The following is a 115343-nucleotide window of genomic DNA, read 5'->3' as shown; positions in this document are numbered from 1 at the left end:
GTTTCTCGGGTGCCGATTCTACCATAGCGCGGCGGGCGCGACGCGCTCGGTGCCGTAAATGCACGCGGGCGACACCGACCGGCCGGCCGCGTTCCGGGACGGGTGGCTGCAAGGCATGCGGGAGCAACGCATCGAGCGGCCCGAAAGGCGGCGGGGCCGTCGCTGGGAGCAAGTCGCAGGCACCGGAGCCAGCCGCGTCGCGCCCCGCCTACGCCACGGGCTTCCAGTCCCTGCCGATGATCACGAGCACATCGGTCTCGTACTCGTAATAGCCCGCGCCCACGATAGCCCGGCCTGTGCCCAGAGCGCGCACCACTTCCTCGGCCTGCTCCTTGTGCTCCTCGCCGTCATACACCACGAGCGTCTCGGGGAACTCGGAGCTGTCGGCGTTGCCCGTGCCGGCCACGTTGAACCCGTCGGCCGCCAGGATCTCTCCCACCTGGGCCGCCCCGCCCGTTATGCCCGCGCCGTTGCGAACTTCCAGCTTGAAGCTGCCGCGGTCGACCTGCGCATACGCGCCCTCGTCCACAACGGGCGGCTGACCTGCGTCAACCAGCTCCATCATGCCCGCCCACGCGTCGCTCGAAGCCACGTAGCGGGTCGCGCCGTCGCGTGTGGCCTCGTAACCGGGCACGAGCGCCCCCTGCACGCTCGCGGCATCGATGCCGCCCAGCGCGCCAGCCAGCTTGAGGGCGTCCACAGCCGCAACGTCGGTATGGAACGAGCCGCCCACAGCGTCCAGCTGCGTGGCGAACGCCAAAGCGCCGCCGTCCTCGAGCATGCGCGCGGCCAAGGACGCCAGGAACTCACGCTGGTTCCGCGCCTGATCGTCGATCCCGTTCGAGAAGTTCCGCGCACGCAGGAACGTGACGGCCGCATTGCCGTCGAGCGTCTGCACGCCGGGGGCCAGGTAGACGTCGCCTGCCGCAGGGTCGTCCACCTCCTGCGCCACGTCGACCTCTATGCCCCCCAAATGATCCACCAGGGAGGCGATGCCCGCCGCATCGGTCTTCGCGTAGTGCGCGATGTCCACTCCCGCGAAACCGGCCACCGCCGACACGAGCGCCGCATCGCCCTGCGCCGCGGCCTCTCGCAGGGGATGCACCTTGCCGTCCTTGAGCGTGACCTGCAAGTTCGCCGGAATCGAGACGAGCGTGACCGCACGGGAGGAAGCGTCCACGCGCGCGAGCACGAGCGCGTCGGGGCCCTCCTGCTCCTGCGTGGCCGTGGCGGCGCCCAGGTCGGCCGCGAGCAGGGCGTACCAGGCGCCCTCTTTCGGCGCCGTGAGGGCGGCCTTCGCGTCGGAGTCGCCCAGCCCCATCTTCCCGTCCACCGAGCCGAAGAACGTGGCCAGCCCCACGCCGCCGGCGACTGCGGCCACCACCGCGACGGCGATGACGGCGGCCACGATGCGGCGGACGCGCGCCTTGCGCTGCAGCTCTTGGGCGATGTCGCGGCGCCCCACGCGGCGGCTGTAGTCCGACGAGGTCTCGCGCGTGGCCGTGGAGGGCAGCAACGTGTCCACCACGCCGCGCGCGGCGCGCTTCTTCTTGCGCGTGCTGGAGAAGCCCACGGCATCGGCGTTCATGCGGACCGATGCCGGGCGGATGCGCCGCGGCACGTGCGTGCCGAGCATCGCCGACCTCATGCGGTGCGACGTGAGCTTCGATTGGGCTGCGGTGAAGCCCTTCTTGCGCCTAGCCATGCAACGGCCCCGCTAGCACGCCGGCAGCGCGTCGTCTATCGTCACGCGCTCGATGTCGGCGCCGAGCAGGCCCAGCTTGCCCACGTAGTCCTCGTAGCCGCGGTCGATATGGCGGATGTCGTGCACGCGCGTCTCCCCCTCGGCCGAGACGCCCGCCAGCACGAGCGCCGCGCCGGCACGCAGGTCGGTGGAGGACACGTCGGCACCCTGCAGCCCATCCACGCCGCGCACGAGGGCATGATGGTCCTCGATGACGATGTCGGCGCCCATGCGCATGAGCTCGCTGGCGAACATGAAGCGGTTCTCGAACACGTTCTCCGTGATGACGGATGTCCCCACGGCGCGGGCCGCCAGCAGCATGAACTGCGCCTGCAGGTCGGTCGGGAAGCCGGGGTGCGGCAGCGTCTGCAAATCGATGGGCGCGAGCGGCCCCTCGCGCCGCACGGTGATCCAGTCGGCGCCGGCCTGCACGTCGCAGCCCATGGCCTCCAGCTTCATGAGCGCCATGCGCAGGTACGACGGGTCGATGCCGCGCACCGTCACCGGGCCGCCCATGAGCGCGCCGCCGGTGAGGAACGTGCCGGCCTCTATGCGGTCGCCCACCGTGGTGTGCTCGCAGGGATGCAGGCTCTCGACGGGCACGCCCTCCACCTCGATGAGCGACGAGCCGCCGCCGGACACGCGCGCCCCCATGGCGTTCAGCATGTTCGCCAAGTCGACGATCTCCGGTTCGCGCGCCGCGTTCTCCACGGTGGTGGTGCCCTCGGCTGCCACGGCGGCCATGAGCAGGTTCTCCGTGGCGCCCACGCTGGGGAAGTCCAGCACGACGTGCGCGCCGGTCAGGCCGTGCGGCGTGGTGGCCTCCAGGAAGCCGTGGTCCACCACGAATTCCACGCCCAGCGCCTCCAGCCCCACGAGGTGCATGTCGATCTTGCGGGCGCCGATCTGGCAGCCGCCCGGCATGGCGACGCGCGCCTGGCCGAACCGCCCGATGAGCGGGCCCAGCACGGCGATGCTCGCGCGCATCTTCGACACCAGCTCGTAGGGGGTCTCCCACTTGTCCACGGGGCCGGTGTCCACCACGAGCGTGTGGCCCTCGCGCTCAACGCGCGCGTTCAGGCATCGCAGCACCTCGGACATGATGGCGATGTCCGAGATGAGCGGCACGTTGTGGATGGCGGTGGTTCCACCCCCCAGCAAGGCGGCGGCCATGAGCTTGAGCGCCGAGTTCTTTGCGCCCGACACGGGAACCTCGCCGGTCAGCACGCCCGTGCCCTGCACGATGATGATTTCTTCAGCCATGGATTGTCCTTCGCACCCGGCTCGAAGGCGGCCGGGCATCGCTCGTCTATCGTCCACGCGCCGTTGCCCCGGCGCCGTTTGCAGCACCCTGCCATTATAGAAAGCGAAGGCCCGCACGAAGCGGGCCTTCACAGCGAAAGCAGAAGAGCAGATGGGCCGCGGTCGATGCGGGGCCTTACGCCTCTTCGCCCAGCACGAAGCGCTTGAAGTCGACGATGCCGATCGTGCCGCCGAGGTTCTTTGCGACCTCGTCGGTGTACTCGGACACGCTCTGATCCGGGTTCTTCACGAAGGCCTGCTCGGTGAGGGTGCTCTCCTTGAAGAACTTCTCCAGGCGGCCGGTGGCCATCTTCTCCTGGATAGCCTCGGGCTTGCCGGACTCGGCGGCCTGGGCCATGTAGATGGCCTTCTCGTGCTCGACGATGGCCGGGTCGACGGCATCGCGGTTCGCGGCGACCGGGGACGCGGCGGCCACCTGCATGGCGATGTCGCGGCCGTAGGCCTTGAAGCCGTCGGACGCGGGGTCGATGCCCTCCACGTCGAACTGCACGAGCACGCCGATCTTGCCGCCGCCGTGGATGTAGGACGACACGGCGCCGCCCTCAACGAGCGCGAAGCGGGACAGCTGGATGTTCTCGCCCAGCGTGTGGATGGCGTCGGTCACCACGGCCTCCACCGTCTCGCCCTCGGCGTCGGCGGCCTTGAGGGCCTCCAGGTCGGCGGGCTTGGCGGCCAGGGCGGCCTTGGCGATCTTCTCGGCGTAGGCCTTGAACTTGTCGTTCATGCCCACGAAGTCGGTCTCGCAGTTGAGCTCCACGACGGCGCCCGTCGTGGCGTCGTCGGAGACGATGGCCATGACCGTGCCCTCGTTGGTGGCGCGGCCGGCCTTCTTGGCAACGGCGGCCAGGCCGCGGGTGCGCAGGACGTCGACGGCCTTTTCCAAGTCGGCCTCGGCCTCGACGAGCGCCTTCTTGCACTCCATCATGCCGGCGCCAGTCATCTCGCGGAGCTCCTTGACCAGGGAAGCGGTGATCTCAGCCACGTTGTTCCTTTCTCTCTACGGCGCCGCATGCGCGGTGCCGGGGTGGAAGCGCCCTCGGGCCGCATAGGCGGGGAGGGCGCGACTCTTCTCTCGTAAAGCCCGCTCCCGCAGAAGCGGGGCGGGTTCGCCGCGCGCAGCCTACTCGGCGGCAGGGGCGGCCGCAGCCTCGGGGGCAGCCTCGGCAGGGGCGGCCTCCACGGCAGCCGGAGCCTCGGCGGCAGGGGCGGCCTCGGCGTCGGCCGGAGCGATCTCGGCGGCCGTCACCGGCACGCCCACGCCGGCGATCACGGCGTCGGCCACGAAGTCGGCGAGCAGGCGCACGGAGCGGATGGCGTCGTCGTTGGCCGGGATGCCGAAATCGACGTCGTCCGGGTCGCAGTTCGTGTCGAGCGTGCCCACGACGGGAATGTCCAGGCGGCGGGCCTCATGGATGGCGATGGCCTCGCGGTTCGTGTCGATGACGAAGATGGCGTCGGGCACGCGCTTCATGTTGCGGATGCCGTTGAGGTTCGTCTGCAGCTTGCCAAGCTCCTTGCGCAGCAGGATCTGCTCCTTCTTCGGCAGCACCGCCATGCGGCCGTCGGCCTCCATGGCCTCCAGCTCCTCCATGCGGGTCACGCGGGAGCGGATGGTAACGAAGTTCGTGAGCATGCCGCCGAGCCAGCGGGCGTTCACGTAGGGCATGCCGCACTTGTTGGCAGCGTCGGCCACGGCCTCCTGGGCCTGCTTCTTCGTGCCCACGAACAGCACGGTGCCGCCCTTGCGGGCGATCTCGGACACGAACGTGTAAGCCGCGTCCAGGCCGTAGAGCGTCTGTTTGAGGTCGATGATGTAGATGTCGCCGCGGCTGCCGAAGATGTAGGGCTTCATCTTGGGGTTCCAACGGCGCGTCTGATGGCCGAAGTGGCTGCCCGCGTCGAGCAGCGTCTGAATGCTGACTTTCGTCATTGCTCTCTCCATTCGTTAGTCCTCTGCCCGAGGTCATCCCCTGCCTCCGCAGCCTTTTCCGGTTGGCCACTGGCGGAGCGGGTCGCACGAGCATGCGTAATTAGAAACTTCGAAAGTTTACCACAGCGCCTTCTGATTGCAACCCCCCGTTCACGGTGTTGCGAAAAAACTGCATGCCGGCCGACCCCTCCTCCTCCGAGACAGCGGGGGCGAGCAGCTGGCGGAGCGCTCGGCCAGCCAGGTGACGCCTACGACACGCGGCCGTGCTCGACGGAGAACGTGCGGTCGGCGATGGCGGCGGCCGAGGCGCGATGGCTGACGATGAGCACGGTCTTGCCGTCGCGGTTCTCGGCGAGTGCGCGCAGCACGGCGGCCTCGTTCAGGCTGTCGAGGTTGCTCGTGGGCTCGTCGAGCAGCACGAGCGGGGCGTCGTGCAAAAAGACGCGGGCAAGCCCGATGCGCTGGCGCTCGCCGCCCGAGAGCGTGTCGCCAAGCTCCCCCACCGGCGTGTCGAGGCCCTGCGGCAGGCGCTCCACCAGATCTGCGAGCGATGCCTTGCGCACGGCGTCGGCAAGCTCGGCCTCGGCGGCATCGGGGCGCGCGAGCACGAGGTTGTCGCGGATGGTGCCCTCGAACAGGTGCGTGTCCTGCGTCATGAACCCTTCCACCTCGCGCAGGCTGGCGGTATTGACGCGACGCACGTCGCGGCCCGACACCTCCACGACGCCCTTCTCGGCATCCCAGAAGCGCATGAACAGCTTGAGCAGCGTGGACTTGCCCGCGCCGCTGCGGCCCGCCACGCGCACGATCTCGCCCGGCTCGATGCGCACGTCCACCTGCTCGAGCACGCGCGCGCCACCGTAGGAGAAGTCCACGCGCCGTGCGGCCGCGCCCTCGAAGCCGTCCAGGTCCACCCCGTCGGCCACCTCCTCGGTCTGCGGGCGCTCGTCCAGAAGGTCGAGCACGCGCGCGCCCGACGCCAGGGTCTGCTGCAAGGTGGAGCCCAGGTTCGCCACGGCGATGACCGGGCCGAACGACGACATGAGCGCCGTGGTGGCCAGCACGGCGGCACCCACGCCGATATCCCCCTGCATCGCAAGCGCGGCGGAAACGAGCAGCATCGCCACGTCGCAGACAATCACGACGGCGCCGACGAGCGCCATGAACAGCGCCGTGCGGCCTTTGAGGCGGCGCTCGACGCCGGCCAGGTTCGCCATGCGCGCCGAGAGCTCGTGCGCACGGTCGGCCGCCCGGCCGTACTGCAGCGTCTCGGCGAGGCCCCGCAGGCTGTCGAGCACGAACGCGTTCATGTCGCCGATGCGGTCGCGCACGGCACGCCCCGCACTTCCGCTGGCCCTGGAGGACACGAGCGGCACCGCCACGCCCACGAGCACGTACGAGGCGAGCGCAAGCGCGCCGAGCACCGGCGACTGGAAGCCGACGAACGCCGTCATGCCTACCGACACGATGAGCGCGATGAGCGCCGGGGAGAGGGTGTGGGCGTAGAACACCTCCAACAGCTCCACGTCGGAGGTGACGAGCGACACGAGGTCGCCCTTGTCGCGGCCCTCCAACTTGGCGGGCGCCAGGCGCCTCAGCGCCGCAAACACCCGGTCGCGCACGAGCGCGAGGATGCGGAAGGCCAGGTAGTGGTTGCACAGCTGCTCGCCGTAGCGCAGGGGGCCACGCACTACGCCGCATACGCCGAGCGCCACGATAGCGGCACCGGCGGCGACAGGCTGCGGCAGCCCCGCAAGGCCGAGCAGCGCGTAGGCGGCGAACACGGTGAGGAAGATGGCCGCCGCAAAGCCCATGACGCCCAGCACCACGGCAAGCGCCATGACCGGCAAAAGCGGCCGCGTGAGCTTCACGAGGCGCAGCATGACGGAGAGATGAGAGCGATGGGGAGCGGAGGCTGTGGCGTTTGCGGAGTCTGCGCAAGAGGATGACCCGGCGAGACCTCCCGGGACCGCCGACTCGTCGAAAGCGCTCCCGGAGTCAACGGCGGCGGAATGGCAGGGGGCGGAGTCGTGGGAGGCCATGGGGGCGGAGCCGCTCAATGGAGCTTCGGGTGCAGGGTTGCCGCAAGGGGTCGCGGCGGCGGCGACATTGGCAGGTTCCTTTGTTTCGCCGCGGGCGAAGGCTTCCAGCTCGGCTTGCTGCCCCCAGAGGCGGGCGAAGGCGCCCGAGGCTTCGACAAGGGCATCATGCGGGCCCGACTCGACCACGCGGCCGTCCTCGAGCACGTAGATGCAATCGGCGCCGCGCAGGGCTGCGAGTCGGTGCGAGATCATGATGACGGTCTTCGTGCGCGCCAGCTCGTGCACAAGCTCGATGATGGCGCTCTCGCTCTCTGCATCGATGTTCGAGGTGGCCTCGTCCAGCAGGTACACCGGGGCGTCGTGCAGCAGCGCTCGGGCCATGGCCAGGCGCTGGCGCTGGCCGCCCGAAAGGTTGCGGCCGGCCTCGGCCACGGGGGCATCCAAGCCTCCGGCCTCGTGCGCGAAGCCATCAAGGCGGCAGCGGGTCAGCACGTGCCACAGTTCGTCGTCGGTCGCCGTGGGTTTCGCCAGCGCGAGATTCGAGCGCAGCGTTCCCTTGAACAGGTAGCTTTGGAACGACACAGCCGTGATCGTCTCGCGCAGCGAGGCGCGCGAGACGTCGCGCAGGTCGATCCCGCCCACTTCAACCGTGCCGCTATAGGAGGCATTCGCCCCGGTCAGAATGCCGGCAAGCGTGGACTTGCCCGATCCGCTCTCCCCCGCCACACCGATGAAGCTGCCGGCAGGAGCCTCGAAGTCGATGTTTTGGAGCACCGTCCGCTCGCCGTCGAACGAGTAGCCCACGCCGCAGCACGAAATATCAGCGCCCGCCGGGTCCACCGAGCGCGCGCCGTCGCGGTCCTCCGGCGTGTCCAAAATGGCGAACATCTTCTCGGCGGCGGCCATGCCGTTCATGGCCGTGTGGAAAAACGACCCCAGCGTGCGCAGCGGCAGGAAGAACTCGGCCGACAAGAACACGATGGCGAACGCGGCGCCGAACGCCACGGCGCCTGCCGCATACTGCCCGAGCACCACGGCAATGCCTACCGCGGCGCCGCCGAACGCGAACAAGTCCATGATGGTGATGGAGTTGAGCTGCATGCGCAGAAGGCGCATGGTCTGGCGGCGGAATCCCTCGGCCTGGCCGTTCATCTGCTCGTGCGCCTGCTCGTCGGCGCGGTACATCTTGAGCGTGGTCAGTCCTTGGATATTCTCGAGGAACATGCCGCCGAGGTCGGTGTAGGAACCCCAGTAGTTGCGCATGGTGCGCTTGGCGAATTTCTGCACCGCCATGATGGATGCGGGGATGAACGGCACGCACACGACGAGCGCCGCAGCCGACGGCAACGAGATCGGCGCCAGGCAGGCGAACAGCGTGAGCGGGGCCAGCACCGCGTAGAACAGCTGCGGCAGGTACGAGCCGAAGTAGCTTTCCAGCTGCTCGGTGCCCTCCACGCTGATCTGAACGGCCTCACTCGTGGAGACACGCTCGCGATACGACGGCCCCAGGCGCACGAGCTTGTCGTACACCTCTTGGCGCACAGCGCGCTTGGCAACCTCGCTTGCAGCCAGTCCCATACGCTGCGCGAGCGTCTGGCACGCCATGCGCACGACCACGGCCAGCGCGGCGAAAACAGCGAGGTTCGCCGCCGCCTGCACGGTGACCGCATCGGCGAGCAGCGTCTGCGAAAACGAGCCGACCATGAAGAACAGGGCGATATTGGCAAGAAGGGCGATCCACTGGAACACGACATCGGCAGCGATAAACTTCCGCGCCGACGGAACGAGGGCGAGCAGGCGTTTGTCGAACACGGCGGTTAGGCCCCTTCCCCATCGGCGCGCAGGCGCGCTGCAACCGGCGCGTGGCGCAGGGCCTCGCTTGCAGTTGCGGACTTGCGGACGGGCTCCGCAACGGCGCTGCCAGCGCCGGCAGCGCTCGCGACACCCGCAGCCTCGACGGCAGCAACCAGCACAGCACCCTCACCCGCACCTGCGCCGTTGCCATGAGCCGCACCCACGCGCTCGGTCTTCACCACGAAGCCGAAGTACACCACGTGGGCCACCCAGATAACGGCGACCACCACGCGGCCGACCGGTATAGAGCCCATGAGCGCGAACGACAGGGAAAGCATGATCGTGGTGGGTATAAGCAGCGTGACCTTGGCCTTCACGGTCATCGAGCGCTTGGCCACGTAGCCCTCAAGCACCGTGCGGTACAGTTTCGTGGAGCGAAACCAGGCGTTGAGGCGCTCGGAGCTGCGGGCAAAGCAGAAGGCGGCCACCAGCAAAAAGGGCGTCGTCGGTAAAACAGGCATCACAGCACCGAGGGCGCCGAGCCCAAATGCGGCGAACCCGGCCGCCGCCCAAGCGTAGTGCACGGCCCTCCGGCCGCTGCGTGCTCGCTGCTCCCTTCGGCTTCCTGCATCTGGTTTTCCATCTCCTTGGCTCCGTTCATAGTTTGCTATAGCTAACTTATTTCACTTGCATGATAGCGAAGTCGCGATAAAAAGTAAACCATGGGTAATTATTGAGTGAAAGCCACAGCCCCCTTCCCAAACGCCCCCCCATTCGACACCACCCGTCGAGCGGTCGCAGCGGACGCATGGAAATACCGGGCAGGGACGCGGTTCCCGCGGTTTCCCCGTCAACGCTGCGCTACCATGGACGGGCGAGCCGCTTCCCGCCGACGCTCGCATCCGATGGGAAGGAGCGCAGCATGAACTTCAACAACGTGCGATTCGAGCGGTCGTTCGGCACGTCGGCGCAGCTTACGCCTTCGACGGCTCCCGAGGTCGCGTTCTCGGGGCGGTCCAACGTGGGCAAGTCGTCGTTGCTGAACAAGCTGTTCAACCGCAAGGGCCTGGCGAAGGTGTCGCAGACGCCCGGCAAGACGGCCACCATCAACTTCTTCGACGGCGACGGCGTGACGTTCGTGGACCTGCCGGGATACGGCTACGCCAAGGTGTCGAAGTCCGAGAAGGCGCGCTGGTCGGAGCTCATCGAGGGCTACTTCAACCAAGACCGCTCCTTCGCGCTCGTGGTGGCCCTCGTTGACATCCGTCACGAGGCGTCCGAGCTGGACGAGAACATGATCCGCTTCCTGCGCGAGGCCGACCTCCCCTTCGTCGTGGCGCTCACGAAGGCCGACAAGCTGTCCCGCCAGCAGCAGATGAAGCAGAAGGCCGCCCTCAAGCGCCAGCTCGCGCTGGGCGACGACGCCTCTATGGTGGTGACGTCGTCCGCGAAGGGCGACGGCATCGAGGAGCTGCGGAAGATCATCAGGGATGCGGTGGCGTAGGCGCGGCCATCGATCGGCGCACGTTCGCTCGCGCCGATCGCAAACGCAAGGAGGGGCGGCCAACTGAACGGCCGCCCCTCCTTGCGTTTGTATTCAGATAGCGTTACGGACGGACGATCTTCATGCCCGCCTGCACGGGGCCGACGACAACGCCCACGCCGTAGGTGGCCGCGTGGATCATCTGGTTGTTGCCGATATAGATGCCGCAGTGGCCCGAATTGACGCACACGTCGCCCGGCTGGGGGTCGCTTACGGTGGGCCATCCCATGAACGTCGAGGTGCTGCCCATGCGCGAGTAGCTGCCCGACAGGCAGAACGACACGAAACCGGAGCAGTCGTACTCGTTCGGACCTGCGCCGTAGCTCGGGTCGCCGTATCCGTACGCCTTCCCGATCTGGCTGTACGCGCGTCCGACCACGGTATCGGCGATAGCCTCGTCATAGGAGGGCCCAGGCGACGGCGAGGGCGTGTAGCCCGGATTGCCGCCCGTGTTGCCCGTGTTGCCGCCCGTCGCCTGCTGGATCGAGGCGTCCACCACATCTTGGGCCTTGGCGGCCTCGGCGGCCTGCTGGGCGGCGCGCTCCTGCTCGAGCAGGGCGGCGGCCTCGGCGCTCAGGCTGTCGTAGGTGGCCTGCATGGAGGCTATGGTTCCCGCCGTCTCGTCTTTGCTGCGCTTCGCCTCGTCGGCCTTCTCCTTGGCGATGCGCTCCTGCTCGGCGAGCACGGCCTCCTGCTCCTGCACCTCGGCACGCAGGTCCTTCGTCTGCTGCACGAGGTCGGCGTCGTTCTGATTCAGGGTATTGAGCAGATCCCAGTTCGTGGCGAACGCCGCGAACGTGGTGGAGCCGAACAGCAGGTCGAGCAGGGTGCTGTTGCCGGTGCGGTACATGCTGCGGGCACGGGTCCCCAGGTGATCCTGCAAGTCGGCTATCTGGCCGGTGGCCTCGTCGATGCGCGCCTGCGCTTCGTTGCGGTTGGCCTCGGCTTCTTCCTGGGCTGCCACCGCCTCGTCGTAGGCGATAGCCGTCTGCTCCAGCTTCTCCTGCATCGCGTTCAGCGAGGCGAGGGCGGACTGGGCCTCGGCCTGTTTCTCGGCAGACGTCGGCTCGGCGAAGGCGAGCGAGGGGATCATGAGGGATGCGGCGAGCGATGCCGCGACGAATCCGGCCAGCGCGCCCTTGGCGCGCGCCTTCGTTGCACTATGCTGCATGTGGGGCCTCCACCTGCTTCGTTAGCTCTGATACGTTGAGCAATAGTCTAACAGACCCTGCCCCTCCGTTCCCAAGACACAACTGTATCGATACAGGAACATCACAGCGCAAGCGGGTACGGGATAGGTCGAGGCGCGCGCCTATGAACGAACAGGGCCCCTACCCGGCGAACCCCTCGTCAGCGATGCGCCCTTCCCCGTCGGCGGCAGCGGTGGCCAGCTCGTCGCAGCGCTCGTTCTCGGGATGGCCGGCATGGCCCTTCACCCATACGAACTCCACCCGATGGGGCTTCTTGGCGGCCAGCAGGCGTTTCCACAGATCGTCGTTCTTCACGGGCTGCTTCTGCGAGTTCTTCCAACCCCGCTTGAGCCATCCGTCCACCCAATGCTGGTTGAACGCGTTCACCACGTACTGCGAGTCGGAATACAACGTGACGGCGCACGGGCGCTTCAGCGCCTCGAGACCTGCTATCACGGCCATGAGCTCCATGCGGTTGTTCGTGGTGTGCTCGAATCCCTGCGAGAGCTCCTTCTCGTGCACCTTGCCGGAGCTGTCCACGAAGCGCATCACCGCGCCGTACCCTCCCGGTCCCGGATTGCCCCGCGCCGAGCCGTCGGTGAAGATCTCTACCTGCATGAATGCCCTTTCGCGATGGAAGGCGCCGCATGAGCGGCGCCTTCGGGTTACTTGTATTGGGACGGATGCTTCTCGAAGAAGTCGAAGCGGGGCGGCAGCTCGCGGATGCGGTGGCGGCCCTCGTCGATCTCGCCGGCGCTGCACAGCTCGCCCATGTCCTCCAGGTCGTAGTTCCAGCTGAAGAAGTCGTCGAACTCGAAGCTCAGGTAGTCGCAGATCTTCTCGGTGCCCGCGGGCACGATGGGGTGCATGAGCAGCGTGGCCACGCGCAGCAGGTAGAACGAGTCCACGAGCACCTGGCGGCGCGCCTCGTCGTCTCCCTCCAGCTCGGCGGCCCTGATGCCGTCCGACCAGTGCTTGTTCGCGAACCGGATGAAGTCGTCCATCAGCGACATGACGGAGTGCAGCTCCACCTTCAGCATGAGGCGGTCGTAGGCCGCAAGCGTCTCGTTCGCGCGCGCGAGCGCGGCGTCCGTGGGGCGGCCGAGCGGCAGGTAGCCCTCGAAGTTCTTCTGCGCCTCGTAAAAGCAGCTGCGGGCCAGGCGGTTGAACACGTTCGTGAGCAGCGCGCCCTCCTTGAGCACCGGGTCTGCCACGCGCGGGTCGGCAAGCTCCTCCTCGGTGGCCAGGAACGGCTTGGGCTTGAAGCCCACCGACTTCTGATCGAGCCCGAGTGCCAGGAAGTGCGCGCGCAGCTGCTCCACCGTGTAGAAGTCCAGAAGCTCATCGGCCGTGGGAGGCTTCACCGACCCCGACGACGACGCCTTCTTGTCGCCGAACAGGATGTGGTGGTTCGCCACGAGCCGCGTCTGGTGCAGCGGATGCTCGGCCACGCCCGGCATGATGAGGTCGCCCGGACGGATGGCCTCGATGAGCGCAGGCTGGGCCACGCCGTAGAAGTACAGGTTGTCCTGGCCGATGAACTGGTAGACCTCGGCATCGTCCGAGCACCACCAGTCGCGCCAGCTGCCGCGCGGCAGGCCCATCTGGTCGTTCACTGCCATGGTGAACGACATCGGCGCCCACAGGCTCTCGGGCCAGCACCACACGGTGAGCCCCTCAAGCCCGTCGATGACCGGGGCTTTCACGCCCCATTCGATGTTGCCCGTGATGCGGAACGGCACGAGCGCCTTGCCGGTGCGGAAGCGGATGCCCGCCCGCCCCAGCGCATCGCGCGCCGCGTCGCGGGCGTCGATGTCCTTGAACTCTATCTCGAAGCTCTGCTTGCCGCGCTCGGGCTCTCGCAGCTCGTGGGCAGGAAGCTCGGCGGCCACGGCCTCGTAGGCCTCGCGCGCGTCGTTCTTGATGTAGACGACCGGCGGCGCCAGGAACTCCTTTACAGCCTGGGGCACGATGGCGCGGATGTTCGGGTCGGCCTCCATCGCGGCCACCCGCTCGCGCAGGAAGTCGCCGAAGGCGGGCAGGTCGAAGTACCAGTTCTCCACCGGGCGCATCTCGGGGACGGTGCCGGTGAGGGACGACTTCGGCGCGATGAGGTCCTCGGGCGCGTAGCTGTGCCCCAGGTCGCACTCGTCGGCGTAGGCGTGCTCCGACTTGCAACCCTGCACGGGGCAGCGGCCCGTCACCTGGCGGCCGTTCAGGAACGTGTGCGCCTCGGCGTCGTAGAACTGCAGCGTGACACGCTTGTGCAAGTGCCCGTTCTCGTGCAGCTTCTCGATGAACTTCTCGCTGATGAGCTGGTGAACGTCGCCCGAGTGGCCCATGCCGGACCCCTCGTAGATGGACAGGCTGATGCCGTAGGCGTCGAGCGTGGCCTTCTGGGCGTCGTGGTTTCTCTGCACGTACTCCTCGATGGTGCCGTCGAACTCGCCGGCCTCCACCAGCTTCCGGTAGCCCTCGTTGATGGGCGAGCCGAAGCAGTCCGTGCCGCTGATGAAGCGCACGTTCTCGGGCCCTATGCGGTCGCGCAGGAAGCGCGCGAAGGCGTCAGCGGGCACGAACACGCCGGCGATATGCCCGAAGTGCAGCGGCTTGTTGCCATAGGGCATGCCCGCCGTGACCACGGCGCGCTTCGGCCACACGACGCGCTCCTCGGCGGGAGCGGCGCTCAAAGTTGGTGCGTTATCGGGCAAGGCTGCCATCGTTTTCCAGCTCCTTCAAGACCTGGGTCAGGTCGTCGGCCGAAAGGCGGCTCTCCGACATCAGGTTCAGCAGTTCGGACAGGCTCGAGCTCGGATTGTCGAGCATCACGGTCTTGGCCGTGGACGAGCCGGCCAGCTCGGCTGCCTTGGCCACGGCGTCCTCGCGCGTGCCTATCTCGTCGGCCAAGCCGTTCTCCACGGCCTCCATACCGGTGAACGTGAGGCCGGTGGCCAGCGCGCGCACCTCCTCGACCGTCATGTCGCGGCCCTCGGCGACCGTCTGGATGAACGTCTCGTTGATTTGGTTCACCATGTTCTGGTAGTAGGCGCGCTCCTCCTCGGTCAGCGGGCGCGTGCCGTAGCTGGAGTCCTTGGAGTCGGACGACGTGACGTTCTCGATGGAGATGCCCAGCTTGTCGAGCAGGCCCGACAAGTCCGTGACCTGCAGCGCCGTGCCGATGGCGCCGATGGCCGTGGTCTTGGCCGTGTAGATGTAGTCGGCCTGGCTCGAGATCTCGTAGGCGGCGCTCGCGTTCATGGACGCGCTCGAAACCACGACGGGCTTGCCGGAATCCTCGGAGAACTCGCGCACGTAGGCGGCCATCTCCTCGCCGGCCGTCGCCGTGCCACCGCCGGAGTTCACGCGCAGGACCACGGCCTTGATGTGCTTGTTCTCCGCGGCCACGTCGAGCTGCGCCTTCAAGCCCTCGGGACTGCACGTCGTGCCATCGTACTGGATGGTGCCGTCGATGTCGATGACGCCCACCGCGTCCGAGGTCAGGTAGTCCACGTCCGACGTGGCCGCCGTGGACCCCAGCGCGCCCAGCGTGCCGAACGACGAGGACACGGCCGACGTGCACGACCACATTCCCAGCGCTATGACGCCGAACACGCACAGCACCGCCACGAGCGCTACGATCCAGCCGCGGCTCTTCTTCGGCGGCTCGGGCTGGTAGTACGGCGGGAAGCCTTGCGGCCGGGGAGCCGGGGCGCCCTGTGGGGCGGCGGGCTGCTGCCACACCTGCTGCTGCCAGTTGTTGTCCTGGGGCATAGTGGTCCTCCGTTGCTATATCTCGATGGCGTCGCCCTTGGTGTGCTGGGCCTTCTTGGCCGTGCGCAGCAGGAACTCCTGGTTGGTCTCGGTCTGCTTGAGCGACTTGATGAGCATGTCCATGGCGCGCTCGGTGCTGTTCGTGTTCGACAGGATGCGGCGCACGGCCCAGATGAGCGGCGCCTCCTGCGGGTCGAGCAGCAGCTCCTCCTTGCGGGTGCCCGAGGCGACAGGGTCGATGGCCGGGAAGATGCGGCGGTCGGCCAGGTTGCGGTCGAGCTTGAGCTCCATGTTGCCCGTGCCCTTGAACTCCTCGAAGATGACCTCGTCCATCTTGGAGCCGGTGTCGATGAGCGCCGAGGCCAGGATGGTGAGGCTGCCGCCCCCCTCGATGTTGCGGGCGGCGCCCAGGAAGCGCTTGGGCGGATAGAGCGCCGTGGAATCCACGCCGCCGGAGAGGATGCGGCCCGATGCCGGCTGCGCCAGGTTGTAGGCGCGCGCGAGGCGCGTGAGCGAGTCCAGCAGAACGACGACGTCCTTGCCGCACTCCACGAGGCGCTTGGCGCGCTCGATGACCAGCTCGGACACGGCGATATGGTTCTCTGTGGGCATATCGAACGTGGAGGACACGACCTCGCCCTTGATGGAGCGTTCCATGTCGGTGACTTCCTCGGGGCGCTCGTCCACGAGCAGGCACATGAGGTGCACGTCAGGGTTGTTCGCGGTGATGGCGGCCGCGATGTTCTTCAGCACCGTGGTCTTGCCGGCCTTCGGCGGGCTGACGATCAGGCCGCGCTGGCCCTTGCCGATGGGGCTCACGAGGTCGATGACGCGAGCTGTGACGGTGTTCTTGCCGTGCTCCATATGGAAGCACTCGTCGGGGTAGACCGGCGTGAGGTCGCCGAAGCGCACGCGGTTGCCGCACTCCTCGATGGGCGTTCCGTTGATGGCCGTGACCTTCTGGATGGCGGCGTACTTCTCGTTCTCGCGCGCCGGGCGCGTCTGGCCGGACACCATATCGCCCTTGCGCAGGCCGTTGCGGCGGATGGTGGAGAGGCCCACGTAGCAGTCCGTCTCGCTGGGCAGGTAGCCCTGCGTGCGCAAGAAGCCGTAGCCGTCGGCCAGGATATCCAAGATGCCGGACACCTCGATGAAGCCCTCGGCCTTCACGCTGGCTCCGAACACGGCCTCCACGAGCTCGGCCTTCTTGAGGCCGGTGGCGTCCACTCCCAGCTCGGCGGCCTTCTCGCGCAGCTCGGCCACCTTGAGCTTCGCCAGATCGTCGCGCGACACGCTGGGCTGCACCTCGCGCGGGCCGCGGTTGTTGTCGTGCGGGCGGCGCTGGCGGCGGTTGTTATTGTTGCCCTGCTTGCCCCCCGAAGCGTTTTGGCGCTGGTTGTTCTGCTTCGGACGGTTGCCCTGGTTCTGGCCTTGGCCGCCCTTGTTGCCGCTGGAGTTCTGACCCGGGCGCTTGGCGGTGCCGGAACCCTGCTGGGACGTGGCCTGGCCGCCGGCCTTCACGGACTTGCGCGGCGTCTTGGCCGCGCGCGGTGCGGGGGCTGCGGCCTCGGCCTGCGGCTCCGCAGCCTTGGCGGCCGGCGCCTTCGCGGCGGCGGCTCCGGCGTTCACGCTCGTGGAACGGCGGCGCGTGGGCTTGGCTGCCGGGGCGGGCGCCTCGGGCGCCACGGTTGCTGATTCGTTCTCGCTCATGCGTTCTGCACTTTCTCCCAGTCCTTGAGGAACGCCTCGAGGCCTCGGTCGGTCAGCGGATGCTGCACGCACTTCTTGAGCGCGGCGAAGGGCACGGTGGCGATGTCGGCGCCCATGAGGGCCGCCTGCGCCACGTGGTTCGCACTGCGCACGGACGCGGCGATGATCTCCACATCGTGGCCGAAGTCGTAGTTGTTCACGGCGGCCACCACGTCCTCGAGCTGCGCGAGGCCGTTCTCGGAGATGTCGTCGAAGCGGCCCACGAACGGGCTGATGTAGCGGGCGCCGGCGCGGGCGGCCATGATGGCCTGCGGCACGGTGAAGCACAGCGTCATGTTCACCGGGATGCCCTCGGCGGCCAGCTGCTTCGTGGCGGCCAGGCCCTCGATCATCGTGGGCAGCTTCACCACCACGTTGTCGGCGAGCGCAGCGAGCTCGCGACCGTCGCGGATCATCTCGTCGCGCGTCATGGCCACGCTCTCGGCGGACACGGGGCCGTCCACGATCTCGCAGATGCGCTTGATGTGGTTGTGGAAATCGGCGAGCTTGCCGCCCGTGCGCGCGTAGAGCGTCGGGTTCGTGGTCACGCCCGCGAGCACGCCCCAGCTGGCCGCCTCCTCGATCTCCGCGAGATCGGCGGTGTCCAGAAAGAATTTCACCTAGTCCTCCTTATGCTTATGGGTATATCTGCTTGGAAACGCGCGCAAGCGCACGCGTGCATGCCTGAAGTGGAATATTGGATGTTAGATGGCTTTCCAACGGTGGGATATTCAGAACTTCGATCATGTTAGCGCATGATCCGCGATCGTTCAAGCACATCAGGCCGCATATCGTGGAATTGCGATGGAGGTTGGGGCACGCTTCGTCATCAAGCAAGGCGGTGCGGGAAAGCCCCTCGGCGCGAGGCGGGCCTAGCCCATCGTGCGAAAGAAGCAGCTCCTCTCCCCCGTGTGGCAGGCGGGACCCGCCGGACGAACGAGCGCAAGCAGCGTGTCGGCGTCGCAGTCATAGCGCAGCTCCACAAGCTTCTGGGTGTTTCCGCTGGTAGCTCCCTTGTGCCACAGCTCACGCCTGCTGCGGCTCCAGAACACCGTCTCGCCGCACTCCATCGTGAGCGCGAGCGACTCCTCGTTCATCCACGCCATCATGAGTACCTCGCGCGTGTCCGCGTCCTGCACGATGCAGGGGATCAGCCCGTCGGTGTTGTAAGTCAGTTCGGGGACGTCCATGATTCTTTCTCCTCGCTCGCAAATTGTGCAACAGCTGTTGCACAATCGCCTTCTCACATCCGCTTCTCGATATCCTCCGTCGACGGCAGCAACTCGGCGAACCCCTCCGGCAGCACCTCGGCGAGCCGGTACTCGCTCACGCCCATCGGCTTGCCGATGTCGCGCAGCGCGTACTCGGCCACCACGTTGTCCTTCGTCTTGCACAGAAGAAGCCCGATGCTGTGGTTGTCATGCTCGGTGCGCAGCAGGTCGTCCACCGCCGAGAGATAGAAGTTCAGCTTGCCGGCGAACTCGGGTTTGAACGCGGCGTTCCTCAATTCCACGACCACGTAGCTCCGCAATCTGATGTTGTAAAAGAGCAGATCGATGTAAAAGTCCTGCTCTCCAACCGAAAGGTGGTACTGCCTCCCGACGAATGCGAACCCTGTGCCGAGCTCGAGCAGGAGCCGGGTGATGTTCTCCATCATGCGGTCTTCCACCTCGTGCTCGACCGCCCCCTGCCTCGCCGTGATGAAGTCGAAGATGTAGGGGTCTTTGAGCGCCTGCTGGGCGAGCTCGCTTTCAGGTGCCGGAAGCGTCCGCTCGAAATTGCTCACTTTTCCAGCCAGAGCCTGACGTTCGTACAGCTTGGTTTCAACCTGATGGGACAGCACCGCACGACTCCACCCGTTTTCGATGGTTGCTTGCACGTACCACTCGCGCTCAGTGCCCGGATCCGTTTTGTCGAGAAGAAACATAATGTGCCCCCAAGGAATTGTGCAGCAGCTGCTGCACAATTGGCCATCTACTTCGCGCGCGAATTTGACCATGTACTTCATGCTTCTCACGGAAAACCCCTTGATGCCCGGGAACGCGGTGCGTATATCCTGCGAAAGGCTTTCAAGATACTTGCTTCCCCACAGAGACCGTTCGTCTATCAAGCGCCCCACGCGCCAATACAGCCGGATCACCTCCGCGTTGGCGCTTTGGACGGCGCGGTTCTGCGCCTCTGCTATCTCGCTCTTGATCCGACCGAGAGCGTTCAAGTAGTCATCGTTGTTGGCGAGCATGGCGCAGCCTCCTCTTTCCCCTGATTCGAGTATTCAGCAGGCTGTCCCGAGAGCCACAGCCAGAACGCCGGGCTTGGGTTAGGCGGCTTGCCAACCAAAAAGCAGTGTAGCAAACACTTGTTCTTATTTCAAGTGGAATGCGCTACAATCTCACCGGAATTCCCTGGGCGCGCATGTGCTCTTTCACCTGGCGCACGGTGAGCTCGCCGAAGTGGAAGACGCTCGCGGCCAGCACGGCGTCGGCCTCGCCCTCGATGACGCCCTGGGCGAAGTGCTCGAGCTTCCCCACCCCGCCCGAGGCGATGACCGGGATGTCCACGGCGCGCGCCACGGCGCGGGTGAGCGCGCAGTCGAAGCCGTCGCGGCTGCCGTCGCGGTCCATGCTGGTGAGCAGGATCTCCCCCGCCCCGCGCCGCGCCGCCTCCTGCGCCCACTCCACGGCGTCGATGCCCGTAGCCTTGCGCCCTCCGTGCACGTAGACCTCCCACTTGTCTCCCGCGCCCGCGACGTGCTTCGCGTCGATGGCGCAGAGGATGGCCTGCGAGCCGAACGCCGCGGCGGCGCTCGTGATGAGCGACGGATCCGCCACCGCGGCCGAGTTCACCGATACCTTGTCGGCGCCGGCCGCGATCATCGTGCGAATGTCGGCCACGCTGCGGAAACCCCCGCCCACGCAGTACGGCAGGTGGAGCTGCTCGCTCGCGCGGCTGGCGAGGTCGACGGTGGTGGCGCGGTCGTCGCTCGTGGCCGTGATGTCGAGGAAGATCACCTCGTCGGCGCGCTCCTCGTCGTAGCGCTGCGCGAGCTCGATGGGGTCGCCCGCGTCGCGCAGGTTCACGAAGTTGACGCCCTTCACCACGCGCCCGTCCTTCACGTCCATGCAGGGGATCACGCGCTTCGCTAGCATCGCGCACCTCCCATCCCGCACGGGTCGGACGCGATGGCGGCGGCCTCGGCGCGGCGCGTGGCCTCGGCGCAGGCGCGCACGCCGTCGGCCACCGACAGCGCGCCCTCGTACACGGCGCGCCCTGCGATGACCCCCTCGATGCAGCCGGCCACCTCGCCCAGGCGCGCGAGGTCGTCCACGCCGGCCACGCCGCCCGAAGCGATCACCGGATGGCCGAACGCCTCGGCCATGCGCACGTAGGCGGCCGGGTCGACGCCGGTCTGCATGCCGTCGCGCGCGATGTCGGTGTACACAAGATGTCTGAAGCCGAGCGCCGCCACGTCGCGCGCCAGCTCCTCGGCCGCCACGCCCGCGCCCTCGCGCCAGCCGGCCACGGCCACCTCGCCGCCCTTCGCGTCGATGCCCGCGCAAAGAAGCCTGCCGTACTGCGCGATGGCTTCCTCGGCGAAGGCGGGGTCGGCCACGAGCGACGTGCCCAGCACCACGCGCGACACGCCCGCGTCGGCCAGGCGCGCGATGGTGTCGAGCGAGCGCACGCCCCCGCCCACCTCCACCTTGAGCAGGGTCTTGCGCATGATGCGCTCGATGATGGCGATGTTCTCGGGGCTCCCCGACCGCGCACCGTCGAGGTCCACCACGTGCAGCCACGTCGCGCCCTGCTCCTCGAACAGCTGCGCCTGGGCGGCGGGGTCGTCGTGGTACACGGTCACGCGGTCGTAATCGCCCTTGGCGAGGCGGACGGCCTTGCCGCCCAGGATGTCGATGGCCGGAAGCAGGTACACGGCGCTCACGCCCCTTTCACGATGGACACGAAGTTGCGCAGCAGACGCGCGCCGGCGTCCGAGCTCTTCTCGGGATGGAACTGCACGCCGAACGCGACGTCGCCGTACTGGACGGCGCTCGGGAACGTCACGCTGTGCGTCGTCTCCCCGACGACGAACGGGCCCGACGGCGCCACGAAGCCGTGCGTGAAGTAGAAGTAGGTGCCCGTCGGTATTCCGTCGAACAAGGGGCAGGTTTCGGAACCGTCCGCAGACGGGCGGGGCAACGCCCAGTCCGTCTGCTGCGTGCATCGCAAGTGCACCGTGTTCCAACCCACATGGGGTACCTTGTAGGAGAGGCCTTGCTCGTCCTGCTTGGGCATCTTCGCCACAACGCCGGGCAGCACGGCGAGGCCGCGGGCGTTGTGGGTGGAGGCCTCGTCGTCCTCCTGCGGGGCGCCCTCGACGCCCTCCTCGAACATGAGGTGCATCCCCAAGCAGATGCCGAGGAAGGGCGCGCCGGCGGCGATGCGCTCGCGGATGGCGCCGATCTGCCCGAGCTCCTCCATCGTGGCGGCCGCGTCGGCGAACGCGCCCACGCCCGGCAGCACGACGGCGTCGGCGCGGACGATGGCCGCGGGGTCGGACGCGATGAACGCGTCGCCGCCCGCCGCGTCGATGCCGCGCTCGACGCTCTTCAGGTTGCCCTTGCGGTAGTCGACGACCGCGATGCGCGGGGCCGTCACAACGCGCCCTTCGTGGAAGGCAGCGCGTCGCCGATGCGCGGGTCGCGCTCGACAGCCTGGCGCAACGCGCGCGCGGCGGCCTTGAACGACGCCTCCACCAGATGGTGCGCGTTCTCGCCCGCCAGGCTGCGCACGTGCAGCGTGAGACCCGCGTTCGCCGCGAAGGCGATGAAGAACTCCTTGGCGAGCGACGCATCGAACGAGCCCAGCATGACGCACGGCACGTCCACGGCCCAATGCAGCTGGCCGCGGCCGGAGAGGTCCACGGCCGCCAGCACGAGCGCCTCGTCCATCGGCAGCGCGAGCGAGCCGAACCGCGCGATCCCGCGCTTGTCGCCGAGCGCGCGGTCGACGGCCTGGCCCAGCACGATGCCCGCGTCCTCAACCGTGTGGTGCGCGTCCACCTCGATGTCGCCCTTCGCGCGCACGGCCAGGTCTATCAGGCTGTGCCGCCCGAACGCCGTGAGCATGTGGTCGAAGAACGGAACGCCCGTCTCGACGTCGACGGCGCCCGTGCCGTCGAGGTTCACGACGATGCGGATGTCCGTCTCGTTCGTCGTGCGCTCGACGGTGGCGGTTCGTTGGTTCATGTTCGTCTCTTTCTCTAAGCTCGCTGGTCCAGCCGTCAGGCCGAAGGAACCCTCAAGTCGCACTTCCCCATCACGGCATCGCGCAGGGCGCGCAAAAACGCGTCGTTCTCCCCGGGCGAGCCGATGCTCACGCGCAGGCAGTCCTCGAGGCCCGGCGCACGCGAGAAATCGCGTACGAGCACGCCGCGGCCGTAGAGCATCTCCCAAACAGTGCCGGCGTTCTCCAGGCGGAACAGCACGTAGTTCGCGTCCGACGGGTACGGCTTCACGCCGGGTATGCGCTTGAGTCCGTCGACGACGCGGGCGCGCTCCTCGATGATGGCGCGGATGCCCGGCTCGAACTTCGCACGGTTCGCGTACACGACGCGCGCGATGGCCTGCGACACGGCGTCCACCGAATACGGCTGGCGCACCTTCACGAACTCGCGGATGACCTCGGCATCGCCCAGAAGGTAGCCCATGCGCACGCCGGCCAGGGAGAACGCCTTCGAGAACGTGCGCAGGATCACGAGGTTCTTGTGCTGTGCCAGGTAGGGGCGCATCGTCTGGCGCGAGAACTCGAAGTACGCCTCGTCCACCATGACGAGCGCGTCGGTGGCGTCGAGCAGCCGGCAGACGAACGTTTCGCTTGCCAGCTCGCCCGTGGGGTTGTTCGGGCTCGTGACCACGAGATAATCGATGCCGCCCTCGGCGACGCGCGCGAGCACGGCCTCCTCGTCGATGGAGAAGTCGGCGCGCCGCGGCACGTTCGCCACCGTCGTGTTCGTGAGGCGCGCGTTGGCGTCGTACACCGAGAACGTGGGCGGCAGGTTGAGGAACGTGCGCCCCGGACCTCCCCACGCGAGCGCCAGGTTGAACAGCAGCTCGTCGCCGCCGTTGCCCACGAGCACCTGGTCGCGGTCGAGCCCGTTCGCCTCGGCGATCATGTCGCGCAGGTCGTTGGCCAACGGGTCCGGATAGCGGTTCAGGGCCACGCGCTTCACCTCGCGCATGATCTCGTGGCGCACCTCCTGCTCCACGTCATGCGGGTTCTCGTTCGCCGAGAGGACGGCCTCGGCGGGCAGGTACTTCGGATCGTAGGGCTCGAGCCCTGCGAGCTGCGGGGCCGAGCAGCACACGCTACGCATCGGCGCCCCCGCTTCCCACGGCGCCGGCACCCGAGGCCGCGCCCATGGGGCCGCCCTCCTCGCCGAACACGTTGCCCGTGCGCAGCAGGTTCTGGCGCATCTCCACGCTCATGGCGTGGGCCCACAGGCCCTCGTGGCGCGCGATGGTGGTGACGGCGTCGGCGTCGCGGGCGAGCGCGGCCGGCGAGTACTGGATGACGCTCGACTTCTTCACGAACTCGTCCACCGAGAGCGGAGAGGCATAGCGGGCCGTGCCGCCGGTGGGCAGCGTGTGGTTCGGCCCGGCCACGTAGTCGCCCACGGCCTCGGGCGTCCACGCGCCCAGGAAGATGGCGCCCGCGTTGCGGATGGCGCCCAGAAGGTCGAAGGCGTGGTCGAGATGCAGCTCCAGGTGCTCCGGCGCGATGACGTTCACGGCCGCGAGCGCCTGCGGGATGTCGCGGCACACCACGACGAGCCCCTGGTCGGCCAGCGACGCCGCGGTGATCTCGGCACGCGTGGACGATTCCAGGTGGCGCTCCACGGCGCGCTCCACCTCGTCGGCGTAGGCCTCGTCGAACGTCACCAGGTAGCATGCGGCCAACGGGTCGTGCTCGGCCTGGGCCATGAGGTCGATGGCCACGAGCGCCGGGTCGGCCGTGGCATCGGCCACCACGCACACCTCGGACGGGCCCGCGATCATGTCTATCCCGACATCGCCCGACACGACCTTCTTCGCTGCCGCCACGTAGGCGTTGCCGGGGCCGGTGATCTTCGCCACCGGCTCGATGGACTCCGTGCCGTACGCGAGCGCGGCCACGGCCTGCGCGCCGCCCACCGCGTAGATCTCCGTGACGCCCGCCAGGCGGCAGGCGTAGAGGATGGCCGGGTCGAGCTTGCCCGACTTCGCGGGCGGCGTCACGCACACGATGCGCGGCACGCCGGCCACGGCGGCGGGCAGGGCGTTCATGAGCACGGTGGAGGGGTAGAGCGCGCGTCCGCCCGGCACGTAGATGCCCACGGATTCCAGCGGCTCCACCTTCGAGCCCACGAGCGCGCCGTCCTCGCGCACGGTGAACCAGCTCTGCTGGCGCTGGCGCTCGTGAAAGTCGCGGATCTGGCTTGCGGCCTGGCGCAGCGCGCGCGCCGTGTCGTCGTCCACGTAGGCTGCGGCCTCGTCGACGGCCAGCTGCGGCACGCGGAAATCCTCCAGGCGCACGCCGTCGAAGCGCTCCGTGTAGTCGCGCAGGGCGGCGTCGCCCCGCTCGCGCACGTCCTCGATGATGGCGGTGGCCGCCGTGAGCGCGGCGGCGTTGAACGCGCCGGTGCGCTTGAGGTGCTTGTTCGAGAAAACCTCGCCGGGTTCGAGTATCACACGACGCATGGGGCTGCTCCTTATCCTTGCTTCGTCGGCGCCTGCGGCGCAGGGTCGTCCTGCGCCTGCGGGGCGGCCTGGACGGCCTGCGCGAGCGCCTGGGTCAATTGTACGATACGCTCATCGGTGCGGAACGCGCATGCGTTCGCGAAGAACCGAGCAGTCGATGACAGCACCTCTTCAACCACCACGAGGTCGTTCTCGGCGAGCGTGGTACCGGTGGCCGTTATGTCCACGATGCGCTCGGCCATGCCGGTGAGCGGCGCCAGTTCGATGTTGCCGTGCAGCTTCACGATCTCCACCTCCCTGCCCTGGCGGGCGAAGTGGGCGGCCGTGATGCCGGGGTACTTCGTGGCCACGCGGATGGAACCGAGCTCGCGGTAGCGCTCGTCGGCCGCTCCCGCCGCGGCGGCCGGCTCGGCCACCACGAAGCGGCATGCGCCGAATGCCAGGTCCACCAACTCCACGACGTCCGAATCGGCTTCCAGGAGCGAGTCCTTGCCGCAGATGCCGCAGTCCGCCGCACCCAGCGCCACGAACGTGGGCGCGTCGGTGGGCCGCACGATGACGTACTCCACGCCCGGGTTCTTGATGATGAGCTGGCGGCCGGGGTTCGCGAGCCCCGCGACGTCGAGCCCCGCCGCGGCGAGCGCCGCGATGGTGTCGCCGTTGAGCGAGCCTTTGGGCACCGCGATGCGCAGCGGGCAGGGGTTGGGAGCCGCAGGTACGCTGGGCGCGTTCTCGCAGCCCGCCGGAACCGGGGCGGCGGCAGCCATGGCTTGTTCCAAGAAGAACGCGAAGCCGGCGGCGGGGCGGCTCTCGCCGTAGGCGGCTATCATGTTGTCGTAGCGGCCGCCGCTGCCGAGCGGGGTGCCGAGCCCCGGGGCGTACGCCTCGAACACGAGGCCCGTGTAGTAGTCGAACGAGCTCATGACCGAGAAGTCCACGAGGATGCGCTCGCCCAGGCCCGCCTCCTCCAGCAGGTCGTACGTGCGGGCGAACGCGTCGAGGCCGTCCTCGCAGCCGAGCGGCGCCACGAGCGCGCGCACCTCGTCGATGGCCGCGCGCCCGCCGCGGATGCGCGGCAGCGCGCGGATGGCGGCCGCGAACACAGGCGGCACCGAAGCGCGCGCACCCGGTTCCGCATCCGGAGCGGGACCGGCGCCCGCAGGCGCCGTCAGGCGGTCGAGCTCCACGAAGTTCGACGCATGGTAGGCGTCGAGCACCTGCTCCTTCCACCATGCGGGCGCCCCGCTCGCCTCGAGCAGCGCCCGCAGCACGCCCACCGTGGCCAGCGCCAGCGTGTAGCCGCGCGCGCCCGCCACGTCGAGCGCCTCGGCGAGCAGTCCCACGACCTCGGCGTCGGCCTCGGGGCCCTCCTCCCCGATGCACTCGATGCCCATCTGCGTGAGCTCGCGCGCCTTCGCCTGCATCTCCGCCTCGGCCTCGCGGAACACGCGCTGCAGGTAGCGGAACCTGAACGGTCCCGGCTGGCCCGCCAGGCGCGTTGCCGTCATGCGCGCAACCTGCAAGGTGACGTCGGGGCGCATGGCCAAAAGGTCGCCGCGCGCGTCGAAGAAGCGAAACGGGGACCCGGCCAGACGGCCACCCGCCCGCATGACGTCCATGACCTCGAGCGTGGGCGTCTCGATGGGCAGGTACCCGCGCGCCGCGAAACGCTCCTGCACGGCGCGCGTGATGCGCTCGCGCTGCTGCGCCTCGTCCGTGAGCACGTCGCGGAATCCTGCCGGTGTCACATAATTCATAGGTTCGCGCTTCTTTCCCTCGCGGTTCTCCAATACGACGCAGCCAGGATGCCGGGCTCCACCTCTTCGGCTTCGCCGGCCGAGCGCCGGGCGGGCTCGGGGGCGAGAAGCGGTTCCGCATCCGTCGCTGCGGCCTTCATCGCGGCGATTCGACCCGATGATACCACCGACTCATGCGCCTGCGGCAGCAAGCGGGCCGTTCTGCATCGCGTCGCTATACTTTAGCACAGTAGAGTGATAAAGCAATAGGAAATCAAGCCCGCAGCGAGAATCACCGAGCAAGAGAGCATGGACGAACGGCGTGCGGCCACCACCCATCGAGGGCGCGGCCCTGCTCCCCTACAGCAGCGACATCTGCTGGGGAGCGAAATCGTAGGTGCACAGCACCTCGTTCTCCACGAGCTCCACCTCGTGCGACTCCCAGTCTTTCAGGCACACGACGAAGCTCGCGCCGCCCTGTTCGAACACGATGGCGCTGCCCACCATGCCGATGCAGCGGCCGCCGCACACGTCGCGCGCGCCATCCGGCTGCTGGAGGTCGTCGCATGAGGGCGAGGGCCCGCCGAAGTAGTAGGGCGAGAAGTCCTGTACCGGCTCGGGCGCGAACCCGGCGCGCACCACGGCCTCCACCTGCGCGAGGCGCGCGGTCTCGCGGTCGAGCACGGAGACGGCCTCGGCGGCGTCGAAGCGCTCGTTCGCCAGCAGGTCGGCCTTCTTGGACGCGCGCATGGTCTCGGCGATGCCGGGCTGCGCGCAGAGCGCCGCCTCCAGCTCGCGCGCCGCGTAGGCATCGTCGAACCGCCCGACGATGCGCCCTGCCCGCGCCCCCTGCTCCAGCAGGCGGCGGACGCCGCGCGATGCGCCCGTGATGCCCGCCTTCACATGCGCCGGCGAGAAGTACGCCAGATAGGCGATATGCGGTTCCGCGTTGTAGGCGCGCTGCTGCGGGGAGACGAAGTCCGTGTTGTAGAACGAGGGATTGAACCCGGTTGCCTCCTGGCAGGCCGGGCACACCGTGACCTTGGACTCGGGCGGCAGCTCCACGTCCAGCGGGCACGGCATCTTGGCGTGGGTCTCCAGGTCGTGGCGCCCCACGCAGCGGCGCACGGGCAGGCGTCGCAGCGAGAACGTGCGTCCCCGCACGCCCACGCGCACCTGCACGTTGCGCACGCGGTCGTTCACCAGCAGGTAGGGTCCGTCCTCGTCGCAGCCGTGCCCAGCCAGCACGGCCGCACGGCCGGTTTCGATGTTGTCCATATAAGTGACCTCGCGTTAACTGCTATGCATCCCGTCAGGTTTCGAGGAGAATGATAGCGCACGAGGAGCATTGGCGGCGGGGGAATGCGGCGAAAGGGCCGGAATCCGCACAGAAGCCGACGGCACGCGGCGAATACCGCCAGCCGCCGGCGATTGCCGCGCAGCCGGTTTCGCAGGGGGCGCGACCGCCTTCGAAGGGCCGTATCCCCCTCTGGGAGCACCGCTCTATACTGGCATCGTCGTGTGCAAGCCGAGGAACAACCCGTCCCCTCCCGCAGAAACGAGGCACCATGGCACGCCAAGCGCTATCCCGTACCAAGACCCCCTTCGCAGCGGTCCGCCTCCTGGCGATAGCCGCGCTCCTGATCGCTGCCGCCTGCATCCTTCCCGCGCATGCGCAAGCCGAGGAAGCAGGGGCCGACAACCCTCCCATCCCGAAGATCGTCGGCTCTTTCGACAGGGACGCATACAAACCCGGAGATCAGGCCGTCGTCGCATTCTCCGTTACGAACGACACGCCCATCGCTTGGAACAAGGTGCGACTGGAAGCCCATCTGCCGCAGGGCGTGAAACTGGCTCGCGACGGCGATGCCACGGCTCGCGGGGCCGACACGTTGGCAGCCGGCGAAACGATCGAGCTGAAGCTGAACGTGTTGTTTGAACCTTCCCTGTTCAAGCGGCTTGCGCCCACGGGCGACAAGGGGAACGCCGTCGGCATCGCGCTGGCGGCCGCAGCGGCTGCGGGCTTCATCGCGCTGGCGGCCTCCACGTTCTCGCGCAAGCAGGCGCGCAGCCGCCGGGCAAAGGGGACCATGGGTGCGCTCATGGGCGTCGTGCTCGTAGCGGGCCTGGCGCCCCTGGTGCCGCGCGAAGCCCACGCCGACGAGGAGGGCGAGCAGGCCGCGGTGACCTCGTTCACGCTCGAAGGTTCTGCAACCTGCACCGCGCCGGGCGCCACCGTAGCCGCCATGCTCACGGTGGGGTCCACCGACCAGGAAGCCGCGTTCTCCCAGGCGAACGTGGAAGTGATCGGCGGGGCAGCAGCCTCGGCAAACGCGAAACGCGCTCGGATCAACCTGGTGTCCGACCTGCCCTTCGCCGACGAGCTGCCGCTCGACGCCATCTCGCTCGACGGTGATTTCCAGGGCTTGTCCGTCACTGCCGTTGAGCATGTCGGCACTGCGACGATGCTCGACGGCACCGAAGGGTCGGCCCTTGCCGTCACCCTTGGGGGCGACCTTGGCGCACCGGGCGCACGAGGAGTCATGGTCTTCGGCCCGGGATCGTTCTCCAACGCCGCCGCAAGCGGCGAAGCCACGCTGGCCGCCGAGGAAGCCCTCGTCACGTTCCACGTTGCCGAAGGCTTCTACGAGGACGACACGTTCACCTTCCCCGTCTCGCTCGAAAACGGGCGATTCTCTTCCGACGCGCAGGCTGGGCACTTCTCCTTCGCCGACCCGTCTTTGTCCGCAACGTCGTTCGCCGTCGACGCGAACGACGCGACGCGCGGCACCCTTGCCGTAGCGGCAACCGCCGACACGCCGCTCAACCAGTTCAAGGCGCTGTCCGCCGCCCTCGATGCCGACGACCAGCTTGCCGTCGATCCAATCGCCCTTGAAGGGGAGGCACCTGTCGCCATCGCGCACCCCTCTTACTACGACGGAGACGAGGCCACCGAAGACGCCGTCTCCACCGCCGGTGCCGCAGCAGCCGTTCCGTACGGCACCGTGAAGGCTAAAAGCGTCACGGAAAACCAGGATGGCTCCTTGACCGTGCACAACACGGTTGAGTTCAGCGCGCTGGACGGCAGCGTGAAGATCACCGATTTCAACCGGACCGGCAACTCCCAGATCACCCTGCCGGGCCAGGCCCCCACCCTTCCCCCGGATTACGGCCTCGGCGAAACCGGAGACGCCGGCATCCTGGAAGGCAATCCCGGAGCCGTGGTGTTCACCGACGTGCGCGAGAACGGCTTCGACTTCGATTTCGGCATCGACGCCGAAACGGTGAAAAGCTGGTACGGCGCCTACACTGAGAGCGGCCTTGCCAAAGAGCAGGCCAACGAGCAGTTCCTCGAAGAGATGACGCAGCTCATGTGCGGTCACGAGGTCGACCTGGCCGACGGCGTGGTGCTCAACAAGCTGGGCATCGCCCAGGGACCTTGCGCCGTCAACCTCTCCGACGAATCGCTGGCCAGCATCGTGGGCGGAACGGCGCTTTACAGCCAAGAGGATGACATGCGCACCGCGAAAACGGTGTTCGAGGTGCTGGAGAAGCTGGTTTCGGCTATCAGCTACTTCTGCTCGTCCGACCCATCCAACATCGGCCAGGGCATCTCGCAGATCCTGGGTATCATCGCCGCGCTGCTGGAAACCGGCCCCCAATACGACATCAAGGACGTGCTTGACGAGCTGAATCAGATGAAGGGCCAGCTCACGCGCATGGAAACCAGCGTTGACAACCTGGCTATCCAGCTGCGCGCCATCGACAAGCGCGGCGGCTTCGAGTCGGACTGGTACCAGGTGAAGTGGCTCATGGACCACCTGAACAGCTACGGAACCCTGTACACGGCCACCATCGGCACCATGACAGAGGAAGAGCTGGCGAACGGCGGCTTTGATGCGGCGACGTTCGAAGAGTTGACGGAAGAGAACCAGAAGACGCTGACGAGCTTCAAGCAGGCCATCGACGCCAAAAACGGGCTGCTCAACACCACCGTGTACGCCGATACGGTGAACCTGGGCAGCATGATCACGGGAACCGGCACCAAAGACGTGGTGAGCGACTACTATAACTGGATCGAAACGTACTACAACTGGGATCCGGAAACCTTCGAGATCAAAGACGTGTACCTGGGCTGCATGATCACCTCGTACCTGTACGGCTACCTGTCGTCCATGGCCTACCTTTCGACCGTCGAGGGCACCGGCACCGACGCCGAGAAGCTCAACGCCACGCTCGCCAAAGAAGACCTCAGGAAACAGGCCGATCAGGTGCTGAAGAAGCTTGTTGGGCAACGGGAGCGCGTATGGGACCAAGACTCTATGACCTATAAGGAAAAGTTCCAGAAGTCCCCGCTGCGCCAAGCCACCGAGCCGCTTGCGAACAAAAAAATACGCTGCTTGATCAACGAGCATGTGTATTCGCTCGACAACCACACCGGCCCGCTTTCTGGCCGCATGTACGACGATGCATACTTCGGAAACGCCTCGTTCGGGAAGAGCGTGGAGCGCGACGATGTTCTGATGTACTCGTTCACCGGCGAGCTCAATCTGGCTCAATGGCAGCAGATGGAAGCGAACCTGCCCCAGGTTCGAAAGATCAAGTACAGCCAAAAGCCCCTTCACGACTACGGGCTGGACATGAGCGACGCAAGCAACATCTTCAGCGAACTGCGCGCGCTAGGCTTCACCATGCTAGCGGTCCGCACCGAAAACACCCATACCGGCGACTCCCCCAAGGGGCGTCCGAAACCGCTCGTGCAGTGGAAGAGCAAGGAAGCGCCGCCCGCCCATGTGGTGGTAAGCGATGCGAGCTACAACAAGGTGAGCGACCAGCTAGCCGTTCGCCACGTGCGCACCGTTTCGGTAGACGTGTACGACATCAAAGCATCCCGGGTACTGCGCGGCGTAACAGCCGCACGGCATGAAAGCGTGTACTGGGTGGGCTATGGCTGGGGCTACCTCCATGACGTCTGGCCCTGGTGCACCTCGGAGACGAAGTACGAGAGAAGGGGGATGGTCTAGGACGCGCCGAAACCCAGAAAGGCGGGATCCGGCACGCCGGATCCCGCCTTCGCTCACGCAAAGCTCGCTTTAGCCAGAGCAGCGAGCGAATCCCAGCGAGCGAATCCTTGAGCCCGCCTGCATGTGGAGCGAATGCGGCGCTACGCCATGCCGGCAGCCTGCATCGCCTGCACGGTGAGGAACATGTTGTAGGAGAAGTACACGGCCACGACCACGTACACGCTTGCGAGCACCTTGGCCGCCAAGTGCCAACCGCTCCGCCACACCAGCACGATGCCCACCGGCCAGAAGACGAGCAGGAAGAACACGATCCAGAACGTCTGCTGGTGCCACTTCTTCGGGTTGGGGTCCTCCACCAGGTCGTTCGCGTTCTGCCGCAGGTCCTTGCGCTGCCAGTCGCCCGCGCGTCGGTTCTCGTCTGCCATGCCGTCCCCTTCCCTCGAGCACACACTGCCTGGCGCTCTTCCGCGTTTCCTGCCATCCTACCACGTCGGCGCATCGAGCGCCGGGCGTTGGCGTTCCGTTACCGGAACGCTAGGTCGCCGCTCGCGCGCCTGCCGCCGCCCGCGTCCGCCGCTGAACGCAACCGGTGCCGGACACGCGCGCCGCCGTCAGTTCAGCCCCGCGTACTCCACCTCTATCTGCTCGTCGAGGTACTCCTGCACCGGGGGCTTGCCGAAATCCTCTACCGTCTCGGTGTGCCAGCACTCGGTCTTCGGCAGCCCGGGGATGCGGTCAGCCACGAACACCGGGTCCTTGCCGGCCTTGCGCTGCGCCGTGTAGTCGTCGAGCACCTTGAGCGCCCACTTCCCCAGAAGCAGGATGGCCACAAGGTTCACCATGGCCATGAAGCCCATGAAGATGTCGGCGAGGTTCCACGCAAGGTCGAAGCTGTTCACCGCGCCGTAGAAGATGACGCCCAGGCACACGATCCGGAACACGAACAAGAGCGCCCTGCTGTTGCCCTTGATGAAGCGCAGGTTGTTCTCAGCGTAGAAGTAGTTGCCGATGAGGCTGGAGAACGCAAAGGCGAAGATGGCGAACGTGATGAAGTGGATGCCGACCTCTCCCACCGAGTTGTTCACCGCCATCTGCACGAGCGGCATGCCGTTGAGCGCGGCGGCGGCCTCGGGGTCCTGCACGTAGAACACGAGCACCATCATGGCCGAGCACGTGCAGATGAGCAACGTGTCGATGTACACGGACAGGCTCTGCACGAGGCCCTGCTTGCAGGGGTGCGACACGCTCGCCGTGGCGGCCGCGTTCGGCGCGGAGCCCATGCCGGCCTCGTTGGAGTACAGGCCGCGCTTGATGCCCAGCATCACGACGGAGCCCGCGAAGCCGCCGAAGATCGCCTGGAAGTCGAACGCCGAGGCAAACACCATGCCGAATACCTTCGGCAGCTCGCCGATATTGGCGATGGTGGTCCATACCGCAATGCCGATGTAGCCGACGGCCATGATGGGCACGATGATGGAGGTGATGACGCTGATGCGCTTCGCCCCGCCGAAGATGACGAACGCCGTCATCACCGCCAGCACGATACCGCAGGCGATGGCCGTGCCGTTCGTTGCGTAGTCGGGGATGTAGTACTCGAGCGATGACGTGGCGTTGAAGGCCTGCAGCCCGTTGAACCCGAACGCGAAGCACAGGATGAGCAGCACGGCGAACAAAACGCCCAGCCAGCGCTTCCCGAGCGCCTGCTCGATGTAGTAGGCCGGACCGCCGCGGAACTCGCCCTCCTTGCCGCGCACCTTCCAGATCTGCGCGAGCGTGGACTCCACGAACGCCGACGCCGCGCCGATGATGGCCATGAGCCCCATCCAGAACACGGCACCCGGACCGCCGGTTGCTATGGCCGTGGCCACGCCGGCGATGTTGCCCGTGCCCACGCGCGAGGCCGTGGACACCATGAGCGCCTGGAACGACGAGATGGACCGCTCGCCCTGGACGTGCTTCTTCTCGGTCAGCTGCGAGAACATGTCCTTGAGGTAGCGCAGCTGCACCGCCTTCGTGCGGATGGTGAAGTACACGCCCACCACCACGAGCAGCAACAGCAGGATGTACGTGTACAAAAACCCGCTCAACTCCCCGGTGAACCCGACGAGCCATTCGTTGAAGTCCATTGGAATCCCCTTCCCCTCGACCCACGGGTCGTTCGTAACATCAGCGAGAGGCGCCGAGCGCGTGCGTCAGCTGTTAAGCTGACGCACGAGCAGCTCGTTGATGACCTTCGGATTGCCCTGGCCGCGCATCTCCTTCATGCACTGGCCCACGAAAAAGCCGATGAGGCCGGTCTTGCCGCCTTGGTACTGGGCCACCTTGTCGGGGTTCGCGGCCAGCACCGCGTCCACGACGGCCTCGATGGCGCCGGTGTCCGACACCTGCTCCATGCCGCGCTCGGCCACGATGGCCTCCGGGTCCTTGTCCTCCTCGAGGATGGCGGCGAACACCTCCTTGCCTTGCTTGGACGAGATGGCGTCGGCAGCCACAAGCTTCACGAGCGCCACCGCGCGCGCGGGCGAGAGCGCCGTGTCGGCGAGCTTCACGCCGTCTGCGGCGTTCAGATAGGCGGTCACGTCGTTGATCACGAGGTTCGCCACCGGCTTGGCCAGCTTGGCCGCGTCGCCGCCGGCAAGCTCCATGCACGCCTCAAAGAAGTCGGCCGTCTCGCGATGCTCCACCAGGTGGCGCGCGTCGTAGGCGGAGAGCCCGAACGCGTCCTCGAAGCGGGCCGCCTTCTGGTCGGGCAGCTCGGGGAGCTTGGCGCGCACCGAGTCGATCCACTCGTCGGTCAGGTCGTAGGGCGCGAGGTCCGGGTCCGGGAACAGGCGGTAGTCGTCGGCCGTCTCCTTCACGCGCATCACGATGGTGCGCTTCTTGGAGGGGTCCCAGTGCCGCGTCTCCTGGAAGATCTGGCCGCCCTCCTCGAGCACTTCCGCCTGGCGGCAGATCTCGTAGGCCAGCCCGTCGTGGAGGTTCTTGAAGCTGTTCATGTTCTTGAGCTCGGTCTTGACGCCGAACTCCTTGGCGCCGCGGCGGCGCAGCGACACGTTGCCGTCGCAGCGCATGGAGCCCTCCTCCATGGAGCAGTCGGAGATGCCGAGCGCCAGGTAGATCTGGCGCAGCTTCTGCATGAACAGGCGCGCCTCCTCGGGCGTGCGCAGGTCGGGCTCGGTCACGAGCTCGGTGAGCGGCGTGCCGGCGCGGTTGTAGTCCACGAGCGAGTGCGTGGCCCCGGCGATGCGTCCCTCGCCGCCGCCGATGTGCACCATCTTGCCCGCGTCCTCCTCCATGTGGATGCGCGTGATGCCCACGTGGGCGGTGTAGCCGTCCGCCGTGCGCGTCACGTTGCCGCGGCTCTCGCCCACCTCGAGCCCGTCCAGGTCGACGCGCTCCTTGGCGGCCGCGCCGTCCACGTCGAGGTCGAGGTGGCCGCGCATGCAGAAGGCCACCGGGCCCTGCGTGGTCTGGTAGTTCTTCGACATATCGGGGTACATGTAGGTCTTGCGGTAGAACATCGAGTGCTTCTCGATGTCGCAGTTCGTGGCCAGGCCCGCCAGCACGATGGACTCGATGGCCGCGCGGTTCGGCACGGGCAGCGCGCCGGGAAGCCCCAGGCACACGGGGCACGTGTGCGTGTTCGGCTCGGCGCCGAACTCCAGCTTGCAGCCGCAGAACATCTTGGTGTCGAGCGTGGTGAGCTCGGCATGGATCTCGAGGCCGATGACGGCCTCCCAGTCCTGCAGCACCTCTTCGAGCTTGCGCATGGCTACTCACCTGCCTTTCCATCGGCGTAGGCGGGCGCCACGGGGGCGGGGCCGTACACCGTCTCGAGCGCCGCGGCCGCGCGGAACATGTTCTCGTCCTTGAACGCCGGCGAGATCAGCTGCACGCCCACCGGCAGGTGCGTGTCCGCTCCCAGGCCCACCGGCAGGCTCATGCCGCCGTTGCCCGCGATGTTGATGGAGATGGTGAACATGTCGGACAGGTACATGTCCGTAGGATCGCTCACCTCGCCGAACTTGAACGACGTGCGCGGCGACACGGGCGCCAGGATGCAGTCCACCTGCTCGTAGGCGCGCGCGTAATCCTGCGTGATGAGCGTGCGCACCTGCTGGGCCGGGTAGTAGTACGTGTCGTACACGCCGGCGGACAGCAGGTAGCTGCCCAGCATGACGCGGCGGCGCGTCTCGGGGCCGAAGCCGATGGCGCGGCTGGCCTCGTACTGGCTGCCCAGATCCTTATGGCCCGGATCGCAGTAGCCGTAGCGCACGGAGTCGAAGCGGGCCAGGTTGCTGAAGGCCTCGCAGGGACCCAGCACGTAGTAGGCGCTCATGGCGGCCTGGGCGTTGGGCAGCTCCACCTCCACGAGCTCTGCGCCCAGGGCGCGCAGGTGCTCCGCCGCCTCCTCCACCTTGGCCTTGACCTCGGGCGTGAGGCCCTTGGCTTCCATGAAGGCGGGCACCACGCCGATGCGCATGCCGCGCACGCCCTCGGCGAGGTTCGCCGTGAAGTCGGTGCCGACGTCCTGGCTCGTGCAGTCGCGCACGTCGCGTCCGGCGATGGCGTTCATGGCGAGCGCCGCGTCCTCCACCGAGCGCGCGAACGGGCCCACCTGGTCGAGCGAGCTGCCGAAGGCCACCACGCCGTAGCGCGACACCACGCCGTACGTGGGCTTCACGGCCACCGTGCCGCAGAAGCTGCCGGGCTGGCGGATGGAGCCGCCCGTGTCCGAGCCGAGCGTGACCGTGGCCAGGCCCGCGGCCACGGCCGCCGCGCTGCCGCCCGACGAGCCGCCGGGCACGCACGTGACGTCCCACGGGTTCTTCGTGGGGCCGAAGGCGCTCGTCTCCGTGGAGGAGCCGAACGCGAACTCGTCCATGTTGAGCTTGCCGAGCGGGATGCCCCCGGACGCGATGGCGCGCTCCACGCACGTGGCCGTGAAGGGCGACACGTAGTTCTCGAGCATCTTCGACGAGCACGTGGTATGGGTGCCCGCCAGGTTCATGTTGTCCTTGAACGCCACGGGAACGCCGGCCAGCGGACCGAGCTCGTCCAGCGTGCCGGCGGCCACGGCCGCGTCGATGCGCGCGGCGGCATCGAGCGCCAGCTGCCCGGTGGTCTCGAGGAAGGCGTTGAGGTCCTTGTTCGCAGCTTCGATGCGCGCGAGCGAGCCTTCGGCGACCTCGCGGGCGCTGAAGTCCTTGGCGGCGAGTCCCGCGCGGATCTCGCGGGCGCCCATCGCGCCGAACGCGGAAGAGGATGCGGCGCCCATCAGCGATCGCCCCCTTCTCCCAGAATGGACGGGATGAGGAAGCAGCCGTCCTGCTGCTTGGGCGCGTTCTCGAGCGCCTCCTCCTGCGTGAAGGAGGGCGCCTCCACATCGTCGCGCATGACGTTCGACAGGCTGCCGATGGGGTGGAACGTGGGCTCCACGCCCTCCAGGTCGTACTCGGTGATGGGCGCGAGGCTGTCGATGATGGCGTTCAGGTCGACCGTCATCTGCGACACCTCCTCGTCCGTGAGGCCGATGCGCGTGTACTCCGCGATGTCGCGCACATCATGTTCGGTTACATGTTGGGTCATGGGGTGGCTCTTCCCTTCTCGTTTTCACGCATCGGCCCGCGGCAGGCACCGGTGGAACCGAAGGTGGAACAGGTGAAAACATAACGTCGCCCATGATAGCAAAGGAAGGCTCGCTGCGGGTGCGGCGACGCAAGGAAACACCGGCCGGAAAAGGGCGGGGAGAATGTCAGGAGGCGGGAAGGGGAGTCGCGACCCCGCCTGTCGACCATGCCGCAGCCAGGCGCACAACGAAAAAGATCGAACGTGCTCGCAAATATCATGCCCACCGCCTCGACGACCATCGCGCCTCCTGCGGAACCGCCCGCCCCTGCAGCCCCGCATCCGCCCATCGTATACGTGAGCACGTCACGGCGCTCGGCATCTCCGAGCTGCCGGCACCATTGGTGCTGGCCACCGTGACACCGTTCGTGCGCAAGCGTATAGCCTGTGAGGGCGCCGCGAAAGCGGCGCCCTCACAGGCGTTGCCTTAACCTTGCTTGTATGCTATGTAAGTCTTCTTGACCTGGCCGTTCGCATCGAACGCCGCGATATCGGCCGCGCTTTTGAATTCGAGGTCGTCGCCCTGGTAGCCATAATTGCTGTTGTTCATGGTATACATGTACCCGTAGATGATGCCCCCTTCTTCGGCACCTTTGTCCTGGGCGTCCACTAATTCCTGTGCAGCGGCTTTGCACTTGTCGAGTTCCTTCGGGTTCCACAGACGGTCCCCACCGAGCGGTCCGAGCATTTCTTCCTCCTTACCTATTGGTTTGCACGCGCTCAAATAGTACGTGCACAATCACGGAAAAACACCGAGACCAGACCAATGAAAACAGGGGCCTGCGCAACAGAAGCGTGATGGCCGCCAGCTACAGATATGCAAGCCATGCGAAGGCAGCCGAACTCGACCGGCAACGCACCCACTGCATGCTCGTCCGACCTTCGTGGGGGTACCCCCACGAAATCGGTGCCCCACTTTTTCATGGGGAGCCCCCCTATCTGGCTGCTGTTCGGACGCATGGCGCTTATTTATGCTGGTAATCCGTCAAGCAATCCGATTGGAGGAAACCATGTGCTTCAGACCAGCAGCTATCGATTCAAACGTCATCGCCTGCCCCATGTGCGGTCATGAGAACCCGATCTCGTCCCAGGTGTGCGAGGAATGCGGGTTCTCCGCCAAAGGCGCCACCTCTTCGGGCGCTCCTAAGGCACCCGGAGCACCGAAAGCACCCGGGGCTCCCAAGGCCCCGGGTGCGCCGAAGGCACCTTGCGCCCCGAAAGCCCCTGGCATCTAAACGGTCTATCCGGACCGTAAGGCGGAAGGCCCTCCCTGCTTCGCAGCGGGGAGGGCCTTCCGCGCAATGCGCGAGGGAGGATTCAGTCGCACAGCACGTACAGGCCCGAGTCCACGTGATCACGGTAGAAACCATCCAGGATGCGCATGAGCCCTTGAAAACAGGCGGACTCGAGGTCGGACTGCATACCCACGAACCCTATCTCCACCTCGTAGGAACGCTCCATGTCGCGTAGGACGAACCCAGTTTCCCCAAGCATGGTAAGCGAGGCGATGGCGGGCAGGAACGACACAGCCGCATCGCATTCCACCATGCGCCTTCGCAGCGAGAAATCGGCACTGGAAAGCTCGATGGCATCACGCCCATAACGCTTTGATAGAAGGCTGTACAAATGCGTGTTGGTCGACACCAGCGGCTTGGAGATAACGTCCTCATCAGAAAGAACGTCCTTCTCTGCCAAGGGCGAGCGCGCGCACACCATGACCTTGTCGTAGGTTTTCAAGTAGGGCCGGTACTGGAAGCCCTTGGCCTCCAAGTCGTCGATGCCCCCGAAACTGGAGCGCTCTTGGTTGAAGAAGCAAGTGAGGCCGATGATGGCAGGGCAGACTTCATCGGCCTCACTTGCGCTGATGGCAAGGAGATCGCGACGGATCTGGGAGTTCTGAGACTCGCGAAAACGCAGGTCACGCGATTCGAAGATATAATCTTTGGCTTCCTGCGTCAAGAAGGCCAGCATGGCGATGTTCTGGCATTCCAGCTGAACGGACCGGCCACCACCCGCATGCAGCACTCGGGACTTCGCAGCGGCAAACTCGAGCATCTCCGCATATCCATCGATGATCTCGGCTGCCTTGGGAACGAGCTCCTCGCCGACAGGGGAAAGGGCGAGCTTGTTGGGGTAACGGATGAGAAGCTCGCAACCGAGTTCCTTCTCGAGCTCGTTCATCGCGCGGCTCATACCCTGCGGCGAAATGAAGTTCAGCTTTGCCGCCCGGGTGATGGACTTGGTTTTCGCCACGTCCAAGAAATAGTGCAAGTACTCGATATTCATAGGCACCCCCTGCGTCGTCCCCAACCGAAGCACCGCCATTGTACGGCAAAACGAGGCTGCAAAAGCCGCGAGATCGCGTGTTCGAAGCCTTCGGAGAGGGTGCACAGGCCAACGAAATGTGGTGACGGCCCCACGAAACAAGAAGCTCCCGACAGCCCCCACGAAAACGGGAGGCAGCCCAACGGGCCGCTTGTTTTCACCGCCCGCGCCGGCGCCTACACTCGCAGTGGTGAATCGAGCCAACGCCTTGCGCGCTAGGCTGCTGGTTTTCGCATCGCCCACCCAGAATCGGCACGCGTGCCCGACAGGTCGCGCCCGCCGCTCGGGACAAGAGAGCAGAGGACGAGAAAGTAGGAGGAGTATGAAGACGTCTGACAAGACCATCTACAAAAACATGTCGCTGTGTTCTTTCGGCAACGGCGCCAACCTCACCGCCGTCGACTCCAAAGACGGCAAAATCGTACGCATGCGCCCAGTGCACTACGACGAGCACTACACGAAAGAGGATCTGAACTACTGGACTATCAACGCGAAGGGCCACTCGTTCGAACCTGGCATGAAGACGCTGAACTCCCCGTTCACCTTCATCTACAAGACTCGCACGTACTCCCCCAATCGCGTGCCCTTCCCGCTGAAGCGCGTGGACTGGGATCCGAACGGCGAGCGCAACCCGCAGAACCGAGGAAAGTCGAAGTACGAGCGCATCAGCTGGGACGAGGCCACCGACATCATAGCCTCCGAGATCGTGCGCATCGACAAGACCTACGGCCGCAACTCCATCTTCTGCCAAGGCGACGGGCATGGCGAAACCGGTTCCATCCACGGCCCGCACGGGACTATGGCGAACTTGTTGGACATGACCGGCGGGCTTACCATGCAGGCACGCCAGCCCGACTCGTGGGAAGGCTGGTACTGGGGCGCAAAGCACGCTTGGGGCAACGAGCCCCTGGGGCAGAACACCCACCAGCACAACCTGTTCAAGGACATTTCCGAGAACTCCGACGCCGTGCTGTTCTGGGGCTGCGACCCCGAGACCACGCCGTGGGGCTGGTCGGGGCAGCAGGCATCGCGCCTATGCTTCTGGTTCAGCGAGATAGGCGTGGAGCAGATCCACATCGCCCCCGACGTGAACTACGCCAACGCCGTGCACGCCGACCGGTGGATTCCCGTGCTGCCCAACACCGATGCCGCCCTGCAGCTGGCTATCGCCTATGTGTGGATGACAGAGGGCACCTATGACAAGGACTACGTGGAAAGCCACACCGAAGGCTTCGACTGGTTCGAGTACTACGTGCTAGGCAACGAAGACGGCGTGCCCAAGACGCCCGAGTGGGCCGAGGAGAAATGCCACGTGCCAGCCTACCGCATCAAGGCGCTGGCGCGTTACTGGGCGTCGCACAATCTGTCCATCGGCCACTGCAACGGCGGTTCCTATATCCGCTCATGCTACTCGCACGAGCCGGCGCGCCTCGAGGTGTACTTGCTGGCCATGCAGGCCGTGGGAAAACCCGGTCGCAACCAGGTCAAGTTCATCGAATGGGCTCTCATCGGCATGGACTCCTTCAACCCGCTGCCCCCGGGTCACTTCCTTCCCGAGGTGCGCGCCTGCTACCACGGCTCGGTATTGGGCGAGCTTCCCGCATCCTTCATCCCCAAAACGCTCGTGCCCCAGTGCATCAACGTCGAGGATGGCGAGAAGGTGGAATGGTACGGCCACACCACGAGCCGCCACCATCGCACCGATCAGTTCAAGAAATTCCAGTTCCCGCAGGATGGTGACCACGGTATCAAGATGATCTGGTCCGACTCCCCCTGCTGGTCAACCTGCTGGAACGGCGGCAACGAGTTTCAGGACGCATTGCTGAACCCCAACCTGGAGTTCTTCCTGGTGCAGCACCCCTGGATGGAAAACGACACCTTGTTCGCCGACATGATCCTGCCCATCTCCACAACACTCGAATTGGACGACTTCGGCGTTGACACGTACTCGGGCCAGTTCAACTCCATCATCTGGGAGCAGCGCGCCTGCGACCGGCAGCTCGAGTCGCTCTCAGACTACGAAGCCGTGGTCGAGGTAGCAAAGAAGCTGCAGGCCTATGGAGGAATTTACGAGGACTGTGCCAGCCACCTGACCGGCGACATGACCGTGGAGGAATGGCAGGAAGTGGGCTACCAGGGATCTGGCCTGCCCGAAGAGGAGCAGGACCTCGAGTTGATCAAGCGCCAGGGCTACCAGATGCTGCCCACACGCGAGGGCTGGGACCAGGAGCCTGCCGGCATGATCGAGTTCTACGAGGATCCCGTGAACAACCCCATGGAAACCCCCACGGGCAAGATCGAGTTCTACTCCACCGGCCTGGCAAACTTCTTCCCCGACGACGAGGAGCGCCAGCCCGTGGCCAAATGGATCGAGGAGTCGGAGACGCACCACGAGCGCATCAGCTGCGAGCGTGCCAAGGACTATCCCTTCCTGCTGGTGTCCAACCATCCGCGCTGGCGCATCCACGCCAATTTCGATGACTGCCCATGGACGCGCGAGATAGAGACGTGCAAGGTCGTGGGCGTCGACGGCTATGCCTACGAGCCGGTATGGATCCATCCTGCCGACGCGGCCAGGCTAGGCATCGAGAATGGCGACATCGTGGAGGTGTTCAACGAGCGAGGCACGGTACTAGGCGGAGCCTATGTCACCGAACGCGTCATCCCCGGCGCGGTGCTGCAGGACCACGGTGCCGAAACCGACCCCATCGTTCCCGGCGTGGGAGGCATCGACCGCGGTGGCGCGAACAACCTCATCGCCCCCAGCGCCACGTCTTCCAAGAATGCGGCCGGCGAGGTGACCGGCGGGTTCTTGGTGGGCGTGCGCAAGTGCGACATCCACGCCCTGATGGAGCGGTACCCCGAGGCCTTCGAGGCCGAGCATTACACGATCGAGACGGGCACGAACGTCTACGACTACCTGCAGGAGGCTTAAATCATGAAGACCATTCTGTTCGATGCCACCTTGTGCAACGGCTGCTACGGCTGCCAGATGGCGTGCAAAGACGAGCACTGCGGAAACGATTGGAGCCCCATCGCCGCAGAACAGCCCATGACCGGGCAGTTCTGGTGCCGGGTCGACCAGGTTACCCGAGGCAAAATACCCGAGGTGAAGGTGCAATACGAGCCGGTCATGTGCGGCCACTGCGACAACGCAGCCTGCATGGAGGCGTCCAAGGACGGAGCCGTGTACCGCCGGGAGGATGGTCTGATCATCATCGACCCGGTGAAGGCCAAGGGGCAGCGAGCCATCGCCGAGGCCTGCCCGGCCGGCGCCGTTTACTGGAACGAATCCCTGGACATCCCGCAGAAGTGCACCGGCTGCGCGCATCTGCTGGACGACGGATGGAGCGTCCCCCGCTGCGTGGACGTATGCGCCACCGGCGCCTTGACCTACGTCGACGAGGAAAACGTACCTGCCGACGCCGTGCCCCTGCCAAGCGTAGCCGAGAACCATCCTCATGTGTTCTACCGTGGCATACCCAAGCGCTGGGTGTACGGGGTACTGGTGGATCGCGTGGCAAACGAGGTGATCATCGGCACGCCGGTGCGCCTGCTGGACACCGATGGCAATGAGGTTGCCACAGTGAAGACCGACGCGTTCGGGGAGTTCCGCTTCAAGGAGCTGGACGAACGCCCTTACACCGTAGCTGCAACGGTTGAGGGCTACGAGGACATCGTCCTCGATGCCGACACCACCGCTGAGGACGTGGTTCTGGGAGACATCTTCCTCAAGGCCATCGCGTAAACGTTGCCGGGGGTTTCCGCACGGCGTTGGGGATATGGCGTCGTGCGGGTTTCTGGACAAGCAACAGGAAGGGGTAACACCATGGCTGAAACAGCCAAGGGCAACAAGGTTCTGTTCAAATGGGCATGGATCGTCATTGCCATCGCATTGATTCTCATAGGCCAGTTCGGCCCGCTCTGGTCACCCGATTTGGCCCGTGAAGGCCAAACCGCGATCATGGTCTTGCTGGCCGCCGTCGTCATGTGGGCAACCGAAGCGCTACCGCTGCCCATCACGTCGCTCGTCATGGTTGCGCTGTGCGGATTCCTGGGTATCGCATCCTACAACGATATCTGGGCGGCCACGTTCACCAGCTCACTGTGGATGTTCGTGGGTATTTTCGGCTTCACAACGTTCCTCGGGGTGTCCACATTTCCACAGCGCCTCATAGCCATGGTCGTGCGCATGGTGAAAGGCAATATTAACCTGGTCATTCTCGGCTTTATGGTGATCTCTGCCATTATTTCCACCGTTATGTCGAACATCGCCCTCACGGCCATCATGATGGGCTTCGCGGCCTCGCTGCTGCGTGCGGCGGGCGCCAAGCCGGGCGAATCGAACATGGGCCGCTGCCTGGCCCTCGCCATTCCCTTCGCCGTGATGTTCGGCGGCTGTCTGCTGCCCTCCGGCACACCCATCAACGTGGTCGTGCTTGGACTGGCCGAAAGCGCCTGCGGCGTGAGCATCACCTTCGCCGAATGGTTCGGTTACACCATCATTCCGGTAGCACTGAGCCTGGTAGCTTGCTGGCTCATCCTGGTCAAGGTATACAAGCCTGAACCTTTAAGCCAGGAGACCGTCGACAAGTTCCTAGGCGAGGTATCCTCGCTGCCGCCCATGGACTTCAAGGAGAAGTTCAACATCGGCGTGTTGCTGGTAGCCCTGGCATGCTGGATCGTCAGCTCCTGGCTACCGGTGCTGAATACAACCTTCATTGCGTTGGTTGCTCTGGGCCTGCTGTTCCTGCCGGGAACGTCCATGATCACCACCAAGCAGTACCGCTCGGAGAGCCCGTGGGACATCCTGCTGATGATGGCTTCCATCAACGGCATCGTCGCCGCTATGTCGGCAGCCGGATCGGTGGCTTGGATCGTCAGCCTGCTTCTGGGTGTGACGGCCAACATGAGCTTCGTCATGCTGTTCTTGGTGATCAGCGTCGTGCTGGCCATCGTGCACAACTTTTTCCCGTCGGGTCCCGGTCTGGCAGCACTCGTAACCGCACCGGTGCTGGGGTTGGTGGGGGCAGTGGGCGGCAACTTTACCGCCACGATCCTGATGCTCGCGCTGTGGTGCGCCTTATGCTTCCTGGTTCCCTTGGACTCGGTGCTGCTGGTCTCCTACGCAGGGGGCTACTACAAGTTCAACGAGATGTGGAAGGGCGGCCTACCCGTCACCTTGGCGACGATGGTGTTCTTCAGTGCGTTCCTGCTCGTTGTTCCGCCGATGCTCGGAGCTATGTAAAGTTACATCGTGTTCTGCGTCGAACAGACCCCTCGCCCTTTCGGAAAAGGGGTCTGTTCGATGGGGGGAGAGCATTTATAACTTGGGGGGTCAACCGTGTCTGAAGCCGTCCTGCATGCCTCGCTGCGGCCGCGCAACGTTGCTTGCATACTTATCGCCATCGCCATCGTCGCCGCAACGGCTCTCGCCCCGACGACGGAGGGGCTGACCTACGAGGGCCGCATGGTTTTGGGAATTTTAGCGGCAGGCATTCTTCTGTGGGTAACCGAATCACTGCCGTTGCCAGCAACGGCGCTGCTCGTGCTCATCATGATGCCCATCATGGGCGTATGCTCGTTCGATGAGGCGTACTCTAACGCCATGGGATCAACGGTGTTCTTCCTCATGGGCACGTTCGCGTTCACGGTTGCCCTCGATGCTACCACCATTCCCACCCGCATCGCAGCCTTCGTACTCAGGAGGTCGGGCACCGACACCAACAAAATGCTGCTGGGCTTCATGTGCGCCACAGCATTCCTCTCCTTTTTCATGTCGGATGTCGCCGCCTGCGGCGTGTTTATCTCGGTTGGAAAGCGCTTGTTGGAGTTGAACGGTGCTGAAAAGTTGAAATCGCCCATGGGCAAAGCCATGATGATAGCCATTCCTTGGGCATCATATGCCGGGGGATGCGCCGTGATGACCGGCAACGGTTGCAACGTGATCACGGTTGGGCTGTTCTCGTCATTGTTCGGTGTGAATATGAATTTCGTCGAATGGTCGATGCTCGGGCTTCCATTCTGCGCGATCATGCTGTTTGCCTCGTGGCTCGTCATCACCCGGTTCTTCAAACCAGAGCCCATCTTGCAATCGTCCATCGACACCACCATGGAAGAGGTCTCGGGTATGGGCAGGCTCACGCGCTCCGAGATAATGACGGTTGCCATCATCGCGCTCGCCATGCTGTTCTGGATACTCAGCTCTTGGATCAGCTATCTGAACACTGCCATGATCGCCATCTGCGCCGTGGTGCTGCTCTCGGTACCCGGCTGCTCCACCCTCGACTTCAAATCGATGGTATCGCGTATGAACTGGGGCGTCTTGATCATGATCATGTGCATCTTATCCGCAGCCCACTTCGTGGTGTCCACCGGCGCCGGAGACTGGATGGTCTCGACCGTGGTCGCAGCCTTGCCCGAGAACTGGAAAACGCCCCTTGCCGTGCTCGCGGTGCTTTCGACCATCGGTGCGATCGTGCACAATATCGTACCCGTAGGTCCTGCCGTGGCGGGAATCTTGGCCTATCCCTTGGGCATCATCGCAGGAGACTTCGGCATCAGCATGTACTGTATGCTGATGGTAGTTGCCTGGCAGGCTTCGCTAGCCTACCTGCTGCCACTGGATTGCGTACCCATCCTCACGTACTCCACTGGATACTATCGCATGTCCGACATGGCGAGGATCGGCTGGATACCCACAATATTGCTCATCGCTTTGACCGTGACGCTGCTGCCAGCGCTCTGCGCCCTGTTCGGCTTCGCTTAAGCCTACGAGCACCACCGCGCACGCCGAGATGACTTTTCAACCTTCTCGACCATATTGCAGAACGACCACAGGCGGAACAGCCGACACTCACCGGAGTGCCGGCTGTTCGCGCATTTAGGCGTATGAGCACCTACCCTCGCTGAACGTTTTCCGAATACCCGTTGACGCCCGATACTATGCGTTGTATAGTATCGGGCGAAAGGAGGTATGCAATGGACGCACAGATGAAGCGAGGGTTCCTCGAAGTCTGCGTGCTCGCCTCGATCAACCGGCAGGATTCGTACGGCTACCAGATCGTCAAGGACGTGCCCGCGATCCTGAACCTGACCGAATCGACGCTCTACCCCCTGCTCAAACGATTGGAAGCAGCGGGGCTGCTCACCACGTACTCCGTCGAGCACAGCGGGCGGTTGCGCAAGTACTACCGCATCACCGAGGCAGGCGTGCGCCATATCGACGAGTTCCTGCGCGAGCGGGACGACGTCGTCTCCATCTACGATTACGTGAAACGAGGTGCCAGAAAATGAACAAGACCGAGTTCTCCGACGCGCTGCGGCGCGCGCTCGGCAAGCTGCCGTCATACGAGGTGGAGCAGTCGATCGCCTTCTACCTGGAGATGATCGACGACCGCATGGAGGACGGCATGAGCGAGGCCGACGCCGTGGCGGCGCTCGGGCCGGTGGGGGCCATCGCCGCCCAGATCATCGCCGAGACGCCGGTCATCCCGAAGGCCATCGCGAAGGCGAACACCGGCAGCCGCACGCTCAACGTGGTGCTGCTCGTGGTGTTCTCGCCCATCTGGGTGCCCGTGGCGTTGGCACTGGTCATGGCGGCCTTGATGGTGTACCTGTCCATCTGGATGGTCGTCGTGGCGCTGTGGGCGACCGTCGCCACGCTGCTGCTGTGCGGCCCCATCGGCATCGTGGGTTTGGTGTGGTGCCTTGCCACCGGCTACCCGCTCACGGCCGCCTGGCTTCTGGGCTGCGGGCTGGCCGCCGCGGGGACGGGGCTGTTCGCCCTGTTCGGCGTCCTTGCCGCCAGCAAGGGGCTCGTGCAGCTCACCCACTCGTTCGCCCGCTGGATCAAGGGGCTGTTCGTGAAGAAGGTGCACGGGTCCGGCCAGGCCGCGCCGCCGTACGCTCCCGCACCGGGCTCGCCGTCCGTACCGGTTGCCGCCGGCGCCCCGCCCGCCCCGCCGTACGGGGCGCCCTATCCCGGCGCCGCCTACGCCGCGGCCCCCTGCCCCGGCGCGTACCCCCCTGCCACCGCGCAGGGCACCATCCCCTTCCCGACCGCGCCGAGCGCGCCTGCGGCGGGAAACCCGGCCCCGGAAGGAGCGCAGAGCCATGACCACCGCGCGTAAAGCAGTCCTGATCGTCGCCACCGTTTTACTGGTTGGCGGGTCGGCGCTCGCCCTCGGGGCGTTCGTCGCGGCGGACTTCCGCTTCGAGAACCTGTCCAACACCACGCGCGACTGGGTGTCGGATACGAGGATCCTGGAACTCGAGGCAGAGGCGCCCCACACCGCCATCGTGGTGAGGGACGCCGGCGGGGACGTGCGCTTCGAGCAGGCCGACGGCGACGCCTTCGAGGTGACGTGCTGGACCAGCAGCGAGAAGACCGTGGACGTCGTCGACGAAGGGGGCGTACTGGAGATAACCGGCCACGGCACGTCGCTCACAGGACTCATGATCATGAAGGTGGAGTTCCAGGACCATGCCACCGTGGTGAAGGTGCCGCGCAGCTATACGGGCTCCCTCACCGTGGAGACGGGCAGCGGAAGCATCGACGTGGCGGACCTCGACGGCCTGGAAGCCGTGTCGCTCACGGCGAGCAGCGGCAGCCTGTCGGTGCTGCGCACGAGCGCCGGCACCATGAGCCTGAAAACGTCGAGCGGCAGCATCGGCGTGGTGGGCGTGGATGCCGAGGGCTTCTCGGCCCGCACGTCGAGCGGCTCGCTCTCCCTGGGGGACGTCGAGGCCGCCACGGTGGAGACGGGCACCGCGAGCGGGCGCCAGGACTTGAGCGATGTGCGCGCGACCACGCTGGATATCCGCGGATCAAGCGGAAGCATCGGCGGAGCCGGGCTGGACGCGAACGAGACCATGATAGAGGCGACGAGCGGCAGGGTGGACGTCATGTTCGCGAACCCTGCGACCGACTACGACATCGCGGTCTCCTCTACGAGCGGCCGCGTGGACGCCCCCAGCGGCACGATCGGCGTCGGCAAGCGCATCGTCGTGCGCACCACGAGCGGCAGCATCGACCTCGACTTCAACGTGGAAGCGGCTCCCGATTCCGCAAGGCGCGGCAACGACGGCGCCTCGTCAGACGGCAGCAGCCCGTCGGCACCCGGGGCACCTGCCGCGCCGGCAGCACCGGCAGCACCTGCTGCCCTGTAAGAGGGCCCGCAGGACGGTGGCCGTCAGCCCGCCCGGCGCGAAGGCGTCCGGGCGGGCTATCCTGCGCTTTCATAGGCGGCGAGCTCGGCGAGGAACGCCTCGCCGTAGCGGGCGAGCTTCGTGGCGCCCACGCCGGAGACGTCCAGGAACCCGTCCTCGGTGGCGGGGCGCTTCGCGCACATGTCCCGCAGGGTGGCGTCCGAGAACACGATGTAGGGCGGCACTCCGGCCTCGTCCGCCAGGCGCTTGCGCAGCGTGCGCAGGCGCTCGAACAGCTCCGGGTCGGCCTCGCCCGACGCGACCGCCGTGCCCGAGGCGCCGAACGCGCGGCCGGCGCCCGCTTCGGCGCCCCGCACGCGTTCGGCCTTGCGCACGACCTTCTTCATGGAGAGGGAGAACCCGTCCTCCGCCGCCTCGCGGGCACGCGGGCCAAGTCCCACCGTAGGGTAGGCGCCTTCGGTAATCGCAAGGTAGCCGCCGGCGGCCAAAAGCTCGATAACCTCCTTGACCTGGGCGGCGGAGGCGTCCACCGCATCGTAGCTGGCCGCCTCGTCCAGGTGCATATCGAGCACCTTCGCGCTCTTCGAGCCGCGCAGCACGTCCACCACGAGCCCCTTGCCGAAACGCCCGCGCAGCTCCTGCACGCAGCGCATGACGGCGCGCGCCAGGTCGGTCACGTCCACGGCGTCGAACGTTCCCTCGCAATTGGAGCAGTTGTTGCACCCGGCGACGGGCGCGGAAGCGCCGCCGGTCGGCGCGGTGCCGTCGGTCGGCGCGGCCTCGCCGAACGCGATGTACGCCTCGCGCACGCTGGGGGCTTGGCCGGGTGCCGCAGGGGCGGCGTCTTCGCCGAAGTAGTTCAGGATGTAGCGGCGCAGGCACCCCGTGGTGTGGCAGTAGCCCACCATGGCCTCCAGCAGGCGGCGGCGCGAGGCGCGCACGGCGTCGGCCTCCTCGGGCGAGAGCTCCTCGTTGCCCGACTCCTGCTCGATGAAGAAACGGCAGGTTGACACGTCGCCGTCGCTCCATAGGAGCATGCACGTGGACGGCTCGCCGTCGCGCCCGGCGCGGCCGGCCTCCTGGTAGTACGCCTCGATGCTGCCGGGCATGTTGTGGTGGATCACGTAGCGCACGTTGGACTTGTCGATGCCCATGCCGAAGGCGTTCGTGGCCACCATGACCGGCGCGTCGTCGGCGATGAACGCGCGCTGGCTCTCGGCGCGCTCCGCCGCCGGCATGCCCGCGTGATAGCGCGCCGCGCGCACGCCTGCGGCGACGAGCGCGGCATGCACCTTGTCGGTGTCCTTGCGGGTGGAGCAGTACACGATCCCCGAGTCGCCCGGATGCGCGAGCGCGTAGCTCCCGATCCAGGCGAGCTTGCGCTTGGGCTCCAAGCGCTCCACGCCGAAGTAGAGGTTCGGGCGGTCGAAGCCCGTGACCACCCCGTAAGGGTCGCGCAGATCCAGAAGGCGCACGATGTCACGCCGCACGCGCTCGGTGGCCGTGGCCGTGAACGCCGCCACGACGGGGCGCGCGGGCAGCTGTTCGATGAAGTCGCCGATGGCCAGGTACGACGGGCGGAAGTCCTGGCCCCACTGCGACACGCAGTGCGCCTCGTCCACGGCGACGAGCGGGATGGCGGCCTTGCGCGCGAACTCGAGGAAGCGCGGGTCGGCCAGCCGCTCCGGCGCCACGTACATGATCTGGTACGCGCCCGCGAGCGCGCGGCGCAGCACGGTGGCCTGCTGGCCGGGCGTGAGCGTGGAGTTGAGGTAGGCGCCGCGCACGCCCGCGTCGAGGAGCGCGCGCACCTGGTCGCCCATGAGCGACACGAGCGGGCTCACCACGAGCGCGAGGCCTTCCATCACGATGCCGGGCACCTGGTAGCACACCGACTTGCCGGCGCCCGTGGGCATGACCGCCAGCGCGTCGCGGCCGGCGAGGATCGCCTCCACCACGCCCTCCTGCCCCGGACGGAACTCCTCGTAGCCGAAATGCTCCCGCAATGCCGCCTTCGCGGCCGCCGCCTCAACCATCGGGCCCTTCCCTCTCTGGGCATTTGCGCCCTCGCTCGTCTCGCCATCATGATACCGCAACGCCCCCGAAAATCGGGCTTGCACCGGACGCTGCGGTGTGTATAATGCAGGGTGTCAGCGGTGCCCGCGGGGTTGTGAGTCCGGGCGGGTGACGCGGGACTAGGTTAGGCGGTCAGAGTGCTAGCTCGGCCGCCTTTTTGATGCTTGTTTCGCCTTGCCCCTCGCTTTCCGTTTTCGCTGCGACCAGTCGTAGGCTGCCAGAAGAAATGACAAGATGGAACAAAGTCCTGCGATCAGGTTGAAACTATCCATGGGGATCCTCCTTATCTCTAAGGCGTCACCCGCTGGAAGCGGACACCGCTGACGCGAGGCATTCTAGCACGTTCCACTCTGGTTTCACATGGTGAAGCGTCTTCGATTATTGCTGTTTGAACAGGTGGTATCTCGTTTAGAATTTGAGCCGGCAATCTGCTTGATCCCTGCAAGGTCCCGACGGTTGCCGCGCAAGATTCGAACGGCATTTCGACGGTTGGCGAGTGGGACCCGACACGGCCCGAGCCGCTTCCCTCCATCACCTACGCATCCGCTACACTGTCCGTAGCGGGGAACAAGGCAATCGCGCGCAAAAAAGTATGCCGGTTTCCCGACATTTCCGCCCCTGCGATCGTGTTGGGGGCAGAAAGGGAGAACCTGCCGAAGAACGACGACATAGCCGCGGTGTTCCGCCGCCATGCGAAGACGGTCTACCGCCTGTGCTACGCCTATCTCGGCAACGCGGCCGATGCGGAGGATGCGGTGCAGACCGTGTTCGCGAAGTTGCTTTGCAAGCCGCGGCGTTTCAACGATGCCGAGCACGAGAAGGCGTGGCTCATCGTGTGCGCCCAGAACCACTGCCGCGACATGCTGAGAAGCGCGGCGCGACGATGCGCAGCCGAGCTGCCGGACGACGTGCCCGACGACCGGACGGCCGCCGATGGCGACGAGACGCTCGAGGCGGTGCTCGCCCTTCCCCCGAAGTACAAGACGTGCGTGTACCTGTACTACTACGAAGGGTACCGCACCGCCGACATCGCGCTCATCACCGGCACGCCCGCCTCGACGGTGCGCAGCCACCTGAGCGAGGCCCGCGCGCTGCTTAAGACCATGTTGGGAGGTGAGCGCCGTGAACGACCGTGACCGCAAGGACTTATTCGCCGTCGACGACCCCTTCGAGGACGAGCAGGCCTTCGCGCCGCCTATCGACCCCAATGCGCCCGATGCGCGCCAGGCGGCGGACCCCTCCTTCTGCGAGTCCGGGCTCGACGCGGCGATCGCACGCGCCTTCGACCGCATGGGCCCGTCCGCCGCAGCCGAGGAGCGCATGCTCGCCGCCCTGCTCGCAACCTGCGGCGAGCATGCGGCCGCAACCGGCCCGAAGGGGCGCGGCCCGGTTGCGCAGACCGGCACGGGGCGCAGCACCCGGCGCCAGCGTGCAAAAAAGATGCTGCTTCCGGCGGCGGCGTGCCTGGTGCTGCTGGCCGGTGTGGGCGCGTTCGCCTATCACGGGCTGGTCGCCGCGCAGCTGAACAGCAGCCTGCAGACAGCGGGCAGCGGAGCCGCCTCGTCGTCAGGGGAGCTTGCCAGCATCTCGGACGGCATGGCTTCCGAGGACCTCGGCTCGCCGTCCGGCGGCGCCAAGGACGGCGCACCCGAGGCGGGCCGAAACGACGGCTCCGCGGGCGCGCCCCCGTCCGACGGCTCTGCGGATGCGCCGTCCTCCGACGGTTCGGCCAACGAGGGCTCCTCCAGCAGCGGCAGCGATGCCGACGCGCGCTACCCGTTCGTCACGCTCGCCTCCGGCCAGGCCCTGCGCATTGCGGTCGACGACGCGGGACACCCGCTCGTCGCCGACCCGGCCCTCGTGGGCGCCGAGATCGAGCAGGCGACCGCCTCCGACGGTACCGGTGGCCATGATGTAGCCTGCACGGTTTTCGCCTCGGCGAGCGACGCGCATCCCTACGCCGTGCGCTATCCGGGCGACGCCGCCTGCTACTGGGCCGACGAAGCCGCGTAGCGCGGGATTCCGCACACGGGAACCGCACGCAGCGGACGCAAGCGCGACGGTCCGCGCCACGCCCCTCCGAGCGGTGCGGCCCATCGCGCGGAATCTCCCCGACAAACCGGCATCCTCGATCGTGTTAAGGGCAGCAAGCGAGAGAAGGAATGCCCATGAAAGCCTCTATGCCCGCCCGCGCGAACGAGCACCGCTCCCCCGTCCCGCGCCACCCGCATGCCCGCCTGCTCGCCGCAGGAGCCTTCGCGCTTGCGGCGGTGCTGGCGGCAGGCGCCTGGTGGTGGTGCACGCTCCCGGCCAGCCTCCAGGCGGCGCCAGGCGAAGAGCTCCACGCCGTCGGTGCAGCCCGGGACGGATCCGCATCGGAAGCCCCGGGCGCGGCCGGCATGAACGCGGGAGGCGCATCCGCCGGCTGCTCTCCCGGGCCCGACGGCAACCTGCCTGCAGACCCCTATGCCGGCGAGGGGTACGCACGCGTGGAGGAGCCCGGCTTCGTGTCCACGGCCGCACGGCCGCTCTCCACGTTCTCCGCCGATGTGGACACGGCCTCCTATGCCAACCTGCGCCGCATGGTGCGCGATGGGGCGTGGCCCGCCGACATCCCCGCAGGCGCCGTGCGCACCGAGGAGCTGATGAACTACTTCGATTACCGCTACGCTCCGCCCGAGGGCGACGACCTGTTCGGCATCTCTGCCGAGATGGCCGACTGCCCATGGAACCCCGACACGAAGCTCCTGGTCATGGGTTTCGCCACTGCTCCGGCCGAGCCTGCTCCCGAGACCGGCTCGAACCTCGTGTTCCTCGTCGACGTGTCCGGCTCAATGGCCGACCCCGACAAGCTTCCGCTTCTGCAGGAGGCGTTCGCCACGCTCGTGCAAGGCCTGGGTGAGAACGACCGCGTGTCCCTGGTCACGTACAGCGGCGAGGAGCGCGTGGTGCTGGAAGGCGCGAGCGGCGCCGACCGGCAGCGCATCCTGCGCGCAGTGGGCAGCCTGCGGGCCGAGGGCTCCACGAACGGCGAGGCCGGCCTGCGCACAGCCTACGACGTGGCCGAGCGGAACTTCGTCGAAGGCGGCGCGAACCGCATCGTCATGGCCTCCGACGGCGACTTGAACGTGGGCATGACCTCGGAGGACGATCTGCACGACTTCGTGGACGAGCGCCGCGGACAAGGCGTGTACCTGTCGGTGCTCGGGTTCGGCACGGGCAACTACCAGGACGCCAAGATGGAGGTGCTGGCCGACCACGGCGACGGCTCCTACCACTACATCGACTGCGCCGAAGAGGCCCGGCGCGTGCTGGGCCGCAACCTGCTGGCGAACTTCACCCCGCTGGCCGACGACGTGAAGCTGCAGGTGGAATTCAACCCCGTCCAGGTCAAAGGCTACCGGCTTATCGGCTACGAGAACCGTGCGCTGGCCGACGAGGACTTCCTGGACGATACGGCGGACGCCGGCGAGGTGGGCGCGGGGCACGCGTTCACCGTGGCCTACGAGGTGGTGCCGGTCGATTCGCCGTTCGAGGTGGCCGTCCCGCAGCTGAAGTACGGCCGCTCGGACGACGACGCCGCAAGGGCGGGAGACGCCGAGGCGGGCGCGTCGGGCGGCGACGGGGGCGGCGGCCTTGCCATCTGCACCGACGGCAACGAGTGGCTCACCTGCTCCGTGCGCTACCGCCCCGCCGGCGAGGACGTCACGCAAAGCCAGGCGCGCGTCGTCGGGCGCGCCGACCAGACCGACGAGCCGAGCAGCGACTGGCGCCTGGCCGCCGCCGTCGCCGAGTGCGCCATGGTGCTGCGCCAGTCGCCCCACGCGGGCACGGCGACGCTCCAATCGGCCCGCGACCTGGTGGATGCCGCCGGCAGCGAGGAGCGCGCCGAGTTCGCCCGCCTGCTGGAAACGCTCGCCCTCCGTTCGCGCGAACCCGCGGCCTCCTCGTACGCAGACGGAGGCCGGCTCAATCGCTAGCAGGCCTTCGGCAGGAACCCGTCGAGCTCCGCGTCCAGCTCGGGGATGCGCTTCACGCGGGGGTGCTCGTCGAGCTTGCCGCGAGCCATCACCATCGACACGTCGCGCAGGGCCTCCAGGTTCTCAAGCGGGTTCGCCTTGGTTACGACGAGGTCGGCGGCCTTGCCCTCCTCGACCGATCCCGTCTCCTCTCCCAGCCCCAGGATGCGCGCGTTGCCGAGCGTGGCCGTGTGCAGCGCCATCTGGCGCGACGCCCCCACGAGGCGCTCGAAGTACACCACCTCGCGCCACATGTCGTAGTGCGTGATGTAGGGGCACGACGAGTCGGTGCCCAAGCCCACGGGGATGCCGGCCGCGAGCGCCTGCTGCGCGGCGCGCACGATGCCCTCGTACACGATGCGGCCGTTCACCTTCTGCACCTCGGTGGACTTCGTCTTCTCGGGTGCCAGCTCCACGAAGGGCAGCGCCGGCGAGACGGTGCAGGTGAGCGACGAGGAGCGGCCGACGCCGTTCGTTTTGAAGAGAGCGATCAGCTCGTCGTCCAGCTCCGCGCCGTGCTCGATGGTGTCCACGCCGGCCTCCAGGCCCACGCGCACGCCCTCGGCGCTCTCGATGTGCGCGGCCGCCGGCATGCCCAGCTTGTGCGCCTCGTCCACGGCGGCGCGGGCCACCTCGGGCGACATGCGCAGCACGCCCGGCTCGCCCTCCACCTCGGCGTCGAACACGCCGCCCGTGATGAACAGCTTCACCAGGTCGCACTTGCGGGCGAAGCACGCGCGCACGATCTCGCGCGCCTCCTCGGGCGTCTTCGCGATGTGGGCGAACAGCCCCGCGCCGTGCCCGCCCGGCACCGTGACGCCCACGCCGGATGTGAGCAGCCGCGGCCCGACGCACTTCCCCGCGTCGATGGCGTCGCGCACGTCCACGTCAGCGAAGCCGGGGTCGCCCACGCTGCGCACGGTGGTCACGCCGCTGGCCAGCTGCGCCTGGGCATGGCCGCGGATCATGCGGCGCAGCGCCCACATGCCAAGGGGGTTCCCCACCACCTTGTCGATGAGGTCCCCCGCACCGCCCGCGCTCATGGGCTTGCCCGAGCCGCACAGGTGCACATGCGCGTTGATGAGCCCCGGCATGAGGTACGCGCCACCGAGGTCGATCTCGCGCGCGCCCAGCGGCCCTACCGTGGAAGCGGCCGGCCCCACGCGGTCGATGCGCCCGCCGTCGTCCACCACCACCGTCATGTTGGGCTGGGGCTCCATCTGCTCTGTGCCGTCGAGCACCGTCGCATGCGTGAGAACGTACGCCATTTCCATCCCGCCTTCCGCGACGCCCGCACGCGCCGTCTTCGCCCTTTGCTTCAGCGCCAGTATACGACGGTTCGGCCGCCACCGGAAGCGCATAGTGCCGCACGCTGGAGGCGCTCGTCACGGCGTAGGGCGCATTGCCGGCTGCAGGCTCGCTCAGGCATCGAACTCGTCCACGAAATGCTTGACGAGAGCGGCACTCGTTGGGGTGCAGCGTTCACCGTCCAGGCGTTCGGCGCACACGGGGATGCCCGAATCCAGGATGGCGGCCGTGGCCGGCGCGGGAATGGGCAGCTCGCCATGGGCGCACGTCACCGTGCCGCTGCCCACCTGCACGGGCGTGGCCGCGATGCGGTCGGGCGCGAGCGCCTCCACGGCCAGGCACACGGCGCACACGTTGCGCACGGCCTCGCCGTTGCCCACCTCGTGGAAGTGCGTCTCGTCCACCGCGCATCCGTGCACCGAGGCCTCGGCCTCGGCAAGGATGCGGTACACGGCCCGCATGTCGTCCTTCACGCGGCTGCTCGCCTGCAGGCCGTCGATCGTGGCCAGCACGTCGGGCAAGTCGTGATGGTGTCGCTCGGGCACGCCCGCCGCCTCCACGGCGGCATCGAGCGCGGCGCGCGCGGCGGCATCGAGCCGCGCGCGCAGGTCGGCGAGCAGGGAGCGGCGCGTGGCGTCATGGGTTAGGTCGAGATGAAGGACGGTCATGGCATTCACTTCGCTTTCAGGTGGTTGATGGACGACGCCTGGTAGCCGGCGCCGAAGCCGTTGTCGATGTTCACCACGGACACGCCGGAGGCGCACGAGTTCAGCATGGCCAGCAGCGCGGCCACGCCGCCGAACGAGGCGCCGTAGCCCACGGACGTGGGCACGGCGATGACCGGGCACGACGCCAGGCCGCCCACCACGGACGCGAGCGCCCCCTCCATGCCGGCCACGGCCACCACCACCTGCGCCGACGCGATGTCGTCCGCATGTGCCAGCAGCCGGTGGATGCCGGCCACGCCCACGTCGTACAGGCGCACGACGACGTTGCCCAGCACTTCGGCCGTGAGCGCGGCCTCCTCGGCCACGGGCAGGTCGCTCGTGCCGGCCGCCGCGATCACGATAGGCCCGTTGCCGTCGGGCTCGGGCAGGCCGCCCACCAGGCCGAGGCGCGGCAGCTCGTGGTAGGCGAACGCTTCGGCCGCCAGCGGTTCGGACGCCTGCAAGAGCGCCCGCAGCTCGTCGGCCGCCTCGGGTGCGAGCCGCGTGACCAGCACGCGCTCCTGCCCCGCCGCGCGCATGCTCGCCACGATGCCCGCCATCTGCGCGGGCGTCTTGCCCGCCCCGTACACGACCTCGGCCACGCCCTGCCGCACGCCGCGCTGGTGGTCCACCTTCGCGTAGCCCAGGTCCGTGAACGGGGCCGTCTTCAGGCGCAGCGCCGCCTCGTCCGGGTCGACCGACCCATCCGCCACCGCCGCCAGCAACGCGCGCATCTCGCGTTCCTCCATCAGAGCGCCCCTTCCTTTTCCATCCCACCGAAAGCTCCTGCCCCGCGGAGGGCGCTCGCAAGGGCGTTCGACGCCTCCTCGTCGACGGGCTCTCCGACCGCAGCTGCGCCTTCAGCGCCTCGACCGCCTTCCGCGCCCTCCACCAGATGGGCGACCACGCCGTCGGCCGAGTACACGGTGTCTAGGTCGACCCCGATGGCCGCGTTGCGCGTCACAAGCCGCGAGACCACCTCGGGCGAGCGCGCCGCCGCTTTGAGCGACGTCGCCGTGATGCGCTCCCCTTCCGGCACGTGCACGGCCAGGCACGAGAAGCTGGGCTTGCCCGCCGTGAACAGCCCGAGCCTCCGCGAGGCCGCCCGCACGTCGTCCTTGCCCAGGCCCGCGCGGCGCAGCGGCGACACCACGTCCAGCTCGGCCAGCGCGCGGAAGCCCGGGCGGCGCGCGGGGTCGTCCGTCGCGTTCGTGCCGTCGGCCAGGGGCGTGCCGGCGAAGCCGTCCTCCTCAAGGCGCTCCAATATCGTGGAGAAGATGAAGCGCTTGCACCGGTAGCAGCGATCGGAAGGATTCGCGCAGATGGCGTCCTCGGCCAGCACGTCGGCATCGATGATGACCAGCTCCAAGCCCAACTCGGAAACCAGGCGCTCGGCGTCGGCTATCTCGCAGGGCAGCTGGAACGCCGTGCGCACGAGGTAGGCGCGCACATCCACGCCGGCGTGGCGCGCCGCTGCCACCAGGTACGACGAGTCGCACCCGCCCGAGAACGCCACGGCCAGCCGCGGCGTGCGCGCGAAAAAGTCGTCGAGCGCCTCCGCGCCCACTTCCTGCCCGGGAACGGCAAGCGAGCCCTCATCCTGTTCGAACATCGATGCATTCCTTCCCAAACGTTTCCCCCACCATACAACTTGGAGCACGCTCCAAGTCAAGCAGGATATCGGTCCCACATGGCCCCGCGGCAAGACGCACGGTAACGCCATCCGCCCCATCGTGCCAAAAACGAGGCGGTTTGGCAATCGCACCAACATGTGGCGGGGAAGGTGATCGCCGACGACCTGGTATTTCATCCGTACAGCCCGTTTTCCGAACGCAAAAACGCGTCCCAAGATTGCCAAACCGCCTCGTTTTTGACAGCAGAGGCCGATTTTCACGACAGCCTCCTCCGGCTGGCTGCGACCGACGCCCATCCTCTTCCAGCCGGCTGCGGCCAGTGCCCGACCCCTTCGACAGGCGCATCCGACGCCCGCCCCCTTTCGGTCGGCTATGGCAGGCGCCCGTCCTCTCACGCTGACTGCGGCCGGCCATCTCCCCAAACCAGTGCCGCGCGGCACCCCACCACAGCCAGACGCATTCGACGCCCTCTGCGGCTGGCCAGGGCCAGTGCCCGACCTCCCCGACGGCGCAGGAAGCCAACCGGCTCGACGCGCCTCACCTCTTCTCGAACAGGCCCGCTGCCCTCGCAAGCTCGCGCACGATGCCTATGCGCTGGGGGCACACGCCCTCGCACACGCCGCACGCGATGCAAGAGGACGCCGGGCCCGCCGAGGCGTTCCAGTCGTAATTTTCCTGCGCGCGATGCTCGTCGCCGTACAGCGCCAAGATGTTGAGCGACGCGAGCGCGGCGGGGATGCGCACGCCTTGCGGGCACGACTTCAGGCAGTAGCGGCAGTCGGTGCACGGCACCGTGGGAATGCCGTCCAGGATGGCGCGCACGTGGTCGAGCGCCGCGCGCTCCTCGGCGCCGACGGGGCGGAAGGCGCGCATGGTGTGCACGTTCTCCTCCACCTGCTCGGGCGTGGACATGCCCGAGAGCACGGTGAGCACGCCGGGCAGCGACGCGGCGAAGCGCAGCGCCCAGGCGGCGAGCGGCTCGTCGGGCGCGGCGTTGCGCAGCACGGCGGCCGCGTTATCGGGCAGCTTCACCAGCGATCCGCCCTTCACCGGCTCCATCACCACGACGGGAAGGTTGCGGGCACGCGCCGCCTCGTAGCACTTGCGCGACTCCACGGTCTCGCTCTCCCAGTCCGCGTAGTTCACCTGCAGCTGCACGAAATCGACCTCGGGGTGCGCGTCGAGCACCGCCTCCAGGGCGTCGGCCTTGTCGTGGATGGAGAAGCCCAGGTTGCGGACGAGCCCTTCGCGCTTCTTCTCGGCCAGGTAGTCCCACAGCCCCCAGTCGTCGAACAGGTGCGTGCGGTCCTCCCCCAGGTTGTGCAGCAGGAAGAAATCGAAGTATCCCGCGCCCGTCTGCTCGAGCGACGTGTCGAACATCGCGCGCGCGGAAGATGCATCCTCCGCCATCCATGCCGGCAGCTTCGTGGCCACCTGGAACGACTCGCGCGGGTAGCGGTCGACCACCGCGGCCTTGAGCGCCGCCTCCGAGCGGCCGCCATGGTAGCCGCGCGCCGTGTCGAAGTACGTGAAGCCCCCGTCCATGAACGTGTCCACCATGCCGGCCAGCGTGTCGAGGTCGATCTCCTTGGAGCCGCCCGCGCCTTCCACCTCCGGCAGCCTCATGAACCCGAAGCCCAGCTTCCCGATCTCGTCCATCGATCCCCCGCTTTCTCACGACGCCGTCCTCGTCGCGCCTTGGATCCGGCGCGTCTGCCCATTATCGCAAAACGGCGTGCCGCCGCAAGGCGCGTTGCGAAAAACACGGAGCCCCGAAGGCTCCTGTCTGCGATAATGGTGCGGGTGCCCGTTGGCGTCTGCCACGCGAGTCTGACCGCGAAAGCTGCTCGCAAGCGCCGGCACGCAGGTCGCCGACCCGCGGCCGCCGTCCACGCGCACCGCTTCATGAACACGAGAGAAGGGACTTGCCATGCTGCATGAAATCCGCTTTCCATCGTCGAACGACCGAGACCAGGTGACGGGGTGGATCTACGTCCCGGCCTGCGAGCCGGAGGGCATCGTGCAGCTGGTCCACGGCTTCGGCGAGCACTCCCGCCGCTACTTCCACATGATCGTGGCGCTCATGGACGCCGGCTTCATCGTGGCGGCCGACGACCACGTGGGCCACGGCGCCACCGCCATAGCGAACGACACCTGGGGCGACTGGGGCGACGCGGGGCCGCATACCATGATGGAGGACGAGAAGCGGTTCAAGGACTTCGTGTGCGAGAAGTACCCCGACCTGCCCTACTTCCTGTTCGGGCACTCGATGGGATCGATGATCGCGCGCGACTTCAGCGCGAAGTACGGCGACGAGCTGGCGGGCGCCGTCTACTGCGGCACCACCGGCATCTTCAAGAACACGCATGAGGTGCGCGCGAAACTGGACGAGGCCATCGCCGCCGGCAAGGGCCACGAGAGCAACCCGGCCTTCGTGGGCGAGCTCATGGGCTGGATGTTCGGCCGCTGCGAGGAAGGCGCCGCGCTGGGCAACGAGTGGATCTGCCACGACCCCTCCGTGCAGAAGGACCACGCGGAGGATCCCTTCGACGCGTTCACGCACCCCACGCACAACGTAAGCCTGCGCGATTTCATCGACATGATGCTGGTCATCGAGGGCCCCGAGTGGGCGGAGAAGGTGCCCGCCGACCTGCCCGTCCTCTGCATCGCCGGCGACCAGGACCCCGTGGGCAACTACGGCGAGGGCGTCTACCAATGCGCGAACTGGCTCGCCGACACCGGCCACGAGGTGACGACGAAACTCTACACCGGCTACCGCCACGAGATCCACAACTACGACGACCTCAAGTTCGAGGTCGAGGAAGACCTCATCAGCTGGCTGATGATGCACCTGTAGGCGACTTGGCGCGCGAAGGCGTGACAGGGGGACGGGGATAATGTCACGCTCCGCGACGCGCCACGACCGAGAGAAGCGAAAGGGAGCGTGACATTATCCCCGTCCCCGTGTCACGCCCCCTAGACGCGCTCGGCGTAGATGTCGGCGTTCACGTGCCAGCTGCCGTCGTCTTGCACGTTGACGTTCTGCCAATGGAAGCGGTCATCCTCGATGGAGACGAACACCCACTTATGCCGCTCGTCATCGAGGTTCGTGAGAACGATCATGTCATCCTCACGCCGCGCCTCAAGCCGGAATATCTTGCCCGCATAGCCGTAGGCGACGTCCCACGCGCACGTGCCCGGGTTGTAGATACGCAGCGAGGTGCCGTACTCGGTGAGGGGGTGCGGCGACTCCGTTTGCATGTCGCGCGCAGGCAGGATGATCACGTCCTGGATGCCCATGCCCTCGAGCACCCGCTCGAAGATCCACTCGCCTCTAACCGAAGAGGATAGGTTGCGATCGAAATAGTCGAGCTTCCAGCTGCCTACGAGCCTCCCGAACCAGTCGTGCTCTTCCGGCAATCCCGGGCTCTTGCCGTTGCTCACCAGCGCCTCGACGAACTCGCTCATACGCGTTCCCTCCCCTTTCATCCCAGCCCACCTGCACGCGATCAAGTATACCCAAATAGCCGGTGCGAGCATCGCCCATTCGAGGCAACACCCCCTCATGACCTCCTCCCAACGGCACGTCATCAGCTCGGTACGCTTCCCTCGTCCGCAAGAACCCCGCATCACAATGATGGCCGTACCTTCACGTCGAGAGATTGGAGAACCCGTGTACTATTCCAGCGGAAACTACGAAGCGTTCGCCCGCCCGGCAAAACCGGAAGGCATCGAGGATAAATCGGCCTACATCGTCGGTACCGGATTGGCGGGCTTGACGGCCGCATGCTACCTGATACGAGACGCCCAGATGGACGGCTCGCGCGTGCATATATTCGAGCGCGACGCCGTACCGGGCGGCGCCTGCGACGGATGGGAGTATCCGCAGATCGGGTTCACCATGCGCGGCGGACGCGAGATGGACAACCACTTCGAAGTGATGTGGGACCTGTTCCGATCCATCCCCTCCATCGAGGACGAGAACATGAGCATCCTCGATTACTACTACCAGCTGAACAAGCGCGATCCCAACTACTCCCTGTGCCGCGCGACGGTCAACCAAGGCGAAGACGCCGGCCTCGACAACGAGTTCGGCTTGTCCGACAAGGCGTGCATGGAGATCATGAACCTGTTCTTCACGCCCGAGGAGCAGCTCGACGACAAAGCCATCACCGACTACTTCTCCGACGACGTGCTCGATTCCAACTTTTGGCTGTACTGGCGCACCATGTTCGGGTTCGAGAACTGGCACAGCGCGCTCGAGATGAAGCGCTACATCCAGCGTTTCGTGCACCACGTCGGCGGCTTGCCCGACTTCAGCGCGCTGCGCTTCACCCAGTACAACCAGTTCGAATCCCTCATCTTGCCCACGGTGAACTACCTGAAGGGCCAAGGCGTGCAGTTCCACTTGAACACCGAGGTCGTCGACGTCACGTTCTCCAATACCGAGGAGCGCAAGGTGGCCACCGAGGTGCAGACGATATGCGAGGGCGCGCCCAAGGCCTTCCACCTCTCCGAGAACGACCTCCTGTTCATCACCAACGGCAGCTGCGTTGCCAACTCGTCCTTCGGATCGCAAGACGAGCCGGCGCAGTTCAACACCGTGCTCGAACGGGGAACCGGGTTCGACCTGTGGCGGCGCATCGCCCGACAGGACCCGTCGTTCGGACGACCGGAAAAGTTCATCGGCGATCCGGAGAAGTCCAATTGGATGAGCGCGACCGTCACGACGCTCGACGAGAAGATCGTCCCCTACATCGAGAGGATCTGCCGCCGCGATCCGTTCTCAGGCGGCGTCGTAACCGGCGGCATCGTGACCGCCAAAGACTCGAATTGGCTTTTGAGCTGGACGTTCAACAGGCAGCCCCAGTTCCGCGCACAACCTGGCAACGAGCTGTGCGGCTGGTTGTACGGCCTGTTCACCGACGTGCCCGGCAACTACGTGAAAAAGACCCTGCGCGAATGCACCGGCAAGGAGATCTGCATGGAATGGCTGTACCACCTGGGCGTTCCCGAATCGCAGATCGAGGATCTCGCCGAGAACAGCGCCAACACGGTTCCGTGCATGATGCCCTACATCACGGCGTTCTTCATGCCGCGCGCCGCCGGCGACCGCCCCGACGTCGTGCCCGAAGGCGCGGTGAACTTCGCGTTCATCGGGCAGTTCGCCGAAACGCCGCGCGACACCATCTTCACCACCGAGTATTCCATGCGCACCGGCATGGAGGCCGTCTACACGCTGTGCGGCGTCGACCGCGGTGTGCCCGAGGTGTGGGGCAGCGCGTTCGACATCCGCGACCTGCTGAACGCCACCACGCTCATCAGGGACGGCAGGCCCATCACCGACATGGACATGAACCCCCTCGAGAAGCTCGCCCTGCACGAGGGGATCGAGAAGCTCAAGGGCACCGACCTCTACGGGCTGCTGGCCGAGTTCGGCGTGATCCCGTCCGACGACGCCGACGCGCCCGCGCCCGCCACCGGAGCCGTGTACCCCGGCATGCACTAAACGCTCCGAAAAGCTGCATGCCCCCTGCTCGAAGGGGGCATGCAGCCAAGCAGGACGCCGAAAGGCGCGCTACACGTTGAACTTGAAATGCATCACATCCCCGTCCTGCACCACGTACTCCTTGCCCTCCTGGCGCAGCTTGCCGGCGTCGCGGCAGCCTTTCTCGCCGCCCAGCCCCACGTAGTCCTCGAAGGCGGCCGTCTCGGCCTTGATGAAGCCGCGCTCGAAATCGGTGTGGATGACGCCGGCGGCCTGGGGGGCCTTCGCGCCGATGGGGATGGTCCAGGCGCGCGTCTCGGTCTCGCCGCTGGTGAAGTAGCTCTGCAGGCCCAGCAGCTTGTACGCCTCGCGCACAAGGCGGGCCAGGCCGCTCTCCTCAAGGCCCATGGCCTCCAGGTACTCGCGCGCCTCGGCCGGGTCCAGCTCGGCCAGGTCGGCCTCCACCTTGGCGGAGATGGGCACCGGCGCGCAGCCGTCGATCTCGGGCAGGTCGGCATCCAGTTGGTCCTCGTCGACGTTGGCGATATAGAGCATCGGCTTCATGGTAAGCAGGTGCAGATCGTGCAGCGCGGCGCGCTCGTCGTCGGCGAGGTCGAGCGTACGGGCGCGGTGCCCCTCGTTCAGGCCCGCGAACACCTTCTGCGCGGCGGCCACCTTGGCGGCGCCGGCCTTGTCGCGCTTGGCTTCCTTCTCAAGACGCGGCAGCGCCTTCTCCAGCGTGGACATGTCGGCCAAGATGAGCTCGGTCTTGATGGTGTCCACGTCGGAGAGCGGATCCACCTTGCCCGCCACATGCACGACGTCCGGGTCGCCGAAGAAGCGCACGACCTCGCAGATGGCGTCCGTCTCGCGAATGTTCGCGAGGAACTGGTTGCCCAGGCCCTCGCCCTGGCTCGCGCCCGCCACCAGGCCCGCAATATCCACGAACTCCACCGTGGCCGAAACGATGCGCGCCGGGTGGTCGATCTCGGCCAGCGCGTCCAACCGCACGTCGGGCACCGGCACGATCCCTACGTTGGGCTCGATGGTGGCGAACGGGTAGTTGGCCGCGAGGCCGCCCTTGTTGGTGAGGGCCGTGAACAGCGTGGACTTGCCGACGTTGGGCAGGCCGACGATACCGATGGAAAGCGACATGGAACTTCCTTTGACGATCGTTGCAAACGTATCGTCCCATGATAGCAAAACGCCCGTCCTCGCACGAGCACACCGTGCACCATCACTCAAAACAGGCACCGCGCGGCCGTCCTCGCATAATCTCGCTTATACGGCAAGAATGCGGTCCGGATAACGGCCCGAGGCTTATACTGTTCTCCATGACAATCGAAACGAGCAGCTATCTGGGAGACACGGTGGCCTTCAAGCAGGCACTCGGCCTTGTCGTGTCGCGGCACAGGATGAGCGAGCGACTCTCGATCAGGAAGTTCGCCCTCATGGTGGGCATGAGCCACACGCACCTCTGCCGCATCGAATGCGGCAAGAGCGCCACCTCCGTCACCATGGCAATGAGGATAGCGGAGGCGCTCGACCTGAACCCTGGCGACCTTTTGGCCGAAGCCTACGAGGAGGCGCTCTGCTTCAAAAGGGCAAGGCAGGCAGCGTGCGCCCATCCACGGCAAAACGCACGCTGACGAAGAAGCTCGCAACAGTGCACCTGCCGGCTCAGGGGGGGGGTTCCTGCACGCCCGCGCTGGGAGCGCGCGAGGATCGGCACCGCCGGCCCTACCCCGCCGCGCGCCGAGGGACGCGCGGCGCGACCGTGCGGGGAAACCTCACCTCCGGGTAGTAGCACGACAGCCCGTCCGTGCAGGCGGCGGCGCGCTCGGGCGGCACATCCATACGCGCAAGGTACTCCTGTTCGTCGACGCACGCGCGCGCGATCTCCACGTTGCGCACGACGGCCTCGATGTCGCGCAGGATGCAGGCCGAGTCGTCCGAGCGACCCACGATCTTCGCCGCGGCCACGCCGGCACGCTCCAAACGGTATATGGCACACAGGCCGCAGGCAGTGCGGTGGAACCGCCCGTAGGCCTCGTTGTTCTCGCGTGCAGCGCCCGACAGGCTTCTGCCGCGCCCCACGGTGTAGAACTCCCGGTCGGCGTGGCGCACATCCCAGCAGAGCGCGTTGCGGTTCTGGAAGTGACGGCCCAGGCAGTAGCCGTCTGCGAAGATGCAGCCGTTTCGCATGAGGAATACCTCCAGCTCCACATCGGGCACGGCTTCCGCCAGCGCCTCGATCTCGGCCAGCCCCATGTCGCGCGGCACGATGACGCGCGTGCAGCCAAGCTCGCGGTAGAAGCGCGCGATGTCGGCGTTGTACACGCCGCACATGGTGGACGCCACCACCGCCAGGCCACTGTCGGCCGCCGGCTCCACAGCCTCCGGCACCGACACGATGACGCCCGCCGCGCCGGCCGCGTGCAGCCTCTCGAAGTAGCCGTACAGGAAGTCCAGCTGCTCTTTGGTGTAGACGTTCGCGTTGAACGTGACGTAGAGCTTCTTACCCAGGACGCGCACCTCGTCCACGATATCGAGCACCTCGTCGAAGCCGTAGGGGTTCGCCTGGTGCTGGAAGCCCGTCATACGGTTGAGGTCCGCCACGTCACCGAAGCGCTCGTGCCAGGCTGCATCGTGAAAGCCCACGTAGAACTCCTCGCCCCCCGCCTCGGCGTAGCGCCCAAGGTATGCCCGGTCGTTCACCGGCACGAGCGGGTTCATCGCGCGCTCCCGGCCGCCGCGAGGAACACGCGGGCCGTCGTCCCGCCCCGATCGGGCACAGCGGCCGGACCTTGGCCCGGACCGAGTTCCGCCGCCGGGACCTCGGCGGCGGCCGCGCGCTCGCATCCCTGCCCTTCCTTCGCTTGGAAGCGCACTACCCCAGGGCCGTGCTCAACCCTCGCATCGCGGCGCGGCACCAGCACGTCGAACGGCGACACGATCATGCGGAAGTCCTCTCCCTCGCACACGGTGCAGCCGTGGTTCGGGAAGTACACGGCGCGGCCGAACTTCAGCAGCCGCACGCCGTACGGCAGCCCGTAGCCGATGGCGCAACGCGCACATTCGAGCTTGCATGGCGCATTCGGTCGGAACTTCTCGCGCACGGGGCGGCCGATGCCGGCCAGCTCGCAAATCGAGCCCGTGGACATATAACAGTAGGGCATGTGCACGCCCACCTCGAGATGCGGCATGTAGCCACGCAGCTCGGACAGGTCGAGCGCCGCATGCGTGGGGTCGAGCTCAAGCCCCTGCAGCTCGCCTTGGCGGAACAGCTCGGTGACGAGCGCGGGAACGCCCACCGCATGCCTCTCCTCGAAGAGCTCCGCGTAGCGCGGGTCGCGCGGCTCCTTAGAGAACAGGCGCCCCGCGTTCAGCGGCAACCCGTACCGGTCGAGGCAGTACGCCACCATGCCCACGTCGTTCACCGTTATCTCGTCGACGACGCCGCGGTTCGCTCCCACCAGCTCGTCGATGCGGTGGCACGCCTCGGCCAGGTCCTTCTGGGAGAACACCGGCACCACGAGCGTGGCTGGTATGCCCTCGCGGCGGCAAAGCGAGAACGCCTCACGCCACACCTGGTCGGGCTGGCGCAGGAAGTACTGGCTGCAGAAGTTTGAGCCGATGTAGAGCCGTCTCACCGAGCGGCGGCCCGCCGCCTGCATGGTGCGCTCCACCATCGTGGAAAGCGTCATGCCGTGCGCACGGGCCGCCGCGGCCACGTCGGCCACGCTGCACGCGGGTATCGATTGCATTGCCGGCTACTGCTCGTTCTCGGCGACGCCCTGGCCGCACCGCTCGCCTTCGCCGTAGCGCTCGCCCGAGGCGTACCGCTCGCCCTTCTCGGAGCCTTCGCCATATCCTTCGCCCTTGCCGTGCTGCTCGTCGGCCTTGCCGGAGCCTTCGGCGTAGCGCTCGCCGGCATGCCCGCCTTCGCCGGAGCCGTATCCCTCGCCATAGCCCTCGCCGCGGCGGCGGCCCTCGCGGCCGTTCTCGCCCGCGCCGTAGCCCTCGCCCTCGCGGCCGCCCTCGCCGTGCCCGTAGTTCTCGCCCTTGCCGTAGCCCTCGTCGCGCGGCTGGCCCTTCAACTCGTCGATCGTGTCTTCCATCATGGCAGACCCCTTTCGTCGTAGAATGCGCGGTTGAAAAAGGCGGCCCCGCGGACCGCCGTCGCGACGCCTCCCGGCGGAGGATGGGCCGGTGGCGCCGCGTTCCCAACATGGTAGCGCGCACCTCGCGCGAAAGGCGCCGCGCCGGGCGTCCCTTTCCCGCCCGTACCCGCCCCGTCAGCATCCCGAAAACGAACGGGGCGCCCCCGTTGCCGAGGGCGCCCCGCAATGCGCTGGTATAGACTCCAAGCAGGCTACATGCTGAACAGCCCGAACTGCGCGGCCACGTAGGCCACCAAGATCACCACCACCAGCACCGGCGCCACGAACTTGATCATGACCGTCCACGCCTTCTCGGCCTTGAACGGGCTCGACAGCTTCACTTCCTTCACGATGAGGCCCGGCTTCACGATCCAGCCGATGAACATGCACGTGAGCAGCGCCACGATGGGCATGAGCACCGAATTCGAGAAGAAGTCGAAGAAGTCCAAAAGCGTCGTGCCAGCGCCCAGTGGCTCGATGAACGACAGGCCGTTGTAGCCCAAGTTCACGAAGATGCCCGCCACCACGACCACGCCGATCACCGTGCCGAGCGCCTTCTTGCGCGACCAGCCCGCACCGTCCTGGATGATGGACACGCACGTCTCGGTGAGCGAGATGGCGCTGGTCAGCGCCGCGAACAGCACCAGCAGGAAGAACACGAAGCCCACGACCACGGCCGCATCCCCCATGCCGGCGAACACCCCCGGCAGCGTGATGAACATGAGCGACGGCCCCGCCGCGCCCGCGACGGCGTCGCCCGAGCCCATGGCCACGAACGCGGCCGGCACGATCATGAGACCGGCCAGAAACGACACGCCCACGTCGAAGAAGCCGATGCGCGTGACGCTCTGCGTGAGGCTGGACTTGCGGTCAAGGTACGAGCCGTACGTGATCATAATACCCATGGCCAGCGACAAGCTGTAGAACATTTGCCCGAGCGCGCCGATGACCAGCTCCGGCGAGAACTTGCTGAAGTCGGGCACCAGGTAATACAGCGCACCCTCGGCTGCGCCCGGTTGCAGGAGCGTATAGGCAGCAATGGCAATAGCCATGACGATGAGCGCCGGCATCATGATGAGGTTCGCCTTCTCGATACCGCCCTTCACGCCCAGCGACACCACGATGAACACGATAGCCATGAACAGGAGCATCCACAGGAAGCTCTCCGTGTTGCTGGTGATGAAGCCCGAGAAGAAGTTCCCGCCGTCGGCCAGCGCCTCCGGCCCGTTGATGAGGTAGGCCGCCGCGTACTTCGTCACCCAGCCGCCGATGATGCAGTAGTACGGCGTGATAATGAACGGCACGGCCGAGGCCAGGATGCCGATGAACGCGTACTTCTTGCCGAACTGCTTGAACGCGCCGATGGCCGACTGCCCCGTCGTGCGCCCGAGCGCCGTCTCCAGCAGCAGCAGCGACACGCCGAACGTGAACACGAGCACCAGGTACGTGAGCAGGAACGTGCCGCCGCCGTACTTCGCCGCCAGGTACGGGAAGCGCCACATGTTCCCCAGCCCCACGGCGGAAGCCGCGGCGGCCAGGATGAACGCCCATTTGCCCGACCAAGACGAGCGCGCGGGCGTGCCGGTAGAAGACATCGATAACCTCCGTTGTCGATCGATCAATGCAAGGGAACCCCCGGCGCGGACGCGTCCGCGGGAGGCCGGATACGGGCGCCGCCGAACATCCACCCTCTGCGCCGCGATCCAAATGCATCATTATAGCGGGAAAACCCCGCTTGGCGACCACGTTTTCGCAGAAGCGCGCTCATGGGCGACCAGGGTCGCGCGGCCCGACCCGCAGCGCGTCCGGTCGCGCGTCGTTACGGGCGGGATGCACACCGGACACCGTTCGTTAGCGGTTGTTGGTCGCGTGCCGGTCGCGATGCTCTGCGCTGCATTATGGAGCTCACTCTGCCGTCGAAACGAGAGGATTCCACCCATGAACCATCCCGCTTGCCTTTCCCGCCGCACGTTCCTGGCGGGAAGCGCCGTGCTCGCCGCCACGGCCGGGCTCGGCCTGTTAGGCTGCTCGACCGCCGGCACGGACACGGCCGCACCGAACGCCGCGTCGAACGCGGACGGGCCCGTGAACGCCTACTACGAGAACGCCGTCATCTACACGGTCGACGGTCAGGATCGCATGGCCGAAGCGCTGGCCGTCCGCGACGGGAAGATCGCCTTCGTCGGCTCGTCGTCCGACGGGCAGCGTTACAAGGACACCGCCCAGAACGTGGTGGACCTCCAGGGCAGATTCGTGCTGCCGGGCCTCATCGAGGGCCACATCCATTCGGGGTCGCCCGACTTCTTCGACTTCAGCCTCATCGGCCTCCCCACCGCCGACGACGAGCTGGCCGCCATCAAGGAATACGTCGACGCTCACCCCGAGAAGGACACGTACCTCGGCTTCGGCTACATGGCCAGCCTCTACCCCGGCGAAGAGCTGGAGCGCGGGCCCAAGAAGGAGCGCCTCGACGAGATCAGCCCCGACAAGCCGCTGCTCGTGTACTCGTTCGACGGACACGGCGCGTGGCTGAACTCGAAGGCGTTCGAGCTCCTCGGCATCACGCCCGACACGCCCTCCACGCCCGGCGGCGAGATCTACAAGAACGAGGACGGCAGCCTATGGGGCACGCTGGCCGACTCCGCCATGTCGATGACCTCAAAATACCCCGTCAATCAGGAGAACGTGGCCGATGGGCTGGCGACGTTTCTGCAGGGCCTCAACGCGTTGGGCTACACGTCCATCTTCACGCCGCCCGGCAACGGTTTCTTTCCCGTGCCCTACGAGGGCTACCAGACGCTCGCGGACCGCGACGGGCTCACCATGCGCGTACGCGGCGCGGGCATCGTCACCAGCTGGCAGACCGACGAGGACCTGACCAAGCTCGAGGAGCTCAAGAAGAAGTACGACAGCGACGCGCTCAAGGTGATCGCCGGCAAGATATTCGTCGACGGCGTGATGGACAACGAGTCGGCCCTACTGTCCGAGCCCTACGCAGACAACCCGTCCAACTACGGCGAGACCGGCTGGGAGCAGGACCCCCTCAACCAGGCCGCCGCGGCCATCAACCGCGCGGGGATGCTCGCGCACATCCACGCCATCGGCGACGAGGCCGTGACGATGGGGCTCGACGCCATCGAGTACGCCGAGCAGAACGTGCCGGACGACGACGAGCGCAACGCCATCACCCACCTGCAGCTCGTGAAGGAAGACGACGTCCCGCGTTTCGCCGAGCTGGAGGTGACGGCCGTGGCCGACCCCTACTGGCACTTCAAGGAGCCGCAGTACTGGGAGTCGAAGGAAAGCCCCGCGCTCGGCGAGCGGGCCGAGAAGATGTACCCGATGAAGTCGTTCGTGGACGCGGGCGTGACGCTCGTCTCCGCCTCCGACTTCCCGGTGACCTCGAACCCCAACCCCTTCTATGCGATGCAGTTCGGCGTGACGCGCAACCTCGTGGACGGCAAGCCCTACGACGTGCCCGACATCACCGACATGGACGACCCCGCCTACCTGCTGTGGCCCGAGGAGCGCGTGAACATCAAGCGGATGATCCGCAGCTTCACCGCCGACGCCGCCTGGGCGCTGTCCCTCGACGGCGAGACGGGCAGCCTCGAGGAGGGCAAGGCGGCCGACTTCATCGTGGTGGATCAGAACGTCCTCGAGGCGAAACCGCTCGACATCAAGAACACGAAGGTGCTCGCCACGTACCTGCGCGGCGAGAAGGTATTCGACGCCGAAGAGGCCGCCAAGCAGCAGTCGTAAACGGAAGAGTTGGACGAAACGGGAGCGGCAGGTGGGGCGGGATACCCCGCCAGCCTTCCTCGCACGAGGCGCTGCGACCCGCACATCGCAGCGCCTCGTTTCTCGCCGCACGCCGCAAAACCAAATCTGCGGTCTTGGTTGAGACGCTTGGGCGCCGGTGCGTTTTCCTCTATCATGGGCGAAGCTAACGTAGATATCTACGTGCTGATTTTTGCGTAGATATCTACGCATTTCCGCAGACCCTCCGAGGGCGCGGAAAACAACGATCACGACGCGAGGAGTACCATCTACCATGTGCGGAATCTGCGGATTCACCGGGGCCACCGAGGCCGATCTGCCCACCCTGAAGGCCATGTGCGACGTGATGGCCCACCGCGGGCCCGACGGCGAGGGGCAGTACCTTGACGACGGCATAGCGCTGGGGCACCGGAGGCTCTCGCTCATCGACCTCGAGGGCGGCAACCAGCCCATGGTGCGCGCCACCGGCGAGCACGATTCCGCCGTCACCTCCCCCGCGCTCATGCCGGACGGCACGCCCTGCGCGAGCCCCGAGGCGGCGGCCGCCAAGGGCGACTTCGCCATCGTGTTCAACGGCGAGATCTACAACTACCGCGACCTGCGTGCGGAGCTCGAGGCCGAGGGCTGGGCGTTCCAGACAAACTCCGACACCGAGGTGCTGCTCACGGGCTACCTGGCCTGGGGCGAGGCGGTGCTCGACCGGCTGCGCGGCATGTTCGCGTTCGCCATCTGGAACCGGAAGTCCCGCGAGCTCTTCTGCGCGCGCGACTTCTTCGGCATCAAGCCGTTCTACTACACGATGCAACAGGGAGCTTCTGGCCCGCAGCTCATTTTCGCCTCGGAGATCAAGTGCATCCTGGAGCACCTCGCCTATCAGCGTGAGCTCAATGAGGAAGCGCTCGAACAGTACCTGTGCTTCCAGTTCAGCGCGCTCGACGAGACCTTCTTCAAGGGCGTCTTCAAGCTGCCCCCCGCCCACTGCATGACCGTGCGCGCGGACGGCACGACCGAGATGCGCCGCTACTGGCGGCCGGAGTACAACTTCGACGAGAGCCGCAGCCGCGAGGACACCGTGGAGGCCATCGACGCCGCCATGCGCGAGAGCGTGCGCTACCACAACGTGGCCGACGTGGAGGTGGGATCGTTCCTTTCGAGCGGCATCGACTCCAGCTACATGGCCGCGTGCCTGGCCAAGGAGAACCCCGCCATCAAGACGTTCACCGTGGGCTTCGCCGAGTACGAGGGCGAGCGCGACGAGATATCCTGGGCGCGCGAGCTGGCCGACGAGCTGCACATCGAGAACAGCTCCAAGCACATCGGCGAGGAGGAGTACTGGGCGAGCCTGCCCCGCGTGCAGTGGCACATGGACGAGCCGTCCGCCGACCCGAGCGCCGTGGCGCTCTACTTCGTCGACCAGATCGCCGCCGAGCAGGTGAAGGCCGTGCTCTCCGGCGAGGGCGCCGACGAGTTCTTCGGCGGCTACCGCATCTACCAGACCCCGTTCGCCAACCAGAAGCTGTCGTGGGCACCGAAGGGCCTGCTCAAAGGCGCGTCGAAAGCGGCCCGCGCGCTCGGCGTGCGCGGCGCGAACTACCTTGAGCGCGCGAGCGAGACGCCCGAGGACTGGTACTACACCAACGCCAACGGCGTGGCATTCTCGCCCGCCGAGCGCGAGCGTCTGCGCACGGGCAAGCGCACCGACGCCGGGGCGCGCGTGCCGTCCCCGCAGGAGCTCATTGCGCCGGCATACGCCGAGGTCGCGGGCCTCGACGACACCACGCGCATGCAGTACGTCGACCTGTTCTTCTGGCTCGTGGGCGACATCCTGCTCAAGACCGACAAGATGTCGATGGCCCATTCGCTGGAGAGCCGCGTGCCGTTCCTCGACAAGCAGGTGTTCGACGTGTCGGCCACCATCCCCACCCGCCTCAAGGCGAACGACGAGCAGACGAAGCTCACGCTGCGCGAGGCCGCCGAGCGCGCCATCCCGAAGGATTGGGCGCAGAAGGAGAAGCTGGGCTTTCCCGTGCCCATGGTGAACTGGCTGCGCCAGGACCGCTACTACGACGAGATCAAGGAGTGGTTCACCGGCGACATCGCCCGCCAGTTCTTCAACACCGACGAGCTGGTGCGCCTCCTCGACGAGCACAAAGCCGGCGCCGACCGCTCCCGCAAGATATGGATCGTCTACATGTTCCTCATGTGGTACAAGATCTACTTCGTGGACCAGAAAGCGCCGGAGAAGCCGGCAGCTTAGGATGGACCGCGACCTCGGCCGCCTCGTGACCAAGCGAACCCGAGGCGCCCGTATGGTAAAATCAACGGCAAGACGGCGTCGAACGTTCTGGAGGTGAAAAACCTATGCTGTACAACTATATCAAACTCGCAGACGAGACGCAGATCGCCTATTCCAACATCCAAGACGACAACACGGTGGAGATAGCCATTGAGCGACCAGTTGCCGGAGGCTTTGATGCCGCCCGCTGCCTGTTGCCCGCCTATCGATGGACCAGCGTGGAGGGCTTCACACAGAAGGAAATCGACGATCTCGCAGACCTCCTGCAGCATAATGCCCCTTTGATATTCCGCCTTGCACGAGAGGCGACGAAGACTTATGCCTAAGGTTCTCGAATTCGGCCCTTACATCCTCTTCTTCTGGATCGGGGAGAACGGAGAACCGGTTCACATTCACGTTGCCATCAAACGGCCGACGGAACATGCAACGAAAATCTGGCTTACCGCCTCGGGCGGCTGCATCCTTGCCAACAATGGCAGCAACATCCCGAAGAGGGATCTATCCAACATCATGGAGCTCGTTGCCTTGAACCACGGCTACATCTGCCAGAAGTGGCAAGAAACCTTCCAAGGCGATATATCGTTTTACTGCTAAGAGCCTAATCGCAGCGAGCGAATACCAGCAGCGCTCATAAGAGGAAGCGTCTCGCAAACCGCAGGGCGCTTCCCCTTCGTCGGAGAGAGTGCAGGCCCTCCGTGCCCGCGGACGTCTGATGGGAGAGGTGCCGGGCCGCCTACGCTCCCGTAGGCGCCAAGTCCTCGGGGTCGAGGTCGAGGCCCTGTTGCTCGCGGCGCTTCGCGTCCGCGTCGAGGCGGGCGAGTTCTTCCCGCGACAAACCCTTCCACGCGGGCTCGATGCCGGCACGCTTCTCGGCGGCTTGCGCCAAGAGGCCGGGGATGATATACGCCGCCCAGCACGCCACGGCGCCCCACAGGTTCACGCCGAGGAAGTTCGCGTACGAGCCGCCGCCAATATCCATGAAGCCCAAGGCGGCCGGGGCCACGGTGTCTGCGATGCCCAGCACCATGCCAACCCAGAACGCCAGCTGGAAACCAACCTTCGTCGGCTTCACCACGCCGTGCAGCAGGAAGATAGGGCCGAGGCCCATGATCATGGTGCCCGAGATGGTAGTGGCCGTGATGATGTCGGCGCCCATGATCATGGGCAGGTTGCCCACGATGCCGAAGACAATCATGAAGATAATGCCGATGATGCGCGGGTTCATCTTGGGCGTCTTCCCCAAAATGCCCGGCAGGTCGCGCGCCGTGAGCTTCGCGAGCGAGCTGAACGTGGAGTCCAGCGTGGAGCCGGCCGTGGCTATCATGATGACGGCCATCATGAAGAACGCCATGATGCCCAAACTCTGCGCCACCACGACCGGCGCGCTGGAGCCGGCGATGCTCATGCCGTCGAGGTAGGCGTGCACGCCGATGAGCGAGAACAGCACGATGGCCACGAAGCCCAGAAGGCCGGCCACGGTGAAGCTCTTGAGCATCTTCTTCTCCTCGCAGATGAAGCCGCGGTCGGTGAGCACGGCGTCGTGGAAGCCGTACGACAGGCACTGCAGGCCCGCGCCGATGATGAAGTCCACGCCGCCGCCGAGCGTCCAGGTGCCGGACGTCGCGAAGTCGGCCAGGCTGTGCTGCGGAACCACCCACGCAAGCACGGCCACGAGCAGCACAGCGAAGAGGATGGCCTGCGCCACGTCGGTGATGATGGACCCGCGCATGCCGCCCCAGCAGCAGTAGCCCACGGTGATGGCGGTGAACAGCAGCGCCGCGATGATGAACGGCGCCGAGCCGGACGCGCCGTAGTACGCGCCCACGACCGATGTGTTCGACCACACCTCGTTGAACAGGCGCACCAGGATGGCTGCCGAGAAGCAGAACGCGGCCGCGATGCCGTAGTGCTCGGTGAGGAAGCTGATCATGCCCGTGGCCTTGAACTTGCGGCGCAGGCGGTACAGCGCCCAGCCGGTCAGCGGGATGCACAGCCAGTACATGGCGTAGCCGATACCGCCCACGATGCCGAAGTTCGCGCCCATGTTGGCTGCGTTCGTGACCGACTTCGCGAAGATCCACGCGATGAAGATGGATGCCGTGATCATCCACGGGTTGGCGGCGCGGCCCAACTTGTCCTCGCCCTTGAAGAACCCGCCCAGCGAGACGGTCTTCGGCGAGAGCAGGAACATCACGATGCCGTACACGATGAGAAACCCCCAGAAGAAGATCCCGGTTGTCGAATCCATGCGGTCGTCCCCTCACGTCCTGATTAACTTGATTGATGCCAGTAATAGATTATATCTACTAATATGGCATGTCAACTAAAAAGATGATCGTGCGGGGACGCGGCGTGCTGATCGAGTGGAGGCGCTGCGCGCATCCCCGGAAGGGGCCTTGGGCCGGCGCGGCGTGCAGGCCACGAGACGGCAGGCGGACGGGCAGCCCTGCGACGTCGGGGCTATTCCTGCACGATGGTGCCGCCGCAGCTCGAGCCGCTGCCGGCCGTGCAGGCGTAACAGTGGTTGCGGAAGCGGATGGGGCGTGCGAGGGGCAGCACAGGGTCGGCCGCGTAGTCGAAGACCGTGCGGTCACCGCCGTCCTCGCGGCGGACAGGCAGACCGAGCGCCTGGTTGAAGTCGCAGTCGTACACGCGCCCATCCCAGCCCACGGACAGCTGGTGGCGGCACATCATCCCGTCGCACGCCTGTTGGTTGAAGCCGTCTATGAGCAGGTTCAGGTAGCTGTCGAACGCGCCGGCGTCGATGAGATGCGCACCGTAGCGCCCGATGGGGTTGTTCGCGACGGCGAACAGGTGGTCGAACGACACGCCCAGCGCGGCCAGCCGACGCCGGTAGACGGCCTCCAGCTCGGCCTGGTCGGGCGGCAGAACGGGCCACTGGGGGTTGAACACCAAGTCCAGAACGTGCCGGCCATCGCGACCGTAGCCGCGGCCGTTCAGCTCGCGCAGCACCTCGATGCTCGGGTCGAACGTGCCGCCGCCGCGCTGCTGCTCGGCCTGCGCGTCGTGCACGTTGGGCAGCGAGGCCACCACCTCTACGCCCAGCCGGGCGTAGAGGTCCATGAGCGGCCGGTACGCCGGGTCGCGCAGGATGACGAGGTTCGTGCGCACCATGACGTGCGCCATGCTTGCCGCGCGTTCGACGAACCAGGCGAAGTCGGGGTGCATCTCGGGCGCGCCGCCCGTCACGTCAACCGTGTCGATTCCGGGGCGCGCGGCCACGGCCAGCACGGCCTCGAGCACGGCGCGGTCCATGGCCTCGGTACGGTGCGGGCCCGACTCCACGTGGCAGTGGGCGCAGGCCAGGTTGCAGCGGGCCGTGACGTTGACCTGGATCGTGGACGGCTCGCCCGCCGTGCGCAGGCAGGAGGCGTCGTCCACGACGTCCTCGAAGTACACGAGCCCGGCCAGCGCCAGCTCCACGTCGCCCTTCGTCGCATGCGCCCGAAGCGGCGGGGCGTCGGTGCGGGCGGAGGGGCCGCGGCTGAAGCCGCCGAGCAACGCGTCATCCAACCGGTCGTCCGCGCCGTCGACAATGCGGCCGCGGTACGACACGGCGGCCGGGCTGGCCGCCGGCCACAGCTCGTCGAACCAGGCCAGGTAGGCGTCGTGGTCGTAGCGCAGCGGCACGGCCTCCACAAAGAGGCCGTCGCGCTCGGCGCCGAACAGCGCATCCGGGTGCGGAGCGGCCGCCACGCGCACGGCCAGCCCGAAGTGCTGGCCGAAGAAATTCGGCAGGCCGGCCGCCCCGTTGTTCACCACGAGCCCGCGCGCAAGCGAGAGCGCCGCGGGCGCGCACGTGTGCGTGCAGGCCAGCACGTCCACGTCGTTGGCGGCCATCCACCGGTCGAGCTCGTCTTGCCGCAGCACGTCCTGCAGCGACTCGCGCGAGCAGGCCCAGCCGCCGATCAGCTGCTCGTCGCCGTGCGTGACGGCCACCTTGCGGCCCGCCACGCCCACCGTGCACGTGGCGGGCCGGCCCGCCAGCAGCTCCTTGAGCTCGGGATGGGCGTCCACGGCCTCGGACAGCTTTCGGTGGATGCGGTTCGAGCGGCTCACCGCATCGTCGCCCGTGCAGTCCGGGTAGGCGCATCCGCACCCCACGCCCACGTCCACCTGGCGGCGCAGCTCGGCCTCCACATTGCCCACGAGCGGCAGGTAGCGCGACGCCCGACGCTCCAAGGCGGCGAAGTTCTCGGCCGTCTTGTCGAACCAGTGCATGTCGCCGTTCAACACGACGCGCACGTCGCCCTGCTCGGCCGCCACCAGGCAGTCCACCGCGTCGAGCGCAAACGGGTTGCCGTACAGGCCGCCCACCACGTACAGCACGTCGCACGCAACCTCGGGATCGCCGGCGAAGGCGTCGGAGGCCAGGCGGTAGTCGACCGGGCAGACCCGGCCCGCGTCCTTGAACACCCGGCGCACCTGGCCGGGCACGGAGCATGACGACATGGATGCGCATCCTTTCTCGCTGCGGTTCTCGTTAATATAGGATTATATCCAATAATCGCGGAATGCCAGCAATAAGTTGGCGAAAGAGGGAGGCGCTCGGCTAGGCGAGCTTCGAGGCGTCCACCGCCACCAGATGGCCGTGCTCGTCCTCGAACACGCACAAGCTGCCGTCACGGCTCTCGTACAGGTTCCGGAACCGCGCGAACCGCTCGCGCCCCGGCTGCTCGGCGCGGCTGCCAGCCTCGTCGGGGACGACCCCGCCGCAGGCCGCCGGCTCGCCCGCCGCAGGAGCAGCCGTCGGCTCGGGCTCGGGCTCGGGCTCGGGCTCGGGCTCGGAAAAAGCCTCGCATGCCCTCTTCATCGCTGCAACGGCATCTTCCCCCGGCGTACCGGCGGGGGCGTCAGCAGCTCCATCAGCCCCTCCATCTGCGACAGCAATCCCTCCAAGAGGGGCCTCCGGGGGTAGGGCGGGTTCGAACAGCGCCTCTTCCTCGGTTTCCGTCGCCTCGTCGGCGCGCCCCTCGGAAGGCTCGGCCGCAACCGGGACGTCACCTATGCGGGGAATGCGCGGTAAATCGATGGGAAGCTCGGTGGTCGAGCGCGGCACGATGCGCGAGGGAGGCTCTTGCGGGTCGAAGGCAGCGGCCTCGTCAGGCATCTTCGACCGGAAGGGGGCGCCGCCTTCGTCATCGAGCCTTCTGGACGCCTCCATCAGCTCTTCCAAAGACAGGCCGCCGTCGGCCATCCCAGATTCGGGTCTCTCGATGCAGATCGAGAACGTTCCCGGGAGCTCGATCGGCTGTGTCTCGCCGTCGGACTCGCAGGCCGCGCGGGCGGGCTCGTCCGCGCGGCCAGCCTCGCCGCGCGAAGCGGATGGCGAGGGGCTCGCGGCGCCGGAGCCAACCGGTGCGCGCGATGCATCGATAGCCGCCTGGGCGAGGCCGCCCTCCACGATCTTCACACCCGATGCCATCACGCGGCTCTCGGGCGGCGCAGGATCGATGCCCAGGCGCGTGGCCAGCGACAGGTTCGATTGGGCGATAGACACCAGCTCGGCGCCCAACTCGGCCTCAGCCGCCCCCTTGCCCTGGAGCTGCTTGCCAATTTCGAGCACGCGCCCCCAGGATATCGCGTCCAGATCCTCTTTCAACGACGCGACCTTGTCAGCCTCGCGGGCGATGCGCTTCTCTGGCGTGTTACCGAACAGCATGGCTTCCTTTTTTGCAAGCGGTGGATTGTACCGACGTTTGACCAGTATAGCACGCAACTCAAACCGGCAAAGCCCCCCTTGCTTTATCCTTGGCAGCCAACGAGCCGCGGTTGAGGGCCCCGGAAGGAGCGCTGCAGCACCGGATAGGCGGCACGCGCGCCGCAACGCGACCGCGCCAAGCAGGACGCGGCACAACACGGGCAGCGGCCCGAGCTGCCCGGACCGGACGCTAGTAGATCACGCGCCAGAACACGAGGCCCTGAGCGGGGGCGTTCTCGCCAGCCGCCTGCCGGTCGCGCGCTTCCAGCACCTCGCCCACCCATGACGAGGGTCGCTGGCCCTTCCCCACCATCACGAGCGTGCCCACGATGGTGCGCACCATGGAGTGCAGGAAGGCGTTGCCCACCACCTTGATGGCCAGGATGTTCTCGCCGAGCACCGTCTCGGGGTGGAACGATATCTCGCGCACGTTGCGGTTCGTGGGCTTGCCCACGGCCGACGCCGCCATGCAGAAGCTCTTGAAGTCGTGCTCTCCCAGCAGGTGCTGGGCGCCGGCCTCCATGGCCGACACGTCCAAACCGCCCGGCACGAACCACGAGAAGTCCTTCATGAAGATGGGCGCCGTGCTGTCCACGCACAGATGGTAGTGGTACTCGCGCGCCTGGGCGTCGAAGCGGGCCGAGAAGCCCTTCTGCTTCGGCTCCACCTCGCGCACCGTGATGGCGTCGTTCGTGAGCGCGTTGAGCGAGCGGCGCAAAGAGGGCAGCGACCGCCCGGCAAGGTCCACGTCGTCAACGTCGAAGCTCACCACCTGGCCGAGCGCGTGCACGCCCGCGTCGGTGCGGCCGGCGCACGTCGTGTCGATGGGCCGGCGGAACAAGAGCTCGAGAGCCGCCTCCACGTCGCCCTGAACGGTGAGCTGGCCGGGCTGCCGGGCGAACCCGGAGAAGGGCGCGCCGTTGTACGAGAGGGTGAGCGCGAGGGTGTGCTCGCGCACGGGGCGCTCTCCATCGGCGGCGGCAGGAGCTCCCACAGCGGATCCGGCGGGGCGCGGTTCGGTATGTCGAATAGTCTGAGTCATGATGCGCTCCATCATAAACGAAACCGGCCGCCCTGCGAAGCGCGGCCGGTTTCCGCTTGCCAAACTGTAATGAAACGCCGAGGCGCGCAGCCCTCCCGCTACGACGCGCGGCTCCACACCGGGCGGCCGAACAGGTCCTGGATCTCCGAGAGCATGATCTGCGAGCGGGCATCCACCGTCACCGGCAGCTCGGCGCGGAACTTGCGGCCGTCGCCCTGACTCACGAACAGCACCACGCCGTCGCGGCCGGGATAGGACTTCAGGATGCGGTTCAAGCGCTGCGACGTGGCCTGGTTGAAGTCCGCGGACGACACCTTCAGCTCCAGGTGCGAGGGACGCGCGTCGGCCTCGTTCAGCTCGATAGCCTCCACCTCGAACGCCATGATCTGGTTGCCGCGGTCGCTGTGCTCGAACTTGCCCTTGATCTTGACGATGGCATCCTCCTGGATGGCCTCGGCGTTCTCGTCGTACTTGAAGCAGATGCACTCGATGTGCCCCGTCGTGTCCTCCAGCGTGAACGTGGCCATCTTCGTGCCGCGCTTCGTCAGCTTCGTCACCACGGTGGATATCATGCCCACGAACGTGGCGGACTTGATCTCCTTCGTGCGCTCGGCCAAGTCGCCCAGCTGGAACTTCGTCATGCGGGCGATGGTGCCCTCGTACGGGCGCAGGGGGTGGTCCGAGACGTAGATCTTCATGATCTCCTTCTCGTAGGACAGCAGCTGGCGCTTGGGCCACTCCACGCCGTCGGGCTCGGGCACCTCTTCCTCGAACCCGGAGTCGGGATCGTCGCCGAACAGGTCGAACATGGACACCTGCCCGCGGTCGCGGTCCTTCTGGCGCTTCGACGCGCTCTCTAGAAGCGGCGTCTCGTCCACGAAGTACATGAGCTGCTTGCGCGTGTAGCCCGTGGAGTCGAACGCCCCGCCCTTGATGAGCGCCTCGAGCGTCTTGCGGTTGTAGCACTTCGCGTCCAAGCGGTTCACGAAGTCGTGCAGGCTCGTGTACGGGCCGTTGGCCTCGCGCTCCTCGATGATGGCCTCGGCCACGTTCGCGCCCACGCCGCGCACGCCCACCAGGCCGAAGCGGATGCCGTCGTCGGTAGGCGTGAACTCCGCGTTCGAGGAGTTGATATCGGGCGGCAGCACGGGCGTGCCGTTGTGGTTGCAGCTGGCAATGTAGCGGATCAGGCGGTCGGTGTTGCCCATGTAGGACGACAGCACGGCTGCCATGAAGTCGTTCGGGTAGTGCGCCTTCAAATACGCCGTGCGCATGACCAGGATGGCGTATGCGGCCGAGTGCGATTTGTTGAACGCGTACTTCGCGAACTTCTCGGCGTCCTCCCAGATCTGCTTGGCAATGGCCAGCGAGAAGCCGTTCTCCACGGCGCCGTTGTTCCAGTCCTCCTGCAGGGCGCGCATGACGTCGAGCTTCTTCTTGCCCATGGCCTTGCGCAGCTTGTCGGCCTTGCCGGCGGAGAAGCCGCTCATGGCCATGGAGATCTGCATGATCTGCTCTTGGTAGACCATGGTGCCGTACGTCTCCTCCAAAATGGGGCGGAGGCGTTCGTCGTAGTAGTGGATCTGCGTCTTGCCGCTGGCCACCTTCACGTAGTCGTCCACCATGCCGGACTCGAGCGGGCCCGGGCGGTTGAGCGCGATGGAGGCGACGATGTCGGAGAAGCGCGTGGGAGGCAGGCGCGCGAACAGGCTCACGTAAAGGGCGCCCTCAACCTGGAACAGGCCGTCCATGTTGCCGGACTGCATGAGCTTGAACGCGGCCTCGTCGTCGACGGGAATCTCCTCGGGCACGACCTTCGTGCCGAAGCGCTGCTCGATGTTGCGGCACGCGATGGTGAGCACGTCGAGCGTGCGCAGGCCCAGGAAGTCCATCTTCAGCAGGCCGAGCTCCGGCGTGTAATGTCCGTCGTACTGGGTGATGATGCCGCCGCCCTTGGTGTCGCGCTTCATGGGCACGTGGTCGGCCATGGGGTCGCGGCAGATGATGGTGGCGCAGGCGTGCACGCCCTCGCCGCGCACGTGCCCCTCGATGGACTTCGCGGCGTCGATGACGGCCTTCACGTCCTCCTCGGTCTCGTACGCCTTCTTGAGGTCGGGGTTCGTGGCAAGCGCCTTGTCGATGGTGATGCCCAGCTCGTCGCCGATCAGCTTGCAGATGCGGTCGCCGGTGCTGTACGGGTAGTCCAGCACGCGCGCGGCGTCGCGCACGGCGTTCTTCGCCTGCAGCGTGCCGAACGTGATAACCTGGGACACGTGGTCCTCGCCGTACACGTCCTTGATGTGGTTGATGACCTCTTCGCGGCGTCCCTGCTCGAAGTCGACGTCGATATCGGGCATCTCCACGCGCTCGGGCGACAGGAAGCGCTCGAACAGCAGGCCGTTGGACAGCGGGTCGAGCGCGGTGATGTCCATGGCGTACGCCACGATGGCGCCTGCGGCCGAGCCGCGGCCCGGGCCCACGCCGATGCCCTGGCTGCGCGCCCACTCGATGTACTCCTGCACGATGAGGAAGTACGCCGGGAAGCCCTGCTGGATGATGATGCCCATCTCGTAGTCGGCGCGCTCCTGCGCTTCCTGCGGCACCGGGCTGCCATAGTGCTTGACCAGGCCCTCCTGCACGCGGCGACGAAAGTAGCTCTCCTCCGTCTCGCCCTCGGGCAAGGGGAACCTCGGAAGGATGGAATCGCGCTCCAGCACCACGTCCACCTTCTCGGCCACCTCCACCGTGGTGTCGCAGGCTTCGGGGAAGTCCTTCAGCGCGGTGCGCATCTCCTCCTCGGTCTTCATGTAGAATTCGTCGTTCTCGAAGCGCATGCGCTTCTCGTCGTTCACGGCGGCGCCCTGGGCCACGCACAGCATGTAGTCCTGCGCCTTCGCGTCTTCCTTCGTGAGGTAGTGGAAGTCGTTCGTGGCGATGGTCTTCAGGCCGGCGGCCTTGGCCACGTCGGTGAGCATGTGGTTGAGCTCGGTCTGCGTGAAGCCGGCGTCGGTGCGGATGCCCTGGTTCTGCAGCTCGATGTAGAAGTCGCCCGGCTCGAAGCAGCTGGCGAACTTGTTGGCCCACGCCACGGCGTCGTCGAACTGGCGGTTGTCGAGCAGCTTCGGGATGATGCCGGCAATGCAGGCCGACGAGCCGATGATGCCCTTGCCGTACTTCTGCAGCATGGAGAACGTGGTGCGGGGCTTGTAGTAGAAGTTGTCGACGTGCGATTCGCTGACCAATTTCACCAGGTTGTGGTAGCCCTCGTTCGTCTTGGCCAGAAGCAGCAGGTGGTAGAGCTTCGGCTTGCCGTCGCGCTTGAGCTCCTCGTCGGTGGTGAAGTACACCTCGCAGCCGTAGATGGGCTTGACGCGCTTGCCGGTCTCCTCCTCTACCTTGTCGCACATCTCGCACAGCTGCGGCACGCCCGACATCACGCCGTGGTCGGAGATGGCCACGGCCGGCATGCCGAGGTCGGCTGCGCGCTTGACCATGTCGTAGATGTGCGTATGGCCGTCGAGCAGGGAATATTCAGTGTGGTTGTGCAGGTGGACGAATGCCATATCTTGTGCCTCTAATCAGTCAGAAATGCGCTTGGTGGTGTGTTCTGGGTGCGTGCGCAGCGTGTCATGGTGTCGTTGCCATTCTAGCAGCATTGGCCGACGGGCACCGCCCACAAACAGCGAACAAACGATGGTTTTTGCGCGAACGCGAGAACGTAGAGGATCGAAACAGAACCCGGACGGTGGCGAATGATAGCGCCCAAGACAATCAGCCATCTACCATCTTGAGAATATCACCCACTTGACAGTCGAGAACCTCGCAGAGCCTTGTCAGCGTGCTCTTTCGCAGCGCGAGGAAATCCCCTTCGTCGATCCTCGCCAGAATACCAACGGATATGCCCACACTATCGGCCACTTCCTCGGTCGACATACCCTTTCCCTCGATAACGTCAACGAGGCAGCACTCCATGCGCATGCGATCAACACTCCCCCGTTCTCGGTCGCACCATCTCCGTTACTGTGGCGTACTTACACCACACCCTATCCATTGTACCCCATAACCTGTACCTCATGGAACCATTTGACCGACAGGCCCAACTCGGGAAAAGAATCGCAGAGCTGCGCGAAGCGCAGGGTCTCTCGGTGCGCCGTCTTGCGTTGATCGTCGGAACCGGCTACTCCCATTTGGCCAAGATCGAGAAGGGCCAAGTGGACGTGCGTTACTCGCTTCTCCATCGGATAGCATCGGGATTAGGGGTAAAGGTCGGCGACCTCGCCGACGACTCCGAGCAGGAAAGCAGGCAGTAGCCCCGATCGCATCGCTTTTACTGGCATAGGCGTTTTCGCCGCATCTCAAGCGGAGAAGGCCAACGCTTGCCTTTCAAGCCTTATGGACTATGCGCATAGACGCGGACGCGCGTAAAGAGCATGCGCGCCCGCGAATCACCCCTCGACAATGATGTTGTAGGGGACCTCTTGGTCGCCCAGCTTGAAGAGCAGGCGGTAGGTGCCTGCGGAGGTGCCATCGGGGACGGTGACGGTGATTTTGACGGCGTCGACAGTCGCCGTCAAACCGACGGTGTCCTCGTAACCTGCATCAGTCTTCTTCCGAGCGCCCACTGTGATTGCCTCGCCAGCCGATGCCTTGTAGTTGGCCGTGAAGGAAAGTGCGCTTCCCGGCTTCACGATGCGGCTCGAGCCCGCGTCAAGGGTCACGGACAAGCTGTACGATGGATTCTCCGAGACGGTGTAGGCTGCCTCCTCCGCAGAGAGGGGAGCCGCATTGCCCGCGTTCGCGCCCGTGGGGAGCACCTGAGCGGAAAGCGTGTGCTCGCCACTCGTGAGGCCAGTCGTATTCGTCGTGTCCATTACGAACGACGTCGCGCTGCCAAGCGGGATGGACACCTTGCCGTTGACGGGGTAATACTCAGCTTCGCCAACCCTGAACACCGTGCCCTCGGGGAAGACCTCGCCCTCTCCCGGGGAGAGCACCACCGCCGCCCCGTCGGCGAAACGTGTGTCGCTGCCCGCCTTCAAGCTCAACTCGAACTCGTGCGTCCCTCGGGACAACCCATCACCGCCAGCAGCTTCGACGGTGGCTGTCGCAGCCGAATTATCCATCGTGAAATCGGCTCCCACGCTGTCGGCGCTCGTATCGGTTCGCATGCGCAGACTGTAGTCCCCCGCGCCAGGCTCCGATGCCGAAGAGCCGAAATCGACGATGACCGTCACGGTGCCGCTGAGGCTCCCTGGCAACTCCGAATCATTTTCCATAGAGGTGAAGCTGCTCAAAAGAATCCTGTTTTCGGGCTCAATACCCTTCATCTGGCAACGGTAAAATCTCCCGTCGTTGAGCAGCGTGAATTCCGTGCCAGAAGGCAATCCAACCGATGTGCCTCCCGTCTTCTGTAACTCGATCCACGATGATCTTGATTGCAGGGAACTTGAGAGTTCGAAAACGGCGGTCAGAGAACTCTTCTGCGAAATCGCAAGGGCCTCTGTCTGGGAAAGCCCATTGTATTGCCGCCCCGCCCCAACCTCAACCGACTTCACGGCGGACTCTTCCCAATGAATCCGCAGCGTCACGGGAACCTCCTTGCCTTCCGTTCCCTCTTCCTTGAGCGTGAGCGTGACGGTATCGAGCGGCTTCGGGGCGAACCCTGTCGCGTTCGACAAGGTGAACTTGATGGGGGCATCGTAGCGGCTGTCCGTAGTTCCGATGCTCACCGGATCCTTGAAGCTTCCCAAATCGCAGGGGTCTTCCATGGAACCCATCGTTGCCCACCCTTGATCTTGAACCGTTTGCATGGTGAGCGCAAAACTGTTGTCAGTCAGGGCTGCGCCATTCGCCACCAACGCGGCGCTCCCCTTGTCAACCCCCGTCAACGACAACTCCCGCTTGGCTCCTGAAGGAATATAGAGCGTACCGGTGTAGCTGCCGGTTTGCGTTGCGTACAGATCCATCTCAAGCGAGGATAGACTGGTAGTTCGCGTGACGATCTGCACGTTCGCCGTGGTCGTCTCCTGCTTCCCGTCTGCGTTCGTGCGCTCAAGCACCACCGTGACCGTTCCCAGATCCTGACTGGCGGTGATGCCCCCATTGAAGTACGTGAGATAGAACTCGATTTCGGGGATCGTGTTATCACCCGAAACGGTCCCGGTGATCGGGGTGCCGAGCACGGTATTCGCGCCAGATGTCATCGACTTCTCAGAGACGACCTTGCCAGCGCCCGCGACTTCCGAGAACCCGCTACCGGGTGTCATGAAAAGCCCGAACGTGTTCAGGGGCGAAGCCTTGACAGCCTCCTTTTGATCGCCAAGATTGACTTCCTCCCCGCCGCTGGCGGCGTTGTCCTGCGAAGTCTTCCACGTCGCATCGTCCTCCTGCCCCGTTTTCGCAGCTTCCACCAGCTTGAGCGAAGAATTGGAAACCCCGACGCTTTTCACGGTGTAGGTGGATCCCTTCTCCGCCGGGGGAAGGTCGATGACGCCCTTCGCTACCGAGAAGCCCTCGACGTCTGCTCCGCTGGCCTGCGTCCGAGCGGTCAGGACGGCCTGGCGCACCACGTTGGCGGTCGCGCCCTCTCCGCGTACCTTCCAGTAACGGTATGCGGATTCGACATCCGTGAAGCCGATTGCCTTACCGTCCTTGTCCACGAACCCGCCGTCAGTATCAGTATCGGTCGGCGAGATGCGGGCGTAGACAAAACCCGCAGTTGAAGCCCCTGCCAGCAACCTCGTATAGCCCCTCACCGGTCCGTACGTTTCGACGCCGTCTTTGGCGGTGAAGGAGACGCTCAGCTTGGTGCCGGTGTCCAGCAGCAACGTGTTCGAGGGGCTCCCGGTCGTTGTCTCAACCCCCTTTTCATCCCAGCTGCGGAGCGCGGCCAACTCCATGGCGGGCGATTCGAGAATGAGCGTGCTGCGGTCTTGGAGAACGAGGCCGTTTACGAAGGACGGCACATCGGCCTTGTCGTGATCGCCGATGCGGTTGAGGGAGTACAGGGCCGTCGTGTCGATGTTGGCCACATCCGACTGCCCGGTGAGCTTCACGTGCGAGTTGATGATCGACACCCTGTCGGCCCTCTGGATGGCGGACAGGGTGCGCGTGACCTCGCCGTCGCCGCCCGCAACGGCATTGCCGTAGTTCTTGAGGGTGACCAAGCGGGTCTTGCCCGCATCGCAGGAGGCGCCGCTGCCAAATACGCCTTTGCCGAGAGTCATGCTGTTGCTTGTGCCGATAGCGGAGGTGTCGTAACCATCGCCATCGATGTACACGTGCGAAGTGCCTTCCACGGTGATGGTGTCGTAGTCGGTTCCCTCGCCGCCGAAGTCGCCGCCCGCGTAGACCGATCCCTGAACGGACAGCGTCGAAGCGGTCAGCTGCGGGATCTCTCCCGAGTGCGCTTTGTAATACTCGCAGGCCCCAAGGGCTTTTTCGCCAATATGCAGATGGGTGGAACCGTGGACGGTGCCCTGGTACCCACCTCCGAACACGTTACGACCCACGGTGCCGCCCACCAGGTTGGTGATCACCAGATCGGGAGTCGTACCGTCGTCGGCTCCGTCGTCGCTGAATTCGCTGCCTCCGTATACGTTGCCGCGCACCCAGCCGCCCGTCATGTTGACGGTGGAGCCGCCCAGCACGAACACCTCTCCCGCCTTGCCGTAAGCGCCGCCGTACACCGAGCTGTTGACGGTGCCGTTCTGCACGTTCACCGTAGTGGAGCCTTTCACCGCGCCTTCCTCGCCGCCGCCATACAGGTTGCCCTGCACGGTTGCACCGGACAGCGTGACAGAGGTGGAACCCTCCACATCCGACACCTTGCCGCCACCGAAGACCTTGCCCTGCACTGTGCCGCCGGACAATGCGACGGAAGCGGAGCCGAGCACATCGGCGACGTCGCCGCCGCCGTAGACGTTGCCCTTAACAATGCCGCCGGCGATGTTGACTTCAACCTTCGAGTTCTCGGTCACGCGGGCGCATTGCTCATACCCAGGGTCTACGATGCCCTTGCCGCCGCCGTAGACGTTGCCGGTGACCGTCCCGCCTTCCACGTTGATGGTCACGTTGCCGTCCAGGTAGGCGTTGGCCTTTGTCCCTTCATAATTCGTTGATCCTGAATAACCCTCACCGCTCGCGTAGATGTTCGCGACTACGGCATTGCCCGAGACGGTAATAGTCTCATTTCCCGAGAAGCTTCCGAATTTTTCAACATCCTTCAATTCGGTCTGATCAGGGTTGAAACTTGTCTCCCACCCTTTGCCGGCGGCAAAAAGGTCGGTAACCTCACCGTTGCCCGCTACGGAAACACTCACTTTGGAATCTTTGAGCACGTATGCGGCAGAACCGGAGCCATAAAGCTTCTTCACTTTCCCGCCCGTGATACTCGCATCAAGCTCACCTGAGAAAGTAGGAACGCTCCTATCTCTGCCGGAGCCTGCGCAATAGAAGTTATCGACCTCGCCGCCCTCTACCCGGATTTTTGTACTGCCGGAATACGGGGGTAAAACGTTGGAGAATCCTTGATTTCCGCCAAGGAGCGTTGTAACCTTTCCACCTTTGACGTTGATGCCCACGTTGGCGTTCTTGATAGCGCCATTAGCACTACCGGCCACAAGCAAGTCAACATCAGCGTTGCCCTCCACAGTGACGGATGACGATCTTCCAGTGCAGTCAATTCCCAAGCTCTGGCTTCTAATGTAGCCGTTAATGCGCACATACCGTCCGCTTTTCACCGTGATATTCGCAGATGTGCTGTCGCTGCCAAAAGTACTATTGCCGTAACCGTAAAGGTAAAGCTTGGGCGAAGTCGGTTTTGTATTGACGCTCTCGCCGATGGTGAGGTTGAACCCGTTCGCGTATATGTGGTTCCCCCCGTGAGAGTGGCGGGCACGGGACGGTCTCCGAAGATGCCTTCCCCATTTCCGTTATCTCCTTCCGCACTCCTCAAGCGCTTGTACTCACCGACGATAACGATGCGGTTGGTCCACACCCTTGCGCAGCGACTCGACCGTGATGAAGCGGTGCTCGCTCACGCGGATGCCTGTGCTGCAAATGGCTTGGATCAGCAGGCTCAAGCGCTCCTTCTTCTTCAACTGGGCAGCCCTCACCAGCCGCTTGTACTCAACCAGCGAAAGCTCGCGACGGTGCTCCCGGAAGGTGGATCGCTGCACCTTCACCAGCTTTACCCGCAAATCCTCTCGCTTGCAGAAGCGGAAGAACTGGTTTATCGCCACCAGCATGCTGTTGACGCTGATAGTTTTGTACTTCTCCAACAAGCATTGTTTATAATCGAGGATCATCTCCTTAGTGAACCCCACCTCGCCGGGAAAGTGCGCGAGCAGGGCCCGCACGTCCCTCGAATACTTCTCGATCGTGTTCGGCGATCGCTCTTCCTCAATGAGGTGCAGTTTGAATCTATCCAGCTGCCCCTCGTTCAAAACCGGTATCTCCATCATGCTCCTTTTCGGGATTCAACGTTGCCCCGAGTGGGGCCACGCTACTTATATCACACCGTTTCGAACGCAAGGGGAGGTTGGCTGGAACGGGAGGAGGATAAGGCGGAGCGTAGGGAGACGCGCACAGGAGGATACCGGCGAAGCGCGACGCTCGACAGGGGTCACGATGCGGGGACCGCCGAAGGTTGGCTATAATGGGGAAAAGATCGTGCTCGGCAAGGCCGTAGAGCGCAAAGGCGCGGAAGCGCCCGCGAAAGGAGAGGAACCATGATCGACTACCCCCTGCTTGCGAAGGATCGCGAGCTGTCCGCCAGCGAGGCGCTCGAGGTGCTGGAAGCCGGCGAGTTCTGCGTCGTGTCCACGGTGGACGTGGACGGGATGCCCTACGGCGTGCCGCTGTCCTACGTGATGCTGGACGGCGCGCTGTGCTTCCACACCACGAACAAGGCCGGGCACAAGCTGGACAACTTCGCTCGCGACGGCCGCGCGTGCGTGACGGTGGCCACCGAGGTCGAGCCCTGCTACGAGGACGACTTCTTCACCACGCGCTTCGCCTCGGTCATCGCGCGCGGGCGGGTGCGCCGCGTGGAGGACGGCGCCGCGATGCGCAAGGTGCTGGTGGCGCTGTGCATGAAGTACCTGCCCGAGCACAAGGACAAGATCGGCGAGGGCATCGCCCGCGAGATCGACGACACGGCCATCTGGGCCGTCGACCTCGAAGAGGTGCGCGGCAAGGGCGCGCGACGCCTCGGCCGGTAAGGAGGAAGGTAAACGATATGCAGAAGTTCATCGCGGAGGAATCGTTCTGGGAGCTGTTCCCCGACGCGGCCATCGGCATCTTGGTGGTGCGCGGCATGAAGTCGGCCAACGACGTGCCGGCCGAGGACGCGGCCGCCATCGCGAAGCTGCTGCGCGAAGCCAACGCCACCGCCGATCAGCACCTCACCAGCAACACGATCTCCGAGAACGAGGTCGTGCGCGTGTGGCGCGAGGCGTTCCAGAAGTTCAAGACGAAGAAGGGCGCGCGCTGCTCGGTGGAGAACCTGCTCAAGCGGGTGCTGAAGGGCAACCCTGTGGGCTCGATCACGCCGTCGGTGGACATCTACAACGCCGTCTCGCTGAAGTACGCCTTACCCGTGGGCGGCGAGGACGTGGACTCGTTCGTCGGCGACTTCCGTTTGGGCCTGACCGAGGGCGGCGATGCGTTTTTGCCCATCGGCGAGGACGCGGAGGATCCCACGCTTCCCGGCGAGCTCTGCTACCGCGACGACGAGGGCGCCGTGTGCCGCTGCTGGAACTGGCGCGACGGGCAGCGCTCGGCGCTCAAGGACGATTCCGCGAACGCCATCCTGGTCATGGAGTGCGTCGATCCCACGCGCCGCGCCGACCTGGAGGCGGCGCTCGACGAGTTCGCGCAACTCATGGAACGCTACCTGGGAGCGACGATAGAGACGCGCGCCATCGCAGACCGCGCGAACCCCGAGGTGATTATCGCCGGATAGGTTGCCCCGACCGCTTCTCGCGGGTCGACCGGCGCTCGACCCGGAAGAGACGACCGCATGACAAGGCCCTGTCCCCCTGTCATGCGTGTCCCCCTGTCATGTGTCCCCCTGTCATGTGTCCCCCTGTCATGATGCGGGTTCGCCGAAATGGGCGATCGGGGGAATCACCTCTACAAGAACCTCTCGATTCCTACCTTTTGACACTCTACGAGAACGCTCTCCATAGCAGCTCCACTCAGCGAGCATTGTTGCCGCAGCTCCTCAGCCCTCACCCGCGGGGCAGCGGGGTGCCTGGCGGGCTGAAGGCGGGAACGGCGGCGGGGTTGTCGTTCAGGCGCGCGGCGAAGCGCGTCTCCATGATGCGGTTGCGCTCGCCCCATGTGGCGCCCGTCACGGCGTCGATGACCTCGTCGATCTCGTCAGGCGACGGGGACGCCAGCTTCTGGCTTAGCGCGCGGCCGTCGTAATCTGCCATGTCGCTCCTTTCAAACGCGGGGAGCCGGCTCGCGGCCGGCTCCCTCACCTTATCAAAACCCGAACCGCAGCGCCTAGGCAGCCGGCGCCTGCTTCGCCGCAGCAGCAACCTCGGCGGGGTTCTCCTTCACCAGCAGCCCGGCCAAACCGCCGGCGGCCGGGTCGGACAAAAACGCCACGATCACGATGGTCGGCCAGAACTGCAGGCACAGGCTCACGAACCGGTCGAACAGGTTCGTGCCCATCATCTGCCCGGTCATGGCGCTCATGGTCTGCACCTCGCCCACGCCCGTCATGAAGGCCGTCATGACGATGCCCAGCACGAACATGATGAGCGTGCTGAAGAACACGTTCTGGATGAGCCGGAACGCCACGCTGCCCGGCTTGGCGTCGTAGTACACGGCGCACGCCGCGGCGATGCGCGCCAGCGGGATCACAGCCGTGACCACGAACGAGGTGACGAACGCCACGCCGAAGCTCATCAGGTAGAACACGGGGTCGATGTGCGGCATGCCCTGCATGATGGTCAGGCACAGGCACAGCACCGCCGCCACGATGAACGAGAAGAACAGGCCGTACACGATGTAGTACTTCTTGGAATGCATATCCGCTCCTTGTCCGCGGGCCCGCACGAGGCGGGCCCGCCGCGTAAGCCCCTTTACGCCACCACGAACAGCGTCTTCTGCTTCACGTCCATGCGCTGGGACAGCTCGTCGATCGAGCCGAACTCCAAGCACTGCGACTGGCAGTGCTGCACGCAGGTGGGCACCTTTCCCAAACCGCGGCGCGCGGCGCAGGTGTCGCACTGCTTCGTGGGGATGGGCAGATAGCTGAACTGCCAGTTCTCGTCGGCCTCGTCGCCGATGGCCCACGGGCCGATCTTCACCACTTTGATGCCGGTCTCGCCCACGGGCAGGCCGTGCTCCATCTGGCAGGCCACCTCGCAGCTGTGGCAGCCCGAGCACCACTGCGCATCGGCCAGGATTCCGTACTTAGCCATGGTCTATTCCCCCTCTTCCACTTTGTAGATCTTGCAGATAGAGCTCTTGTAGTTCGAGCCGAAGCCGCTCTTGCCCGGGATCCACGGCAGCGTGTTGTTGATGTTCAGGTCGAACACGTCGTAGAACTTCTCCGGGTCGCCCTCGGGGAACCACCAGCCCTGGTCGCACGACACGATGCGGCGATCCATGACGGGCGTGAGCTTCGCCTTGCGCTTCGCGCGGCCCATGGGGCCCTCCATCCACACCCAGTCGCCGTCCTTGATGCCGTACTTGGCGGCCGTCTCGGGATGGATCTCCATGAGGGGCCACGGGCGGTAGTGGCGCATGCGCTCGATCTGGCGATGCTCGGAGTGGAACATGCCCCAGGTGCGCGCGCCGCTCGTCATGACCAGCGGGTACTCGTCCATGAGGTCCGGCGTGGAACCGGGGCCGGGCTCGGGCTCCTCGAAGTAGGGCAGCGGGTCGAGGCCGGCCTGGTTGTAGAAGTTGCTCCACAGCTCGATGCGTCCCGTGGGCGTGTTGAAGCCGGGCTGGCCGTCCTTGCGCAGCTTGCCCGTCTTGTAGCGGTAGTACTCGATGGGCTGGTAGGCCGGGGCCACCTGCTGCAGCTCCTCGAAGCTCATGTCGGTGGGCTTGAGCATGTCGGTGAACATCTCGTCCACGTTGTCCCACGGCCACGCCTCGGGGTTCCAGCGCTTGCCGAGCTCAAGGTTGATCTGCATGTCGCTTCGGCACTCGCCCACGTCCGTCACCTTGTTGATGGTGGAGCCGCGCTGCGCGCCGGATACGAACGCGATGCCGTTGCGCTCGGGGAACGTGCAGGCCGGCAGCACCACGTCGGCCAAAGCGGCGATGGTCGGCGTCTTGAACAGGTCCACCACCACGATGAAGTCCAGCTTGTTCAGGGCCTTGTACAAACGCTGCGGGTCGGCGCCCATGCAGGCGATGGGGTTCGTGGTCTGGAGCCAAGCGCCGTGGATCTCGTACGGCACGCCCGTCTCGATGGTCTTCACGGTCTCGTCGGGCTGCGACACGGCGAACCCGAAGTTGTACAGCGGGTAGTCCTTGATGCCGATGCGCTTGGCCTCCTGCTCCGGGCCCAGGATCTCGCGGCCCCAGCCGCCGGCCACCGACAGGATCTCCGGCGCCACGATCATGCCGCCGGGACGCTCCATGTTGCCCGTGATCTCCCAGAGGGCGAGGATGGCCTGACCGGCCGGCATGGCCTCGCGGGTCATGTCAACGGCCACGCCCCACTGCAGCGTGGAGTTCTTCGCGTTGCCCAGCATGCGGGCGGCGGCGATGATCTTCTCCTCGGGCACCCACGTGATCTCGCTCACGCGCTTCACGTCGAACTCCTTGGCGCGCTCGGCCAGCTCGTCGAAGCCGTAGCACCAGTTGTCGACGAACTCGTGGTCGTAGAGGTCCTCCTCGATGATGACCTTCATCATGCCCAGCGCCAGCGCCGCGTCGGTGCCGGGGCGCACGCGCAGGTGCAGCTCGGACTTCGAAGCCAGCCACGTAACCTTCGGGTCCACCGTGACCAGCTTCATGCCGCGCTTCATGAGGTCGATGACCCAGTGGCCGTAGAAGCCCTCGATGTTCGACTTCAGCGGGTAGTTGCCCCACACGAACATGACCTCGGGCACCTCGTAGTCGGGGTGGTCGTAGCGCTCGGGGAACTGCTGGGCGGCGTCGGGGATCCACGGCGCGCCCGTCGTGGCGGCCATGCCGGCGATGCGCGGCAGGTAGCACGCCTGGCCCGAAAGCAGGCCCGTGTAGTTCGGGCTGCCGAACGACCAGGACAGGCGCGTGATGTACGCGGCGATGTCGCGGCCGGTGCCCTGCGCGAAGATGACGGACTCGGCGCCGTACTTCTCCTTCATGGCCATGAACTCGTCGGTGATGAGGTCGTAGGCCTCGTCCCAGGAGATGCGCTCCCACTTGTCGAGGCCGCGGTCCTCGCGGGCGCGCTTCATGGGATACTGCAGGCGCTCCTTGTGGTGCGTCACCTCGGGCACGTCAAGGCAGCGCATGCACAGGCGGCCGTTCGTCCATGGGTCCTCCGGGTCGCCCTCGCACTTGGCCAGCTTGCCCTCGGCATCCTGGTACATGATGACGCCGCAGCCCAGGTGGCAGCCCGGGCCCGTCCATGCGCAGCCGCGCGTGACCTGGTAGCCGCCTTCCTCGTACTGGAACGGCTTGTCGTGCTGCACGGTTCGATACTCCTCAGCCATACCTTGCCTCCTCGTCCTTTCGTCTCGGATGCACCCGCCCCGCTCTCTGCGGGAGGTGGCCCCGAGGGGCCTCCCCGTCCTGTTCCCCGGTTTCGGGTCCCCGGGCGGCGGCGGTGCCTTTCCTTGCCACGATCCTAGAGACCGTTTATCATGGGCGCCATCGACAAATCGTCTGGTTTCTTCGGAGGGGCCTCGGCGATATGCGGGAGGGGGCCGCGCGAACGCCTATGGAAAAAAGTCTGAATAGCTGCGAAACACCACGTCAGAGCGTATCTCCCACCATGCTTCTCACCATGGTGGGAGGCATGGCGCTCTTCTGGACCTGCTTCTTCGCCATGCTCATGCGCAACTCGTTCTTGGATCCCGGCATCGACCGGCTGTGGTACCACTTGGCCCTGCGCATCGCGTTCTTCATCGGTTTCGGGGCCTGCTGCCTCACGATGTCGCGTGCCCCCGAAGGGCTGCCGTCGCCCCGTGCACGGCGGGCCATGACGGGGTTCGTGGCGGCGTTCTGCGTCATCGCCGCCGTGTCGCCCACGGCCTATGCGGCGCTCGGCATGCCGTTGCCGCTCGCCTTCGACCTCGCGGCATGGGGGCTTTCGGGGGCCGGCCTGGGATGCCTTCTGTTCAGCTGGATGCCCGCGGTATCGCGCCTCGACGAGCGGTCGGTGGCGCGCTGCATGGCGCTCTCCACCGCCTGCGGCGGCTTCCTCTACCTCATCATCAACCTGCTGCCGTCCTACTTCAGCATCGTCATGCTCGTGGTGTGCCCTCTGGTAAGCCTGGGCGTCGAGCGCGTGGTGGCGCACGAGGCGGGGCCGGACGAGGGCCTGCGCATACCGCTGGCCGTCTCCCAGGAGAAGGCGGGCCTCTCGTGGGCGTTCGGCGTCATCTACCTCGTGTACGGCATCGTGTTCGGCCTCGGAGCCGGTTCTATCACGCAATTGGCCGGCGATCCGCTGCTGTTCGCCGGCATCGCCGGGTTCGCGTTGGCCGGCGCGCTGGCGGTGCTCGCGTTCATGCACCGCTTCGCCGGGCGCATGCGCCAGATCGACGTGCTGCGCATGGTGTTCCCGTTCCTCGTGGTGTCGCTCGTGTCCATGACGCTGTTCACCGGGCCGGTGTACGCGCTGTCGAACCTGCTGCTTTTGGCCGTTTACGTGTTCCTGGTGGTGGTGAGCATGGCCTTCGAGGTGCACACGGCGCACAACCGGCATGCGGCGCCCCTGTACTTCGTGGGAATGAGCCAGGGCGTGCTCGGCGCCGGGATGGCGGCGGGCTTCGCGCTGGGTTTGCTGCCGGCGGCCACCGGCGCCACGAACTACGCCGTGCTCTCGGGCGTCGCGCTGGGGCTGGTGGTGGTGCTGGCCGCGTTCATCACGTTCGCCCCGAGCCGCCGTCCTGCCGACGACGACGATGCCGCCGAGGCTCCCGAGCATGAGCACGAGCAGGGCCGCTGGAAGGCCCGCTGCACCGTGATGGCGCGCGAGGCCAAGCTCTCCGCGCGCGAGACCGAGGTGTTCTTCCTCATGGCGAAGGGCCGCGGCATCGAGCACATCCAGAACAAGCTGTGCATCTCCAGCCACACCGTGAAGTCGCACACGTACAACATCTACAAGAAGATGGGCATCAACTCCCGCGAGGAGCTCCTCGACGCCATCGAGGCCGCGAACCCCGACGACGCATAGGGGTGCAACCGGATAAAAGGTTGCTTATTGTATAGCGAACGGTATATACAATAATCCTCTATCCTGCTATGCTCCTCGCAAGCGAAAAGGAGGCTTGCCATGGAACCCATCTATCCCGTCACCGCCCTCCAGAAGAAGCAGGGCGAGGTCAAGGAAGCCGCGCGCAAGGGAATCGTGCGCATCACCGAGAACGGCGCCGGCGCGTTCGTGTTCTGCTCGGAGGAGGTGTACGAGCAGAAGATGAAGGAGGTAGCGGATCAGGCCGCCTACGAGGCCCTTGTGGCCGCCGCTTTGGAACGCGGTTTCGCCGACATAGAGGCCGGACGATGTTACGAGGGTGCAGAGGTGGCGCGCGAGGCAGCGCTCAAGCTGAGGAGAAAGCATGCCTAAGGTCATCATCTCGGAAGAATTCGTCGAGGCGACAGCCGAGGTCTATTCCGAGCGCATGTTCAACGATCTCTACCGATTGGTGGAAATGCTGGAAGCTCTTCCCGAACTCGGCTCAACCGAACTTCCCTACGCCATCAAGAAGCGCTTCGGGAAGGACTGCCGAAAAATTGTTATCGCACCGTTCGATATTCTCTACCGATACGACAAGGTAGAAGACACCGTGTATGTTGCAGCTTTGATCCATCAGCGGAGAGTGCACTAGCAACAGCGAACATGAAAGGAGGGGGACAGCCAAGCTGTCCCCCTCCTCGGTTGGTACCCTTGTGATGCGGCGGCGCGCTATTTGGCAGGTGCGCCTTCCGCCACGCGCAGCTGGGTCTCGTACCAGGCAAGACGCGCCCGGGACGTCTCCAAGATGGCGCCGTAGGACTCCACCTCGGGATCGTCGGCATGCTTCGCCTCGAGCTCGGCGACGCGCTCCCGCATCCCGTCGGCCTTCTTGCGGACCGCCTCCACGTCGATGCTGTCCGCATCGACTCCGAAGCGCGCAAGGACGGTCAAACGGTCCGCGTACACCTGCGTTGCACCCTCGTAGAGGGCGAAACGGCGCTTCTCGTTGCCGGCGGCATCCATCCAGAGCGTGAGGACGCCGGGGCTGTTCTTGGCCACGAGCATCTCATGGCCGCTCAGCACGCCGTAGTTGCCCTCGGAACCCGGGACGTCCGCGTAGGCGATCTCTCCCGAGAACAGCTCGCGCGTCGGCGTAGCCACCATGCAAAGCAGATTAGGCATGAGCTTCTTCCTTCGTCATTTCCTCGTAGGCCGCGTACACGTCCTCGATGGCGCCCTTGTACACGAAGCACTGCTCGGGGATATGGTCGCACTTGCCGTCGAGGATCTCGGCGAACGAGCGGATGGTATCCTCCATCTTCACGTACTTGCCGGGGTTGCCGGTGAAGACCTCGGCCACATGGAACGGCTGGCCCAGGTACTTCTGGATCTTGCGGGCGCGGTTCACGACGAGCTTCTGCTCCTCGGAGAGCTCGTCCATGCCGAGGATGGCGATGATGTCCTGCAGGTCCTTGTAGTTCTGCAGCACCTCCTGCACGCCCACGGCCACGCGGTAGTGCTCCTCGCCCACGATCTCCGGGTCGAGCGCGCGGGAGGTGGACTCCAGCGGGTCGACGGCCGGGTAGATGCCCAGCTCGGCGATGGAACGGGACAGAACCGTCTTCGCGTCGAGGTGGGTGAACGTCGTGGCCGGCGCAGGGTCGGTCAGGTCGTCGGCGGGCACGTACACGGCCTGCACCGAGGTGATGGAGCCGGTCTCGGTGGACGTGATGCGCTCCTGCAGGTCGCCCATCTCGGTTGCCAGCGTGGGCTGGTAGCCAACGGCGGAGGGCATACGGCCGAGAAGTGCGGACACCTCGGAGCCGGCCTGCGTGAAGCGGAAGATGTTGTCGATGAACAGCAACACGTCCTGGCCCTGGTCACGGAAGTACTCGGCCTCGGTCAGGCCCGCCAGGCCCACGCGCAAACGCGCTCCCGGAGGCTCGTTCATCTGGCCGTACACCAGGCAGGTCTTGTCGATGACGCCGGACTCGCTCATCTCGAGGAACAGGTCGGTGCCCTCGCGGGTACGCTCGCCCACGCCCGTGAACACCGACGTGCCGCCGTGCTCCTGGGCCAGGTTGTTGATGAGCTCCTGGATGATAACGGTCTTGCCGACGCCGGCGCCGCCGAACAGGCCCGTCTTGCCGCCCTTGACGTAGGGCTCGATGAGGTCGACGACCTTGATGCCAGTCTCGAAGATCTCCGTCGTGGTGGTCAGCGTGTCGTAGTCCGGGGCCGGGTGGTGGATGGGCATCCACTCGGCGACCTCGGGCATGGGCTTGCCGTCGACCGGCTCGCCGATCACGTTCCAGATGCGGCCCAGCGTGTTCGGGCCCACGGGCATCATGATGGGGTTGCCGGTGTCGACGACCTCGAGCCCGCGCACCATGCCGTCGGTGGACGACATGGCGACGGTGCGGACGAGGTCGCCCGGGAGGTGCGTCTGCACCTCCAGCACAGTCTTCACTTCCCCGATGGGGGTCGTTGCATCCACGGTCAGGGCGTTGTAGATCGCCGGCATTTGATCCGGCGGAAACTCAACGTCGACAACAGCGCCGACGATGCGGACAATGCGTCCGGTCGCGCCCGTGGCCGATGCAGTGTTCTTGGTTTCAGCCATTTATTCCTCCAAAGCTGCGGCGCCGCCAACGATCTCCGAGATCTCGGTCGTGATAGCGCCCTGGCGCACGCGGTTGTACACGCGGGTCAGGGTGTTGACCATCTCGTTGGCGTTGTCGGTCGCCGACTTCATTGCGGTGCGGCGCGCGCCCTGCTCGGCAGCCGCCGAGTCGATGAGCGCGTAGTAGAACGTGTTGCGCAGGTAGGCGCGCATCAGATAGTGCATGACCGATTCGGCATCGGGCTCGAAGTCGATGTCGCCGGGCAGGTGGTCGAGGTCCTTCTCGCGGAAATGCTCGAAGTAGTCCTTCTCCTTGGGAGCCAGGCCCAGAAGCTCGGCATAGCTCGTGGTGTTGATGGGCAGCACCTGCTGCTCGATCAACCGCTGCTCGGCCGCGTTCTTCGCATGGTTGAACACGATGATGACCTCGTCGAGCTTGCCCTCGCGGTAGCTGTCGCCGGCGAACTGCGAGATCTCGGCCGCCTCCTCGTACGTCGGGTCGGCCGAGAGGTCGCGGAACTCGAAAATCGGCACGATGTTGCGATAGCTGAAGTACCCGATGGCCTTCTTGCCGCAGGCGACGATCTCGACCTCGATGCCCTGGCGCTCCTTCTCCTTGATGAGCTTCTCGGCATGGCGAAGCACGTTGCTGTTGAACCCGCCGGCAAGCCCGCGATCGGACGCGATGACCACGATCAGAGCGCGCTTGACCTCGTCATGCGTGGCGAGCAGCGGCTCGGAGTCGAGCGGTGCGTACTTCGCCGTGGAAATGAGCATCTCCGAGATGGCGCTCGCCCACGGAAGGGCGTTGTACACCCGCTCCGAGGCGCGGCGGATCTTGGCGGCCGCAACCATTTCCATGGTACGCGTGATCTGCTTCGTCGAGGAGACGGAGTTGATGCGCCGTTCTATGTCGTGAAGGTTGGGCATGGTCTACCTGCCTTAAGCCGAAGCCGAGAACGTCAGCTTGAAGGCCTCGATGGCAGCGTTCAGCTCGGTTTCGATCGCGTCGGTAAACTTCTGCTCCTTCACAATATTCTCGAAGATCTCCGGCTTGGAGGCGCGGATGTAATCGAGCAGCTCGCCGCGGAAACGCACGACGTCGCCCACCGGGATGTCGTCGAGGTAGCCGTGCCCGCCTGCGTAGATGGACACCGCCTGCTCCTCGACCGGCATGGGGTTGTAGCGACCCTGCTTCAGCAGCTCGGTCATGTGGGCACCGCGGTTCAGCTGGTCCTGCGTGGCCTTGTCCAAGTCGCTGCCGAACTGCGTGAACGCCTGCAGCTCGCGATAGGACGCGAGGTCGAGGCGCAGCGAGCCGGCAACCTGCTTCATAGCCTTGATCTGCGCGGAGCCGCCGACTCGCGACACGGAGATGCCCACGTCGACAGCCGGGCGCTGGCCCTGGAAGAACAGGTCGGTCTGCAGGAAGATCTGACCGTCGGTGATGGAGATGACGTTCGTCGGGATGTAGGCGGACACGTCGCCGGCCTGCGTCTCGATGATGGGGAGCGCCGTGAGGGAGCCCGCACCGTTCTCGTCGTTCATCTTCACCGCGCGCTCAAGCAGGCGCGAGTGCAGGTAGAACACGTCGCCGGGGTACGCCTCGCGTCCCGGAGGACGACGAAGGGTCAGCGACATCTGGCGGTAGGCCACAGCCTGCTTGGACAGGTCGTCGTAGACGCACAGCACGTGGCGGCCCGGGTTCTCGGCGGAGGCCGGCTTGCCGTCCTCGCCGTTGTACATGAAGAACTCGCCGATGGCGGCACCCGCCATGGGGGCGATGTACTGCAGCGGCGCGGAGTCGGACGCGGAGGCCGACACGATGATCGTGTAGTCCATGGCGCCATGGCGCTCGAGCGTCTCGACGATGCCGGCAACCGTGGAGGCCTTCTGGCCGATAGCCACGTAGATGCAGATCATGTCCTTGCCCTTTTGGTTGATGATAGCATCAACCGCAATGGCGGTCTTGCCGGTCTGGCGGTCGCCGATGATGAGCTCGCGCTGGCCGCGGCCGACGGGGATCATCGAGTCGATGGCCAGGATGCCCGTCTGCATGGGCTCGTGCACCGGCTTGCGGGCGATAACGCCGGGAGCCTTGAACTCCACGGGGCGCATGCCCTCGGCCTTGATGGGGCCCTTGCCGTCGATGGGCATGCCGAGCGGGTTGACCACACGGCCGAGCATCTCCCTGCCCGACGGAACTTCCACGATACGGCCGGTCGTGCGGACCTGGTCGTTCTCCCTGATTGCCGTGACATCGCCGAGAAGCACGGCGCCGACCTCGTCTTCTTCGAGGTTCTGGGCCAGACCGTAGACGGTCTTGCCGCCCTGGCCGACGAATTCGAGGAGCTCGCCTGCCATGGCGTCGCGCAGGCCGTCGACGCGGGCGATGCCGTCGCCGATTTGGATAACGGTTCCGACCTCGCGAGACTCGATGTTGACCTTCAGGGCGTCAAGCTGCTTGCGCAACGCATCGTCAATGGACTTAGCGGTGATTTCAGTCACTAGCATTCACCTCCATCTGTAGTCGTTTTGAGCACGTTGCGGGCATGGTCGAGCTGGGACGCCACGCTGGCGTCGATGCGCTTCCCGTTCGTGCTCATGATGATGCCGCCCAATATGGACTTGTCGACGCTCTCGCGCAGGACGACGTTCGTGTCCAGATCGGCTTCGGCTTTTTCCGTAATGATGCGTCGCAGGGCGTCGTCCAGCGGAACCGCCGTCGTAACGTCCACCACGCACAGGTTCAACTTGCTCTGCAGCTGCTCTGCGTAGTTCTCGAGCACGCGGGGCAGCAGCGCGGCGTCGCCCCGTTCGGCCAGAACCGCCAGCACGTCGAGCAGGACCGGGTTGCAGCCAGCGAACACGTTCCTGGCAAGCTCGCCCCGCTGCTCGGGCGTGTAGCCCGGGTCTGACAAGGCAACGGACAGCTCCATGTTCGTTCGCATGGCCTCGGCGACGCGGACCATCTGGTCGCGCACCTCGAGGACCGCCTCCTGGCCGCCCGCCTCGAACGCCCCATCGAACAGGACGGCGGCATAGACTGCCACTTCCTCTTTGACGATAAGACGATTAGTTGGCATCGAAACTGCCCGCCTCGTTCACGTAGCGCTCGATCATCTTGCGATGCTCGCTCTCCGAGAGGTCCTCGCCGATGAGGCGCGCCGCAACCGCGACGGACGTGTCGGCGACGGAGCTCTGGAGCTCGGCGATGGCAGCCTTCTTCTCCGCCTCGATGGCCGTGCGCGCCTTGGCGATCATGTCGGTCGCCTCGGACTGGGCCTTGGCCGTGATGTCGGCCTTGGCGGCTTCGCCGGTCTGCTTGGCGTCGGCCACGATCTGGGCCGCCTGGGCCTTGGCATCGGCCAGCTGCACCCGGTACTCCTCGAGCACCCGCTCGCTCTCGATGCGGGCCTCTTCGGACTTCTCGAGGGCATCTTTGATCATCGTCTCGCGCTTGGACAGCATGGCCTCGAACTTGGGCCAGCCGAGCTTCGCGAGGACGATCCACAGCAAGATGAAGATGACGAGCATGGGGATGAACTCCGCCATGTCGGGCAGGATGGCGCTGATGCCGCCTGCCTCCTCCTCACTGGCGAACGCGAGCGCGGGAAAAGCAAACGTCATGCCGGCGCCGGCAACTGCGGCAACCCCCATGCGAGTCGATGCTTTTTTCGCTCTGTCTTTCACGTTGTAACCTCCTTTAGCCTTCTTGCGGCAAATATGTCCGAATAAGGCCGAGTTACACGATGAAGGTCAGAACGAAGCCGATGAGGCCGAGGGCCTCGGCGAGGGCGGCGCCGATGATGAAGTTCGTGAACAGACGACCCTGCAGTTCGGGCTGGCGGGCGGTCGCGACGCAGCAGCCATAGCAGGCGATGCCGATGCCGACGCCGGGGCCGATGGTCGACAGGCCGTAGCCCACGAGCTTCAGAGCCGCAAGAACGATGGTAGTTTCCACAATTTCCTCCTTTTACCGTTTCCGAGCCAACCTCGGAGACTTTGGACAACCTGTTTATGTCAACCGGCCGTGGAGTGCCGGTATGAACCGTGGTTCCGCGCCCTCGGCGCGATGCCGCCCGCTCGCGCGGCCAGCGGGGACGATCTCCTAGTGGTCGGAGGTCGCCAGGCCGATGTACACCGCGCTCAGGATGGTGAACACGTAGGCCTGCAGGAACGCGACCAGCACCTCGAGCGCGTACATGGCGAACAGGAACAGCATCCAGGCGATGGATATGCCGCCCACCGCAACGCCCGCGCCCTGGATGGCGGAGCCGATGAACACGCTGGTGAGCAAGGCGAAGATGCCGAGCACCATGTGGCCGGCGAACATGTTGCCATAGAGTCGCACGGCGAGCGTGAGCACGCGCAGCACCGTGGAGAAGAGCTCCAGGAACCACACGATGGGCACCATGACCACGGGCAGGCCGGCCGGCGCGAACGACTTGAGGTAGCCGCCCAGGCCCTTGACCTTGATGCCGTAGAAGATGAAGTACACGAACGAGATGGCGGCGAGGGCCCACGTGATGGAGATGGAGCCGGTGGGCGTCTTGCAGCCGGGGATCAACCCGACGAAGTTGCTGATGAGGATGAAGAAGAACAGCGTGGCCAGGAACGGGATGTGCTTCTTGTAGCCGTGGCCGATGGCGCTCTCGCCCATGTCCTTCTTCACGAACTCGTAGCCGTACTCGACCATGTTCGTGAACTTGTTCGTGGGGATGAGCGTGAGGCGCTTCCCCGCCGTCAGCACGACGATGAGCGTGATGACGAAGCAGATGATCATCCACAGCACGTACTGGGTCATGCCGAACGAGCCCGAGCCGAACACAAAGGCCGGGTCGAACGAATGCTGCAGATGGGGCACCTCGGCCGCTAGTTGATCAAGTGGATTCACGTGTCTTACCTTCCCATCCTACTTCCGTACAAATGTATATACGCCGTAGCCGATTGCGCAGGCAACGAGCACCGCCGCTTCCGCCAAGACGAAGGGCACCGCTATGTCGCGAGCAAGGACGACGCAGGCGATGGCTCCGAGGAAAAGGATGACGAACGACAACAGCACACCGAGCATCAGGGCGCCTGCATGGCCCAAGTTGCTGGTGTCGGTCACCCGCCTCGTCATTCGCAATCCGAGAAACAGCGGCAAAACGCCGAGCACCCCGGACAACGCCCCCAAAACGATCGCTAGTACCATAGCCTGCTTTCAAATCCATGCGCTCGCAGACGCACCCTATTAAACCGGTACGTATGATAACGGAACGTTCGATTTATTCTACGAGAAGGTAACAAAAACATCCGATTTTCGGGTGAGTGGTGGATAAATCCGGCAGAAAACTGAATAAACCCTGCGGTGCGGAAGGGCGAAACTGTATATTCGGAGAGAAGCGGAGGGGGAACTAATTGATAGGTGAATAACCCCATTTCAGGACCGGACACCGTCCTCTCTCCGCCCTCTCCGCATCCTACCCCTCGAACACGCGCAGCTTCATGCCGGCTTCCTCGAGCATGGACATGGCCAGCTCGTCGGGGTACGGGTTCTGGTAGACGATCTCCTCGATGCCGGCGTTGATGAGCATCTTGGCGCACACGACGCAGGGCTGCGTGTTCACGTAGATGGACGCGCCCGTGATGTTGATGCCGTAGCGCGCCGCCTGGATGATGGCGTTCTGCTCGGCGTGCAGGCCGCGGCAGATCTCGTGGCGCTGCCCGCTGGGCACGCCGAGCTGCTGGCGCAGGCAGCCGGTCTCGGCGCAGTGGCGCATGCCGGTGGGCACGCCGTTGTAGCCGGTGGCCAGGATGCGGCGGTCCTTCACGATGACGGCCCCCACCCCGCGGCGCATGCAGGTGGTGCGGGTGGCAACTTCGTTCGCCAGCTTCATGAAGTACTCGTCCCAGCTGGGGCGGTGGTCGATCGTCTCGGTCATGTCGCGCTTCCTTTCAACCTGCGGGGCGGCGGAAGGGCGGCGCGACGCCCAGTCGCTCGGCAGTCCTGCTCGCACGAAACGTCCACTGGACGTTTCGGCTCGTGCGGAACTCGCTTGGTGAGCGCCGCGCCGCCCTTCCGCCTTCTCCGTTGCCGCGGACCGGGCCGGAGTCGCGCAGAGCGCTCTCCGGCTCGGGGGGTTCATGGATCTGCTCTCCCGTTTGGGAGGGGTTCGGCCTGCGGGGTTCTCCTACTTCGTGCCGAAGATGCGGTCGCCGGCGTCGCCCAGGCCGGGGACGATGTAGGCGTGGTCGTTCAGGCACTCGTCGACGGCGCAGGTGTAGATCTGCACGTCCGGGTCGGCGGAGAGGACGGTCTCGATGCCCACGGGCGCCGCCACGAGGACGACGAGCTTGATGTTCTTCACGCCCCGCTCGCGCAGGTAGTGGATGGCCGCGGTGGCGGAGCCGCCGGTGGCGAGCATGGGATCCACCACGAGCACATCGCGCTGGGCGATGCTATCGGGGAGCTTCGCGTAGTACTCGTGCGGCTCGTGGGTGTCGGGGTCGCGGTACATGCCCAGATGGCCGACGAACGTGGAGGGCATGAGCTCCTGGAGGCCCTCCACCATGCCGAGGCCGGCGCGCAGGATGGGCACGATCACCATCTTCTTGCCGGCAACCTGCTTGCACGTGGTCTTGCAGATGGGGGTCTCCACCTCCACGTCCTCGAGGGCCAGGTCGCGCGTGGCCTCGTAGCCCTCGAACATGGCCAGCTCGCGCACGAGGGCGCGGAAGTCCTTGGACGAGGTGTCCTTGTTGCGCAGCTTCGACAGCTTGTGCTGCACCATGGGATGGTCGACGACGGTGACGCGGTCGTACTCTTTCGTCATAGGGATGCGCTCCTCGTTCCTAGTAGTCGAGTTCGGGGTAGAGCGGGTGGGCGGCCAGGAGCGCGTCCACCTTGGCGCGGATGTCGGCGAGCAAGGCAGCGCTTTCGGCGTTGAACACCGTGGCGGCGATGAGCTGGCCCACCTCGTAGAAGTCGTCGGCCGTGAAGCCGCGGGTGGTGGCAGCGGCGCTTCCCACGCGGATGCCGCTCGTGACGAACGGGCTGCGCGGCTCGTTGGGGATGGAGTTCTTGTTCACCGTGAGGCCCACGCCCTCGAGCAGCTTCTCGGCATCCTTGCCGGTGACGTCGGCGGGCGTGAGGTCCACGAGGCACAGGTGGTTGTCGGTGCCGCCGGACACGAGGCGCAGGCCACCGTCCATCATGCCCTGGCCGAGGCGCGCGGCGTTCTCCACCACCTGGCCGATGTACTCTTTGTAGGAAGGCTGCGCGGCCTCGCCGAACGCGACGGCCTTGCCGGCGATGACGTGCATGAGCGGGCCGCCCTGGGAGCCCGGGAACACGGCCTTGTCCACGCGCTTGGCGATGTCCTCGTCGTTGGACAGGATGAAGCCGCCGCGCGGGCCGCGCAGCGTTTTGTGGCTGGTGGACGTGACCACGTCGGCGTGCGGCACGGGGCTCGGGTGCGCGCCGGCGGCCACGAGGCCGGCGATGTGGGCCATGTCCACCATGAAGTACGCGCCCACCTCGCGCGCGATGGCGGCCATGCGCTCGAAGTCGATGATGCGCGGGTACGCGCTCGCGCCGCCCACGATGAGCTTCGGGCGGACCTCCTTGGCGATGCGCTCCACCTCGTCGTAGTCGATCGTCTCGGTCTCGGGGTCCACGCCGTAGCTGGCGAAGTTATAGTGGCGGCCGGAGAAGTTCACGGGCGAGCCGTGCGTGAGGTGGCCGCCCTCGGCCAGGCTCATGCCGAGCACCGTGTCGCCCAGCTCGATGAGCGCCTCGTACGCGCCCAGGTTCGCGTTCGCGCCGCAGTGGGGCTGGACGTTCGCGAAGTTCGCGCCGAACAGCGCGCAGGCGCGGTCGCGGGCGAGGTCCTCCACGATGTCGACCTTCTCGCAGCCGCCGTAGTAGCGCTTGCGGGGATAGCCCTCGGCGTACTTGTTCGTGAGCACGCTGCCCACGGCCTCGAGGACGGCGGGAGACGTGAAGTTCTCCGAGGCGATGAGCTCCACGGAGTCGCGCTCGCGGGCGAGCTCCTGGCGCAGGGCGTCGGCGACGGCGGGGTCTTGCTCGGGCAGGTAGGTCAAGGGCATGGCGGTTCCTTTCGGATACGGGTGCGGTTCGCGAAAGCGGGGTCGCCGATGTCGCGACTTATGCTAGCACAACGGCCCGCGCCGGTTGAGCGGGCGCGGGCCGTCGGTTCGACCTCACTTGGCTTCGAGAGCCATGATCTTCGCCACGCGGCCGGCGTGGCGGCCCTCCCCGAAGGGGGTGGCGAGAAACGCGTCGAGGATGGCACGGTTCGTCCCCTCGTCCACGAAGCGGCCGGAGAGCGTGACGACGTTCGCGTCGTTGTGCTCGCGCGACAGCTCGGCGAACTGCGGGTTAATGACGTTCACGGCGCGGATGCCGTCCACCTTGTTCGCGGCCACGGCCATGCCGATGCCCGTGCCGCACACGAGCACACCGCGCTCGGCCGCGCCGCCCGCCACGTCGCGCGCGACGAGCTCGGCGAAGTCCGGGTAGTCCACGCGGTCGTCGTTGCCGGGGCCGCGGTCGATGACCTCGTGGCCTTGGTCGCGCAGGTACGCCGCGAGCGCCTGCTTCTGCTCGAAGCCCGCGTGGTCGCTGGCGATGCTGATGTTCATGGGCGGTTCCTTTCCATTCGTCTCTCGCTGCTCTCGGTTCCCGCCACGCCGGGCGGGCGGCAGGCCGTCCTTGGGGCGACCGGGGCGCTTATCTTGCCATCGTGCGCTTCACGGCCTCGGCCCAGCCTTCCAGCAGCTTGGCGTGGCGGGCGTCCTCCATGCCCGGCACGTAGACCGTGTCCGACGAGCGCAGGTCGCACAGGCGCGCGGTGTCCTTCCAGAAGCCGGTTCCCAAACCGGCCAGGTAGGCCGCGCCGAGCGCCGTCGTCTCCGTATTCTGGGGACGGTGCAGCGGCGTGCGCAAGAGGTCGCTTTGGAACTGCATGAGAAAATCGTTCGCCGACGCACCGCCGTCCACCTTGAGCACCTTCAGCGGCAGGCCCGCGTCCGCCTCCATGGCCACGGCCAGGTCGTGCACCTGGTAGGCCAGCGACTCCAGCGCGGCGCGCACGATATGGGCGCGGTTCGTCCCGCGCGTGAGGCCGTAGATGGCACCGCGCGCCTCGGCGTCCCAGTACGGCGCACCGAGCCCGGTGAAGGCGGGCACCACGTACACGCCCCCCGTGTCGGGCACGCTGCGCGCGATGGCGCACGTCTCGGCCACGTCGTCGATGAGGCCCAGCTCGTCGCGAAGCCACTGCAGCAGCGCGCCGGCCATGAACACGCTGCCCTCGAGCGCGTACTCGGGCCCGGGCGTGCCCGGCGCGGAGGCGGCCAGCGTCGTGACCAGGCGGTTCGTGGAACGGCACGCCTCGCACCCCGTGTGCATGAGCAGGAAGCAGCCGGTGCCGTACGTGTTCTTCGCCTGCCCCGCCTCGAAGCAGCACTGGCCGAAGAGCGCGGCCTGCTGGTCGCCCGCCACGCCGCGGATGGGCACGCCGCGCACCACGCCGGGGTTCGCCGTCACGCCGTAGTCGGCCGACGAGGGGCGCACGTCTGGCAGCAGGGACGCGGGAATGCCGAACAGGTCAAGCAGCCACGGGTCCCAGCGCATTCCGTGGATGTCGTAGAGCATGGTGCGGCTGGCGTTCGTGACGTCGGTGGCGTGCACCTGCCCGTCCGTGAGCGACCACACGAGCCAGCTGTCCACGGTGCCGAACGCCAGCTTGCCGGCCTCGGCGTCGGCGCGGGCGCCGGGCACGTTGTCGAGCAGCCACTTGATCTTGCTGGCTGAGAAGTAGGCGTCGGGCACGAGGCCCGTCGTGTCCGCGATGCGGCGGGCGACGTCCGGGTCGCCGCACAATTCCTCGATAATGGGTGCCGTGCGGCGGCACTGCCACACGATGGCATTGCCCACGGGCCGGCCCGTCTCGCGGTTCCACAAGACCGTGGTCTCGCGCTGGTTCGTGATGCCGATGCTGTCCAGGTCGGCAGGCCCCAGGCCGTGCGACACCGTGAGCTCGGCGAGGGCTCCCAGCTGGGACGACAGGATGTCCAGCGGGTCGTGCTCCACCCATCCCGGGCGGGGGTAATGCTGCGGGAACGGGTTCTGCACCGCGTCGACGACGCGCCCGTCCGCGTCGACGAGCATGGCGCGCGACGAGGTGGTTCCCTGGTCGAGCGCTACGACGTAGGCTTTTCGCATGCGTGCTCCTCTATCCACTGTGCGATGTCAGTATAGACCTGGGCGCGGCCGGGCTCGTTGAGTATCTCGTGGCGCATGCCCGAGTAGAGGACCTCGTCCACACGCTCGACCCCCGCGCCGCGCAGGAGCTCGGCGGCGGCGTGCACGCCCTTGCCGCAGCTGCCCACCGGGTCCTCGGCGCCGCCCACGAACAGCACGGGCAGGCCGCGGGGCACCTTCGCCGCGCAGGCACGCGTGACCACCTCGCCCGTGAGGTCGGTGAGCGTGGCGTAGCCGCCCGCGGAGAACATGGCGCCGCACATCTCGTCGGCAATGTAGGCGTCCACGACGGCCGGGTCGGTGGACAGCCAGTCGAACGGCGTGCGGGCGTTCTCGATCTGCTTGGCGAAGGCGCCGGCACCCAAACCGTCGAGGAAGGCGCTCCGGTAGTCCTCCCCCTTCGACGCCGCTATGCGGCGCGCGACGAAGTTGCCCGCCTTCGACAGCACGAGCGGCTGGGTGCCCGTGCCGCAGATGACGGCCGCGGCCAGGCCCTCGGCGTGGCGGGCCAGGTAGGCGCGCACGACGAAGCTGCCCATGGAATGGCCGAACAGGATGTAGGGCGTCTGGCGGGAGTAGCGGGCCGCCACCGTGCGGCGCAGCTCGTGGACGTCCTCGACGAGCACGTCCTTGCCGCCGTGCGCGGGCAGGCACCCCAGCTTGGCGGGGTCGGGTACGCTCTTGCCGTGGCCCACGTGGTCGCTCGCGCACACCACGAAGCCGCAGCCCACGAGGAAGCGGGCGAACTCGTCGTAGCGCCCCAGGTGCTCGGACATGCCGTGCACGATCTGCACGACGCCGCGCGGCGCGGGCGCACGGGTGCCCGCCGGGCGCTCGGGCGCCCAGATGAGGCCCCTGATCTGGGATGTGCCGTCGTGGGACAGGAAACCGATCGGAGCAGTGGAAACCGTAGCAGCCATGCGCGCCCTCCCCGGGAATTCGTCTGGAGGCTTCATTATACCCGAGAAGCCGCGAGCGGCGGGCGGATGGGCGGATGGGCGCGATGACTGGATGTCGGCGAGCAGGGCGGCCGGCCGTCGGCGGGCTGGACGGGCGGATGTCGGCGGACTGGCGGCCAGATGCTGGCGGGTCGGGCGGACGGCCCCCTGTCCGGCTGGTCGAGCTCCCAGCACAGTAATCACCGATTTTGTACGCCCTGCATCCACCTCGACAGAGCTTGCGCTTCTTCGAAGCCACGCGACCAGGCGAAACGGGAGCCGTTCGCACCGGGAGGCAGGGGAAACGAAGCTTTCCCGCGCAAAAACGTCGAAATTCGGTGATTACTGTGCAGAATGGGGAGCAGCGCCCTAGGCGAGGGCGAGGATATCTGCGAGGGTCACGGCGCCCTCGCGCACGATTGCAAGGGGGTCCTGCGTGCAGTCGAGCACGGTGGAGGCCACGCCGCTCGAGGCGCCGTCGGCCTCGTCGGGCACGATCGTGCCGACGCGTGCGGCAAGTTCGGGGTCGAGGGCATCGAGGGCGCCGGCGGCCGCACGGCCCGAGAGGTTCGCCGACGTGGTGGCCAGAGGGCATCCGGCGGCGCGGACGAGCGCGAGCGCCGTGGCGTTGTCGGGCATGCGCAGGCCGATGGTGCCCGCGTCCGAGCGGAACGACTCGGGCACCTCGTCGGAGGCATGCACGACGAGGGTGAGCGGGCCGGGCCAGTACGCGCCCGCCAGCTTGCGCGCGAGCGCGGGAACGCGCGCGCCGTAGCGGTCGAGGTCGTCCGCGCCTCCCACCAGCCAGGAGATGGGCTTGCCGCGGTCGCGCTCCTTCAGGTCGTAAAGCACGTCGGGGCCTGTCGCAGCGCGCACGGAGACCCCCAAGCCGTACACCGTCTCGGTCGGGAAGATGACCGCCTCGCCCTGCCTGAGGGCGCGGGCCGCCTGGTCGATCGTACTGGTTCGCATGGGGTTCTCGCCTTCTGCCGCCCTCCCTGCACCATGCGGGGAGCCGCCATTGTAGCACGTCGCCTCGTGCGCACCGCAACATGCGTCGCCGAGCGCCGCGCAGCCGGCCGGCTGACGGGAACTCACTGCGCGCCGCCGTCGGGCACCAGCGCGTACTTCTTCTTGATGCGCTCGAGCTTCTTCTTCCAAGGCAGGTACAGGGCGGCGAGGAACGCCACCGTTGCCGCACCGTGCATGAGGTCGAACGGCAGCGCGGCGCCGAAGGACACGAGGACGGCGGGTAGCGTGAGCGGGTGGACGAAGCCGATGGCGTTCCAGCCGTTCAGCAGCAGGCCGTACAAAAGCGCCGACGAGAAGCCGAACGCGAGCAGCGCCGGCGTGCGGTCGAGCCAGCCGCGGTCGGCCAGCACGCCGGCCAGGTAGCCGACGAGCCCCCAGGCGTACATCTGCCAGGGCGTCCACGGCCCCTGCCCGAAGAAGAAGTTCGACACGAGCGCGGCGAGCGCGCCCACCATGAAGCCGCTGCTCCGCCCGAACACCGCGCCCGCCAGGATGCAGATAGCCGACACCGGCTTGAAGTCGGGGATGGGCGCGAACAGCATGCGGCCGGCCGCCGCGAGGGCGGCGAGCACCACCGTGGGCATGACCTGCCGCAAGGAGGGACGCGAGGTCTCGAAGGCGGCGAAGAACACCCCCACTGCCGTAAGCGCCGTGGCCACGGTGAGCAGCGCGCTCTGGTCGAGGTTGAGATAGGCGCACGCGGCCAGCACGAGCGGCACTGCCAAGAGCGCGGGCACCTCCAACGCGCGCAGCACCTTGGCGGCGCTCATCGGGCCGTCCCGTCATTGGGATCGAGCGTGTGAGCCCCCGACGCGCCCGCCCCCGCAGCGGGCAGAGGTTCGCCCTCCAAGGAGGTGCGCAGGCCTCCGCCCGAAGAGACAAGGGGGCCGGGGCGGGAAGGAGCGCTGCTCCCGCCGTCCGGGCCGTCGTCGGCCCGCGGCTCCCCCGCCCCGGCGCGCCAGGTGCGGAAGAACGCATCAGGTACCGGGCGGTAGAACAGGTTGCCCGCGAAGAACTCCTCGGCAGGTTCCGTGCAGGCGGCCTCGCCGTCGAACAGCATGGTGGCGCGGTCGGCCACGCGGGCGGCGAACGCCAGGTCGTGGGTCACGAGCACGACGGTGGCCCCGGAGCGGGCGCAGGAACGCACCGCATCGGCCAGCGCGCGTTTCGTGGGCGTGTCGAGGCCCTTGGTGGGCTCGTCGAGCAGCAGCAGGTCGGGGTCGGTGAGCAGGATCTTCGCGAAGGCGAGCAGCTGCTGCTGGCCGCCCGACAGGTCGTAGGGATGCCGCGCGGCATGCGCCGCGAGCGAGAAGCGCCCGAGCGCCGCATCCACCGCATCGTCTCCGTAGCCGCAGCCGCGCTGCCACTCGCGCAGCTCCTCGGCCACCGTATCGCACACGAACAGCGCCTTCGGGTTCTGCGGCAGCAGCGCTTGGCGGGCGGCCAGACGATTGGCCACGCGCCCGCGCTCGGGGCGGAGAACGCCGGCCGCAAGGCGCAGCAACGTTGACTTGCCGCAGCCGTTGCCTCCCACGACGGCGTGGACATCGCCCATACGCACGTCCAGGTCCAGGCCGCGCACCACCCAACCGGCCTCGCGGGAGTAGCGGAAGTGCGCGTCGCGGAAGGAGAGGACGGGAGGCGCCTCGCGAGTTGCGGCGGGAGACACCTCGCGGATCGGGCGGGCGGAGGACACCTCGCGGATCGGGCGGGGCGCCGCCTCCACGTCGAGAAGAGGATTCTCGGACCCACCTGACGCGCCCTCGACGCGTGGGGAGGGGATCGCGGATGCAGGGCCGAAGGCGGACGCGGGGCCGGGTGCGGGTGCATCTGCCGTCGCGCAGGGAACGGCAACCGGGCGCACCTGGCCGTTCGCCAGCTCCACGAGGTCGGTGGCGTAGGGGGCGGTGGCCTCGGGGGCGTGGGTTGCCATGACGACGGTGATGCCCAGCTCGCGGTTCACGCGGAAGAGCGCATGCAGGAAGTTCTTCTCGGCCACCGGGTCGAGCTGCGCCGTGGGCTCGTCGAGCACGAGCAGCCGCGGTTGGCACGCCAGCACGGCCGCCAGGTTCACCATCTGCTGCTGGCCGCCCGACAGGTCGGCCACGGACGCGCGGAACCACGGCTCGATGCCGAAGAAGTGCGCGACCTCGGCGACGCGCCGGCGCATGGCGTTCTGGTCGAGGCCGATGTTCTCCAGCGCGAACGCCAGCTCGTGCCACACCGTGTCGCACACCAGCTGGTTCTCCGGGTTCTGGGCGACATAGCCCACCTGCGCGGCGCCGTCGGCGGCGTCGAACGCGGCCGGCTCGCGGCCCAGCACCTCCAAGCGGCCCTCCTGGGCGCCCGTCGGCGCGAGCGCGGGCTTGAGGCAGCGCAGAAGCGTGGTCTTGCCGCAGCCGGTGGCACCCACGAGCAACGTGAACGACCCCTGCGCAACCCGCCAGTCGAGCGGGCCGAACGTGCGCGCCGGCGCATCGGGGTAGGTGAACGCGAAGCCCTGCGCCCTCACCGCGTCCATCGCGCACGCTCCCTCGCCTCGAGCGCGAGCGGCGCGAACGCCAGCACGGCAAAGGGAACGTAGCCCCACCACACCGTGAGCGCGCTCAACGTGGGGTAGAAGTGGAACTGCGTGCAGGCGGCGTACGCGAGCGCGGCGTTCAGCGCCGCGAGCGCCGCCAGCACGCCGAGCGCCGCGCCGTCGCGGGCGCGGAAGCGGCAGCGACGGTAGGTCGTGCGACGCGCGCGGGCGCCCCACCCGCGCGCGCGCATGGCGTCGGCCGTTTCGAGCGAATCTTCCATTCCCCATCCCATCAGCACGGACGTCAGGCGCAGCTGCGAGCGCGCACCCTCGCGCAGCCCCGTGGCGCGTGCGGACGTGCAAGCCCGCTGCACATCGCCCACCGTGGCGCCCCGGCGCATGAACTGGGGCACGAGGCGCATCGCCATGGACAGCATGAGGCCGATCGTGGGGGCCGCGTTGCCGAACAGCGCCATTACTTTGTCCGACGAGAGCACGCGCGAGGCGTTCGAGAACCACAGCAGCACGCACACCAACATGGCGCCCATGCAGGCGCCGAACACCAGGCTCTCCAGGTAGAACGCCCGCAGGCCGATGCGGAAGAGCTCCGTGGAGCCCATGGCCGAGAACAGCGGGTTCGCCACCGCCATCA

Annotated in this window: 98 protein-coding genes (1 of these 98 only partly in view); 25 read left to right on the top strand and 73 right to left on the bottom strand. The window is 66.3% G+C overall.

Going from position 1 to position 115343, the window contains the following annotated elements; all coding sequences use genetic code 11:
- Positions 1–208 precede the first annotated feature (208 nt).
- The 6 genes from BN3560_RS11485 to BN3560_RS11460 all read right to left on the bottom strand — a co-directional run bounded on the left by BN3560_RS11485 (position 209) and on the right by BN3560_RS11460 (position 9417).
- On the bottom strand, positions 209–1705 hold the full coding sequence (locus BN3560_RS11485; protein ID WP_096228150.1) for an LCP family protein: 1497 nt from the start codon (positions 1703–1705) through the stop codon (positions 209–211).
- A 12-nt stretch (positions 1706–1717) separates the two neighbouring features.
- Positions 1718–3007: a UDP-N-acetylglucosamine 1-carboxyvinyltransferase gene (murA, locus tag BN3560_RS11480; RefSeq protein ID WP_096228149.1), complete on the bottom strand. Its 1290-nt coding sequence runs from the start codon at positions 3005–3007 to the stop codon at positions 1718–1720.
- Positions 3008–3182: 175 nt separating this feature from the next.
- The gene (gene tsf, locus BN3560_RS11475) at positions 3183–4049 is read right to left on the bottom strand and encodes a translation elongation factor Ts (RefSeq protein WP_041239727.1); all 867 of its coding nucleotides are present in this window, start codon (positions 4047–4049) and stop codon (positions 3183–3185) included.
- Positions 4050–4187: 138 nt separating this feature from the next.
- On the bottom strand, positions 4188–4997 hold the full coding sequence (gene rpsB, locus BN3560_RS11470; protein WP_096228148.1) for a 30S ribosomal protein S2: 810 nt from the start codon (positions 4995–4997) through the stop codon (positions 4188–4190).
- 248 nt (positions 4998–5245) lie between these two features.
- Positions 5246–8851, bottom strand: a complete 3606-nt coding sequence (cydC, locus tag BN3560_RS11465; protein WP_096228147.1) for a thiol reductant ABC exporter subunit CydC — start codon at positions 8849–8851, stop codon at positions 5246–5248.
- Positions 8852–8856: 5 nt separating this feature from the next.
- Positions 8857–9417 carry a YbaN family protein gene (locus BN3560_RS11460; RefSeq protein ID WP_096228146.1) on the bottom strand — a complete coding sequence of 187 codons (561 nt, stop codon included), beginning with the start codon at positions 9415–9417 and terminating at the stop codon, positions 8857–8859.
- A 338-nt stretch (positions 9418–9755) separates the two neighbouring features.
- Here BN3560_RS11460 and yihA point away from each other — a divergent pair, with 338 nt between their 5' ends.
- Positions 9756–10337, top strand: a complete 582-nt coding sequence (gene yihA, locus BN3560_RS11455; RefSeq protein ID WP_087191024.1) for a ribosome biogenesis GTP-binding protein YihA/YsxC — start codon at positions 9756–9758, stop codon at positions 10335–10337.
- Between the two features lie 103 nt (positions 10338–10440).
- Here the strand turns inward: yihA and BN3560_RS11450 are convergent, their stop codons facing one another.
- From BN3560_RS11450 to BN3560_RS11375, 16 genes are all read right to left on the bottom strand, one after another.
- Positions 10441–11547: a coiled-coil domain-containing protein gene (locus tag BN3560_RS11450; RefSeq protein WP_096228145.1), complete on the bottom strand. Its 1107-nt coding sequence runs from the start codon at positions 11545–11547 to the stop codon at positions 10441–10443.
- Between the two features lie 160 nt (positions 11548–11707).
- Positions 11708–12184: a ribonuclease HI gene (gene rnhA / locus BN3560_RS11445; RefSeq protein WP_096228144.1), complete on the bottom strand. Its 477-nt coding sequence runs from the start codon at positions 12182–12184 to the stop codon at positions 11708–11710.
- Positions 12185–12231: 47 nt separating this feature from the next.
- Positions 12232–14286, bottom strand: coding sequence for a methionine--tRNA ligase (locus tag BN3560_RS11440; RefSeq protein WP_231897392.1), 2055 nt, complete (start codon positions 14284–14286; stop codon positions 12232–12234).
- Positions 14267–15337 (bottom strand): signal peptide peptidase SppA, encoded by a 1071-nt coding sequence (gene sppA / locus BN3560_RS11435; RefSeq protein ID WP_096228142.1) that lies wholly within the window; start codon positions 15335–15337, stop codon positions 14267–14269. Before sppA ends, BN3560_RS11440 begins: the two co-directional genes overlap by 20 nt.
- A 15-nt stretch (positions 15338–15352) precedes the next feature.
- The gene (gene rho, locus BN3560_RS11430; protein ID WP_096228141.1) at positions 15353–17047 is read right to left on the bottom strand and encodes a transcription termination factor Rho; all 1695 of its coding nucleotides are present in this window, start codon (positions 17045–17047) and stop codon (positions 15353–15355) included.
- Positions 17044–17706 (bottom strand): fructose-6-phosphate aldolase, encoded by a 663-nt coding sequence (fsa, locus tag BN3560_RS11425; RefSeq protein ID WP_087191030.1) that lies wholly within the window; start codon positions 17704–17706, stop codon positions 17044–17046. The genes rho and fsa overlap by 4 nt, the downstream gene beginning before the upstream one ends.
- A 252-nt stretch (positions 17707–17958) precedes the next feature.
- Positions 17959–18276 carry a phosphoribosyl-AMP cyclohydrolase gene (hisI, locus tag BN3560_RS11420; RefSeq protein WP_087191031.1) on the bottom strand — a complete coding sequence of 106 codons (318 nt, stop codon included), beginning with the start codon at positions 18274–18276 and terminating at the stop codon, positions 17959–17961.
- Between the two features lie 53 nt (positions 18277–18329).
- Entirely contained in the window at positions 18330–19325 is a 996-nt protein-coding gene (locus tag BN3560_RS11415; protein WP_096228140.1) for a PDDEXK nuclease domain-containing protein, read from the bottom strand.
- Between the two features lie 142 nt (positions 19326–19467).
- Positions 19468–20232 (bottom strand): imidazole glycerol phosphate synthase subunit HisF, encoded by a 765-nt coding sequence (gene hisF, locus BN3560_RS11410; RefSeq protein WP_096228139.1) that lies wholly within the window; start codon positions 20230–20232, stop codon positions 19468–19470.
- Positions 20226–21014: a 1-(5-phosphoribosyl)-5-[(5-phosphoribosylamino)methylideneamino]imidazole-4-carboxamide isomerase gene (gene hisA, locus BN3560_RS11405; protein WP_096228676.1), complete on the bottom strand. Its 789-nt coding sequence runs from the start codon at positions 21012–21014 to the stop codon at positions 20226–20228. Before hisA ends, hisF begins: the two co-directional genes overlap by 7 nt.
- Before the next feature lie 5 nt (positions 21015–21019).
- A complete protein-coding gene (locus BN3560_RS11400; RefSeq protein ID WP_096228138.1) occupies positions 21020–21739 on the bottom strand; it encodes an imidazole glycerol phosphate synthase subunit HisH in 720 nt (239 codons plus the stop codon).
- The gene (hisB, locus tag BN3560_RS11395) at positions 21736–22329 is read right to left on the bottom strand and encodes an imidazoleglycerol-phosphate dehydratase HisB (protein ID WP_096228137.1); all 594 of its coding nucleotides are present in this window, start codon (positions 22327–22329) and stop codon (positions 21736–21738) included. Before hisB ends, BN3560_RS11400 begins: the two co-directional genes overlap by 4 nt.
- Before the next feature lie 35 nt (positions 22330–22364).
- Entirely contained in the window at positions 22365–23456 is a 1092-nt protein-coding gene (hisC, locus tag BN3560_RS11390) for a histidinol-phosphate transaminase (protein WP_087191061.1), read from the bottom strand.
- A complete protein-coding gene (gene hisD / locus BN3560_RS11385; protein WP_096228136.1) occupies positions 23449–24819 on the bottom strand; it encodes a histidinol dehydrogenase in 1371 nt (456 codons plus the stop codon). The genes hisC and hisD overlap by 8 nt, the downstream gene beginning before the upstream one ends.
- 11 nt (positions 24820–24830) lie before the next feature.
- Positions 24831–26576, bottom strand: a complete 1746-nt coding sequence (gene hisZ, locus BN3560_RS11380; protein WP_096228135.1) for an ATP phosphoribosyltransferase regulatory subunit — start codon at positions 26574–26576, stop codon at positions 24831–24833.
- A 339-nt stretch (positions 26577–26915) separates the two neighbouring features.
- Positions 26916–27833 carry a DUF2797 domain-containing protein gene (locus tag BN3560_RS11375; protein WP_096228134.1) on the bottom strand — a complete coding sequence of 306 codons (918 nt, stop codon included), beginning with the start codon at positions 27831–27833 and terminating at the stop codon, positions 26916–26918.
- Between the two features lie 290 nt (positions 27834–28123).
- On the opposite strand from BN3560_RS11375, the gene BN3560_RS11370 reads away from it, so the two are divergent.
- Positions 28124–31579, top strand: coding sequence for a hypothetical protein (locus tag BN3560_RS11370; RefSeq protein ID WP_096228133.1), 3456 nt, complete (start codon positions 28124–28126; stop codon positions 31577–31579).
- Between the two features lie 140 nt (positions 31580–31719).
- Here the strand turns inward: BN3560_RS11370 and BN3560_RS11365 are convergent, their stop codons facing one another.
- The 7 genes from BN3560_RS11365 to BN3560_RS11330 form a co-directional block, all read right to left on the bottom strand.
- Positions 31720–32004 (bottom strand): holotricin-3, encoded by a 285-nt coding sequence (locus BN3560_RS11365; RefSeq protein ID WP_096228132.1) that lies wholly within the window; start codon positions 32002–32004, stop codon positions 31720–31722.
- Positions 32005–32190: 186 nt separating this feature from the next.
- The gene (locus BN3560_RS11360; protein ID WP_096228131.1) at positions 32191–33705 is read right to left on the bottom strand and encodes an alanine/glycine:cation symporter family protein; all 1515 of its coding nucleotides are present in this window, start codon (positions 33703–33705) and stop codon (positions 32191–32193) included.
- A gap of 66 nt (positions 33706–33771) precedes the next feature.
- Positions 33772–35349 carry an Asp-tRNA(Asn)/Glu-tRNA(Gln) amidotransferase subunit GatB gene (gatB, locus tag BN3560_RS11355; RefSeq protein WP_096228130.1) on the bottom strand — a complete coding sequence of 526 codons (1578 nt, stop codon included), beginning with the start codon at positions 35347–35349 and terminating at the stop codon, positions 33772–33774.
- A 2-nt stretch (positions 35350–35351) separates the two neighbouring features.
- On the bottom strand, positions 35352–36857 hold the full coding sequence (gene gatA, locus BN3560_RS11350) for an Asp-tRNA(Asn)/Glu-tRNA(Gln) amidotransferase subunit GatA (protein ID WP_096228129.1): 1506 nt from the start codon (positions 36855–36857) through the stop codon (positions 35352–35354).
- Positions 36857–37168 carry an Asp-tRNA(Asn)/Glu-tRNA(Gln) amidotransferase subunit GatC gene (gene gatC, locus BN3560_RS11345; RefSeq protein ID WP_041239741.1) on the bottom strand — a complete coding sequence of 104 codons (312 nt, stop codon included), beginning with the start codon at positions 37166–37168 and terminating at the stop codon, positions 36857–36859. Before gatC ends, gatA begins: the two co-directional genes overlap by 1 nt.
- 466 nt (positions 37169–37634) lie before the next feature.
- The gene (locus BN3560_RS11340) at positions 37635–37895 is read right to left on the bottom strand and encodes a hypothetical protein (protein ID WP_096228128.1); all 261 of its coding nucleotides are present in this window, start codon (positions 37893–37895) and stop codon (positions 37635–37637) included.
- A gap of 629 nt (positions 37896–38524) precedes the next feature.
- Positions 38525–39493: a LysR family transcriptional regulator gene (locus BN3560_RS11330; protein WP_157780580.1), complete on the bottom strand. Its 969-nt coding sequence runs from the start codon at positions 39491–39493 to the stop codon at positions 38525–38527.
- 361 nt (positions 39494–39854) lie between these two features.
- Here BN3560_RS11330 and BN3560_RS11325 point away from each other — a divergent pair, with 361 nt between their 5' ends.
- The 7 genes from BN3560_RS11325 to BN3560_RS11295 all read left to right on the top strand — a co-directional run bounded on the left by BN3560_RS11325 (position 39855) and on the right by BN3560_RS11295 (position 48703).
- Positions 39855–42467, top strand: coding sequence for a molybdopterin-dependent oxidoreductase (locus BN3560_RS11325; RefSeq protein WP_096228125.1), 2613 nt, complete (start codon positions 39855–39857; stop codon positions 42465–42467).
- A gap of 3 nt (positions 42468–42470) precedes the next feature.
- The gene (locus BN3560_RS11320) at positions 42471–43280 is read left to right on the top strand and encodes a 4Fe-4S dicluster domain-containing protein (RefSeq protein WP_096228124.1); all 810 of its coding nucleotides are present in this window, start codon (positions 42471–42473) and stop codon (positions 43278–43280) included.
- A gap of 81 nt (positions 43281–43361) precedes the next feature.
- Positions 43362–44780 (top strand): SLC13 family permease, encoded by a 1419-nt coding sequence (locus BN3560_RS11315; protein WP_096228123.1) that lies wholly within the window; start codon positions 43362–43364, stop codon positions 44778–44780.
- A gap of 96 nt (positions 44781–44876) precedes the next feature.
- On the top strand, positions 44877–46301 hold the full coding sequence (locus BN3560_RS11310; protein WP_096228122.1) for an SLC13 family permease: 1425 nt from the start codon (positions 44877–44879) through the stop codon (positions 46299–46301).
- 212 nt (positions 46302–46513) lie between these two features.
- The gene (locus tag BN3560_RS11305; protein WP_087191045.1) at positions 46514–46828 is read left to right on the top strand and encodes a PadR family transcriptional regulator; all 315 of its coding nucleotides are present in this window, start codon (positions 46514–46516) and stop codon (positions 46826–46828) included.
- Positions 46825–47664 carry a DUF1700 domain-containing protein gene (locus BN3560_RS11300; RefSeq protein WP_096228121.1) on the top strand — a complete coding sequence of 280 codons (840 nt, stop codon included), beginning with the start codon at positions 46825–46827 and terminating at the stop codon, positions 47662–47664. The genes BN3560_RS11305 and BN3560_RS11300 overlap by 4 nt, the downstream gene beginning before the upstream one ends.
- On the top strand, positions 47648–48703 hold the full coding sequence (locus tag BN3560_RS11295) for a DUF4097 family beta strand repeat-containing protein (RefSeq protein ID WP_096228120.1): 1056 nt from the start codon (positions 47648–47650) through the stop codon (positions 48701–48703). The genes BN3560_RS11300 and BN3560_RS11295 overlap by 17 nt, the downstream gene beginning before the upstream one ends.
- A 56-nt stretch (positions 48704–48759) precedes the next feature.
- Here BN3560_RS11295 and BN3560_RS11290 read toward each other — a convergent pair whose 3' ends face one another.
- Together BN3560_RS11290 and BN3560_RS14900 are read right to left on the bottom strand one after the other, a co-directional pair.
- Positions 48760–50739, bottom strand: a complete 1980-nt coding sequence (locus BN3560_RS11290; protein ID WP_096228119.1) for a RecQ family ATP-dependent DNA helicase — start codon at positions 50737–50739, stop codon at positions 48760–48762.
- A gap of 180 nt (positions 50740–50919) precedes the next feature.
- A complete protein-coding gene (locus tag BN3560_RS14900; protein WP_269456915.1) occupies positions 50920–51051 on the bottom strand; it encodes a hypothetical protein in 132 nt (43 codons plus the stop codon).
- Positions 51052–51408: 357 nt separating this feature from the next.
- Here BN3560_RS14900 and BN3560_RS11285 point away from each other — a divergent pair, with 357 nt between their 5' ends.
- From BN3560_RS11285 to BN3560_RS11275, 3 genes are all read left to right on the top strand, one after another.
- Positions 51409–51915, top strand: coding sequence for an RNA polymerase sigma factor (locus tag BN3560_RS11285; RefSeq protein WP_231897391.1), 507 nt, complete (start codon positions 51409–51411; stop codon positions 51913–51915).
- Positions 51902–52792: a hypothetical protein gene (locus BN3560_RS11280; protein WP_096228118.1), complete on the top strand. Its 891-nt coding sequence runs from the start codon at positions 51902–51904 to the stop codon at positions 52790–52792. The genes BN3560_RS11285 and BN3560_RS11280 overlap by 14 nt, the downstream gene beginning before the upstream one ends.
- A 155-nt stretch (positions 52793–52947) precedes the next feature.
- On the top strand, positions 52948–54759 hold the full coding sequence (locus BN3560_RS11275; protein ID WP_231897390.1) for a vWA domain-containing protein: 1812 nt from the start codon (positions 52948–52950) through the stop codon (positions 54757–54759).
- Here BN3560_RS11275 and BN3560_RS11270 read toward each other — a convergent pair.
- The 5 genes from BN3560_RS11270 to BN3560_RS11250 form a co-directional block, all read right to left on the bottom strand.
- A complete protein-coding gene (locus BN3560_RS11270) occupies positions 54756–56066 on the bottom strand; it encodes an amidohydrolase family protein (protein WP_231897389.1) in 1311 nt (436 codons plus the stop codon). The genes BN3560_RS11275 and BN3560_RS11270 overlap by 4 nt on opposite strands.
- 153 nt (positions 56067–56219) lie before the next feature.
- Entirely contained in the window at positions 56220–56774 is a 555-nt protein-coding gene (larC, locus tag BN3560_RS11265; RefSeq protein WP_096228116.1) for a nickel pincer cofactor biosynthesis protein LarC, read from the bottom strand.
- A 5-nt stretch (positions 56775–56779) separates the two neighbouring features.
- On the bottom strand, positions 56780–57562 hold the full coding sequence (gene larB / locus BN3560_RS11260; RefSeq protein WP_096228115.1) for a nickel pincer cofactor biosynthesis protein LarB: 783 nt from the start codon (positions 57560–57562) through the stop codon (positions 56780–56782).
- Entirely contained in the window at positions 57562–58425 is an 864-nt protein-coding gene (gene larE / locus BN3560_RS11255) for an ATP-dependent sacrificial sulfur transferase LarE (RefSeq protein ID WP_231897388.1), read from the bottom strand. The genes larB and larE overlap by 1 nt, the downstream gene beginning before the upstream one ends.
- Positions 58426–58984: 559 nt before the next feature.
- Positions 58985–60106 (bottom strand): aldo/keto reductase, encoded by a 1122-nt coding sequence (locus BN3560_RS11250; protein WP_096228114.1) that lies wholly within the window; start codon positions 60104–60106, stop codon positions 58985–58987.
- A gap of 271 nt (positions 60107–60377) precedes the next feature.
- Between BN3560_RS11250 and BN3560_RS11245 the strand changes: the two genes are divergently transcribed.
- Positions 60378–61304, top strand: coding sequence for an alpha/beta fold hydrolase (locus BN3560_RS11245; protein ID WP_096228113.1), 927 nt, complete (start codon positions 60378–60380; stop codon positions 61302–61304).
- Between the two features lie 119 nt (positions 61305–61423).
- Here BN3560_RS11245 and BN3560_RS11240 read toward each other — a convergent pair whose 3' ends face one another.
- Entirely contained in the window at positions 61424–61915 is a 492-nt protein-coding gene (locus tag BN3560_RS11240) for a hypothetical protein (RefSeq protein WP_096228112.1), read from the bottom strand.
- A gap of 205 nt (positions 61916–62120) precedes the next feature.
- Between BN3560_RS11240 and BN3560_RS11235 the strand changes: the two genes are divergently transcribed.
- Positions 62121–63956, top strand: coding sequence for an oleate hydratase (locus tag BN3560_RS11235; RefSeq protein WP_096228111.1), 1836 nt, complete (start codon positions 62121–62123; stop codon positions 63954–63956).
- A 69-nt stretch (positions 63957–64025) separates the two neighbouring features.
- On the opposite strand, the gene ychF is transcribed toward BN3560_RS11235, so the two are convergent.
- A complete protein-coding gene (ychF, locus tag BN3560_RS11230; protein WP_096228110.1) occupies positions 64026–65090 on the bottom strand; it encodes a redox-regulated ATPase YchF in 1065 nt (354 codons plus the stop codon).
- A gap of 179 nt (positions 65091–65269) precedes the next feature.
- Here ychF and BN3560_RS11225 point away from each other — a divergent pair, with 179 nt between their 5' ends.
- A complete protein-coding gene (locus BN3560_RS11225; protein ID WP_157780579.1) occupies positions 65270–65584 on the top strand; it encodes a helix-turn-helix domain-containing protein in 315 nt (104 codons plus the stop codon).
- 91 nt (positions 65585–65675) lie between these two features.
- Here BN3560_RS11225 and BN3560_RS11220 read toward each other — a convergent pair whose 3' ends face one another.
- From BN3560_RS11220 to BN3560_RS11210, 4 genes are all read right to left on the bottom strand, one after another.
- Entirely contained in the window at positions 65676–66671 is a 996-nt protein-coding gene (locus BN3560_RS11220) for a peptidase U32 family protein (RefSeq protein ID WP_157780578.1), read from the bottom strand.
- Positions 66668–67702, bottom strand: a complete 1035-nt coding sequence (locus BN3560_RS14425; protein ID WP_157780577.1) for a hypothetical protein — start codon at positions 67700–67702, stop codon at positions 66668–66670. The genes BN3560_RS11220 and BN3560_RS14425 overlap by 4 nt, the downstream gene beginning before the upstream one ends.
- A gap of 6 nt (positions 67703–67708) precedes the next feature.
- Entirely contained in the window at positions 67709–68059 is a 351-nt protein-coding gene (locus BN3560_RS14420; RefSeq protein WP_123649882.1) for a hypothetical protein, read from the bottom strand.
- 251 nt (positions 68060–68310) lie between these two features.
- Complete coding sequence (locus BN3560_RS11210) at positions 68311–69693, bottom strand: sodium-dependent transporter (RefSeq protein ID WP_096228107.1); 1383 nt, start codon at positions 69691–69693, stop codon at positions 68311–68313.
- A gap of 343 nt (positions 69694–70036) precedes the next feature.
- On the opposite strand from BN3560_RS11210, the gene BN3560_RS14775 reads away from it, so the two are divergent.
- The 4 genes from BN3560_RS14775 (at position 70037) to BN3560_RS11190 (ending at position 74768) form a co-directional block, all read left to right on the top strand.
- A complete protein-coding gene (locus tag BN3560_RS14775; RefSeq protein WP_161959452.1) occupies positions 70037–71860 on the top strand; it encodes an amidohydrolase family protein in 1824 nt (607 codons plus the stop codon).
- 292 nt (positions 71861–72152) lie between these two features.
- Positions 72153–74135: an asparagine synthase (glutamine-hydrolyzing) gene (gene asnB, locus BN3560_RS11200; RefSeq protein WP_096228105.1), complete on the top strand. Its 1983-nt coding sequence runs from the start codon at positions 72153–72155 to the stop codon at positions 74133–74135.
- A 104-nt stretch (positions 74136–74239) separates the two neighbouring features.
- Positions 74240–74500, top strand: coding sequence for a hypothetical protein (locus BN3560_RS11195; RefSeq protein WP_096228104.1), 261 nt, complete (start codon positions 74240–74242; stop codon positions 74498–74500).
- The gene (locus BN3560_RS11190; RefSeq protein ID WP_096228103.1) at positions 74493–74768 is read left to right on the top strand and encodes a DUF4160 domain-containing protein; all 276 of its coding nucleotides are present in this window, start codon (positions 74493–74495) and stop codon (positions 74766–74768) included. The genes BN3560_RS11195 and BN3560_RS11190 overlap by 8 nt, the downstream gene beginning before the upstream one ends.
- A gap of 139 nt (positions 74769–74907) precedes the next feature.
- On the opposite strand, the gene BN3560_RS11185 is transcribed toward BN3560_RS11190, so the two are convergent.
- The 6 genes from BN3560_RS11185 to BN3560_RS11155 form a co-directional block, all read right to left on the bottom strand.
- Positions 74908–76422 (bottom strand): SLC5/6 family protein, encoded by a 1515-nt coding sequence (locus tag BN3560_RS11185; protein ID WP_197702189.1) that lies wholly within the window; start codon positions 76420–76422, stop codon positions 74908–74910.
- Positions 76423–76634: 212 nt separating this feature from the next.
- Positions 76635–78647: an arsenosugar biosynthesis radical SAM (seleno)protein ArsS gene (gene arsS, locus BN3560_RS11180; RefSeq protein ID WP_197702188.1), complete on the bottom strand. Its 2013-nt coding sequence runs from the start codon at positions 78645–78647 to the stop codon at positions 76635–76637.
- Between the two features lie 100 nt (positions 78648–78747).
- A complete protein-coding gene (locus BN3560_RS14770) occupies positions 78748–79857 on the bottom strand; it encodes a hypothetical protein (protein WP_231897387.1) in 1110 nt (369 codons plus the stop codon).
- 229 nt (positions 79858–80086) lie between these two features.
- Entirely contained in the window at positions 80087–80938 is an 852-nt protein-coding gene (gene truA, locus BN3560_RS11165) for a tRNA pseudouridine(38-40) synthase TruA (RefSeq protein WP_096228102.1), read from the bottom strand.
- Positions 80939–81036: 98 nt separating this feature from the next.
- Positions 81037–84501 carry a DNA polymerase III subunit alpha gene (gene dnaE / locus BN3560_RS11160; protein WP_096228101.1) on the bottom strand — a complete coding sequence of 1155 codons (3465 nt, stop codon included), beginning with the start codon at positions 84499–84501 and terminating at the stop codon, positions 81037–81039.
- Positions 84502–84709: 208 nt separating this feature from the next.
- Positions 84710–84871 carry a helix-turn-helix domain-containing protein gene (locus BN3560_RS11155; protein WP_197702187.1) on the bottom strand — a complete coding sequence of 54 codons (162 nt, stop codon included), beginning with the start codon at positions 84869–84871 and terminating at the stop codon, positions 84710–84712.
- Between the two features lie 140 nt (positions 84872–85011).
- On the opposite strand from BN3560_RS11155, the gene BN3560_RS11150 reads away from it, so the two are divergent.
- Positions 85012–85248 (top strand): helix-turn-helix domain-containing protein, encoded by a 237-nt coding sequence (locus BN3560_RS11150; protein WP_096228099.1) that lies wholly within the window; start codon positions 85012–85014, stop codon positions 85246–85248.
- Between the two features lie 135 nt (positions 85249–85383).
- On the opposite strand, the gene BN3560_RS11145 is transcribed toward BN3560_RS11150, so the two are convergent.
- Both BN3560_RS11145 and BN3560_RS11140 read right to left on the bottom strand, forming a co-directional pair.
- Positions 85384–89520 (bottom strand): hypothetical protein, encoded by a 4137-nt coding sequence (locus BN3560_RS11145; protein WP_123649883.1) that lies wholly within the window; start codon positions 89518–89520, stop codon positions 85384–85386.
- A gap of 384 nt (positions 89521–89904) precedes the next feature.
- Positions 89905–90402 carry a site-specific integrase gene (locus tag BN3560_RS11140; RefSeq protein ID WP_197702186.1) on the bottom strand — a complete coding sequence of 166 codons (498 nt, stop codon included), beginning with the start codon at positions 90400–90402 and terminating at the stop codon, positions 89905–89907.
- A 267-nt stretch (positions 90403–90669) separates the two neighbouring features.
- Between BN3560_RS11140 and BN3560_RS11135 the strand changes: the two genes are divergently transcribed.
- Positions 90670–91161, top strand: a complete 492-nt coding sequence (locus BN3560_RS11135; protein WP_096228096.1) for a pyridoxamine 5'-phosphate oxidase family protein — start codon at positions 90670–90672, stop codon at positions 91159–91161.
- Between the two features lie 17 nt (positions 91162–91178).
- Positions 91179–91904: a B3/B4 domain-containing protein gene (locus BN3560_RS11130; RefSeq protein ID WP_096228095.1), complete on the top strand. Its 726-nt coding sequence runs from the start codon at positions 91179–91181 to the stop codon at positions 91902–91904.
- Between the two features lie 268 nt (positions 91905–92172).
- Here BN3560_RS11130 and BN3560_RS11125 read toward each other — a convergent pair whose 3' ends face one another.
- The 4 genes from BN3560_RS11125 to BN3560_RS11110 all read right to left on the bottom strand — a co-directional run bounded on the left by BN3560_RS11125 (position 92173) and on the right by BN3560_RS11110 (position 95616).
- Positions 92173–92379 carry a hypothetical protein gene (locus BN3560_RS11125; protein WP_096228094.1) on the bottom strand — a complete coding sequence of 69 codons (207 nt, stop codon included), beginning with the start codon at positions 92377–92379 and terminating at the stop codon, positions 92173–92175.
- Positions 92380–92452: 73 nt separating this feature from the next.
- Positions 92453–92983, bottom strand: a complete 531-nt coding sequence (locus tag BN3560_RS11120; RefSeq protein WP_096228093.1) for a hypothetical protein — start codon at positions 92981–92983, stop codon at positions 92453–92455.
- Positions 92984–93036: 53 nt separating this feature from the next.
- A complete protein-coding gene (locus BN3560_RS11115) occupies positions 93037–93378 on the bottom strand; it encodes a 4Fe-4S dicluster domain-containing protein (protein ID WP_096228092.1) in 342 nt (113 codons plus the stop codon).
- 3 nt (positions 93379–93381) lie between these two features.
- A complete protein-coding gene (locus BN3560_RS11110) occupies positions 93382–95616 on the bottom strand; it encodes a molybdopterin-dependent oxidoreductase (protein WP_096228091.1) in 2235 nt (744 codons plus the stop codon).
- A gap of 305 nt (positions 95617–95921) precedes the next feature.
- On the opposite strand from BN3560_RS11110, the gene BN3560_RS11105 reads away from it, so the two are divergent.
- The 3 genes from BN3560_RS11105 (at position 95922) to BN3560_RS11095 (ending at position 97956) form a co-directional block, all read left to right on the top strand.
- Positions 95922–97304 carry a helix-turn-helix transcriptional regulator gene (locus BN3560_RS11105; protein ID WP_123649884.1) on the top strand — a complete coding sequence of 461 codons (1383 nt, stop codon included), beginning with the start codon at positions 95922–95924 and terminating at the stop codon, positions 97302–97304.
- A gap of 99 nt (positions 97305–97403) precedes the next feature.
- A complete protein-coding gene (locus tag BN3560_RS11100) occupies positions 97404–97694 on the top strand; it encodes a hypothetical protein (protein ID WP_096228089.1) in 291 nt (96 codons plus the stop codon).
- Positions 97687–97956, top strand: coding sequence for a type II toxin-antitoxin system RelE/ParE family toxin (locus tag BN3560_RS11095; RefSeq protein ID WP_096228088.1), 270 nt, complete (start codon positions 97687–97689; stop codon positions 97954–97956). Before BN3560_RS11100 ends, BN3560_RS11095 begins: the two co-directional genes overlap by 8 nt.
- A 77-nt stretch (positions 97957–98033) precedes the next feature.
- On the opposite strand, the gene BN3560_RS11090 is transcribed toward BN3560_RS11095, so the two are convergent.
- The 19 genes from BN3560_RS11090 to BN3560_RS11000 all read right to left on the bottom strand — a co-directional run.
- Complete coding sequence (locus BN3560_RS11090; protein ID WP_096228087.1) at positions 98034–98486, bottom strand: F0F1 ATP synthase subunit epsilon; 453 nt, start codon at positions 98484–98486, stop codon at positions 98034–98036.
- Entirely contained in the window at positions 98479–99927 is a 1449-nt protein-coding gene (atpD, locus tag BN3560_RS11085) for a F0F1 ATP synthase subunit beta (RefSeq protein WP_015540406.1), read from the bottom strand. Before atpD ends, BN3560_RS11090 begins: the two co-directional genes overlap by 8 nt.
- Entirely contained in the window at positions 99928–100857 is a 930-nt protein-coding gene (atpG, locus tag BN3560_RS11080) for an ATP synthase F1 subunit gamma (RefSeq protein WP_087191458.1), read from the bottom strand. It abuts the gene before it with no gap.
- Positions 100858–100869: 12 nt separating this feature from the next.
- Positions 100870–102441 (bottom strand): F0F1 ATP synthase subunit alpha, encoded by a 1572-nt coding sequence (gene atpA / locus BN3560_RS11075; RefSeq protein ID WP_154270391.1) that lies wholly within the window; start codon positions 102439–102441, stop codon positions 100870–100872.
- Positions 102435–102980 carry an ATP synthase F1 subunit delta gene (gene atpH / locus BN3560_RS11070; protein WP_224767865.1) on the bottom strand — a complete coding sequence of 182 codons (546 nt, stop codon included), beginning with the start codon at positions 102978–102980 and terminating at the stop codon, positions 102435–102437. The genes atpA and atpH overlap by 7 nt, the downstream gene beginning before the upstream one ends.
- Positions 102981–103002: 22 nt before the next feature.
- Positions 103003–103587, bottom strand: a complete 585-nt coding sequence (gene atpF, locus BN3560_RS11065) for a F0F1 ATP synthase subunit B (RefSeq protein ID WP_015540408.1) — start codon at positions 103585–103587, stop codon at positions 103003–103005.
- A gap of 85 nt (positions 103588–103672) precedes the next feature.
- Positions 103673–103891 carry an ATP synthase F0 subunit C gene (gene atpE, locus BN3560_RS11060; RefSeq protein WP_041239754.1) on the bottom strand — a complete coding sequence of 73 codons (219 nt, stop codon included), beginning with the start codon at positions 103889–103891 and terminating at the stop codon, positions 103673–103675.
- Between the two features lie 147 nt (positions 103892–104038).
- Positions 104039–104824: a F0F1 ATP synthase subunit A gene (atpB, locus tag BN3560_RS11055; protein WP_087191460.1), complete on the bottom strand. Its 786-nt coding sequence runs from the start codon at positions 104822–104824 to the stop codon at positions 104039–104041.
- An 18-nt stretch (positions 104825–104842) separates the two neighbouring features.
- Positions 104843–105124, bottom strand: a complete 282-nt coding sequence (locus tag BN3560_RS11050; RefSeq protein ID WP_087191461.1) for a hypothetical protein — start codon at positions 105122–105124, stop codon at positions 104843–104845.
- Positions 105125–105392: 268 nt separating this feature from the next.
- Entirely contained in the window at positions 105393–105854 is a 462-nt protein-coding gene (locus tag BN3560_RS11045; RefSeq protein WP_015540410.1) for a deoxycytidylate deaminase, read from the bottom strand.
- Positions 105855–106103: 249 nt separating this feature from the next.
- Positions 106104–106745 carry a uracil phosphoribosyltransferase gene (upp, locus tag BN3560_RS11040; protein ID WP_096228086.1) on the bottom strand — a complete coding sequence of 214 codons (642 nt, stop codon included), beginning with the start codon at positions 106743–106745 and terminating at the stop codon, positions 106104–106106.
- Positions 106746–106764: 19 nt separating this feature from the next.
- A complete protein-coding gene (gene glyA, locus BN3560_RS11035) occupies positions 106765–108021 on the bottom strand; it encodes a serine hydroxymethyltransferase (protein WP_096228085.1) in 1257 nt (418 codons plus the stop codon).
- A gap of 114 nt (positions 108022–108135) precedes the next feature.
- Positions 108136–108576: a ribose 5-phosphate isomerase B gene (rpiB, locus tag BN3560_RS11030; RefSeq protein WP_096228084.1), complete on the bottom strand. Its 441-nt coding sequence runs from the start codon at positions 108574–108576 to the stop codon at positions 108136–108138.
- Positions 108577–108664: 88 nt separating this feature from the next.
- Entirely contained in the window at positions 108665–110161 is a 1497-nt protein-coding gene (glpK, locus tag BN3560_RS11025) for a glycerol kinase GlpK (protein WP_096228083.1), read from the bottom strand.
- Entirely contained in the window at positions 110140–111120 is a 981-nt protein-coding gene (locus BN3560_RS11020; protein WP_096228082.1) for an alpha/beta fold hydrolase, read from the bottom strand. The genes glpK and BN3560_RS11020 overlap by 22 nt, the downstream gene beginning before the upstream one ends.
- 387 nt (positions 111121–111507) lie before the next feature.
- Positions 111508–112110 (bottom strand): L-threonylcarbamoyladenylate synthase, encoded by a 603-nt coding sequence (locus tag BN3560_RS11015; protein WP_096228081.1) that lies wholly within the window; start codon positions 112108–112110, stop codon positions 111508–111510.
- A gap of 122 nt (positions 112111–112232) precedes the next feature.
- Positions 112233–112940, bottom strand: coding sequence for an ECF transporter S component (locus tag BN3560_RS11010; RefSeq protein ID WP_096228080.1), 708 nt, complete (start codon positions 112938–112940; stop codon positions 112233–112235).
- Positions 112937–114691 (bottom strand): ABC transporter ATP-binding protein, encoded by a 1755-nt coding sequence (locus BN3560_RS11005; RefSeq protein ID WP_087191469.1) that lies wholly within the window; start codon positions 114689–114691, stop codon positions 112937–112939. Before BN3560_RS11005 ends, BN3560_RS11010 begins: the two co-directional genes overlap by 4 nt.
- Positions 114679–115343, bottom strand: the 3' portion of a protein-coding gene (locus tag BN3560_RS11000; protein ID WP_087191470.1) for an energy-coupling factor transporter transmembrane component T family protein. Its footprint extends 217 nt past the window's final position; only the last 665 of its 882 coding nucleotides appear in the window; the start codon falls outside the window, past its right edge — the gene reads right to left on this strand; it ends in the stop codon at positions 114679–114681. Before BN3560_RS11000 ends, BN3560_RS11005 begins: the two co-directional genes overlap by 13 nt.

Origin of the sequence: Gordonibacter urolithinfaciens (assembly GCF_900199375.1) — a bacterium.
Classification (GTDB): domain Bacteria; phylum Actinomycetota; class Coriobacteriia; order Coriobacteriales; family Eggerthellaceae; genus Gordonibacter; species Gordonibacter urolithinfaciens.
This window is presented reverse-complemented; position numbering and strand designations above follow the sequence as displayed.

Bases quoted from the DNA above. Each gene is read 5' to 3' on its own strand.
- BN3560_RS11485 (WP_096228150.1), bottom strand. From the start codon at position 1,705: ATGGCTAGGCGCAAGAAGGGCTTCACCGCAGCCCAATCGAAGCTCACG.
- murA (WP_096228149.1), bottom strand. From the start codon at position 3,007: ATGGCTGAAGAAATCATCATCGTGCAGGGCACGGGCGTGCTGACCGGC.
- rpsB (WP_096228148.1), bottom strand. From the start codon at position 4,997: ATGACGAAAGTCAGCATTCAGACGCTGCTCGACGCGGGCAGCCACTTC.
- yihA (WP_087191024.1), top strand. From the start codon at position 9,756: ATGAACTTCAACAACGTGCGATTCGAGCGGTCGTTCGGCACGTCGGCG.
- BN3560_RS11450 (WP_096228145.1), bottom strand. From the start codon at position 11,547: ATGCAGCATAGTGCAACGAAGGCGCGCGCCAAGGGCGCGCTGGCCGGA.
- rnhA (WP_096228144.1), bottom strand. From the start codon at position 12,184: ATGCAGGTAGAGATCTTCACCGACGGCTCGGCGCGGGGCAATCCGGGA.
- BN3560_RS11440 (WP_231897392.1), bottom strand. From the start codon at position 14,286: ATGGCAGCCTTGCCCGATAACGCACCAACTTTGAGCGCCGCTCCCGCC.
- sppA (WP_096228142.1), bottom strand. From the start codon at position 15,337: ATGCCCCAGGACAACAACTGGCAGCAGCAGGTGTGGCAGCAGCCCGCC.
- rho (WP_096228141.1), bottom strand. From the start codon at position 17,047: ATGAGCGAGAACGAATCAGCAACCGTGGCGCCCGAGGCGCCCGCCCCG.
- hisI (WP_087191031.1), bottom strand. From the start codon at position 18,276: ATGGACGTCCCCGAACTGACTTACAACACCGACGGGCTGATCCCCTGC.
- BN3560_RS11415 (WP_096228140.1), bottom strand. From the start codon at position 19,325: ATGCTCGCCAACAACGATGACTACTTGAACGCTCTCGGTCGGATCAAG.
- hisF (WP_096228139.1), bottom strand. From the start codon at position 20,232: ATGCTAGCGAAGCGCGTGATCCCCTGCATGGACGTGAAGGACGGGCGC.
- hisB (WP_096228137.1), bottom strand. From the start codon at position 22,329: ATGAACCAACGAACCGCCACCGTCGAGCGCACGACGAACGAGACGGAC.
- hisC (WP_087191061.1), bottom strand. From the start codon at position 23,456: ATGCGTAGCGTGTGCTGCTCGGCCCCGCAGCTCGCAGGGCTCGAGCCC.
- hisD (WP_096228136.1), bottom strand. From the start codon at position 24,819: ATGCGTCGTGTGATACTCGAACCCGGCGAGGTTTTCTCGAACAAGCAC.
- hisZ (WP_096228135.1), bottom strand. From the start codon at position 26,576: ATGAATTATGTGACACCGGCAGGATTCCGCGACGTGCTCACGGACGAG.
- BN3560_RS11375 (WP_096228134.1), bottom strand. From the start codon at position 27,833: ATGGACAACATCGAAACCGGCCGTGCGGCCGTGCTGGCTGGGCACGGC.
- BN3560_RS11370 (WP_096228133.1), top strand. From the start codon at position 28,124: ATGGCACGCCAAGCGCTATCCCGTACCAAGACCCCCTTCGCAGCGGTC.
- BN3560_RS11365 (WP_096228132.1), bottom strand. From the start codon at position 32,004: ATGGCAGACGAGAACCGACGCGCGGGCGACTGGCAGCGCAAGGACCTG.
- BN3560_RS11360 (WP_096228131.1), bottom strand. From the start codon at position 33,705: ATGGACTTCAACGAATGGCTCGTCGGGTTCACCGGGGAGTTGAGCGGG.
- gatB (WP_096228130.1), bottom strand. From the start codon at position 35,349: ATGCGCAAGCTCGAAGAGGTGCTGCAGGACTGGGAGGCCGTCATCGGC.
- gatA (WP_096228129.1), bottom strand. From the start codon at position 36,857: ATGGGCGCCGCATCCTCTTCCGCGTTCGGCGCGATGGGCGCCCGCGAG.
- gatC (WP_041239741.1), bottom strand. From the start codon at position 37,168: ATGACCCAACATGTAACCGAACATGATGTGCGCGACATCGCGGAGTAC.
- BN3560_RS11340 (WP_096228128.1), bottom strand. From the start codon at position 37,895: ATGCTCGGACCGCTCGGTGGGGACCGTCTGTGGAACCCGAAGGAACTC.
- BN3560_RS11330 (WP_157780580.1), bottom strand. From the start codon at position 39,493: ATGAATATCGAGTACTTGCACTATTTCTTGGACGTGGCGAAAACCAAG.
- BN3560_RS11325 (WP_096228125.1), top strand. From the start codon at position 39,855: ATGAAGACGTCTGACAAGACCATCTACAAAAACATGTCGCTGTGTTCT.
- BN3560_RS11320 (WP_096228124.1), top strand. From the start codon at position 42,471: ATGAAGACCATTCTGTTCGATGCCACCTTGTGCAACGGCTGCTACGGC.
- BN3560_RS11315 (WP_096228123.1), top strand. From the start codon at position 43,362: ATGGCTGAAACAGCCAAGGGCAACAAGGTTCTGTTCAAATGGGCATGG.
- BN3560_RS11305 (WP_087191045.1), top strand. From the start codon at position 46,514: ATGGACGCACAGATGAAGCGAGGGTTCCTCGAAGTCTGCGTGCTCGCC.
- BN3560_RS11300 (WP_096228121.1), top strand. From the start codon at position 46,825: ATGAACAAGACCGAGTTCTCCGACGCGCTGCGGCGCGCGCTCGGCAAG.
- BN3560_RS11295 (WP_096228120.1), top strand. From the start codon at position 47,648: ATGACCACCGCGCGTAAAGCAGTCCTGATCGTCGCCACCGTTTTACTG.
- BN3560_RS11290 (WP_096228119.1), bottom strand. From the start codon at position 50,739: ATGGTTGAGGCGGCGGCCGCGAAGGCGGCATTGCGGGAGCATTTCGGC.
- BN3560_RS14900 (WP_269456915.1), bottom strand. From the start codon at position 51,051: ATGGATAGTTTCAACCTGATCGCAGGACTTTGTTCCATCTTGTCATTT.
- BN3560_RS11275 (WP_231897390.1), top strand. From the start codon at position 52,948: ATGAAAGCCTCTATGCCCGCCCGCGCGAACGAGCACCGCTCCCCCGTC.
- BN3560_RS11270 (WP_231897389.1), bottom strand. From the start codon at position 56,066: ATGGCGTACGTTCTCACGCATGCGACGGTGCTCGACGGCACAGAGCAG.
- larC (WP_096228116.1), bottom strand. From the start codon at position 56,774: ATGACCGTCCTTCATCTCGACCTAACCCATGACGCCACGCGCCGCTCC.
- larB (WP_096228115.1), bottom strand. From the start codon at position 57,562: ATGGAGGAACGCGAGATGCGCGCGTTGCTGGCGGCGGTGGCGGATGGG.
- larE (WP_231897388.1), bottom strand. From the start codon at position 58,425: ATGTTCGAACAGGATGAGGGCTCGCTTGCCGTTCCCGGGCAGGAAGTG.
- BN3560_RS11250 (WP_096228114.1), bottom strand. From the start codon at position 60,106: ATGGACGAGATCGGGAAGCTGGGCTTCGGGTTCATGAGGCTGCCGGAG.
- BN3560_RS11245 (WP_096228113.1), top strand. From the start codon at position 60,378: ATGCTGCATGAAATCCGCTTTCCATCGTCGAACGACCGAGACCAGGTG.
- BN3560_RS11240 (WP_096228112.1), bottom strand. From the start codon at position 61,915: ATGAGCGAGTTCGTCGAGGCGCTGGTGAGCAACGGCAAGAGCCCGGGA.
- ychF (WP_096228110.1), bottom strand. From the start codon at position 65,090: ATGTCGCTTTCCATCGGTATCGTCGGCCTGCCCAACGTCGGCAAGTCC.
- BN3560_RS11225 (WP_157780579.1), top strand. From the start codon at position 65,270: ATGACAATCGAAACGAGCAGCTATCTGGGAGACACGGTGGCCTTCAAG.
- BN3560_RS11220 (WP_157780578.1), bottom strand. From the start codon at position 66,671: ATGAACCCGCTCGTGCCGGTGAACGACCGGGCATACCTTGGGCGCTAC.
- BN3560_RS14425 (WP_157780577.1), bottom strand. From the start codon at position 67,702: ATGCAATCGATACCCGCGTGCAGCGTGGCCGACGTGGCCGCGGCGGCC.
- BN3560_RS14420 (WP_123649882.1), bottom strand. From the start codon at position 68,059: ATGATGGAAGACACGATCGACGAGTTGAAGGGCCAGCCGCGCGACGAG.
- BN3560_RS11210 (WP_096228107.1), bottom strand. From the start codon at position 69,693: ATGTCTTCTACCGGCACGCCCGCGCGCTCGTCTTGGTCGGGCAAATGG.
- BN3560_RS14775 (WP_161959452.1), top strand. From the start codon at position 70,037: ATGAACCATCCCGCTTGCCTTTCCCGCCGCACGTTCCTGGCGGGAAGC.
- asnB (WP_096228105.1), top strand. From the start codon at position 72,153: ATGTGCGGAATCTGCGGATTCACCGGGGCCACCGAGGCCGATCTGCCC.
- BN3560_RS11195 (WP_096228104.1), top strand. From the start codon at position 74,240: ATGCTGTACAACTATATCAAACTCGCAGACGAGACGCAGATCGCCTAT.
- BN3560_RS11190 (WP_096228103.1), top strand. From the start codon at position 74,493: ATGCCTAAGGTTCTCGAATTCGGCCCTTACATCCTCTTCTTCTGGATC.
- BN3560_RS11185 (WP_197702189.1), bottom strand. From the start codon at position 76,422: ATGGATTCGACAACCGGGATCTTCTTCTGGGGGTTTCTCATCGTGTAC.
- arsS (WP_197702188.1), bottom strand. From the start codon at position 78,647: ATGTCGTCATGCTCCGTGCCCGGCCAGGTGCGCCGGGTGTTCAAGGAC.
- BN3560_RS14770 (WP_231897387.1), bottom strand. From the start codon at position 79,857: ATGCTGTTCGGTAACACGCCAGAGAAGCGCATCGCCCGCGAGGCTGAC.
- truA (WP_096228102.1), bottom strand. From the start codon at position 80,938: ATGACTCAGACTATTCGACATACCGAACCGCGCCCCGCCGGATCCGCT.
- dnaE (WP_096228101.1), bottom strand. From the start codon at position 84,501: ATGGCATTCGTCCACCTGCACAACCACACTGAATATTCCCTGCTCGAC.
- BN3560_RS11155 (WP_197702187.1), bottom strand. From the start codon at position 84,871: ATGTCGACCGAGGAAGTGGCCGATAGTGTGGGCATATCCGTTGGTATT.
- BN3560_RS11150 (WP_096228099.1), top strand. From the start codon at position 85,012: ATGGAACCATTTGACCGACAGGCCCAACTCGGGAAAAGAATCGCAGAG.
- BN3560_RS11140 (WP_197702186.1), bottom strand. From the start codon at position 90,402: ATGATGGAGATACCGGTTTTGAACGAGGGGCAGCTGGATAGATTCAAA.
- BN3560_RS11135 (WP_096228096.1), top strand. From the start codon at position 90,670: ATGATCGACTACCCCCTGCTTGCGAAGGATCGCGAGCTGTCCGCCAGC.
- BN3560_RS11130 (WP_096228095.1), top strand. From the start codon at position 91,179: ATGCAGAAGTTCATCGCGGAGGAATCGTTCTGGGAGCTGTTCCCCGAC.
- BN3560_RS11125 (WP_096228094.1), bottom strand. From the start codon at position 92,379: ATGGCAGATTACGACGGCCGCGCGCTAAGCCAGAAGCTGGCGTCCCCG.
- BN3560_RS11120 (WP_096228093.1), bottom strand. From the start codon at position 92,983: ATGCATTCCAAGAAGTACTACATCGTGTACGGCCTGTTCTTCTCGTTC.
- BN3560_RS11115 (WP_096228092.1), bottom strand. From the start codon at position 93,378: ATGGCTAAGTACGGAATCCTGGCCGATGCGCAGTGGTGCTCGGGCTGC.
- BN3560_RS11110 (WP_096228091.1), bottom strand. From the start codon at position 95,616: ATGGCTGAGGAGTATCGAACCGTGCAGCACGACAAGCCGTTCCAGTAC.
- BN3560_RS11105 (WP_123649884.1), top strand. From the start codon at position 95,922: ATGGCGCTCTTCTGGACCTGCTTCTTCGCCATGCTCATGCGCAACTCG.
- BN3560_RS11100 (WP_096228089.1), top strand. From the start codon at position 97,404: ATGGAACCCATCTATCCCGTCACCGCCCTCCAGAAGAAGCAGGGCGAG.
- BN3560_RS11095 (WP_096228088.1), top strand. From the start codon at position 97,687: ATGCCTAAGGTCATCATCTCGGAAGAATTCGTCGAGGCGACAGCCGAG.
- BN3560_RS11090 (WP_096228087.1), bottom strand. From the start codon at position 98,486: ATGCCTAATCTGCTTTGCATGGTGGCTACGCCGACGCGCGAGCTGTTC.
- atpD (WP_015540406.1), bottom strand. From the start codon at position 99,927: ATGGCTGAAACCAAGAACACTGCATCGGCCACGGGCGCGACCGGACGC.
- atpG (WP_087191458.1), bottom strand. From the start codon at position 100,857: ATGCCCAACCTTCACGACATAGAACGGCGCATCAACTCCGTCTCCTCG.
- atpA (WP_154270391.1), bottom strand. From the start codon at position 102,441: ATGCTAGTGACTGAAATCACCGCTAAGTCCATTGACGATGCGTTGCGC.
- atpF (WP_015540408.1), bottom strand. From the start codon at position 103,587: ATGGGGGTTGCCGCAGTTGCCGGCGCCGGCATGACGTTTGCTTTTCCC.
- BN3560_RS11050 (WP_087191461.1), bottom strand. From the start codon at position 105,124: ATGGTACTAGCGATCGTTTTGGGGGCGTTGTCCGGGGTGCTCGGCGTT.
- BN3560_RS11045 (WP_015540410.1), bottom strand. From the start codon at position 105,854: ATGACCGAGACGATCGACCACCGCCCCAGCTGGGACGAGTACTTCATG.
- upp (WP_096228086.1), bottom strand. From the start codon at position 106,745: ATGACGAAAGAGTACGACCGCGTCACCGTCGTCGACCATCCCATGGTG.
- glyA (WP_096228085.1), bottom strand. From the start codon at position 108,021: ATGCCCTTGACCTACCTGCCCGAGCAAGACCCCGCCGTCGCCGACGCC.
- rpiB (WP_096228084.1), bottom strand. From the start codon at position 108,576: ATGAACATCAGCATCGCCAGCGACCACGCGGGCTTCGAGCAGAAGCAG.
- glpK (WP_096228083.1), bottom strand. From the start codon at position 110,161: ATGCGAAAAGCCTACGTCGTAGCGCTCGACCAGGGAACCACCTCGTCG.
- BN3560_RS11020 (WP_096228082.1), bottom strand. From the start codon at position 111,120: ATGGCTGCTACGGTTTCCACTGCTCCGATCGGTTTCCTGTCCCACGAC.
- BN3560_RS11015 (WP_096228081.1), bottom strand. From the start codon at position 112,110: ATGCGAACCAGTACGATCGACCAGGCGGCCCGCGCCCTCAGGCAGGGC.
- BN3560_RS11010 (WP_096228080.1), bottom strand. From the start codon at position 112,940: ATGAGCGCCGCCAAGGTGCTGCGCGCGTTGGAGGTGCCCGCGCTCTTG.
- BN3560_RS11005 (WP_087191469.1), bottom strand. From the start codon at position 114,691: ATGGACGCGGTGAGGGCGCAGGGCTTCGCGTTCACCTACCCCGATGCG.